We start from the raw sequence: 92,836 nt of genomic DNA, 5'->3' as shown, positions 1-92,836 counted from the left end.
CGGCTGCGCGACGCCGACGGGCTCGCCGTGGCCGGGTTCGGCGGCGCGCTGGACGGGCGGCTGCGGCCCGGCGACCTGTTCGTCGCGACCGAGGTGCGGGGCGCCGGCCCGCCCGTGCCCTGCCCCTCGGCGGAGCCCCTCGCCGGGCTCCTGGAGCGGACGACCGGCGCGACCGTGCACCGCGGCCCGCTGGTCACCACCGACCACGTCGTCACCGGCCGCGAGCGCGCCGAGCTGGCCGCGACCGGGGCGATGGCCGTCGACATGGAGTCGGCGCCGCTCGCCGCCGCCGGGGACCGCCCGGTGGCGGTGGTCCGCGCCATCGTCGACACTCCGGACCGCCCGCTGCTCAGCCCGGCCACGCTCACCGGCGGCGCGGCCGCCCTGCGGCGGCTGCGGACGATCGGGCCCGCCCTGCGCGCATGGGCGGACGCGATCGGGCCGCGCCGGATCCTCCTGGCCTCGCCGCGCTCCTTCTGCGCCGGCGTCGAGCGGGCCATCGAGATCGTCGAACGGGCCCTGGAGATGCACGGCCCGCCCGTGTACGTGCGCAAGCAGATCGTCCACAACACCCACGTCGTGAACGACCTCGCCCGGCGCGGCGCCGTGTTCGTCGACGAGCTGGACGAGGTGCCGCCGGGCGCGGTCACCGTCTTCTCCGCGCACGGCGTCGCGCCCGCCGTCCGCGACGAGGCCGGGCGGCTCGGGCTGCGCGTCATCGACGCGACGTGCCCGCTCGTCGCGAAGGTGCACGCCGAGGCCCGCCGGTACGCCGCGCGGGGCGACCTCGTCGCGCTGATCGGGCACGCCGGGCACGAGGAGGTCGAGGGCACGCTCGGCGAGGCGCCGGAGTCCACGGTCCTCGTGCAGACGCCCGCCGACGTCGCGGCGCTGCCCGCGGACCGCCCCGTCGCCTACCTCACCCAGACCACGCTCGCCGCCGACGAGGCGGACGGGCTGGCCGCGGAGATCACCCGGCGGTTCCCGGACGCGCGGGGCCCGCACACCGACGACATCTGCTACGCCACCACCAACCGCCAGCGCGCCGTGGCCCGCGTCGCGCGCGAGGCCGACCTCGTGCTCGTCGTCGGGTCGGCCAACTCCTCCAACTCCCGCCGCCTCGTCGAGGTGGCCGAGCAGGCCGGCGCGCCCGCCCTGCTGATCGACGGCCCGGCCGACGTCCCGCTCGGCCGGCTCCGCGGCGCCCGCGCCGTCGGCGTCACCGCCGGCGCGTCCGCGCCGCCCGCCGTGCTCGACGCGGTCGTCGCCGCGCTGCGCGGCCTCGGCCCCGCCGACCTCGTCGAACGCGAGGTCACGGTGGAGACCACCGAGTTCACCTTGCCGAAGGAGGTCCGACCCTAATGCCGATGCCACTGCGCCAGAGCGTCCGCGTCGCGTCGCACATCATGACCAACAAGGTGCGCGGCAAGGACAAGTTCCCGCTCATCATGGAGCTCGAACCGCTGTTCGCCTGCAACCTCAAGTGCGCGGGCTGCGGGAAGATCCAGCATCCCGCCGACGTGCTGAAGCGGCGCATGCCGGTCGAGCAGGCCGTCGCCGCGGTCAAGGAGTGCGGCGCCCCGATGGTGTCGATCGCGGGCGGCGAGCCGCTGATGCACCCGCAGATCGGCGAGCTGGTCGACGAGCTGGTCAGGATGAAGAAGTTCGTCTTCCTGTGCACGAACGCGCTGCTCATCCCGAAGAAGCTCGACAAGTTCACGCCGTCGCCCTACTTCGCCTTCACCGTGCACATCGACGGCCTGCAGGAACGGCACGACGAGTCGGTCTGCAAGGAGGGCGTGTTCGAGGAGGCCGTCGCCGCGGTCAAGCTGATCAAGGAGCGCGGCTTCCGGGTCACGACCAACACCACGTTCTTCAACACCGACACCCCGCAGACCGTCATCGATGTGCTGAACTACCTCAACGACGACCTGCAGGTCGACGAGATGATGCTCTCGCCCGGCTACGCCTACGACAAGGCGCCTGACCAGGAGCACTTCCTCGGCGTCCAGGAGACCCGCGAGCTGTTCAAGAAGGCGTTCGCCGGCGGCAACCGCAAGCGGTGGCGGCTGAACCACTCGCCGCTCTTCCTCGACTTCCTCGAAGGCAAGGCCGACTTCGGCTGCACCGCCTGGGCGATCCCGTCCTACTCCCTCTTCGGCTGGCAGCGGCCCTGCTACCTGATGTCGGACGGCTACGCGCAGACCTATCAGGAACTGCTCGACGAGACCGACTGGGAGTCCTACGGCCGGGGCCGCGACCCGCGCTGCGCGAACTGCATGGCGCACTGCGGCTACGAGCCGACCGCGGTCTTCAAGACGCTCGGCTCCCTGAAAGAGTCCCTGCGCGCCCTGCGCGAGAACTAGCCGCGCGCGACGCCCGGCAGGCCGTCCCGCTGAGGGACGCCCCGCCGGGCGCCGCCTCACGCGGTGCGGAGTGTGCCCGGGGTCAGCGTTGCCGGGTGGGGGCGGTGTCGTGGCGGAGGGCGAGCGTGATCGGCACGGTGGCGGCCACCGCGGCGACGGCGATCCCCAGGGAGATCCGGAAGCCCGTGGCGAACGCCGCGCCGGCCAGGAGCGGGCCGAACACCGCGACGCCCGCCGACGAGCCGACCTGGCGGCCGGCGTTGTACGCGGCGGTCGCGGCCCCGGTGAGCGCGGCGGGGACCGACTCGACCAGCCGCGTCGTCATCGCGGCGACGACGATGCCCCCGCCGAGACCCGCCGGGGTCATGGCCAGCAGCATCGGCCACTCCTGCGGCAGCGGCCCCACGGCCAGGAGCGCCGCGACGGCGCCGCCGAACAGCAGTTCCCCGAGCAGCAGCGCGGCGGTGGTGCCGAAGCGGGCGAGCAGCCACGGCGTCACGAGGTTGCCGAGCGCGATCAGGCCGGTGAACGGCAGGAACGACAGGCCGGCCAGCAGCGGCGGCTCCCCCTTCACGTCCTGGAGCAGCAGGCTCAACGCGAACATCACGCCGTAGAAGGTGAAGTTGAACAGAATGCCGAGCACGCTCGTCCCGGAGAAGCCCGCGCGCCGGAAGAGCCCGAGCGGCAGCAGCGGTTCGGCGGCCCTGCGCTCCGCGAGGACGAAGGCCGCGAGCCCCGCCGCGAACACTCCGCCCGCCGCCAGCACCGCCGGGTGCGTCCAGCCCAGGTGCGGGCCTTCGATCATGCCGAAGACCAGGCCCGCGATCGCCGCGCCCGCGGTGAGCTGGCCGCCGAGGTCCAGCCGGCGCGGACGAGCCGGGACCGCGCCGACCCGGGCCAGCGTCACCGCGGCCGCCGCCGTGCCGAGCACCGCGTTCACGACGAACACCGCCCGCCATCCCGCCGCCGCGATCAGCACCCCGCCGACCAGCGGCCCGGCCGCCAGGCCGACACCGCCGGTCGCGCCCCAGACGGCCACCGCGCGGGCCCGTCCGGCGGCGCCCCGCGCTCCGGACGTCGCCAGCGTCAGCGAGCTGGGCAGCAGCAGCGCGGCGCCCGCGCCCATCGCGAGCTGCGCGGCGATCAGCACCGGGACGGCGCCGGCGGCGGCCGCGACGGCGGACGCGGGCGCGACGACGGCCAGGCCCGCGAGGAAGATCCGGCGGGCGCCGAGGGCGTCCGCCAGCGCCCCCGCGCTGATCAGCCCGGCGGCCAGCGTCAGCGTGTAGGCGTTGACGATCCATTCCCCGGCCGCCGGCCCCCCGTGCAGCGCGCGCAGCATCGTCGGCAGCGCGAGCGTCACGATCGTGGTGCCGAGGAACACCATGAACGACGCCGCCGAGCCCGCCGCGAGCGCGGCCCGGTCACCTCCCCCCGCTTCCCGTTCGGTGTCCTTTTGCGGCCTCACTTGCGTCTTCGTCTTCATGAGCACCCCTCCAGCAACCGGACGCGCCTCGTCCGGTTGCAGACGCTAACACAAGCGGACGACGCTCGTCCATTTAACTGGAGGGTGCTCGTCCGCTTGCTGGTAGATTGGTGCCATGGACGTGACCTGGCCCGCCGTGGACCGGCTGCTGGACGACGGGACCGGGCACCGGCCCCGCGCCGATGCCCGCCGCAACGTGGAACGCCTGGTGGCCGCGGCCCACGAGGCCGCCCGCGAGGCCGGATCGGAGATCACCGCGCACGACATCGCGCGCCGCGCCGGCGTCGGGATCGGCACCTTCTACCGCCGCGTCGGCTCGCTGGAGGACCTGCTGAAGGCCGTCCTGGACGAGCTGATCGGCGAGATCATCGCGTCCGCCGACGCCTGCCTGGCCGCCGACGACCCGTGGGAGGGCTTCCGCGCGTTCGCCGCGTCCTACATCCGCCGCCGCAACGAGCTGTGCGACATCAACGAGGCGCTCGGCGACGTCCTCGACCACTCCCGCGCCGACCTGCGCGACCGCATCCGCAGGCTGGTCGAGCGGGCGCAGGAGGCGGGTGCCGTGCGCGCCGACGTCATGTGGACCGACGTGGCGTTCCTGCTGGTCTCCGCGGGGACCGGGCCGCACACGCTCGGCCTGCGGGCCGGCGAGGAGCAGTGGGATCGCAATCTGCACGTCATCCTGGACGGCCTGCGCGCCCCCGGCTCCGGCGACCTGCCGGGCGAGCCCCCGCAGGCGCCCTGACGGGGGTCAGGGCCGGCACCGCGCGGGGGAGACGGCGCCGGCCCTGAGTCCGGTGGTCAGGCCAGCCCGTCGTCGAGCGCCTTGGTGAGCACGCCCGGGTCGCCGGACATCTCCCAGATCATGGCGCCCAGCAGATGCCTGCTCTTCAGCCAGGCGGCCTTCTTCCCGATCGACCAGGCGTCGTCGAACGACCACCACTGGCCGCCGTCACCGGTGAAGCAGGACGTCGCGACGGCCTGCTCGTCGTGCGCGACCGTGCAGTTCGGCAGGCTGGAGACCAGGTTGGCGTAGCCGCGCGTCCCCGCCTCTTCCTGGAACTGCCCGGGCGCCGCGCCCTTCGCGGCCTGCCATTGGCCGCCCTTGCCGCCGTCGGTGACGCCCTGCCAGCCCCGGCCGTAGTAGGCGAGCCCGATCGTCAGCTTGCGCGGGTTCACACCGGCGTCGAGGTAGGTGTTCACCGCGTTCTCGACGCTGAAGTGGAACGGGTACGGGTCGTCGGTGTCGGTGTACAGGTTGGCCTGGTGGCCGGTCCGGTTCGGCTCCCACGAGTTGTCGCTGCCCGAGCCGTGGAAGTCGTAGCCCTGGACGTTGAAGATGTCGAGGGACTTGGCGACCTGCGGCAGGTCCCATCCGGCGGCGATCTTCGCCGGGTCCGCGGGGGTGAACGCGGTGAGCTCGTAGCGCTTGCCGGTCTGCGCGGTCAGCGCGTCCAGCTGGCGGCGGAACTCGGCGATCAGAAGCGCGTTGTTCTGCTTGTCGGCGGCGCCGACGTGGTTGCCCGGGTGCCCGTCGGAGCCGGGCCACTCCCAGTCGAGGTCGATGCCGTCGAAGATCCCGGCCGCCGCGCCCGGCCCGCCCGCGCTCTCGTACTCGGGCAGGTCGCCCTTGATGTAGGTGTCGATGCAGGAGCCGACGAACTTCTTCCGGGAGGCGTCCGTCGCCGCGACGTCGGAGAAGTACTTGGAGTACGTCCAGCCGCCGATCGAGATGAGGATCTTCAGCTTCGGGTACTTCGCCTTCAGCTTCTTGAGCTGGTTGAAGTTGCCGCGCAGCTTCTCCCAGCCGGTGTCGGCGACGCCGTCGACGGACTGCGCCGCGCTGAACGGGCGGCCGTAGTCGGCCTCGGCGTCGCCCGCGCCGTCGCCCTGGTTCGGGTCCTCAGGGTCGGACGTGGTGCCCTTCGTGACGCCCTGCAAGCACGTCAGGTTCTTCGGGTCGATGTTCGCGAACGCGTAGTTCAGGTGCGTCAGGCGCGCCGCGTTGCCCGTCGTGTCCAGGTTCTTCACGAAGTACTGCCGCCCGTAGATGCCCCACTGGACGAAGTAGCCGACCTTCGCGTAACCGCTCACCACGTCGTCCGTGGTGACCTTCACCGCCGCGCTCTCCGCCGACACGTTGTCGTACAGGTCGCGGGCCCGGACGGTGAACGAGTACGCGGTGGACGGCGACAGCCCGGCGACGGTCGCGGACGTCCCGGTCACCGTCGTGGCGACCTTCCCGTCCACCAGCACGTCGTAGTTCGCGATGCCGGTGTTGTCCGACGAGGCGGACCACGCCAGCTCGACGCTCGCAGAATCCTTGCCCGTGCTGTGCAGCCCCGACGGCACGGACGGCGCCTGCGTGTCGTCGCCGGGGTCGTTGGTCTTCACGGTGACCGGCGCGCTCGCGGGGGACAGGTTCCCCTTCCGGTCGCGGGCCTTCACGGTGAACGTGTACTGGGTGTTCGGCGTCAGCCCGGTGACCGTCGCGGCGGTACCGGGCACCGTCGTCGCGAGCGTCGCCCCGTTGTACACCTCGTAGGCGGTGACCGGCAGGCTCCCCGCCTTCGCCGCGTCCCAGCTCAGCGACACGGTCTTGGTCGTCTTCACGGTGGTCTTCAGCCCGCCCGGCGCGCTCGGCGGGACGTCCGCGGACCCGTCGCAGTTGGCGTCGTTGACCCGGCAGCTCGCCGGTTCCGCCCCGGACCTGCTGACGGTGAAGGTCGGGCTGTACGGCTCCGTCGTCTTGCCCGCCGCGATCGAGGAGTTGTAGTAGACGGACGACAGGGTGACGGTCGTGCCGCTCTGGCTGATCGTCCCGTTCTGGGCGCCGCTCGCGGTCACGCCGCTCGGCAGGTCGAAGACGATCGTCCAGCCGTCGACGGCCGTGGCGGTGCTGTTCGCGACGACGAACTTCGCCTGCGTCCCGTTCACCGAGTACTCGGCGGTGACCGCCGCGACCGTGGGCGGCGGCTCGCCCGAACCGTCGCAGTTCGCGCCGTTGAGCAGGCAGTTCGTCGGCTGCGCGGCGGAGCTCAGCGTGAACGTCGGGCTGTAGGGCTCGGTGCTCCCGCCAGCCTTCACGGTGGCGATGTAGAACGCGGGCGTGAGCGTTACCTTCGTCCCATTCTGGGACACCGTGGCGTTCTGCGGGTTGCTCACCGTGACGCCCGCCGGCAGCTCGAACGTCAGCTTCCAGCCGCTCACGTCGGACGTCCCGGGGTTGGCGACCACGTACTTCCCGGTCGTCCCGGACAAGCTGAACGCGGCCGTCAACCGTGTCGCCGCCCGCGCGGGAGCGGCCGCCAGCGCCGCGACGACCAGGAACGACACCAGGATGGCGAGGAATCTTCGCATGCCGAACACCTGCTTCCGGGGTGGTGGTGCTGCACGACCGGCCGCCCTCCCCGAACCGGCAATTGATAGGAAGGTTTCCTATCAATTACCGAGCAAGGTAACCCTCCGAACCTCAACCGACAACCCCCGCCGACCCACCCCCGCGCCAACCACCCCAGCTAGCGCACCGAACCAGCCGCACCCCACAAGAATCTCGGCACAAACAGCCCGAACGACGACCCCACCCCGGTCAACACCTGACAACCAACACCACGCCAAGTGGGCCAGAGCCCAAGGCGACAGATGATCAGCAACCCCAACCACGAGGGGCAAGGGGCGGAGCCCCAAAACCACCCGCAGAGCGGAGGAGGACCAGCGACCTCAGCCACAAGGGGGCCAGGGGCGAAGCCCCAAACCGCTCACCGGCCAGCGCAGGAACGCCGACCTGAACCACAAGGGGGCAAGGGGCGAAGCCCCAAACAACAGAAGCGGTGAGAAGGGAAAGGCCCCCACGGACCGCAACCACAAGGGGGGCGTGGGGGGCGGAGCCCCCCACATCGGGGGTCCGGGGGTCGCCCCCCGGGTCAACACGAAGAGGGAGTGACGGCCCGCGCTCTCCGCGGGCACATCACTCCCAACTCCATCGTGGGCGATACTGGGATTGAACCAGTGACCTCTACCGTGTCAAGGTAGCGCTCTCCCACTGAGCTAATCGCCCGTGCACGTGGTCTCCGGGGGGAGTCACGGCGGTTGAGGTGGAGACGGGATTTGAACCCGTGTACACGGCTTTGCAGGCCGTTGCCTCGCCTCTCGGCCACTCCACCAGAAGAGACCTTCTGGGTCACAGCCTGAAAGGCCCCTCAGAGCGGAAGACGGGATTTGAACCCGCGACCCTCACCTTGGCAAGGTGATGCTCTACCCCTGAGCCACTTCCGCGTGTGCTGCCCGGTGCCTTGCGGCCCCTTGCGGCGACGGGGAAAACATTAGCGCGTCCGGGGCCGTTCCCCAAACCGGGTTTCCCGGCGAGGCGCGCCGCGGACGCTTCGATGCGGGTCGAAGGATGCGGCGCCTAGGGTCGAGGTATGGCGGAACTTGCTGTTTCTTCGGACATCGCCCCGGTGGCGGCGCTGCTGGCGGATCGGGCGCGGGCGGCGATGCTGACGGCTCTGCTGGACGGGCGTCCGCTGGCGGCGGGGGAGCTGGCGCGGACGGCGGGGGTGAGCGCGCAGACGGCGAGCGCCCATCTGGCGCGGCTGCTGGAGGCCGGGTTCGTCACGGCGGTGAAGCAGGGGCGGCACCGGTACTACCGGCTGCAGAACGCGGAGGTGGCGCAGGTGATCGAGGCGCTGTCGCGGATCGGCCCGCCGGTGGAGGTGCGGAGCCTGCGGCAGTCGCGGGACGCGCGGCGGCTGCACGAGGCGCGGACGTGTTACGACCATCTGGCGGGCGAGGCGGGGGTGGCGCTGTTCGCGGCGCTGGTGGACGGCGGCCTGCTCGAGCGGGACGGCGAGGAGTCGTACGAGGTCACGGAGAAGGGCGAGGACCGGCTGGGCGCGCTGGGGCTGGACGTGCCGGCGCTGCGGCGGGCGCGCCGCAGGTTCGCGTGGCACTGCCTGGACTGGACGGAGCGGCGGCCGCATCTGAACGGGGCGCTGGGCGCGGCGCTGACGGACCGGATGATCGAGCTGGGCTGGTTCGAGCGGGGGGCGACGCGGCGGGCGCTGAAGGTGACGGACGAGGGGCTGAGGGGCCTGGCGGACTCGTTCGGCTGCGTGCTGGTCTGATCCCGAGCGCGCGAGGCGCGAGGCCCGGCCTCGTCTGGAGCCGTTCGCCATACAGGTTCGTCCGGCTTCGGCAAGATCTGCGGTGCGGCCCGGGACGCTGACTCGGCCCGGATGAACTCGAAACCCGGCCCCCTGGGGTCGTACTGTGGGGCCATCGGCTGGGTGGACGCGGACTCCCGGCGCGGCGCTCCCGCAGCGGGCGTCCGGAGCCCCAGGGCGGACGGCGGCCTGCCGCGTTCCGGTAGGGGCGCCGGCGCCGCCCGGAGTCCGGTCCGCACCGCGAACGGCGCGAGGCCGGGCTGAAGGCGCCCGGCCATGGGAGGTGGCTTCGGGTGACGGCGCAGGCCCACGACGGGCGGGCCAGGATCTGGCTGAACGGCGAGATGGTCGATCCCGAGCGGGCCGTGGTGTCGGTGTTCGACCACGGCATGCTGGTCGGCGACGGCGTCTTCGAGACGGTGAAGGCCTCGCACGGCGAGCCGTTCGCGCTGACCCGGCACCTGCGGCGGCTGGCGGCGTCGGCGGCGGGCCTCGGGCTGCCGGCGCCCGACCACGACGCGCTCGCGCAGGGGGTGCTGGAGGTGCTGGCGGCGGCGCCGAGGTGGCCGCTGGCGCGGATCCGGATCACGTACACGAGCGGTCCGGGGCCGCTGGGGTCGGCCCGCGGCGACGCGGGCCCGACGGTGTCGATCATCGTGGACGAGCAGGCGCCGTTCCCGGCGACGGGCGACGTCACGGTGGTGCCGTGGCCGCGCAACGAGCGGGGCGCGCTGGCGGGCCTGAAGACGACGTCGTACGCCGACAACGCGCTGGCGCTCGCGTACGCCAAGGAGCGCGGCGGCGGCGAGGCGATCTTCGGGAACCTCGCGGGGAACCTGTGCGAGGGGACCGGCAGCAACGTGTTCCTCGTCCGCGGCGGGCGGCTGCTGACGCCGCCGCTGTCGTCGGGCTGCCTGGCCGGGGTCACGCGCGCGCTGGTGCTGGAGTGGTGCGGCGGCGAGGAGGAGGACGTCCCGCTGGAGGAGTTCTACCGGGCGGAGGAGGCGTTCCTGACGTCGACGACCCGGGACGTCCAGCCGATCCGGGCGGTGGACGGCACGATCCTGCCCGAGGCCCCGGGGCCGATCACCGCGAAGGCGATGGAGGCGTTCGCGGCTCGGTCGGCCGAGCTCATGGACCCCTGATCAAGAAACCGATCGCCTGGGTCTTTACGTGATCGCCTTCTTCGGTGACGTTAAGTGGTGACGCTTGTAGGAGGTCACCCATGGTCGGCTCCCGCAGGGACATCTCCAGAAGGCGGATCGGCGCGGCGGCCGCGCTCGTGCTGGCGGGCGCGGTGCTCGCCGGCTGCGGCGGCGGCGGATCCTCGACCGATCCGAATCGCGGCAAGGACGCCAAGAGCTTCACCCTCACCATCACCCGGAACGCCATCGCGGGCGGCAAGAACGCCGGCGAGGCCGAGTGGCTCACCAAGACCGTCATCCCGAGGTTCGTGGCCGCCGAGAAGGCGAAGGGGATCACCGCGAAGGTGACCTTCCGCGGCCAGGGCGTGGACGACGAGGCCTACAAGACCAAGCTCGCGCTGGACCTGAAGTCGCGGTCGGGCGCCGACGTCATGGACATCGACGGCATCTGGGTGGGGGAGTTCGCCCAGGCCGGGTACATCAGGCCGCTGAGCGAGGTCGTGGGCGCCCCGGCGGACGCCTGGGACGGCTGGTCGCAGATTCCTGGATCGGTCCAGCAGCTGGCGCTGTTCGACGGCAGGAAGTACGGCATACCGTCCGGTACCGACGGGCGCCTCCTCTACTTCAACAAGAGGCTGTTCGCGCGGGCGGGCCTGCCGGCGGACTGGCAGCCGAAGAGCTGGCAGGACGTCGTCGCGGCCGGCCGCGCGCTCAAGCGGCTCCCCGGCGTGACCCCGATCCAGTTGGACGCGGGCACCGCGATGGGCGAGGCGACGAGCATGCAGGGGGTGCTGCCGCTGCTGGCGGGCGCGGGCGCCCAGATCTACCAGGACGGCACGTGGACCGGCGGCGGGCCGGCGCTCAAGAGCGTCCTCGGCCTGTACGCGCAGATCTACGGGTCCGAGAGGCTCGGCGATCCGAAGCTCCAGGAGGAGGCGAAGGGCCGCGACAAGTCCTTCGAGGAGTTCGCCGCCGGGAAGATCGGCGTCCTGGCGGAGGGCGACTACCTCTGGCGGGACGTGCTGAACCCCAAGGACGGCGTCGCGAAGATGAGGACCCGCGACACCGACGTCGGGTTCGCGCTGATCCCGGCGGTCTCCCCGGGCAAGGGCGTGCGCGGGCAGTCGTTCGTGAGCATGTCCGGCGGGCCGCTGACCGTGATGAACCCGAACACCAAGTACCCGCAGCAGGCGTTCGAGTTCATGGAGTTCATGAACTCCGCGGACATGGTCAAGGCGCGCACCGCGGGGACCCCCGAGATCACGTCCCGGACGGACGTCAACAAGCAGATCCTCGCGGGTGACCCGCTGCTGTCGTTCGTGTCCGAGAAGGTCCTGCCGGTCACGTCCTACCGGCCGGGCCTGGCGGTCTACCCGCAGGTGTCGACGGCGCTGCAGGAGGCCACGGCGGCGATCGTGGCGGGCAAGAGCCCGGACCAGGCCGCCGCGCAGTACGCCAAGAAGCTGGAAGGGATCGTCGGTGGCCCCTCTCACGTCTCCCCCCGGTGAGGCGGCGCGCCGCGGCGGCACCGCCGCGGCGTCCGCCGGCGGGGACGCGGCGGGGCTCGGACGCGGGCGCGCGGCGGCGTTCGTCGCGCCCGCGCTGGTCCTCATCGCCGTGTTCCTGGTGTTCCCGGCCATCTGGACGCTCTACCTCGGCACGACCGACTACCGGCTGACGGGGATCGCGGCCAGCGAGCCGAAGTTCGTCGGCGCGCACAACTACGGCGACGTGCTCGGCGACGGCGACTTCCACCGTTCGCTGTGGCTGACCCTGCAGTTCGTGCTCGGCTCGGCGGTGGTCGGGCAGACGCTGCTCGGGTTCGCGATCGCCTGGGTGATGCGCGACCGGACGGGGTTCGTCCGGCGGGTCGTGGAGGCGCTGGTGCTGCTGGCGTGGATCCTGCCGGGGTCGGTGATCGCGTTCCTGTGGATCGCGCTGCTGGACCGCGACGGCGGCACGCTGAACGCGCTGCTCGGCACGCCCGGCACGGCCTGGCTGATCGACCATCCGATGGCGTGCGTGACCGTGTTCAACGTCTGGCACGGCACCGCGTTCTCGATGATGCTGTACGGCGCCGCGCTCGGGAACGTTCCACCCTCGCATCTGGAGACGGCGCGGCTGGCCGGGGCGTCCACGTTCCAGACGCTGCGGGACGCGGTGCTGCCGCGCATCCGCGGGCACGTCCTCACCAGCCTGCTGCTGATCAGCCTGTGGACGTTCAACGACTTCACCCCGTTCCTCATCACGGCCGGCGGGCCGGACCACCGCTCGGAGATCATGTCGGTGTACGTCTACCGGACCGCGCTCGGCGACGGCCGGCTCGGCTTCGGCGCCGCCATCTCGCTGATCATGATCCTGATCAACCTGGTGATCGCGCTGGTCTACCTGCGGGCGCTCCGCGACCGCGGGAAGCGCGCGTCCGGTCGGGCGGTGGCCGCATGAACACCCTGGTCAGAGAGGTGCTGCGCAGGATCGGGCTGGCCACGTTCGTGTCGGCCGTCCTCGGGTTCTTCGCGCTGCCGCTGCTGTGGCTCGCGTTCACCCCCTTCGACGCCGACCCCGGCATCGCGGCGTCCCTGCCCGACTTCACGCTGCACAACTTCAAGGTCCTCATGGACAACCCGTACGCGCTGGAGTCGCTGCGGAACTCGGTGCTGCTCGCCGCCGGGACGGCCCTGCTCGTGGTCGTGTGCGCGGCGCTCGCCGCGTACGCGCTGAGCCGCGTCCGGGTGCCGGGACGGGACGCGCTGCTGTACGTCCTGCTCCTGCTGTCGTCCATCATCACCGGCACGGCGGCGATGGTGCCGATCTTCCTGCTGGCCTTCAACCTGCACCTGATCGACTCGCGGCTCGGGGTGATCCTGGTGCTGACCGGCGGGCTCCTCCCGGCGGCGATCTTCCTGCTGAAGGACTTCACCGACGCGACGCCGACGTCCTACGAGGAGGCCGCGCGGGTGTTCGGCGCGTCGCCGCTGCAGATCCTGCGGCACGTGGTCGTCCCGGTGATCCGCCCCGGCCTCGCCACGGTCGGGGTGTGGACGGTCGCGCAGGTGTGGGGCGACTTCCTGATGCCGTTCCTGCTGCTGCGCAACCCGGACAAGGCCCCCGCGTCCGTGATCATGTACACGTTCTACACCGAGGGCGGCCAGCCCGACCTGCCCCTGATCTCCACGTTCTCGCTGCTGTACTCCCTGCCGGTCGTGGCCATGTACCTGTTCGTGAGCCGCCGGTACGGGTTCCGCTTCCACGGAGGGATCAAGCGCTGATGGCGGCCATCACCATTCGGGAGCTGACGAAGGTCTATCCGGGCGGCGTGCGGGCCCTGGACGCGCTGGACCTCGACGTCGCGGACGGCGAGTTCTTCGCGCTGCTCGGCCCGTCCGGCTGCGGCAAGACCACGCTGCTGCGGACCGTCGCGGGGCTGGAGTCCGCGACGTCCGGGACGGTCGCGCTCGGCGGCGCCGACGTCACGCGGCTGCCGCCGGGCCGCCGCGACGTCGGCATGGTGTTCCAGGACTACGCGCTCTTCCCGCACATGAGCGTCCTGGACAACATCGCCTACCCGCTGAGGATCAAGAAGCGGGCCAAGGCCGACCGGCACGCCCGCGCCGCCGAGGCCGCCGAGTACCTCGGCCTGGAGGGGCTCGGGGGCCGGCGTCCCGGCGAGCTGTCGGGCGGCCAGCAGCAGCGGGTCGCGCTGGCCCGCGCGCTGGTCGCCGAACCGCGGATCTTCCTGCTGGACGAGCCGCTGTCCAACCTCGACGCCCGGCTGCGCCTGGAGGCCCGCACGTTCCTCAAGCGGCTGCAGAAGGAACTGGCCGTGACCACCGTGTTCGTCACCCACGACCAGGCGGAGGCGCTCGCGCTCGCCGACCGCATCGCGGTCATGGAGAAGGGGCGGATCCGGCAGCTCGGCACCCCCACCGAGGTGTTCCGGCGCCCCGCGAACCTGTTCGTCGCGTCGTTCATCGGCTCCACGCCCATGAACCTGCTCCCCGGGCGCGTCGAGGACGGGCACGTCGTCGCGGCCGGCGCCGTCCTGCCCCTGCCGGACGAGGCGCGGGCGATCCCGGCGGGGGAGGAGATCGTGTGCGGGGTACGACCGGAGTACCTCGACTACGCCGACCGGCCCGCCGGCGGGGCGTTCGCCGGGCGCGTGTCCGTGGTCGAGCACCTGGGCGGCAGCGCCCTGGTGACGCTGGACGTGGCGGGCGAGCCGGTGCACGTCGTCGTCGGGGAGGGGCGCGAGCCCGCGCCCGGCGACGAGGGCTGGGCGCTGCCCCGCCCCGGCCGCGTCCTGCTGTACCGCGACGGCGAGCTGGTGGCCGCGGCGGACCCGTCCGATGTGCCCGAACCGAGGATGGCCCCGACCGGGAAGGAGAACGGATGACCGTTCATCGGGGGAGATGGACCCTGGAAGACCGCCTCGAGCAGGGGCTGCGGGAACTGCCGTTCGACGTCCCGGCCGGGACGGCGGCGGTCACGGTGGAGCTGTCGTTCGACGGCGGCGTCATCGACCTCGGCTGCGGCGGGCCCGGCGGGTTCCGCGGCTGGTCGGGCGGCGCCCGCCTCACGTACACGGTCGCCGCGGACTGGGCGACGCCCGGCTACCTGCCGGGCGAGCTCGAACCGGGCACCTGGCACGTGTGGCTCGGCCTGCACCGGATCCCGCCGGACGGCGTCCCGTACGAGGTCACGGTGACCACGTCGTCGTCGCCGCCACCGCGCCCGGAGGCCCCCGCGCCGCCGCCCCGCCCCGAACGCCCGCCGCGCCGCGACCTGCCCGCCCCGTCCGGCATGCGGTGGCTCGCGGGGGACCTGCACTCGCACACCGTGCACAGCGACGGGACGCTCACCGTCCACGAGCTGGCCTGCCTCGCCGCGTCGCGCGGGCTGGACTACCTCGCGGTGACCGACCACAACACCGTCAGCCACCATCCCGAGCTGCCCGCCGCCGGCGCCCACGCGGGCGTCCTGCTGCTGCCCGGCCAGGAGGTCACCACCGACCTCGGGCACGCGAACGTGTTCGGCGACACCGGCTGGGTCGACTTCCGCCGCCCGAGCGCCGACTGGGCCGCGTTCGCGGAGGCGCGCGGCGGCCTGATGTCGATCAACCATCCGCTCAGCGGCGACTGCGCGTGGCGCCGGCCGCTGCCGCCCGAGTCGCGGCCGAGGTTCGCCGAGATCTGGCACCCGTCCTGGTGGGACCGGCGCTGGGGCGCCCCGCTGGCCTGGGCGGACGTGTGGCGGCCCACCGGGGTCGTCCCGCTCGGCGGCAGCGACTTCCACGACCCCGCCCAGTTCAAGAACCTCGGCGCGCCCGTCACCTGGGCGCTCGCCGAGGAGGACCGGGTGCTCGACGCGCTCGCCGCCGGGCGGGTGGCGATCTCCGCGGGCCCGGACGCGCCGGTCCTGCTGCGCGTCGAGGACGACCTGATCGCGCTGGACGCCGACGGCACCGTCCTCGTCCGGCCGGACGGGCGGCGCCTCGCCGTCCGGGGCGACAAGGTCCGGGTCCCGGCGGAGGGACCGGGCATGCACCGGCTGGAATCCCACGAGAACGAGGTGATCGCACTGTGCGGCTGAACGCCCCCGAGATCGTCGTCGTGCCCCACACCCACTGGGACCGCGAGTGGTACCTGCCGTTCCAGCGGTTCCGGCTGCGGCTGGTGTCGCTGATGGACGGCGTCGTCGACCGGATGGAGGCCGACCCGCGCTGGCGCTTCACCCTCGACGGCCAGATGGCCGCCGTCGACGACTACCTGGAGATCCGCCCCGAGCGGCGCGAGCGGGTCGCCGCGCTGGTCCGGGACGGGCGCCTCGCCGTCGGCCCCTGGCAGATCCTGCACGACGAGTTCCTGTGCTCGGGAGAGAACATCGTCCGCAACCTCGAACTCGGGATGCGCCGCGCCGAGGAGCTGGGCGCGGCGATGATGGTCGGCTACCTGCCCGACCAGTTCGGGCACTGCGCGCAGACCCCGCAGATCCTCCGGCTCGCGGGGATCGAGCACGCGTGCGTGTGGCGCGGCGTCCCCGACCGGGTCCGGGCCAGGTCGTTCGCGTGGGAGGCGCCGGACGGCACCGCGGTCCGCACCCAGTACCTGCCCGAGGGCGGCTACGGCAACGCCGCGTCGATGTTCGAGGACTTCGCGGACGGCGCGTCGCTGCTGCCCGGCCGCGCCGCCGGGTTCGCCGAGGCGATGGGCCCCTGGTACCGCGACGGCGGCCCGCTGCTGGCGATGTACGGCGCCGACCACACCGCGCCCGCCGCCGACCTCGCCGACCGCGTCGGCGGCGCCGGCGTCCCCATGCGGCTGGACACCCTCGCCGGGTACTTCGCGGGCCAGGACCCGTCCACGACCGGCCTGACCCGGGTGCGCGGGGAGCTGCGCTCGCACGCCCGCGCCAACATCCTGCCCGGCGTGATCTCGGTGCGGCCCCGGCTGAAGCAGCTGATGGGACGCGCCGAGCGGCTCGTCGAACGGTACGCCGAACCGCTCGCCGCGCTCTGGTACGCGGGCGACGCGCAGCGGTTCCTCGACCTGGCCTGGCGGCGCCTCGTCGAGGTCAGCTGCCACGACTCCGTCACCGGCTGCGGCAGCGACGAGACCGCCGAGCAGGTCGCCGCCCGGATGGCCGAGGCCGAGCAGCTCGGCCGGGCCGTCTGCGACCTGGTCACCGCCGAGCGCGCCGCGTCCGTGCCGCTCGGCGCGCACCTGGTGTTCAACCCGACCCCGGACGCCCGGACCGGGCTGGTGTTCCTCGACGTCCCCGGCGGCGGCGAGCCGGGGCTGGAGACGGGCGACGGCCGCCCGGTGCCCGTCCAGGTGCTGGAGACCGCGCCGACCGTGCTGGACGACGCCGTCCACCCCGCGTCCGCCCTGCCCGTCCTGCTGGAACGGGTCTACGGGCGGGTCCTGTTCGGGCAGGAGATCCGCGACTGGTCGGTGTCGCGGGACGACCGCACGCTCACCTTCCACGTCACGGCCCGCGCGGACACCCCGTTCGACATCGGCGACGTGCGGGAGGCGCTGAGCGGCGCCGAGGGGGAGTGGCGGGTCCGGATCCTGGCCGACCCGCGCCGGAGCGTCGCCGCGCTCGTCGAGGTGCCCGCGCTGGGGCTGGCGGCCGTCCGCACGGGCGCCCCGGCGGCCGTCGACGATCCGGTCAGGGCCGACGGGCACGTCCTGGACAACGGGCTGCTGCGCGCCGAGGTCCGCGACGGCGGCACGATCGGGCTGCGCACGCCCGGCGGCGCCGTGATCGAGGGCATCGGCCGGATCGTGGACGGCGGCGACCTCGGCGACTCCTACAACCACGCCCCGCCCGCCGCGGACCGCCTCGTCGGCGCGCCGGAGTCGGTCCGCGTCGAGCCGGTCTGGGACGGGCCGCTCGTCGCCGCGCTCGACATCGTCCGGACGTACCGCTGGCCCGCGCACGGCGACGCCGCGGCCGGCGCCCGGTCCGAGGCGGAGGAGGAGGTCACCGTCGTCACCCGCGCCGAGCTGCGCGCCGGCGAGCCGTTCCTGCGGCTGCGCGTCACCTTCGACAACCGCTGCGCCGACCACCGCGTCCGGCTGCACGCGGCGCTGCCCCGGCAGGCGGGGTCGTCGTTCGCCGAAGGGCAGTTCGCGATCGTCGAGCGCGGGCTGACGGCCGAGGGCGGGTTCGGGGAGCGGCCGCTGCCGACCTACCCCGCGAACGGGTTCGTCGCCGCCGGCGGCTTGGCCGTCCTGCTGGAGCACGCCACCGAGTACGAGGTCACCGGCGGCGGCCGCGAGATCGCCCTCACCCTGATGCGCTCGATCGGCTACCTGTCCCGCGACCGCAACGCCTACCGCGACCAGCCCGCCGGCCCGCAGTTGCCGACCCCGGGCGCCCAGTCCCGCGGCGAGCGGACGGTCGGGATGGCGATCATGCCGTACGGCGGCGACCGGCCCGGCGACGACGTGGTGGAGGCCGCCGAGCGGTACCGGCACGACCTGCTCGCCGCCGCCGGCTACGGCCCGGCGGACGCGCCCGCCCCGCCTTCCCGGGCCGGCGTCTCGATCACCGGCCCCGGCGTCGCCATGACCTCGCTGCGCCCCCGCGGCGACGGCTGGATCGAGGCGCGGATGGTCGCCGAGACGCCCGTGCCGACCACCGCCGTGCTGCGCGGGGCGTTCACCGAGGCCACCCGTGCCGACCTGCGCGGACGCCCCGGCGTACCGCTCGACGTGCACGCCGGGACGTTCGCGCTGGCACTGCGCCCCTGGGAGATCGCCACGGTCCGCCTCCGGATGCGGTGAGGCGGGCGGAGGCGGCGGAGGTCAGCGGGCGGCCTCGGCCGGATGCGCCGCGGCCGCCGCCATCGCCGCGCCGACGATCCCGGCGTTGTTCACCAGCCGCGCCGGGACGATCGGCGCCCGCACGCCCTCGATCAGCGGGACGAACCGGTCCGCCTTCTTGCTCACCCCGCCGCCCACGATGATCAGCGACGGCGAGATCAGCGCCTCCAGCCGCGCCATGTACTCGCTCAGCCGCTTCGCCCACCGCTCCCAGCCGAGGTCGTGCTCCTCGCGGGCCTTCGCCGACGCCCGCACCTCGGCGTCCTTCCCGCGGATCTCGATGTGCCCGAACTCGGTGTTCGGCACCAGCACCCCGTCGGTGAACAGCGCGCTGCCGATGCCCGTCCCGAGCGTCAGCACCACCACCGTGCCCTTGCGATCGCGTCCCGCGCCGAGCCGCATCTCCGCGACCCCGGCCGCGTCCGCGTCGTTCAGCAGGGTGATGTCCCGCCCGGTCGCGTCCGCCATCAGCGACGCCGCGTCCAGCCCCAGCCAGCGCTCCGACACGTTCGCCGCCGACAGCGTCACCCCGTCGATCACCACGCCCGGGTAGGTGACGCCGACCGGCCCGTCCCATCCGAAGTGCCGGACCACGTCGGCGACCACCTCGGCCACCGGGCCGGGCTCGGACGGCTGCGGCGTCGCGACCCGGTACCGGTCCTCGGCCAGCTCCCCGGTGGACAGGTCGACCGGGGCGCCCTTGATCCCCGACCCGCCGATGTCGATCCCCAGCATCCGCATGCTCATGACCTACCCCTGCCCCCGCTTCCTGATCTCCCTGTGTCCACTCGACGGCCAGGGTAGGCCGTGAAGATCGCGATTCGTCCCCGGGAAACCCTTATGCCGGGCGCGGCCCCCGGTCAGACTGGAAACGTGAATGACTTCGATCTCCTCGTCCTCGGTTCGGGCCCCGGCGGGCAGCGGGCGGCCATCGCCGCCGCCAAGCTCGGCCGGAAGGTGGCCGTCGTCGATCGCCGCGAGATGATGGGCGGGGTCTGCATCAACACCGGGACGATCCCGTCCAAGACCCTCCGCGAGGCCGTCCTCTACCTCACCGGCCTCAACCAGCGCGAGCTGTACGGCCAGAGCTACCGGGTCAAGGACGACATCACGGTCGCCGACCTCGGCATGCGGACCCAGCACGTCATCGGCCGGGAGACCGACGTGATCCGCAGCCAGCTGGCCCGCAACCACGTCACCGTGCTGCCGGGCACCGGCCGGTTCGTCGAGCCGAACGCGGTCGCCGTCTCCGGCGGCCGGGAGCCGGGCGGTCGGGAGCAGAAGGTCACCGCCGACCGGATCGTGATCGCGACCGGCACCCGCCCCGCGCGCCCGGAGAGCGTCGCGTTCGACGAGAAGACGATCATCGACTCGGACGGCATCATCAACCTGGACCACGTCCCCGAGACGATGGTCGTGGTCGGCGCCGGGGTCATCGGCATCGAGTACGCCTCGATGTTCGCCGCGCTCGGCACCAAGGTCACCGTGGTCGAGCGGCGCGAGCGGATGCTGGAGTTCTGCGACCTGGAGATCGTCGAGGCCCTCAAGTACCACCTGCGCGACCTCGCGGTCACCTTCCGGTTCGGGGAGACCGTCGCGTCCGTCGAGCGGATGGCGCGCGGCGCGATCACCGTGCTGGAGAGCGGCAAGCGCATCCCCGCCGACACCGTGATGTACTCCGCCGGGCGCCAGGGCATGACGGACGGCCTGCAACTGGAGGCGGCGGGGCTCGCCGCGGACCGCCGCGGCCGCATCAAGGTGGACGAGCACTACCGCACCGAGGTCCCGCACATCTACGCCGTCGGCGACGTGATCGGCTTCCCGTCCCTGGCGGCCACCTCGATGGAGCAGGGACGCCTCGCGGCCCACCACGCGTGCGGCGAGCCGGTGTCGGACATCATCGACCTGCAGCCGATCGGGATCTACACCATCCCGGAGATCAGCTTCGTCGGCCGTACCGAGGACGCCCTGACCGAGGCCAAGGTGCCCTTCGAGGTCGGCGTGTCGCGCTACCGCGAGCTGGCCCGCGGCCAGATCATCGGCGATTCCTACGGGATGCTCAAGCTCCTGGTCTCCCCGGACGACCGCAGGCTCCTCGGCGTGCACGTCTTCGGCACCGGGGCCACGGAGCTGGTGCACATCGGGCAGACGGTCATGGGCCTGGGCGGCACCGTCGACTACCTGGTCAACGCGGTGTTCAACTACCCCACCTTGGCCGAGTCGTACAAGGTCGCCGCCCTGGACGCGATGAACAAGATGCGCCACATGGCCCGGCTGTCAGAGTGATCACGACGGCCAGAGCAGGTTCTCCAGCTCGTCGTCGATGTCGATGAACTCGCTCTCCTCCCCGGCCGGGACGGCCTGGTAGGTGCGGTGCAGGAAGTCGGCCAGGGGCGGGAGCGGCACCTCGAACAGGGCGTTGCCGAACGGCGACGACAACGCGATGTTCAACGTCCCGTCGTCCCGGGCCGGCCAGACCTCGACGTCCCCGTCCCCGACCTTGCGCACGATCCCCACGGTGAGCAGCTCCCGTGCGAAGATCCACTCCACCGGCTCGTCGTCGCCCACGTAGAACGCCATCCGGATCGCGTACGGGTCGTCGGCCGCGTACTCCAGCCCGGCGAGCAGGGGAACGCTCGTGCGGTCGGGGACGACGAGACGAAGGCCCAGCTCCGCTGAGACTGTGGTACTGCTGTTCATGGCCATTCCCTCTAACGTCGGTCCCGCTGGCTCGCGGGGTGCTCCGGTGAGTGCTTCTCCCTCACACGGATGTCCCCCCGATCTATGACGCCTAACTGCCGCGCCGCGGTCCGACATTCCATGCCCCCCGGGTGGTGTGATCCATCTCACGCTCGCAAAACCGGCTCCTGACCTGCGCAAAAGCCGATCTTCGCCAGAAGGCCGACGTCCGCCGCGGACCGGCCGCGGCCGGGTAGGCTCGCACCGTGAGGCGGCGATCTTCTGGCCAAGGGTAAAACTGTGACAATTAATGATGAAAAGGACGCTCCACCGGGCGAATCCGGCCCCGTGCGGCGCTTCCGCGAGACCATCCGGCGCAACCCGATCCTCAACACCGCCTGGCGCGCGGGCGTCTTCGCGGTCGGCGCGACCGTCCTCGCCGGCGGCCTCGTCATGATGGTCACCCCCGGCCCCGGCATCGTCGGGATCGTCCTCGGCCTGGCCATCCTCGCCACCGAGTTCGCCTGGGCCCAGACCGCCCTGCACCGCGCCAAGGCCGCCGCCGAGCGCGCCAAGGAGAAGGCCCTCGACCCCCGTAAGCGCCGCCGCAACACCGTCCTCGGCGCCACCGGAGGCGTCCTCGCCGGCGCCCTCGTCGTCGGCTACCTCGCCGCCTACGGCTTCGCCCTGCCGTGGAACGTCGAGGACCTCACCTTCTGGAACTGACCTCCGATCACCTAGCGTGATCACATGGATCACGCCCGTCACCGGTCGGTACGCGAGCACTGGACGGCCTTCCGGGAGTCCCCGTTCCTCCCCGCCGTCGTCCTGCTGTTCATCCTCGCCGCCGCCGCGGGCCTGTTCGCCGGCTCCTACTGCTACGCGATGGCCAATCCCGCCCCCCGCCACGTCCCCATGGCCGTCACCGGCCACGGCGAGTCCGCCCACCTCGTCCAGGCCCTCGACGCGGGCCTCGACACCTCCCTGTCCATCCGCCACTACGCCACCTACGCCGCCGCCCGCGCCGCCGTAGACGAGCAGCGCGAGTTCGCCATCCTCGTCCTGCAGGGCGACCGCGCCCAGCTGGACGTCGCGGCCGCCGCCGGCGCCTCGGTCTCCCGCCTGCTCACCCAGGCCGCCCCGATCGCCGGCCAGAAGTCCGGCGTGCCCCTCACCGTCCGCGACATCAAACCGCTCCAGCCCACCGACCCCCAGGGCCTGGCGATCTTCTACATCTCCCTCGCCTCGGTGATCATCGGCTTCGTGGGCGCCATCCAGCTCAGCGTGCACGCCCGCGCCCTGAACGCCGGCGAGCGCATCTCCTTCATCGCCGCCTACGCCGTCCTCGGCGGCCTGGCGATCTGCGCCGTCGTCGACGGCCTCCTCGGCGTCCTGGACCTCCCCTTCAAGGAGTCCTGGGGCATCTGCGCCCTCACCATGTTCACCAGCGGCATGGTCTTCACGATGTTCAACACCCTCGTCGGCCGCTGGGCCATGATCCCCACCTGGGGCCTGATGGTCCTGATCGGCAACCCGTCCTCCGGCGGCGCCGTCTCCTGGCCCCTGCTGCCGTCCCCCCTCGGCCTGATCGGCCGCTGGCTCCCGCCCGGCGCGTCCGTGAACGCCCAGCACACCGCCATCTACTTCCACTCCCACCAGCACGTCCTGCCGTTCATCGTGCTGGCCGCCTGGTCCCTGGTCGCCACCACGATCTTCGTCGTCTGGCGCCACCGCCACCCCGGCGGCCGCGACACCGCCCCCGCCCACGCCCGCTGATCGCCGCGCTCGATGAGCGAGCACCCCCCGACATGCGCTAGAGTTTCGGACGTCGGAACGCCCCACGGGACGTTCCGCCGGGGCGATTAGCTCAGTGGGAGAGCGCTTCGTTCACACCGAAGAGGTCACTGGTTCGAACCCAGTATCGCCCACGTTCCCCCAGGTCAGAGGTCACTATTAAACGGATAGTGACCTCTTCTGACTGTTCGGGCCTGCCGAAGAGGTCGCACGTTCCACAGGGGCCTCCTGTGCAGGTCAGCGGCCTGCTCGCGATGCTTCGGGGCGAACGGCGGGGCTGATGGGGCAGATCGGGGGCGACGATCTTGCCCCACGCCAAGCGTGGTCGTCAGGTCGCGGCCAGAGAAGTTACTCTCCGTGTTAACTGGCGAAGTCGCGCCGCTGAATCATCGAGGCCATGCCAGACGTTCTTCGAGAGCTCCATAGCCGACGGAGGTCCGGCGCGTTGACGTCCCGCTGGTTTGGTGCGTGGTCGAGGTGCTGGACTCCGAGTGCGGCGTCCTCTTCGCTGGACGTCCGGCGCACACGGTGTGTCGGCTGCTGGTGTTCGGGCCGCTGCACCACCGCGCCGAGTGCAGCGGGCAGTTCGAGTTGCTCGCCACGCCTGAATCAGCGTTCCGAGGACCGGGCCGGTCACGGGCCGTAGATCGCGTACAGGATCGGCGGCAGGGCTCCGATCAGGACGGTGGTGGCGATGATGACGGGCGCCGGGCGTGTTGTGGCACGCAGCGTCCTCACGATGTAGGCCACGAGGACGAAGAAGGCTAACGCGACCAGTACTCCGAGCATGGGGTTCGCCTGCACAACGCTTCCCTTTCGCCTTCGCCAGGTAAGTGCACCTAGGTACGATAGGACCCATCGTAGCTAGGTACACTAAGGCGCATGGGTGGTATCGAGCGGATCACCGGACCGCTCCTCGATGTGATCGAGCAGCTCTACGAGGCGCACACGCAGGACGTCGAGTTGCATGGTTGGCCGATCGTCCACAACACCAAGCGGGCGGGACCGACGGTGTACCGGGTGCTGGACCGTCTGGAGGACGCCGGCTGGGTGTCCGCTCGCTGGGAGGAGCAGGACCCAGGGGTGAACCGACCGAGGCGACGGTATTACCGGCTCACGCCCAATGGCTTGGAAGAGGTCCGCGAGCTCCTCGGGCAGCGGCGGCCGTCCGCGCTCAGGCCGGCCGCGCCGCGTTCCGCCCCCAGAGATCCCCGCACGGCCTTCGGCGTCTGGCTGACGGCCCTAATCGGGGGCCGCTCGTGAACCACTTCGTCGTGTTCTGGATCGTGCTGGCCCTGGCATTGCTCGTCGCCGTCATCGAGCAGACGGACGTCCCCGCCGAAATCGCGCGTCGCATCGTCCGTTGGTCGGCCTACCGTCGCTACAGCGACCCCAGCCGGGCACAGACCCGTGCCGAAGAGCTCGAGGCGCTCATCAACGACCGGCCCTGGAACGTCCTCCGGCTCGGCACCGCCTTTACCTATGCGGTTGCGGCCGCGCGATCGGCACCGTATGCCGTCCGCACCCGGGAGGCGCCCAAGGTCAGTGCCGCACCGCTCGCACCGGTGGTCGCGGCCCCACCCGCCGCGGAGACCATGGAATCCCAGGCCGCCGGAACGACGGTGCGCCGAATCATGCTCGGCGCACAACTGCGCCGCCTGCGTGAGGCGAAGGGTGTGACCCGCCAGGACGCCGGCTATGCCATCCGTGCGTCCGAGTCCAAGATCAGTCTCCTGGAGTTGGGGCGGGTGAGCTTCAAGGAACGCGACGTCAGCGATCTCCTCACCTTGTACGGCGTCACCGACGAGGCTGAGCGCGAGTCGCTGCTTCGACTGGCCCGGAACGCCAATACCTCGGACTGGTGGCACCGCTACAACGACGTACTGCCCGGCTGGTTCCAGACCTATGTCGGGTTGGAAGAGCAGGCGGCGCTTGTCCGGATCTACGAGTCGCGCTTCGTCCCGGAGTTGCTTCAGACGGAGCAGTATGCTCGGGCAACCTTCCCCCAGTGCCACTCGCAAGCCGTCGAGCGGGAGATCGACCTGCGCGTTGAGCTCCGCATGCAGCGGCAGCAGCGGTTGACAACCCCGGATGCTCCCAAGCTCTGGGTCGTGCTAGATGAAGCAGCGCTCAACCGGTTCCCTGGTGGACCGGAGGTGATGCGGGGCCAGTTCGAGCATCTCATCGAGATGTCCCGCCTGCCGAACGTTGCGATCCAGATCATGCCGTTCTGGTTCGGCCGCCATGTCCCGGTGAATGGGACCTTCACGATGCTCCGCTTCCCCGAGCAGGACGTGCCGGAGATGGTCTACATCGAAACTCTCGCTGGCGCGATGTACCTGGACAAGCGCGACGAGGTCAACGCTTACCAGATGGCGATGGAACGGCTCTGTACCGAGAGCGAGCCTCAGGACCGGACGATCGAGATACTTTACGACCTGGTGCGGCGGTCGGCATAGGCGCCAGTCACGTCAGACAGACGTGAACCAGATTCGCCCACCGCCCGTATTGGTAACTGACTCTGCTGATCGCCGCCGCCTGGCTCCACTCCGCCAACGTGTCGGCCTGTCGAGAGGAGTCTCATGCTCCTGATTCGGGCCAGACCTCGGCCAACGGTCGAACCGAGGGGCGGCGATCAGGAGTCATTAGGATTCAGGCCCGTCAGCTCCCCCATGGGCCGCCCAGACGCTGACCGAGCCGGTCGCACCCCACCGCGCCAGTCGAACCGGCTGGCCGCCCCTGGCTAGTTCAGGACGATGCGGTGCAGCTTGGTCCAGACTCGTGCCTGGGCCCGCTCGGCGAAGCGGCGGTGCGCCCTCTGCCAGGATGCACTGGAGATCGGCGGAAGAACTGCCGCCGGGTGCAACCGGTGGTCACCACGAACACGATCGCGGCCGGTGTGTTGCGGTCATCGGCCCGGCGTCGTCCACCGCTCCGCGGCCGAACCGGCGCAGGTGGAGCAACGAGCTGAAACAGCTCCTACAACTCGTCCGGTTTCAGTTGCTCGTTGAAACTCACCATGACCGACCCAACGAGCAATCACCGATCAAGACACGTTCCGAGAGCATTGGTAATGCTCATCGCCAGTGACCCGATACGGCTATAGCGGACTCTCCGCGGAGAATTGACCATGAAGCGGCACCGGACACGGTGTTCCACCACCGGCCGGAGCCTGGACGAGAAAGGCTCCCCATCGTGAGCGAGACCACGATTCCCCCTACCAGCGGCGAGGTCGCGACGATCGTTGAGCGACTTGCCCGCATCGAGCGGGTCATCGAGCAACTGGCCAGGACCGACAGCGCGCTGATCGACATCGGGGAGAAGCAGCTCGACCTCTTCGGGGAGATCGCTGCAGCCGTCCGGCCAGTGCGCCCGCCCGCGCCGCGCCGCCGTCACCTGCGCGCCATGAAGCCCGACGGCGAGGCATCATCATGAACACCGGCCGAATCCCTGATCTGGCCGCCAAGTTGGCGGCGTTGAAGGCTCTGGTCGCAGAGATGAACGCCACGACCCGGAACATCGAGTGGATCATGGGTGGCATCGCCGAAATGGTGCCCGGCGTGGCCGACGAGGAGCTGTTGCTGTGTGCCCGGATCGCCGAGTTGGAGCACCCTGAGCTGGCGCCTAGAGGGCACAACAGCCGGCACCTAAGGGTTATCGAGTAGTCGCTCGATCTACAGGTCCCCCGGCGGCCGGACTTTTCCGCTGGCGGGCCTACTTGTCTAAAGGGTTCGTGAAGCCACCTCAGCTGGGATGCTGACGACGGGGCCCTGGGCTCTGAAAACTAGATTCCCGGACTCTGGTGTTGGCTCTTTCGGCGATGTAGGGTCCTGTCGGGTCAAGCCATTGGAAGGCGCAGAGGCCAGCTCTAACAATGCCCCGGCTATGGGGAACAGTTTCCGAGGTCGTTGAGGGTAGCGACGACGGTGTACCAGGAGAGGTTGACGGTGTCGTCGTCCGGCGGGGCGCCGATTCTCAGTTCTGCCTCGGGATGCACCATGTTGCGATACTCGCGCAGGGCCGTGGCCCAACTCTTGACATCCTGCTGGATCCAGCCGCAACTGTGCGCGACGTTGATCAGATCCGTAAGACGCCAGCTTGTGATGGGACGCACGTTCCCTTGCTTGTCCCGTGGAGCGGCGCGGCAACGGCAGGCTTTCTCCGCGTGCTGCTTCACGAACTCCAAGAGCACACCTTCCATGACGCTGCCGAGGAGGATCACGCTGGCGAGCATCGCGCCGTATTCCCGGCAGGTTCGAGCTTCGTCCAACCGGGCGCGCAGCCGTACTGCCAGCGGCGTGTCACCGACGATGTCGCCGATCTCGCTTGTCAAGACCGGGGGAGCGGGTGCGGCGGGGGAGCGCATCGCCGGGTCGCGCTCGACGAGAGCGGGCCGGGCACCCCGGTAGACGACTTGGAGTCCCTCGTAGACCAGTACCTCGTTCAGTTGAGCGGCCACCTGTGGCGCGTCCTCGCAGTCCATGTGCTCGAAAGGGCTGGCGAGGCGGCAGATCACTTTTTCGATGGCAGCGAAGTCGCCGCGGCGTTCGCGCAGGAGGTCGAGTGTCCAGCCGAGGCGGCTCTCGCCGTCGTAGTCGGGGACGTCGTCCCAGCCGGCAACGTCGAAAAATTTGGGGAGTTGCCAGTATTGGCGGTGATGAGGGCCGTTGGTGTCGCAGATGATTTCACCGATGCGAGTGAGGGTGTTGTCGTCAAGTTCTTGCATGTGAGCCTCAGTGTGTCCGGCGGGCGGCGGCGATGGCGGAGTTGAGTGCTTCGGTGATTCGCGAGCCGCGTCGGCTGAAGCCCAGAAATGCCATGGCTTCGGTGAGAAGTTGTTCTTCTGTACGCAGCAGTCCGTCGCTTTCGATCCATCGCACCAGGGCGACCAGGTCTCGGTGCGCGTACTCGCCGATCGCCAGTCCGCCGTGGATGTTCGGCCGAGGTAGCTTTCTGGTGTGGGACACCGGCGTCGTGGCCGGGTCGGGTGCGTTCGGTACCGATGGGGAGGGACGTGGCGAATCGGCGTCGGCGACGGCCTGGTCGTAGGCGGCCCGTGCTCGCGCCGTCTCGGATATCGGATCTCGGAACCAGGCCGTCGACCAGATGCGGTGGAATCGCCAGCCGAGTCGCTCTAGCTGCTGCTGGCGCAGGCGGTCACGATCGCTGGCACCGGGTGCGCTGTGGTAGGAGGCGCCGTCGGCTTCGATGGCTAGCACCATGCGGCCGGGCTGGGAGGGATGCTTGGCGGCGAAGTCGATGCGGTATCCGGCGACGCCGTATTGCGGCACGACGGGGATGCCGCTGGCGAGCAGCCGCTCATGCACATCCCGCTCGAAGGGATTGAGATCGGGTGTGTCGGGTGCGTTGTAGCCCAGGCTCGTCCCTTGGGTTTCCGTGTACTCCAGGTATCGGCACAGCATCCGGCCGCCCTCGTTGTGCAGACGGTCGGGGTCGACATCGTGGCGGGCGAAGGAGCTGACAAGCGTGAGCCTGTGCTTGGCCCTTGTGATCGCCACGTTCACGCGTCGCTCACCGCCAGGCCGCAGGATCGGGCCCCACATGTAGCGCATACGTCCGTCGCCGTGCTTGCCGTAGCCGAAGGTGAGGATGATGGCGTCGCGCTCGTCGCCTTGTACGCGTTCGAGGTTCTTGACGAAGAAGGACTCGTCGCCTTTCTCGGTGAAGAACTCTTCGAGTTCGGGGTGCTCGGCGAGGCGTTGCCTGAGAACCGCGTCCACGCGCTGGGCGTGCTTGGAACCGAGCGCGATCACGCCGAGGGATTCCTGTGGGCGGGTGCGTGCGTGTTCGAGCGCCAGGTCGACGACCTTATGGACTTCGGCAGTGACCGACTGCTCCTGACCAGCACCCGGTTCCTGCGGCGTGTGGACGAACTGCAGGCAGTCTTCGCCATGGACACCTGGGAAGGTGATGAGCCTTCCTCCATAGAACCAATGATTCGAGAAGGCGATGAGCCGCTCGTCGCGGCTGCGGTAATGCCAGGTCAGGGGGCAGTTCGGCAGGAGCGGCTCAAGAACGTTGAGAATGGACTCGAACCCTCTGTCGTAGGGGATGATGTCCGGCGGCTGATCGGCTTCGTCGTCGTGGTCGTCTCCGGCGACCTGAGTGAAGAAGTTGCTGGGCGGTAGCTGCCGGCCGTCTCCCGCGACCACGAGCTGCCGGCCGCGCATGATAGAGGGAACGGCATCCGCGGGGATCACCTGGCTGGCCTCATCGAAGATCACAACGTCGAAGATCTGCTTGCGCGGCAGCACCTGGCTGGCCATGAGCGGTGACATCGCCCAGCACGGCTTGAGGGCGAAGAGAACTGCTTCGGCCTGTTCGACGAGGGCTTTGAGGGGCATGTGCCTTCGCTGCATGGCGGCCTGCTTGCGGATGAGGCGAGCCTGCTGCGGAGCTCGATCCATGCTCGCGTGGAGCCACTCCGCGGTGGCGCGCCGAACCCGATCGCGGTTCGTGCGCTGGTGCTCGCGGTCGGAGTTCGCGAAACGCTGTACCGTCCTGTCCAGCCCGCTGCTCGTCCACGAAGCGTAGTGCCGATCGCGGGCCGCGATGTGCTGCAGAATTGATCGATACCAGGCGAAGTCAAATGTCTCGGCAGCGGTATCCGGCGTGGCACGCCGACTGGCGAGTTCGGCCAGCAGTGGTTCCAAGCCCCGGCTGTGCAGGCGCGTCCGGAGTTCAAATAGCGTCGGCAAGGTCCATAGGCTCGCCTGATCGGCCGCAAGCCGGTGGAGTTGGCGTGCCAGGTCGGGAAACCGGTGTTCGTGCAGGCGATGTGCAGGAAGAAATTCTGAAAGCTTGCCGAGTGCTGTCAGCAAATCCTCGTACGCTGCCGTGGCGTTATCGAGGTCCAGGTAAACGCGGACTGGCCCGTCGGCGAGCCCGCGCCACTCCTCGAGCCGGAGTTCGACGTCCAGCAGCGCGTTGTGCAGGACCCGCCGTGATCTATGGGGATCGGTGCAGAGCTGCCGGGCCTGTCGGCGCAGCGCCCCTCGCTCTCGCCATCCCATGACGATCCCGCGTTCTCGGCGCGTACGACGGGATCCAGTTGCACCGATCAGATGTCCGATCGGTGCTGTGTACACCTCGGGGAGGAAGGTACCGGCGGTGCTCCGTACAGCCTTCAGGAGGTCGAGAGCCTGGCCCATCGCGGCGGGGGTCGCAGGCAGGCGCAGACCGAACTCCCTGCCGAGGCGCGCGAACTGCGCAGCCGCGGTGGGCAGCACGCGGGTACGCAGGTCGTCGACCGTTTCGTGAGCCTGCTCTGCCTGCCGGAGGCTCGTAACGACAGCGCCGTACCAAGCGCTCTCCTCCCCTCGCGTCGTGAATCCGCCCAGGTCGGCATACTGACGTAGGTCGTCGCGGACGGACCGCGCCGCGTCCTCGCCGAGACTGCGCAGGACGCCTTCAGGGAATCGTACGTTCGACCGTGCCCGGCGCGAGGCACCAAGAAGCGCGCCTTGGGCCTTGAAGGCCGTTACGCCCCAGGGCTCACGCACGGCATGGAGAGCCGCCTCGTGCTCGATCAACGCTCGGCGATGCTCCTCCAGTCGCCGGTGCAGTTCCTCGACCCGCGGCGGCGGGGTTCGCGCCGCCCGCTCCAGGGTGTCCCCGAGCTCCTCGGCGATACGGCGCTTGTCACGGGTCCCTCCGTGTACGTCCAAAACCAGATCGGCGAGTTCCACCCGGCGGAGTCGGTCCAACACCGCGTCGATCGCTGCTCTCTTCTCCGCTACGAACAGCACCTTCTTGCGCTCCGCGACCAGCGTCGCGATGAGATTCGCGATCGTCTGCGTCTTGCCGGTGCCCGGGGGACCATGGATCACCACGTTCAGCCCGCGACGTACCGCCTGGATCGCCTTGAGCTGCGAGGAGTCGGCGTCATCGACCGTGAACTCCGCCGCCGGCGGGACCTCGTCCGCAGTGGGCAGGTCTTCCGCTGCGCCGAGCTGGGCATCGAGCCGGTCCTGCGCCTGAGGATCACCGGCGATGGCGGCGATGACATCGCTGCCCGACATCAGTTCGGTGGCTCGCTCGAGGTCGCGCACCATGGGAAGCTTGGCGTAAGTGAAAGTGCCCAACACCGCCCGTTCCGCGATCTGGAAGCCGGGGACGGACTCGGCGGAGATCTTCCTCAGCCGGTCGAACACGGGTCTCGGGTCGAAGGGTCCCTCGCCGAGCAGCTCCAGCAACTCGGCGCCCTCGACGTGCAGGGAGAATTCGACCGCGAGCTTGTAGAGCAGTACCTCGTTGAGTTCCACCTCCTCATCGAGCTCCAGCTCGAAGTCGTCCTGCCGTGCCCGGGTCGCCTTCAATCCGAGCCCACGGAGCAGGACGGGAGCGGCGGGCGCACGGTCCCGAGCAGTCCAGCTCGCTAGGCCGATCGCCATGTACGCGGCCGCGATACCGCGTTCCTCGCTGAGCTCCCGGGCCTTGCGGTAGAGCGCTCGGACCCGCTTCACGGCGTCGGCATCGTCCGGGAACAGGCGGGACAGCCGGACCGGCCTGGCCGCGAGCAGCCTCCGTACAGCCTCGGGCTGCCCCTTGCTGACGTCGATCGTTCCAACACCTCTGCCCCTGTAATACAGGAGCGTGTTCTGGCCGCTGAGATCGGTCAGATCCGCTTTCCACCTGCGAAGGCAGTCGGCGAGATCGCCGTGGCGTTCGCCCGCCGGCCTGCTGGTCATACGATGGTCGCGATCGTGAGCACGAGGTAGACGGTCATGACCACACTGGTCACGGCGATGAGGTAGACCATCACACGCTGATGCGGTTCGAGGCTGACCTGCTCTGCCGTCTCCGTGGCCGCCGCCCCGCCCTCCGGCATCTGCCTGAACTGCCGCCGCCGTTCGGCCATGATCGGAAGCAGATCCAGCAAGGCCCTGTTCTTCATCGTCCTATGAACGGTCAACGAACATGCGTACAGCCTGCCGGTAGCGTGATTTCTGCACGGCTCGCCGCGGTTGGTCTGCACCCCACAATTCGTCGGGCAATAGCAGAGTTCGTAGACGATCCAGGTCAACAGAGGAATGATCCACAGTTGCCAGATCTGTGAGAACCCCACGACTGCGGCCAGCAATGCAATTCCCGCCCACCAGGCGTTCCGTGATTGATCCCGCGTCTTCCGCCGCGCCATGCCACCTCCTGTCGCCAAAAGGTAAGCCGACGGTAAGGCGGTCGTGAAGAAGCCTGGCCGTAAGTGGCTGATTCGTTGTGGTCCGCCGATACGTCGACTCCGACAGCCGATCGCGCTTCCGCTGGTCACCGCTGCAAGTCGACTTGGCTTACTTAAGTGACCAGCGTGGGTCCCATGAGCAGTAGAGGGCAGTTGTTCAGCAGGGTTGCATGTGGCAGGACTTTACTTCTATGGCTCTGGTAAATGAATGGTCGCGAGGGAAAAAGAGAATCTGCTGGACGTAGTTGGGTGAGTCAGCCGATTGCTACCGGCCCGCGCCCGTGCGTTCAGCGGAGCCGGTTGGTGGCCCCCGCCGAGTGCTCGGCCCGGTTGGTCCGCCTTATCGACGATCCGCTCGCCGACCATGCGCTGCCGCTGATCCGCCCGCGTGGAATTCGACAACCGCTGGCACGTCGCCACTGCCAAGGCCCCTCGCGCGGGATTGCAGTGCCGACTGGCCCGGCAAGTCACTACTGACCGCTACGCCCGTCGGCAGCATGCGAGGTGTTGATAGTGGGAGATCGTAAGCGACTTGATCTTCTTCGAGGTGCGCTGTGCTGTGCTGAACTACTACGCCTGACCTGCGGTTATATCTGGAGCCCTGCCTTCTGGGGGTGATCGGTCGTGTTCACACCGAAGAGGTCACTGGTTCGAACCCAGTATCGCCCACAAAACCCCAGATCAGAGGCATGCTCTCACCGAGAGCATGCCTCTTCGCGCATCCAGCCCCTGCCGAAGAGGTCACAAGTTCCCGCAGAGGCGTTACCGCAGGTCACAGGACCGTTGCTGGGCTCTGTGTGAGCGTGGTGCGGCCCTTGGGGCAGATTTGGGGCACGGACCTTACCCCACCCCAACTGTGTTCAGCAGAACCCCGCTGCCATAGTTACTCTGAGTGGTCGAACTCCGCAGGCAGACGCCGCCACGCACATCCGCTAGACACGAGCGCGGTGAACACCGCCCGATCGTTCACCGCTGCCGTTCCGCCATCCTGCCGCCGTGGCTTGAACGCCGGTATCAGTGGCTCGGCTAGCTTCCACAACTAATCCCCGCAGCAGCCGCAACGCAAGATCCGATCACACGACCCCGCTCATCCCGCAAAAGATTCGCAACCCCATGAGACAAACTCTGGAGGACGAGTTGGGCGAGCCGCAGCGTGGCGGTTCAGCCGCGTCTTGCGTCGTGATGGGATCAGCACTGCACGTCCTTCGTAGGTGAACGTCTCCTGCCTGCTGACGTCCCGAACCACCACCGAGAAGCAGATCGTCTTAGGCTGTTGCTCTGCCGGGTCTTGTCGTCCAGTGGCGGGCGCTTAGCCGATGTCGGCCACCAGTGCGGTCTTGTCGGCTGAGCCGGTGACGAACCAGGTGGCGTCCGGTGCGAACGCGATCGACCGTACGGCGTCGTCATGCGTGAGCAGCGCGCGTTGACTTCCGGTGGCGGCGTCGTATACCGAGCCGGTTTTGTCGTCGCAGGCCGCGGCCAGCAGGGTGCCGTCGGCGTTGAAGACGATCGGCCGGATCCGGGACCAGTGGCGCGCGGTGGCGCGCAGTGTGCCGGTCGGCAGCGTGAACAGCCGCAGATGGTTGTCCGCTGCGGTGGTCGCCAGCACCGTGCCGGTCGGGCTGACCGCGACCGCGTCCACCGCGACGTGCTGGGGATCGTAGGAGTCGGTCAGGTGTTCCAGCCGCAGCCGCTCTGCGCCCGTGCCGAGGTCGAAGAGTCGGGCGAAGCCGTCGCTGCACGCGGTCGCCAGGGCCGAGGCGTCCGGGGTGAACGACACCGCGGACACCGGCCCGCCGTGGAAGAACTCCGCCTGCCCGCCGCCGGCCTGCGTGGTGAACACCCGGGCGGTGCCGTCGGCGCAGGCGGTGGCGATCAGTTCGCCATCTCGGCTGATCGTCACGTCGTTCACGACGCCACCGTGCACGCGGCGGAAGCGTTGCGTCATGGCGGCGGTGTCGAACACCCGCAAAGTGGCGTCCTCGCTACCGGTGGCCAGCAGCGTGCCGTCCCGGCTGACGACCACGGTGAGTACCGTCCCGTCGTGCGGGAACCGGGCGCGAGGAGTTCCGGTGGCGGCGTCGAACACTCGGGCGGTGTGGTCGTCGCTCGCCGTCGCCACCCACTGGCCGTCCGGCCCGAAGACGACGCTCCGCACCGGACCTTCATGCACGAGTTTGCACCGCTCGGCCCCGGTTCGGGCGTCGAGCACGCGCGCCGTTCCGTCGGCGCCCCCGGTCGCGATCCAACGCCCGTCCGGCGCGGTGGCGACGGCGTTGACCGCCTGGTTGTGCGGCAGCCGCAGCCGCTCCTGATGGGCTGCGGGGTCGAAGATCCGGGCGCGAAACCCCGTCCCGACGGAGACTCGCGAACCGTCCGGGCTGAACATCACCGAAACTGTTGCCCCTCGGTGCATCGTGCACCGCTCGGCCCCGGTCGCGGTGTCGATCACCACCGCTTTGCTGCCCGCGGAGGTGGCCACCCACCGCGAGTCCGGGCTGAACCGTGCGGCGTAGCACTCGTTGTCGTGCTGGTATACGACGCGTTGGGCACCCGTCGCGACGTCGAAAATTCGCACAAGGCCGTTTGCGGCGGCGGTGACGACCCGCGTGCCGGTTCTGTCGAACTGGAGGTCCCAGATCTGGGCCCCTATGTCGGCGGGCTCGATCAGCCGCCGCTTTTGCGTCCCGGTGGCGGCGTCGAGGAGGACCGCGATGCCATTGCCGCCACCCGCGCCCACCAGCCGTTGGTCTGGGCTCCAGTCCGTCACGTTGGCCCAGGTGCCGAGGTCGGCGTCGGCCCGCGGCGTGCCGGTCGACGCGTCAAAGATCGTTACGCCGCCCGTCTGGTGGGGGAGGTGGCGCCCGACCGCGATCCGGGTGCCGTCGGGGCTCCAGGAGAAGTTGATCATCGAAGCCGGGCCCTGGCACCGGACGCGGACGGCGCCCGTGCCAGAGTCGAACACCCGCACCACCGAGTCCGAGACGGCGGCCAGCAACCGGCCGTCCGGGCTCCACTCCACGTCGTAGACCGTCTCGCTGCTCTCCACCTCCCACCGCACCCCACCGGTTGCGGCGTCGAACATCACCACCGAGTTGTTCCCCTGCCAGTCCGCCGCCGTCGCCACCCAGGAGCCGTCCGGGCTGAGCGCAACGGCCTTCGAGCCCCGCAGGGTGCAGCGCGGGCGCCCGGTCGTCGTGTCGAATACCTGGATGGGTGTGACCGCCCACCGGCCGTCCGGGCTGAACAGTATGGCCGGAAAGCCGATCCGATAATCCGCCGAACAGACCTGTCGGGCCAGGTACGTCATGATCATCCCCCAGGTGGACTAAATGGCCGTGAACAGCCGCTTGTAATAGGTGTTGAGGTTTCCGTCGCGGTCGGTGGACCAGAAGATCCAGATCGCGCCGTCCGGCGCGACGAGCGCGTGCGGCGAGCTGTCGTCCCCGACCGCCGCAGTGAGCCTGCGTGCCTCGCCCCACGCGCTGCCGGGCGGCTCGCGCCGCCGACTGGGATCGCGGCGCATCGCGTTCAGGTCGCCGGAGCCGATGCCGCCCTGCGTCCAGAAGATCCAGATCCCGCCGTCGGCGTCCTCCACCGCGCACGGCTGCCGGTCGGTGCCGCTCGTGCCGGGCAGTTGCTGCGCGGTCTCCCACGCGCCGGAGCGGAACCGGTCGGCGTACAGGCCCGCGGTGGTCGACCAGAACGCCCACACCTCGCCGCTCCGGGTGGCGAGCAGGAAGGGCTGCTGGTCGGTGTTGCCCGAGTCCAGCGTGCTCTGGTTGGAGACGGTGCCGGTGGCGGGATCGAACTTCAGCACGTTCAGATCGTTGCCCGCCCTGAACACCGCCCAGATCGTGTTCGCCGGGGTGAGGGCCGCGTGGAACGAGTCCGGCGCGGTGCTCGTGACCGCCGACAGTTCGACCGCCCCCGCCGCGTCGACCCACGCACCGGTACTCAGCCGCCACCGCCGGTACTGCCACTTGTTCACCGTGGCGTTCGAGAGGTGGAAGAAGACGGTGGCCAGGTCTCCGGTGACCACGACGAACGGGGCGGTCTCGGCGGATCCGGCGGTCGCCGCCACCGTGATCTCCGCCGCCGTCGGCAGGGCGGCCGGCGGCGCCTGCTTCATCATGATGTCGGCGTTCGTCCCGCTGCCCGTCTGGTAGGCCACGAGCATGTCGCCGGTCGGCGTCGGCGCGGCGTGCGGAACGAGGTGGGCCGCGCCCGACGTCACCTGGAGGGGCGGCGAGGTGAAGCCGGACTCCACGTTCGCCAGGCTCATCCGGGCGGTGAACACCTGCTCCACGCTCGCGGTCCGGTCGCTGTACCAGAACGCCACGAGCCCGCCCGTGGTGTCGGTGAAGAAGGCCCGATGTATGACGTCGAGCGCCGGGGACGTGTCCAGCGGGGTGTCCGGGGTGGTCGGCAGCTCACCGCGCAGCAACGCGTTGACCGCCCCGCGCAGGCTGATCGGCGGCCTGCTCCGGCCGGCCGCGTAATCCTCGGGGGCGGTGCCGAACACGTCCTCGATCAGCGTGGCGGGCGGGACGAGCAGCCGCCGGCGGCGCAGGTCCGTGACGTCGCCGGGACGGACCGCCGGGTCCCCGGCGCGCCGTGCGATCGCCGCCAGCGACGCGTACGAGTGCCCGGAGACGTAGTCGGGATCGCCCTGGACCGGTGGTGCGGTGCCGGTCCGGGCCCGCACCGCCCATTCACGCTTGATCCGGGCGCAGCTCTCGGTGCCGAGGGCGCCGAGGACCAGGTCGGGGTTCTCGGCCGGGGTGACCAGCCGTTCCCAGACGTCGAGGAAGACCAGCACCGGCCCGGGCCCGCCGGGCAGAGCGGTGATCTTGGGGACGCCGAGCCGGACCGCCTCCGCGTCCGCCGCCGCGCCGTGCGACGCGTGCAGGCGCTGACCGGTGAAGGTGAGGGTCCTCTCGATCATCACGTCGAGACCGTCCACCAGGCAGCGGCCGATCCGGCGCAGCGGGTCCACCGCACCGGTCACCCCGGCCCGGATCTCGAAGTCGTCGGCGGTGCCGGTACCGGCGATCCGGAACCCGTCGTTGCCCTCCGGCACGCCGTCGCCCACGAACCACTTCAGAAACGCCCGCAGCTCGAACTTCGCGATGTCCTCGCGTTCGTTGACATCGGCGTCCACGATCGGCACGCCCTGCTGGAGCCTGACCCGTACGTAGCGCCGCAGCGGGTCGAAGGTGTCGTTCGAGATCACTGCCATGGGGACTCCCGCCTAGAGGACCAGCCAGATGGTGCGCTGGAGCGTGCTCGTCCGATCCCGGGGGATCGCCGGATGGATCACGTAGTCGATCAGTACGGTGGCCCCGTCCAATGCGCCGACCAGGCCGAACTCGCGCAGCGTGGCGTCGGTGTGGTCGGTGTCCGGCCAGTCCGGCACGCCGGGGCCGAGGGTCGCCACGATCTGCAGCTTGTTCGTCGGTGCGGCCGTCACCGTGGAGCCGGTGAGGTAGTCGATCCGCAGCGACGTACGCGGCACGGTGAAGGGGTGCCGGTCGACCAGCGCGGCCTGGCTCGCCGTGACCGGCGGTGGACCCGCGGGCAAGTCCCAGGCCGGGTCGCCCTTGCCGACCTGCAGACCGGTGATGCCCGCGGCCGCGGTGCCGGACCCGTGCAGGAAGCCGGTCAGCAGCCGCCGGCAGTCGGCCACGACCACGTTCTTGCGCACGCGGTCCGCCCAGGTGACTCGGCCGCCGCGGTCCAGCAGCACGTCTCGGTAGTAGCCGGCGATCACCGTGCCTCCAGGCTCAGCTCGGCGGCGGGTACCAGGCCCGCCGCCGCAGGGTGGTGGGGACGGCCGGGTCGGCCGCCACATGACCGAGGGTGTTCGTGAGCAGGAACGACCAGTCGGGCAGCGCCGCCGCGGTGCTGTCGGCCGGCCCGGTGTAGCCCTCGATGAACGGATACACGTCCTGGTAGCGCTCCTCGATGCCGGTGCCGGCCGGGTAGACGCTCTCGGCGTAGACCCGTGGGGCGAAGACGAGCACGGCGCGGACATTGATCGGCAGGAAGCGCTCGAGCAGGGGACGCAGCCGGTCCTCGATCTGCGTGGAGAGCGGCGCCTCGGGCAACAGCGGACTCAGGAACAGGGCGACGGTGCCCCGGGTGTACAGGTCCTCGTCGTCCAGGCGGTCGCCGGCGGACGGCTTGCAGGGCGTGTAGCAGAGCTGGTCGTCCCACTGCCGGCGCCGGCCGATGCGGGCGGCGTCGCCGAGGACGACGGTGGTGCCGCCGGCGAACCGTCGCAGCGTTCCAGTGCCGGGGGGCGGGCTCGCCCGCGCGCCGACGTCGACGCCGCGGTCGCTGCGGAACAGCACCCAGGGCGTTCCGGACGGGGATGTGACCGGGGCCGGGGCCTGATCAGCGGCGGGACCGGTGAGCACCTGCACCGGTTCGGACGGCGCGCCGCCGGTCGCGGCGAGGTCGACCGACCACAGGTCGGCACCGCCGCCGCGGTCGGACCGGAACAGCACCCGCACCCCGCCGGGTGCGGCGATCGGTGCGGGCTCCCGGTCGGCGCAGCGATCCAGCGCGGTGGGGACGCTGGTTACCTGGGTCTCCGCGCTCCAGACACCGGTGGTCAAGTCCAGGGTCCGCCGGACCAGCGTCCGTACGTCCGCCGCTCCGCCGTGCAGGCGCGACCAGACGAGCCAGAGCGAGGCGTCCACCCGGATCGCGGCGGGTTCGCGGTTGCCGCCGCCCTCGGTCGCGAGCGGCTGCGGGGCCTCCCAGCCGCGTCCGGTCCACCGCGCGGCCATCACGGTCCACCGCGTTCCGTCGTGCGCGGACCAGAAGAGCCGCACGTGGGACGGCCCGTCGACCACGGCGTACGGGTCGGCGAGGCGGCCCGGTGGTACCCCCGGCACCTCGCTCGGCGGCGTCCAGTCGAGCCGGTCGCCGGGGTCGCCGGGCGCTGTGACGTCGGCGCCCGTCCAGCCGAGCGCTCCGGCCGCGTCCGAGGCGGCCGTCTCCACCACCAGCCGCCGGTCGCCGCCGGCCGCGGCGGTCGCGAGCATGACGGTGCCGTCTGGCTCCGCGGTCGCGGCAACGCCGGTCAGGCGCCCGTTCAGCACCGCGACGACCTCTGCCGCGGTGGCGTTCGCCGGGTCGGCGAAGTCGGCCGCAGTGAAGATCACGCCCTGCCGGCGGCCGTCGACCCGGACCACCAGCCGCGCGCCCGGCCAGAGCGCGAAGGGTGCCGCGTGGCCGGTGCGCAGTCGGGCCGGGGCCGGTCGGGTACCGGTGGCGAGGGCGAAGCGCAGCCGGGTCGCGCCGGTGTCCGGGGCGTCCAGCCAGGCCAGGAAGATCCGGCCGTCGGGGAGTTCGGCTCCGGCCGGTCCGCCGGCGGGCGAGCCGGTGGGCACCGGGGACGAATCGCCCCAGCCGCCATCGGCGCGGCAGGTCTTGACGCGCACCGTGCGGTCGGCCTCATAGAAGAGGCGGAGGACGCCGCCCGAGCCGGGGAAGGCGCTGAGCCGCCCGCCCGCGGCGCCCTCCAGCGTCACCAGCGCGGGCTCGGCATCCGGATCGGTCAGCGCGAACACATTGAACTGCGGTGCCTGGTTCGCCCGGACGATCGACTGGGCCATTTCGGCCACCCGTACGTCCCAGCCGGTGTAGCGGACCACGATGGCCCGGAGCCCGGGCACGGTGCCGACGCTGCGGTACAGGTGGGGGGCGGCGGTGATCTCGTTGCGCTGCGCCGAGACCGGCAGCGTCCGGTCCGGCTCCCAGCCGAGCCAGCGGGCCAGCGGGCCGAGGAAGTCCGGTGGTGCGCTCTCGGCGTCGTGCAGCGCCCGCAGGCCCTCCGCGGTGCTGCGGGCCAGGTTCAGCGGGGCCGCCGCGGCGGAGATGAAGCGGGCGAGCTGGCCCGGCGCGGGCAGGTCGGCGCGCTGGTAGGCGGCGGGCAGCATGCGGTAGAGCCGGGCCGGGATGTCGTGGTCGGCCGTGGCGAAGGCGCTCGCCCGCGACGCGGCGTCCGCGCGATGCACGGGAGGCGAGGCGTCGTCGCGGGTGAAGACGGTGTAGTAGTGCGTGACCAGCGGCCGGGCGGCCTGGTCGGATACCCGGTCCACCACCGGTCCGTCGTAGACCACATGGCCGTCGTCCGGGGCGAGGGGGAACGTGCGCTCGCGGCGCACCACCCGGACGCCGGTCAGCGGCGGCCGCCCCGCGAACTCGGCCGAGGACGGGTTGCGCCAGGTCAGGTCGATCCGTCCGCCCTCCAGCCAGGGCGTGGCGCGGACGGCCGTCACGGTCCTCACGGCACGCCGCCCTCGATGATCGTGACGATGGGCGGTCGGCCGGACAGGTCGAATCCGGCTGTCGCGGGCGGGTTGTCCCGGTAGCCCGGCCGGGGCAGCTCCTGGGGCGCGAGTTCGATGATCCCGGAAGCCGCCACCTGCGGATGCGCCACGATGTCGGCGGGCAGCGCGGGGTCGCGGCCGAACTTCACCACGGTCAGCGACGCGACCTGCTCCAGGTCCTGAAGCAGGTCGTAGATCCGGCTCAGGAAGATCTTCTGGCCGAAGTCGACCTGCTCGAAGCCGAGGTAGCCGCCGATCGCGTCCTCCACCGCGCGCCGCACCGCCGCCTGGGTGAAGTACGGCTGAGCCCAGATCCGCGCGGCCAGGTAGATGTCGGCTTCGGCCGGGCCGACGACGGTCACCAGCTCGGTGGCCATCCGGTAGCGCTCGAAATGGGCCAGCACATCCCGGCGCAGCGTCTCCGACGGCGCGGCCACCCGGCCCGCCGGGGCCAGGTACAGCCTCACCTCGTTCCAGCTCGCCGAGACCGGCTTGACCTTGCCCACGCCGGGCACGAGCCGGGCGATGTCGGCGTGGTCGTCCAGCGTCACGGCACGGTCCTGGCCGCGGTAGAGCCGGGGCGCCAGCGTACGGGCGCGCTCCAGGTCCTCGGCCTCGGCGCCGCCCGCGGCCGCCGCCGGGTTGGTCGCAGTCCTGATCTCCTGGCCGACCGGGACGAACGCCGTCCCGGCGTCGACGTTGCCGGCCCGGCCGCCGCCGATCCGGTAGCGGGCGGTGATGAGGACGGGACCGGCCGGCCCGGAGGACGGCGGCGCCATCCCGTTGACGCCGTCGCCGAAGCGGATCTCGGCGCCGCCGGAGGCGTCGCGGCGGCTCACGAAGTGCCGGTCCACCGGGGTGCTGGCGGCCAGGCTGGGCACCTCGATCCACTGCGTGGGCCCACCCGGCTCGGTCACCGTGACCGAGATCGAGCCGCGGATCACCGGCCCCTGGCGCAGCCCGAGGAGCTGGTTGGCGCTGCCGTCGGACACCCCGACCGGGTCGTCCACCACCGTCGTGCCCTCGACGACCGGCAGCGGGTGGAAACGGCGCAGCCCGTCGGTGCCGGGCGGGGCCAGCCGGTCGACGATCACCTCGGCGGGCGTCTCGAAGCGAAGCTGCCGGCCGCCGGGCGCGGCGACCGTGAACGCGGTCCCGGCCGGAAGCGTGACGGGCGGGGACACTCCGGCGTCGAACGCGATCTCCAGGTCCGCCGAGGCCGGCATCGGGGGCGCCAGTTCGTAGCCGATCAGCCGTAGGAGCTGGACCAGCGCGTCCGGCTCGTCCGAGGTCTCCGGCAGCAGGTTCGCGGCGATCCGGGTCTGGTAGTAGAGCACGAGGTCGGCGGCGTGCGCGAACAGCTCGATGAGCACCACGCCGAGGTCGCCCTCGCTGTGGTCCGTCCACTCCGGCAGGCGGCGGCGGGCCAGCTCCAGCATCGAGGCGCGCAGCGCCTCGTACCCGACACCGGTGTAGTCGATCGGTGCCTGGCCCGCCGACGGGCTGGCGGCGGTCACGGGAGCTCCAGTTCGAGCCGCCGGATCACGTCCTGCGGTCGGGCCGCGTACTCGATCGCGATGGTCAGCCGGTCCTCGGCCACCGCGACACGGATCGGCGCGGTCAACCGGACCTCGGGCATGTACCGGCTCAGCGCCCGCTCGATGTCGCGGCGCAGCAGGGGTGCGAGGTCCGCCGAAGCCGGGTCCTGGAGCCGCGTGGCCACCGTGGTGCCGTAGTCGCGCAGCATGACGCGTTCCCCCTCCCGGCCGAGCAGCAGGTGTCGCAGATCGGCCTCGACCTTGTCCTGGTCCACTGCGCGGGCCACCCCGCCGGACTCGATCCGGAACGGGAACGCCGGCCCCATCAGCCGGTCGGTCATCGCCGGCCCCTCACGCCAGCACCTGGGAGTTGGTGGTGACGGTCATGACCACCGGGGCGCCGAGGTTGCCGATCCCGGAGTCGCCGACCCGGATCACCGGCGCCGTGCCGGGGCCGAGCTTGACCAGCGAGCCCTTGACCTCGGTCACGCCCGGACCGGCGTCCACGACGATCCCGGACGCGGTGAGCGAGAGCTCGGCGCCGCCCGCGGTCCGCAGCCGGATCCCCGCCTCGTCGACGATGATGCTGTGGCCGCCGGCCCCGTGCCGCAGGGTGATGCCGCTCGCGTCGAGGGTGAGCTCGTGCCCGTGCGCGCCCTCGGCCAGCCGCACCTTCTCGGCGCCCGGGACGTCCTCGAACACCAGCACGTGCCCCGCCGCTGAGCGGACGACGCGGCGGCGCGGCGGGTCGGCCTTGGCGTCGGCAGGCCACTCGCCCGCCACGTACTGCACGCCCGTCCACAACACCAGCCCCGGATCGCCGCCCTCGAACTCGACCCAGACCTTGGCGCCGTTGTCCGGGACGAAGAAGTAGCCGTACGGCAGCGCCGGCCGCGCGGTCATCAGCTCGTCCGGCGGGAACATCGACGGCACGCTGACCTTGACCTGCCCGAGGCCCTCGGCGTCCCGGTTGTCCTTGACGATCCCGGTGTACTTCCCGAAGTACTGTCCTGGCATGGCGGTCCCCTATCGCACGCACTTGAAGTCGGTCCGGTAGCCGCCGCCGTCGACTTTGTGGGTGACCGAGGAGACGTACCACCGGCCGTTGAACCGGTCGTTGACCCCCTGCACGACGACCGCGGACTTGGCGCGCAGCCAGATCGTGCCCGCGGTGCTGCCGGCGGCCGACATGCCGAGCCGCTGGGACTCCAGCGAGTCGTCGGTCGCCTCCAGCTCGCCCTGGTCGGCGACCACCAGGCCGACGGCCGGCCGCCGCGCCGAGAGCTTGCGCTGGAGGTCGCGCTTGCGCGCCACGCCGCGGGCGTACAGCACCCGCAGCCGCTCGCGGTCGGCGGGACCGACCCGCGCGAGCCGCCCCTCGTCCAGTTCCCAGACCACCACCTCGACCGGCTCTTTGGGCGTGGAACCCACCTGCCTGCCCTGCTTGTCGACGTCGGTGATCTCCTTGAGCCGGTCGATGTAGCCGCTGTCGAACGCGGGCGAGAAGCTCACCAGGTTGCTGCCCGGCCCGTCGCGGAAGCGCAGGACGAGCGTGTCGGGTCGGCGCAGCGTCACCACGCGCCGCTCGGGCATGAAGTACAGGACCTCCTGGTCGTTCTCGTCGAGCTCGACGAAGCACTTGGCGTGGTAGGTCTGCGCGAGCTCCTGGAGAAAGGCCAGGTCGGTCTTGCCGTCCTGGCTGATCGGCTTGCTCCTCACCGTCGGGTCGGGGCTGAGCGTCGCCTCCACCCGGGCGAAGCCGTACGGCGCGGCCACCGCCCGGACGATGTCGGTGACGGTGCGGTCGCGCCACACCTTCTTGCGCTCGACCAGGCCCATCTCGATCGACTTGTCCTCGCCCTTGAGCGAGACCGTGGGCACGCCGGTGTCGGGGTAGCCGACCTCCACCTTGGTGATCATGGCCCGGATCAGCAGGGCGTGCTGGCCGGGCTCGGCGTACCCGAGGTCCACCTCGGCCTGGCTGCCCTCGAACAGCCCGTCGGCGTAGACCAGCGCGGGATCGGAGACGGCGATGGTGACGTTGTCGGCCTGCCGGTCGTCCTCCGTCACCGAGACCGAGGTGACCCAGTCGGTGACGTCCTGCCCCTCAAGCCGTACGTTCAGGTACGGCACCCGCACGTCCATCGCTAGAACCCCCTGGCCCGGGTGACGCGGGTGGCGGGGCCGGGCTCGGGCAGGTCGAGCACGTCCCCGGCCGTGACGTCGAGCGGGAAGAGCAGCGGGTTGGCGTCCAGGATCCGCCACCACAGCCCCTCGCTGCCGTAGAACCGGCGGGCCAGCAGGTCCAGGCCTTCCCCCTGGACCACCCGGTGCCGGCGGGTCGCGGCGGCCCGTGGCCGGGTCAGCCGCAGCGCGACCACCCGGCGGGGCGTGCCGTCCGGCGCCGTGACGGTCAGGATCGGCAGGCCCGCGTATCTGGATTCGGGGCTCGGTGGCATCAGCCGCCTCCAGGCAACGGCGCGGTGGGGACGCCCTCGTCCGGCATCCGCTCGACGAGGGTGACGGCGACGTCGGCGCGCAGCGGCGCGAGCCCGGGGGTGAACAGCAACTCGGTGATCCCGACCTCGGTGACCACGCAGTCGATGATCCGGTCGCCGAAGCCGAAGACGCAGTCCGGCGGGGAGGCGAACCCATCACCGGGCCCGTACAGGCCGGTGAACGTGCCGCCTGCGTCCGTCCAAGAGCGGCTGCGCGGCCACACCAGGGCGCGGTACTTGTTCAGCTCCGGGGTGATGCCGCCGTCCTCGCTCCTGCTGATCGGGATGCGGCCGTCGGCCGGTCCGGTACAGAGGCCGTCCACCCGGACGGTGAAGGTGATCGTGCGGTCGCCGCCCTGGGTGTATTGGCGCAGGGGGAGAAGTTGGCCAGGGGCGTTGACCGTGGCGTAGCCGACCGCGCGCCGGTCGCCGAGCTGTGTGGGGTTGTACTGGAACTCGATCACCACGTCGGGGACTCCGGGGTCGGGGATGAGCCCGACCAGGAAGCCGCGGTCCGGCTCGCGCAGGGTGTGCATCGGTCCTCCTCTCCTCAGGCCGGCGCCGGGGCACGGCTGCCGGTGCGGAAGTCCTGCTCGGAGCGGAGCGCGCCGAGCCGTTCCTGGATCGCCCGGACGATCTCGTCGGACAGCAGCGTGGCCGCGTCGGCCTCCAGGCGTTCGGCGTTGATGTTCACGGTGATCCCGCCCTCCACCCGGACGGACTGGTCGGCGGGCGCCGCGGCCGGGGGAGGCGCAGGGGGGCCGGGGGGAAGCGCGGGTCGGCCTGGTGGCTCGGGCGCGCCCGGGGCCGCCGGGGCCTGTGGGCCTGCGGCACCCAGCGTCGGGGGAGCGCCGGGAGCTCCCGGTGGCACGGCGGACTGGGCTCCGGCGGCCTGCTTGGCCCGGCGGTCCTCGTCCTCCTGCCGGCCCTTGGCGACGGCCGCCTCCTGCGCGGCGATTTGACCCTCCAGGCCTCCGGTGACCGGGGTGGGAGTGAAGGCGGCGGCCACGTTGATCTGCGGCACCTCCTTGGGCGGGATCAGGCGGGCCTGCACATCGACCTTGGGCAGCAGGGCCGCCTTGGTCATCCCGGCAGCCTGGCCCGCGGCGCTGGCGGCGAACGCGTTGTACGCCTCCAGCAGCGTGTTGATCAGACCGATGAAGTAGTTCTGTATCGCGGTGCCCGCGGTGACGAACGCGTTGATCAACGCGATGCCGGCATTCTCCGCGGTGGCGGTGATCCAGTCCCAGACCTGCCCCGCGACGGTGCCGATCCCGAGGAGGTACTGCCCGATCTGCTTCGCCTGGACGGCGACGAAGTTGGCCGCGATCAGCACCGCGAGCTTGATCTCGTCCCAGTACGCGATGATCACGACGATGACGCCGATGACACCGAGCATGACCGCGATCACGGCCAGCCAGGGGTTGTCGCGCAGCGCCGCCTTGACCTGGTCCCAGTAGACGATCAGAAGGGCGATCGCGGCGATCAGCGCGACCACGGCGATGACCACGAGGACGATCGGGTTCATCGCCATGACCGCGTTGAACACCGCCTGGGCCGCGGTGGCGATCTGGGTGATCCCGGAGAGGGTCTGGAGCACCTGCCCCGCCTGGCTCACCACCGCGCCGCCGGCGGTGAGCAGGTCCATGTAGTCCTTGGTGGACCTGAGGGGCCTGTCCCACGCCTCGCCCAGCTTGGTCACCGAGTCGTAGAACTGCGGCACCGCCGTCAGCGCCGCGCCGAGGGCGTTGACGCCGGAGGCGACCTGCTCGCCGAGGGACTTGGCGGCGTGCGCCGACGCCTTGGTGCCGGCCTCGTCGAGGGCGGCGGTGACGCTGTCCTCGACCTTCTTCTCGAACGTCTCTCCGGCGTTGTGCAGGTTGGCGCCCAGGGCCGCGTCGTGCGCCGCGTCGGCGAGCTTACCGGCCGGGCCGAACAGCACCTCCATGGCGGGCCGGAAGTCGGGGCTACGGCTGGCCGCCTCCAACGCCTTGGCGGAGATCGGCCCCTTCGCTTCCCAGGTGAATTCGATCGCCGCACCGAACGCGTCCTCGAGCCGGATGCTCTCCACCGCGCGTCTGATCTCCGACTCGGTCGCGCCGAACTTGTCCCGCAGGTGGATGGCCCACTCGGTCAGCCGCGTCTCCAGGAAGGCGGACGACTCCTGGATCGACGCCCCAGAGAACTTCCAGATGTTGCGCACCTGCCCGGTCGCGCCGTTCACCAGGTCCTTGAGCAGTTGCAGGTTCTCCTGCCCCTTGCGGTAGGCCGCGGCGATGGTCGGGAACGCCCGCTCCAGCGAGCCGGTCTTCTCCTCGATGTGGACGTCGATCTCACCCACTCGGCGGGCGACTACGTCCACCACCCGGGAGAATCTGAGCGCCTCACCCTCCGCGGGGGTCATGATGGTCACGATCCGCTCGTTGATGGTGGTGGCGTACCCCCTGGCGCTGTAGTCGAGGGCGTCGCGGACCTGGACGAGCGAGTGCAGGACGTCTCCGGCGGCCATGCCGGAGTCGCGCAGGGCCGTGTGGATCTGGTCCAGCATCGCCACGACCTGCTCCAGGTTCACCGCCCCTCCTCATCTCCGCTTCGCCGCCTCGATCGCGTCCTGCTCGCTTTCGAGCTGCTCGGTCAGTTGCCGCAGGTAGTGCCATCGCTCCTCGGTGGAGAGCCCGAGAATCTCCTCGACTCCCCAGTTCAGGTGGTAGGCCAGGAAGAACACCTCCCGGCGCAGCCTGTCCTCCTCTCCTACGAAGCCGCCAAGAAATTCGACATGTCCAGGGATGCCGTGTACTCGCGGCCGCAGCCGGCGCAGCTCACCGAGCGGCGCAGGTCGATGCCCGGTCCGCCGGTGTTGAGGGCCTGGTCGATCAGGCCTCGGTCCGACAGCGTCATGTCCTTGAAGACGGCCGTGCCGAGGGCCTCCAGCTTCGGGCGAGGCATGTCGCCCATCTCCTTCAGGCAGCGCGCCAGCAGGGCGTTCTTGCCTTGAGAGGGGTTCTCCTTGATGGCGCCGGCCACGCGTTCCTCGTCGAGGCCGGTGGGGTAGCGGAACACCAGGACGTCGTAGCGCTCGCCCAGGCGGTCGACGTACCCGTCCTCCAGCTTCACCGTCACGTCGCCGGGCACCTCGTCGGAGCCGAGCCGGACCACCTCGAGCTCCGAGAGGTCCTCGACGAGGATCGTCGCCTCGCGGCAGGCGCCGCACGAGTAGCTCGCCTTCATCTCGGCGCCGAAGGTGATCTCACGCAGCCGGATCAGCAGGAACTGCCGGTCGGCCGAGTACAGGCCCTGCGCGACCCGGAGGCCCGGCGCGTCGAGCGTGCCCAGCCGGACCAGGCAGTTGCCGAGCAGCTCTGAGATCATCCGCGCGCCGTTGGCCCGGTGCCGGCGATCGGCCAGCACGGCCTCGTCGCGGCCGGTCATCTTGCGCAGCACCGCGGTCCGATGGATCTGCCCGTCGGCGTCCTCGAAGCCGACCGGCAGCTCGAACTCGAACTCGCGCGGGCGGGCGGGCGCGGTCATGACACCCGCTCCAGCCCGTTGTGCTCGATCTCCACCGTCTGCTTGAAGAGGTTGGTCGAGCCGGCCTCCAGATCGGCGAACTTGGAGGACTTGATCCAGCCCTCGTAGAACGCGAACCGGATCACCTCCTGGCCGTTCTCCAACTTGATCACGGCGCCGTTGCGGCGCACCGACGATCCTCCGCTCGGCCCGTTCAGCGCGAACATCTCCTTGAACCAGTCCTGGAACAGCCGGTCGAACGGGCTGCCGTCCATGTTGCGCTCGATCACCAGGGTGTCGAACTTGACGACCCCGCTGGAGATCTTGAGCACCACGGGCGAGCCGCCCACCGGTTGCTCGACGGTGTCGGTGGAGCCCTCGCTGAGCCCGGTCACCTTGGTCACCGGGCAGGCCGTGCCCGCGATCTCCAACAGGAAGCCGTGGGTGCGGTAGGACTCGTTGAACGTCAACTCGGCCACGTCGTCTCTCCTCTCTCACGCCTCGCCGGCGGCCGCGCCGGTGTCCTGCTGGCCGACGGTGACGATGATCGTCTCGGCGGGCCGGACCGGATAGAACAGCACGTCGATCCGGAAGTTGCCCAGCGTCACCTCGGCAGGAGGGTTGTTCTCCTCATCGCACTTGACGGTGAAGGTCTGCCCGGGCGGGTCGGAGCCGAAGGCGCCCTGCCGCCACAGCCCGAGCAGGAACGGGGTCACCACGTTGAGCCGGACCCGGCGCCGCAGGTCGGCCGAGTTCGGCTCCTGCGCCACCCAGCCGAGGCCGTCGCGAAGCGACGCCTTGACGAAGTTGAACAGCCGCCGGACGTTGACGTACAGCCATCGGGTGTCGGTGGACAGCGTCCGCGAGGCGTCCACCACGATCCCCAGACCGGGCACCGCCCGGATCCCGTTCACCCCGCCGTCCTTGACCAGGTCGGTGTGGTCGGCGTCGGTCATGTCGAAGCGGACGCCCAGCGCCGAGGCCAGCCCGGCGTCCGCGCCCGCGGGGGCCTTCCAGACCCCGCGCTCCTCGGCCGTCCGGGCGTACACGCCGAGGACGTGCCCGACCGGGGGGATCCACAGCCGCGGCACGTCGCCGGTGAGGTCGAGCGGGTTGACGACCTCGATCCACGGCGCGTAGAGCGCACCGAAGACCTTCCTGCCGCGCAACGGCGCCGCGTACGCCTTGATCCCCTCCAGGTCGAGGTCGAGCGGCGGCGAGCCCACGTACATCAGGTCGCCGCGCCGCTCGGCATAGCCGAGGCACGCCCCGACCACCCCGGCCGCGGTGGAATCTGGGCAGGCCAGGAGCTGGACGTCCACGGTGTCGAAGGCGTAGAGCCCGGTACGGGCGGCCGGGTCCCCGATGAAGTCGAGCTCGCTCGGCGGCCGGCCGTCGTCGCCCGCCCGGGTGGCGCCGACCTGGAAGACGCCCGGCGCGGGCAGGTCGTCCACCGGCCCCGAGGCGCTGCGCCGGTCGGTCAGCATGACGAACCGTGAACCGGCGGTCTGGTCGTTCACCACGTTGACGGCGTAGTGCGCCGCCTCGTCCTGCATGGACAGCGACTCGAACCGCTCGACCTCGACGCCGCCGCGGCTCACGACCAGGTCGAACTCGGCCGACCGGATCCGGGAGGCGTTCGCCGGAATCCCGGTGGCCGGCAGCGCCTCGTCCCAGGTGACGTACCTCGCCTGCTCGGCCACTGCGGTGAGGGTGCGCCGCTGTGCCGTCCCGGGCACCGGGGTCGAACCGGTCAGGCCGAGCGCGGCGGTCGCGTCCACCCCGCCGGGGGTGACCGCGATCTTGGAGCCCGGCCCGTAGGAGTTCGACATCACGACCAGCCGGCCGGTCGCGTCCAGAGCGGCCGTGCCGGTCGGGAGCTGCTGGTCGACGGCGGCGACGAGGTCCGCGGGTGCCACAGTGTCGAGCCCGTTCGGGAAGTCGGCCGCACGGAAGGCGATCGTCACCGGGGCGTCGCCGTCGACCGCCACGTTGATCGCCGACCCGGCCGGGATGGTCTGGGCGGGCGCCCTGGTGCCGACCACGCGGGCACGGCTCTCGATCAGCACCGCCGAGTCCGCTGACAGGCCCCCGACCGCGGCCACGGCCGCCAGCGTGACGTCGGCGAGGGCGCGGTCGGTGTTGGCGGCTCCGTCGGTGAATCCGAGAACGGCGGCCGCGGACCCGGCGAGCTCCAGCCGCGACGCCGGGCCGGCCGTCGCGCTCGCCAGCAGGACCCGACCGTCCGGGGTGGCCGCGGCCCGCACGCTCAGCGCCTGCCGCGCCACCACGGCGGCCACCTCCGCCGCCGTGCCCGCGCCGGGGTGAGCGAAGTCGGTCGTGCGGAAGGCGACCGGGACGGCCGTGGCGACCCCGTTGACCTTGATGTCCAGCACCTGGCCGTCGCTGAGCGCGAACGGCTCCGTGGCGGCCCCGGCGACCTGGGCGGGCACCGCGACGACCGCCCGGGGATGGTCGGCGATGCGCACCGACAGCGTGTTCCCCCAGGCGCCCGGGTCCTCACGGCCGCGTGCGCCGGCGGTCACCGCGAGCGTGTCCACGCCCTTGCGGTCGGCCAGCATCACCTGGGCGGCGAGAGCGTGCTCCCGATCGACGACGCGCACCGCGTATGCGGCAGCGCCGCCGTTGTCGAAGAATCCGCGCACTGCGTGCGGCCCGTAGGCCCCAGGGACGAACCCCCCGAACGCGGCGGTGTAGTCGCCCATGCTGTGCAGGGCGATGGGCACGTCACGAACCCCGCGCTCGGTGCGCAGCAGGAAGCCCGTGACCGAGACCGGCGCGGACGCGATGGCGGGGGCGGCCGGTCCGTCGGTCTCGACAACGTTGACACCTATGTCGAAGGCCATCGCCGCCCCCTACCTCTCCACGGCGGACCCGCCGCCAGGTTGCTGGCCGACCACGATGACCACGGTCTCGGCGGGCCGTACGGGATAGAAGGAGACGTCCACCCGGAAGTTGCCGAGGTCGACCTCGCTCGGCGGGTTGTTCTCCGCGTCGCACTTGACGGTGAAGGTTTGCTCCGGGGGATCGCCGCCGAACGCCCCCCGCCGCCACAGGCCCATGAGGAACGGCGTGATCAGGTTCGTCCGGACCGACCGGCGCAACTGCTCGGTGTGCGGCTGCTGCGGGACGGACCGGAGCCCGTCCCGCAGCGACGCTTTGACGAAGTTGAACAGCAGCCGGACGCTGACGAACAGCCATAGGGTGTCGGTGGACAGCGTGCGCGACGCCGCCACCACGATCCCGCTGCCGCGCAGCGGCCGGATCCCGTTGACCCCGCTGACCCGCACCAGATCGGTGTGCTGAGCGTCGGTGAACCGCGCGGCGACGTCAAGGGCGCCGCGCACCTGCGCCGCCGTGCCTGCGGGGGCTTTCCAGATACCGCGTTCGACATCGGTCCGCGCATACACCCCCATGACGTGGCCATCGGGTGGTACGAACCGGGTGGACGACGGCGTCGCCGCGACCGGGTCGGCCACTTGGATCCACGGGGCGTAAAGCGCGCCGTACACCTTGCCGCCCTGGAACCGGGAGGCATAGTCGGCGGCCGTCTGGGCGTACTCGTTCTCAGCTTGGGCGTAGTCGGCGGGCGCGCGGGCGACGCTCACCCTGTCCCGGCGTCCGCGGTCGGGCGCCGACCCCACGAAGGTGGCGTCGCCGCGCCCCGCGCAGTAGTCCAGCGCGGCCCGTACGACCTCGTCGCGGGCCGGATCGGCGAGACCGTGCGCGTCGGGCACGGCGATCAGTTGGACCGCGACGGTGTCGAGGGCGGCCAGCCCCGTCCGGGCCGCGGCGTCGCCGATGAGGTCCGCCGCGGCGGGCGCGACGTCGATGCCGCCCTCCAACCCCCGGCCCGCGACGATCGCCGGCAGCCGGTCGCCCACCGGAGCGGACGCGGTCAGGTCGGTGACCACGAGGTACCGCGAACCGCTGAAGGTGTGGTTGAGCCGGCCCGCGATGTAGTCGGCCGAATCCTGCTCCATGCTGAGGTGGCGCCAGGTCTCGACCACGGCGGCGGGTATCGCCGGGTCGGGGTGGTGGCGCACCGTGAGCTGGAACTCGGCCGTGCTCACGGCGGTCGTGGCCGACGGCAGTGCCCCGGGGAGCGCGTCCACCCAGCCGACTGTGCGGGTGACCGGGTCGACCGAGGTCACCCTGCGATACGCGGGGGGCGAGGAGCCGTCGGAGAAGCGCAGCACCGATCCGACGCCGATGCCGGCCAGCGACGCCAGCCGTGCGCTCTTGGCGTTCGCGGCGGTGTCAGCGGCGAGCCTGGTATCGGCCCGCGGATCGTCCGACACGTCGACCAGGAGCCGTTCCCCCCACCCGCCAGGATCCGGACGGCCCCGGTATCCGGCGACGAGGCGTAGCGCCGGAGCGGCCGTTTGCTGCCGGTTGACCAGGGTCAGCGCCGCTGGGACGCTGCCCGCGCTGGCCACCCGGCTGACGTAGGCCGTCCCGCCGCCGTTCCGGAAGAAGCCGTCCAGCACGTAGCCGAGCAGCCCGGCGCCGTCGCCGAACCGATCGCGGAACTGTGCCGGGTTGGTCAGTCGCACCGGCTGGTCGAGCGGCCCGCGCTCGGTCGGCCCGACGAACGCGGCCACCGAGGTCGGCGCCGCGGCGATCGCCGGCACCGCGGTGCCGTCCGACTCGACGACATTCACGCCTACGTTCAAGGACATGTCATGCCGCCCCTTCGGTCGTCACCGTGGGCGGCTCGACGAGGCCGATCAGGTGATCGTCTCGCCGTTCGGCACGAGCAGGCCGCCGTTCACACTGGGCTCCCGCGAGCCCTTCCATCTCGACCGAGTACGTCGTCATGGCCGGTCCACGGTCCCCCCGTCGTCCGCGGTGGAGCTCCCCGGCTGCCCGGCCCGGGATTCGACTCGCGCCACGCACGAGGTCTCGCGCCGGGCCGCCACCTCGGTGCGCGCGCCCACCCGCACGTACACGGGGGCCGGACCTCCCGAGTTCCGTTCCAGCAGCGGCGGCGCCTGAACGATCCACACCGGAGCCGGGGTTCCGTCGATCCACAGAGCGCGGTCGGCCGACAACCGTCGCACCACCGTTCCAACGAGGGCGGCCCGGTCCCGCGTCGCGACCACCTCGACCTGGTAATCGGCCTGGTAGGCGCGGGCAGCTGGGCGGACGCTGCACACCGTGATGGCACCACGTGGCCGGAAGCTGTCACGCTGGTCGACCTGCCACGACCGGGTCGGATCCTCTCGCACATCGAGCGGCGTCAGGACGATGCGCGGCGTCACCGGCTCGTCCGTCACCGGAACCAGGACCGTGACCGTACCGTCGTCCTGCGCGAACGAGCCGGCGAGCGGCCTGGCCAGGGTGAGCGTGGTCCGCCCCGCCGTGCGGTCGGCCACCGCCCTGAGCACATCGTGCACCTCGCTGCCGGCGGTCCCCTCGTCCAGCCGGATCCGGTTGCCCGCCGCGAAACCCAGCGCTCGCACTGGCACTTCGGTGGCTCCGGCGCTTACCGCCGACGCGACCGGCACATTGGTCAACCCGGGCGGCTTCAGCCCGGCGAGCGACTCCCGCAGCGCGTGCTCGACGTCGACCAGCATTTCCTCCCGCACGGCGAGGAGCGGAGTGAGCCGGATGGTGAACGGCGCCGGACCAAGGGGCTCCAGCGCGAACCGCCGAACGGCACTGCGCCGGTCCCCTTCAATGCCGATCCGGCGCTGCTCCCAGCCGCCGGGCGCGTTCACCGGCAGATACCACCGGTGCCGGTCGGCGGGCCCGTCAGCGGCGTCCTGATATGCCAGCGCCACGTAGTAGGGCAGCCGGTCCGACCCGACCGCCGTGCGGTCGGCCTGGACCCACAGCCGCAGTTCGTTGAACTCCGTCAGGTCGAGCGGGACCGAGGGCACGAACTCGGCGGCCCTGGTCGTGCCGCCGTCGTTGCGCAAGCGGCCGACGACGGTCTCGACGCCGAAGAACGGCCACCGCTCCACCGTCATGTGCAGCGCGGGGTCGACCGATGTCCACGGCACCGTCATGTCGTGCACGACCACGCTCGTCACCGACGACCGCCGCTCGGCAACAACTCGTCCACGCGTGCAACCCCTCAGGAAATGGCGGCGGCCATGATCATCTACCTGTGCGGTACTCCCCGCCCCCTGACCTGCATAAACACTCCCTGTCGTCCCATGGGTGCACGCTGGCTTCCAGAACACCGTCGCCGACCACGAACACGAGATCGGGGGATCGGCGTGCGGACCGTGCACCGCGACCCGGACGTGAAGGGGGCGCGCCGCTGCCCAAGCGGTGGATCGCCGGACGTGTCTACGGCACGCTGATGCGACACCGGCGCGTGGTCTGCGGCGACGAACGGTTGCCGGCCACCGCAGAGTCCCGCGTCGACTGGGGGATGACGGTCGACATGACCCGCCGCGTCACCCGCACCTTCACCCCCACCATGCGACCCCGTGGGCCCCGCGCTGGCGGCACGACGAGCCGCTCTGGCGGCACGACGAGCCGCTCTGGCCAGGCCGCTCGACCGTACGTCCCAGCCGAGTTTCGACGCACCTAGAACAACGCGAGGGCGCCGCCCGGCAGAGATCGGCTGCGAGCAGACGTCACCGGGCTGATCGAAAAGCCCCACCACGCCCGACCAGCACACCCGGACCGCCTTGCCCTGACCCGCTGCGCAGCGAGCGGTCGACGCCGGTGCTGCCTGTTACATCAACGAGTTACTTCATAACCGGACCAGGCCTAGCGGACTTGCAGTCCGGGCGCCGGCCACCGCGGCGCCTGCGCTGCGGCGCCATCATTCGCGCGCCCGTCGGCCGCCGGGCGGCCAGCGGGTATGGGATCACGATGCCCACGTCAGGCATCGTGACCAACCACCACTGCTAAGGTCCCGCCCACTTCTCGCAGGCGTTCAGCGAGCTGGAACACATGCCTTCCCCGCTACTGGATGCGGAGACTGGCTCCACAACCCCAACTTGACCAGGGCATCTGATGACTCTCACAAGATCAGAACGTTCTGGGCGGTGCCCGTTTGGTGGAGATGACGTCCTTGAATGGTGCGATTGTCTGTTCAGAGCGTTCCAATACATCATTTTTGTTGTTCGCAGTTGCGGGGCCGTTTTGGTATGCCACTATGGCGCGAGTTGCACTCACTGAGAATCTCACCAAGGGTGGTGGGTGCGATCGAGAGCCGATCTGACGAAGACTTGCCGGGCGGCGAGCCCGCGGTGTCCATCCCTGGCTTCGCACAAGATTCGCGCGAAGCACAGCATCGTGCGATGGTCGCGTTCGACATTGTGGAGTTCGCTCGCAATCAGGATCCCGACGTCCTGCAGCAGATGCGTGAAGCGATGTACCGCATCGTTCAGCATGCCACTGCGGCGGTTCACCTCTCTCGGGTGGAATGCCATCAAGAGGATCGTGGGGACGGGTTCTTCCTGCTCGCCCCGATAGGCTTCGGCGTTCACACCTTGGTAGATCCCTTGATGTCTCTCGTCCGTACCGGGCTGCGCAAGGTCAACAAGACGCTTCATCCGGACAATCAGTTAAGACTGCGTATGGCCGTGCATGAAGGATACGTCTACCGTGACCAGGAGGGGTTCGTCGGGAAGGACCTCAATCATCTTTTCAGGTTGCTGAACGCTCCTGCTTTTCGGGCATCATTCGAGTCCGGTGAACTTGCTCTGATCGTATCCGATGATGTCTATCAGGATGTGGTCAAATGGGGGCCTGGCCTGGTCGAGCCGGCTGAGTTCCAGCAAGTCGTCGTCACCAACAAAGAGACCCGATGCCTCGCCTGGGTGAATCTCCCCTCGCAGCCGGCCGCACGCTCGGCGTCAGGGCAAGTGGCGGGCTCCTCCGTGGGGGACGCTGCTTCAGATCAACCGCTGCAGTTCGGCTCAGAGCCTCATGGAAATTTCAGTGTGTTGGTTCTGCTGGCTGCGCTGCGTGGAAGTCCTCACTATCAACGTGCCCGCCGATGTCCGGTCATGGTGGAGTTCTTGCCCGAGTTGCGAGACTAAGGTCAAGTTGGCGGAGGCTTGCGACCATGTAGCGACGGCCTTAGCACGTGCAAGGACTGCCGCGCCGGGGATCCTGCGGGAGCGGCAGAGTTTAGATGGGCCCTATGAGCGACTACTGAGCGCTACTTCTGTCGTCAGGACTCGAGGTGTTGATAGCGGGAGATCGCAACGGACTTGATCTTCCTTGAGGTGCGCTCTGTCGCGCTCAAGGACCACGTCTGACCTGCGGTGATGGGGGAAGGCCATGTAGTCTGGGCATGATCGGTCGTGTTCACACCGAAGAGGTCACTGGTTCGAACCCAGTATCGCCCACGTTCCCGCAGGTCATAGGTCACTATTAAACGGATAGTGACCTCTTCTGACTGTTCGGGCCTGCCGAAGAGGTCACGCATTCGACGGAGGCTATCTGTGCAGGTCAGCGGCCTATTCACGCTGCCTTGAGGCAGCCGATACGGCCCGTGGGGCAGATCTGGGGCAATGATCTTGACCCAAGCCAAGTGTGGTCACCAAGTCGCAGCAAGTGAAGTCACTCTGCGTGTTCGTTCGACGAGAATCCGCTGCCTCGTCGCTCCTCGGCCTGGAGTGCTGTTGAGCCAACCTTGGTGGCTCAAACTCTCGTATTGAGCATGCGTGACGCTTCGTCTGCTTTCGGCCTGATAGTGGGCCGTTGACACGCGTGAGGCCGCCACAATCTTGGGCCTCTCGCTGCTCGGCGCGTAGGTCGAAGAGCCGGGTGCGATCTGCGCGGTGGAGATCGATCAGCATGTCCAGCACGGCCTTCCGGTCTCATCTGCGCCTGTCAGATAGGCAACGGCCTTCGCCCACAGGAGCTGGACAGCCCTTTCGTCCGTGACTGACTCGGGAGCCAGGCGAGCTCGCAGACAGCCCGCTTCCAGGGCCTCTACCTGCACTTTCACGGTTGGTCGTTGGTCGCGAGGACGCCGGTGTCGATCAGGTCGTCCGGTAGAGAGCGGAAACCGCTCAAGCCCCGATGCAAGTTCCTCAACTGTCAGCGGAGCGGGATGGTCGAGAACAGCCAGGCACAAGTGCCGATGCAGAGTCCCCTCCCACACTGCGCTCGGTAGTGGGCCGACTGCGTCGGCGGTGGTTTGGTACCGCAGAGCGAAGCGGTGTCCACAAGGGTGCCGGCCGAACCGGTGCCCTGCTTCTGAGAAGCCTGACAAGAACAGGACAAATTCCAAGTGCATGCATGGTGGCGCTGGTTCGAACGCTAATGTTGCCGTCGAGTTCAGAGAGCGCAGGGGGAAGGATGTCACTGGAGAAACGAGTCACAGTCCAGTTTGTTTTGATCGACGAGGGTGCGAGATGGGTCAATGCGGAGCCGGACGGTATCAGCATCGGGGCGGTGACCCTACATAGTTGGGAGATCCATCCCGTTGATGCGAAGCCTGAGGTCCTCGGCGAGAAGGACGCCTATCTCATCAAGATCAATTACGACCTGGACCTCGGTCCCGATCCCGCTCCGGTGAGATGGTTCGAGGTCGGGCTCGAGTTCACCGCCGGCGATGGCGTCGGCCCCGTCGCTGTCGCGGACGCTCTGCCGCGAACCACCGGACCGGAGAAGGAGCGCGTCTACTCTCTGAACCGGCGGTTGCAGTTCGTGCCCCGCACCGCCGGGATGGAGCCGGACGCCGTCATTCCCGCTACGACACACCGGATCGACGTTTTCGGCGTCGGCGGGAACTGGGTGCGCTGGCAGAACGCGGCCGCGCATGAGGGGAGCGTCCGCTCCGGTTCACAGGTGGCGTGGCTGTCGCTGTTCGTGCCGCGGGGCTGCGCGGAAGTGGCGGTCAGCTTCTCGGTCCGCTACTCGCTACCGCCCGAAGAGTCCATCGGGTCGCTGCCGGGGCAGAACGCGCTGACGTTCCCCTTGGTGCTGAAAGAGGGTGTACGACGGGTCGTGGAGCCCGTACCCATCGACGATACCGATCCCGCGGGGAGGCAGGAGGGTCCGCGGATGTTCATCTGCTACGCGCACGACACGGTGTGGCATGAGACGAACGCCCTCAAGTTCGCGGAACTGCTCCGCCACACCGGTGTTGACGTCCATATCGACAAGTGGGCCAGCGCCGTGCGTCGGCATTGGGGAATATGGGCGGAAGACGAGATGAAGAAAGCGGATTTCGTTGCTGTCGTCGCCTCACCCAGGTGCAAGGTCGTGGGCGAGGGGAATGCGTCCAGTGATGAGAATCGCGGTATGCGCGCTGAGTTGAACTTCATCCGAGAAAAGCTCGCACAAAACGAGAGCCATTGGCTTCCGAAAGTGCTCCCGGTTGTCCTTCCGGGTGAGACGGTCGATCATTTGCCGGACTTTCTTCAGCCGTACAACTGCGATCGCTACTCGATCGACGAGTTTACCGAGGAAGAGATCGCGGACCTGCTGCGGGCGATGGGCAGGACCGGCGCCGGGGTATGGTCCTCCCCGCCGTGCTAAGCCCAGTCGTCGTCCTCTGCCTGGCCGGACGCCCGATGATCGGGATGGTCCTTGTCGGCCGTCACGGCCAGGTGGAGGGGCACGGGGAGCGCGGTGCGGTCGTCCCATGAGATGTTCTGTTCACACAGCCGTGCGGTGAACGTCACCAGTTCCTCTGCTTTCCAGGATCCCGGCTCCACCACGACGATTTCCTTGGCCGTGAAGGAGTGCCACGGCTTCCCCAGTTCGCGGCGATCATACCCGCCGTCGTCCAGTTCAAAGCGGGTGGTCGTCGCACCCCGCCTGCCCCCATTCGCCCTGAACAGGACGGAGGTGCCGGGAAACAGCCAGGACGGCGCGCCGGACTCCGCGAGCCGATAGACCGCCTGGCCAGGAGCGTTCGGCTGGTTCGGGTCCTCCACCTGGCGCCCCTCAGTGCGGTTGACCGGGCGACCGACCTCCTCCACTGTGCTGTGCAGCCGGACAACGGCGACGTCGTCGCTCCTGGCGCGCAGGACATTACCCGGCATCGGGCCGTCTCCGAGCGAAGCATCCGCGAGGCCAGGCCAGATGCCCCGCATCGAAGAGGCGGCCACGAAGATCACGATCGGAACTCCCGACCGGTCGCCGTCCGCGAGAGCGCACAGCCGCGACTCGATCTCCGCGCGGGTGCGGACAACCTTCTCCCGGGTGCGGCCGAGGTGGGCGGAGCCGATCGTCCCGGCGTTGAAGTCCGCGATTCCCTCGGCCGCGCGTACCCATGCTCCCCGCCGTTCGCTGTAGGCGAGCATCCTGCACTTCTCCAGTCTTCCTGGCACCAGGTCGACCGCTGTCATGACGAGCACCAGCACCGGTTCGCCCTGCGTGTTCTGCTGCCGGCGGACGTGGATGCCCGCGAGCAGCGTCCGGCGGGTCAGTGAATTCGGTAGATGCTCTGCGGTGAGCGCGGCGGGCAACCGATCGTCGAGGATCCCCGCGCCGCGCAGCAAATCCCGGAGCGCGGCACGGGCCGCGTGCTCCTTCTCGCTCGCGGAGCGTGGCCGTGCGCCATCGGGAAGCACTGCCGGCTCGGTCGCGAGGAACTGTACGGGGATGCCCAGATGCCCGAAGAGGCGGCGCAGGTGCGGCTTCGCGTCGAGGGCAGGAGGCTCGGCTGCGGGGTGGTACTCAGTCTCCGCCCACACTGCGGTCAGCCGGTCTCCGGCGGACGGCGCCGCGCTGAGGTCGCCGAGGTATGCCGCCCTGTTCGGGGTGTCGTGGGAGAGCAGTTCGGGACAGTGCCGGGCGATGACCTCCAGCGCGTCGTTGACGGGTACGGGCGGCCCGTCCGGATGCGGCTCAACCGGGTGCCCGGCGAGTGCCGCCAGCTGCTCCAGCATGCGTGCCCTGGCATCAGCCGTAGCGTAGACGCAGGCGAGCGTTACGCGTCGGTAGCCACTGGGGCTGACTCCAGCCGACGGAAGACCGTTCTCCTGATACTTCTCGACCCGCGCCGGCAGCTTGATGCTCTTGTCCACGTCGTAGGTGAGCGGGACGAGCATAGGCATCAGCCGCATGACGTGGCGGTGGAGGAAGAGCATGAACCTCGGCCCCAGTCCGTTTCCGAGCGTGTGGAACTGCGTCTTGGAGAATTGCGGCCGTATGTCGCCGGGCTTCGCCGGCAGGATCGGTGGCAGGGTCATCGGCTTGAGCTTGCACGCTTCGAGGATCGTCGCGATGGCTGGATGGAGGCGGTTCTCGTAGTCACCGGTGTTTCCGTCGGAAGCGCGGAACACCGGCAGGCGCAGGACCGGATCGTCCGCCTCGCCGCGGTCGATCCAGGCGTGCTTGGTCCGCCGCCCATACCAGCACTGGGATAAGCGCGACAGATGCGCGTCGAAGCACAGCACCAGGTCCTTGACTCCCGCGCGGGTGACCACTCGGGCGGTCACCTTGGCCATCCCGTAGGAGATGAGCCCCCGGTGGGTCCGCGCGATCAAATCGCCCTGATCCCAGGCGAGCAAGGCGCCGTCCGTATCGAGCCGCAGCGGCAGGCCCCTGTCTCCGTCGATACGGAGCGGCTCTCCCGCCAGGCGGCGCATGATCTGCCATTCGGCGGTCTCGTAGACCCAGTGGGGAGCCAGCGGGACCCGTCCCGGGCGGGGCTCGATAAAGTCGGAGTAGGGGCGGGCCGCCTCTGGTTCTGGCAGCACGCCGGGGAGCCGAGGCGGCCCCTGCTCGCCCCTGATATGCCGTTCCCACGCCTGCACCGCGACCCGCAGCCGGTGGTCGAGTTCCCGGCCGGTCAGCAGGAGCCGCCGGCTTCCGGCCTCGACCTCGCGGGCGGCCAGGTGGCTCTCCCCGAACATGCGAACCGGCTCGCCGGTGGCTGCGACGATCCCTCGCGTAAGGGAGCTGTAAGGGGGAACCCTTTGGCCCTCTTCGCTCGACAGCGTGCTCCAGACGGCTTCGAAGTCCTCCGTCAGCGGATAGGCGGTCACGGTCCCGAGGACCTCGTCGAGGAGGTTTCGGGGGATGCGGTAGGCGAGCGTGATCAGCATCAGGACTCTCCGTCCTCGTCGGCCCCGGCGTAGTCGAAGAACGCCTGGAGCGTGGTGCCGTAGTAGGTCTTCATGCGGGCGAGCGTTCCGTCCGCCCGCCACTTCTCGCGCAGGAGGCGGATCATCGCGGCCATGCTCGTCCCCGAGTCTTCGTCGAGCATGGCGCCGTCCACGAGATGCAGGACGGCGTCGGTGCCGCCGCGGCGGGCGCGCCCGATGAGTTGGAATGCGCCGTTCAGCGTCTCGGCGACCACGCCGAGCTTGACCGCCTTGTGCTGGGCGCGGAAGTACGGAGGACGGCGGACCATGTCGTCCAGCCGCGCCTCGGCGGTGCGGTGCCGGTCGTCGAGGAGCGCCGCGGGGTCGGTGGACGGGCCGGGATGCGCGTCGTGCGCCGCCCCCTGCACATGCGCGAGTAGTTCCGCGGGTTCGTCCAGCAGCGGGATGGGCCGGACGAGCAGCCACACGGAGCCGAGCGCAGACCGGTTCTCGTCCCCGATGATATTGACGCCCCGCTGGACCCTGGCGAGCGGCGCGATGAGGATGTCGGCCGTTTCCCGCCGGGGGAAGTCCTCCAGACGGTCGGCTCGGATCGACTGCCAGCGACCCTGGATCCCCGTGGTGGGGTTCTCGACCTCCTGCGGGGGGACGGCCAAGCAGATGCGCGCGGCGTCGACGCCGGCGCGGGCCAGTCCTTCCGCCACATGTCGGGCACCTGCGTAGGACGTGGTGGCGAGCAGTACTCGTGCCCGGTGCTTGTCCGTCCTCCGCAGTCGTTCCAGTTCGCCGCTCAGGGCGGTGCTCCACAGCCGTTCCGCGATGCGCCGTGTCGCCTCGGCACGTGCGGCTCCGTCCAGGCCGGAGACGCGCACCAGGTTGTTCAGATCGTCCCGTATCGGAACGGCGGCGACCTTGACCGTCTCGGGATTGTCGTCGCGCACGTACCATGCGGGGTCGGCGCGGACATGATGGTGCGGTGCGCCGGGGAAGTAGGCGGTGGCGGACAGGCCGAGCACGATCCTCCGGGTGCCCGCGTGGGCGAGCGCGGTCGTGTCTGCCAGCCCGAGGACGTAGGTGTGCGGGTCGCCGCCGAACGCGGCGGTGCTCAGCCGGGCAGGCTCGTCACCGTTGTCGTCGTAGTACTCGGTGAACGCGAACGACAGTGCGCCGAGCGGACCGGTCGGTGCGACCCGCCAGCGGGTGTAGACGCCGAGTGCGTCCGCGATCTCCTGCGCCGACTCGACGCCCATTTCCACGAGCTGAGCGTTGTTCGCCATCAGGCGGTGCAGGTTACTGGCGATGGGCACCAGGATGGCGCGGCGCAACATACGGTTGGCGGCCTTGGTCCGCTCGCCCGCCGGGAGTTGGGCGAACAATGCCTCGATGGCAGGTCGCGCCGCCACGACTGCCGCGCCTCCGGTCCCGTTCGTGACGACGTCCGCCAGGTGGCGGCGTGCCTCCGCGAAGCCGGGTGGTTCGCCGGGCAGCGGGGAACCGCCGTCTTGGAATAGCGTCCGGAACATTCTCAGCTGCGACCTGGTGGCCCGTTCCTCCGGGGCGAGGTCGAACAGGCGGACCGTCAGCCAGTGGTCCCAGCGCCGCGGGATGATCCACTGTCGGCCAGGTCCGGGTCTGCGCCTGCCCTTCGTCGGCGGCGCGGCGCTGATCCGCTGGTAGGTGAGGTGGCTGACGTACGTCTCGGACAGGTAGCGCAGCCCGAAATAGGCATCGCGCACGTTCGCGTCGATGTCGCCGTGGAGCCGCCCTGACACCTCGCCGAAGTCGGAGTCGAACCGGCGCAGCAGCGTGTTCGTCCGCCCAGCATGGTCGAGCACCAGGCCGCGCCCCGCCTCTTCGATCGCGGATCGCTGGAACACGTCGACCTCGTCGATGACGACGACCTGGCAGCGCCGCAGGATCAATTCCTCGACGGCGATCCGGTCGTCGGTGCCCGAGCCTTCGTCCACCGGTGCCTGCAGCACGCCCGCCATCAGGTTCTTGTGGGAGGTCACGATAATGCCCGCGGAACAGGCGTCGCGGACGGCACGGAACTTGCCGCAGGTCGTCCGCCATGGGCAGGCGACCCGCTCGTCCCGCCGCCTGCGCCGATGCGGCCGCCGAAGCCCCGCGCACGGTTCCCGTCCCGGAAGCCATGTCTCGGCACCGTCCTCCGGCGTGGCCGCCGCGGCGAGCGCGCAGCCGTACCCGAACCGCTGCCAGATCCACTCCGCGTCCGGACCCGACCCCTGCTCCGCAGACGGCGCGGCGTACGCGGCCGCGGACTCGGCGACCTCGAACATCGCGCGCGGTGACACCAGAGGCACAACTCCAGGCTGGCCGTCCGGCAGGACGACGGCCAGTGCGCGCTCGATCTGGTGGGCGGCCTGTGCGACATCGGCGTTGGTCGGCAGGACGAACGCCACACTCACTTTGTGCCGGGCCGCCCAGCAGGCGAAGCTCTCCACGAGCACTACGGACTTCCCGAACCCCGTGTAGGCCAGCAGTTCGCGCAGAGATCCGGCGGTGAGCAGGAGCCCGCCGACCCGTTCACCGTTCGCGGCACGGATTTCTTCGGTGAATCGTTGCACGCACTCCAACCGGTAGCCGCCGCCGAGATCCTCGTCCAGGCGTTGCGCGATCTCCTCCAGTTCCGCGAACGGCACCCACAGGTCACCCTCGGGAGGTGCGTCCTCGATGCGCGGCAGCGAACGGGCTGGTTCGGCGTGATGCCCGCGGATCTCGAAGCGCGACTCGGCGAACCCGGGCTCCGTTCCGCCGGATGAGCGGGACCGGGCCACGGCCGTGTGCGGGCCGGCCTCCGCCACCGGAAGCTCCCGCCTTTGCCCGACGTGCAGGCTGTCCAGCTCCTTCAGCAGCCCGTCGACGAAGACGCGAGGTGCCATGCCGGGGTCGACGATGATCCGGCCGTTCTCCTTGTAGAACTCGTCCGCGACGCAGCCAGCGATCTCGCCTTGGACGAGGCACCGGTCCAGATGCGGGCCCGCCGCCCGCCCGTTCGCCATCGAGTTCGGGCGGCGGCGCAGGAGACGCATGAACCGGCTCGCGTCTTCCTCGTCCAGGCTCCTCCACCCGGACCAGTCGGCGATATGACCGTCGAGGACGAACAGCACGTCCTCCCGTGTCGTGATGGCGGCGCCGTCGTCGTCCCTGTCGATGGCGAAATGCAGCGCGGCGAGCCCGATCGCCCCACCGAGCAGCCGGGGCGCGACCTTCATCACCGGTTTCCGTCCTTCCGTTTCTCGATCGTCTTCTTGATTCGCCGTACCTGGCGGAGGAGTCGCTGCTCGGTGAGGACCGTGATTCTGGGCAGCGCCGTCGCCACCGCCTCGGCCTGGTGCCCGTGAGTCCGGGGCAGCAGCACTGCCACCTGTGCCCTCGGCGGGCGAGCCCGCAGATCGGTGATCAGCCGGTGCGATGACCGGTACTCCTTGACATCCAGCCGGAACTCGGTGCCGCCGATGGTCACGTGCAGGTCGTAGGCGTCCAACTCTGGCCACATCTCGACGTCGGCGCCGAGCCTCTCCAACTGCGCGGCGATCCGCAGCTCGCTCGCCCCGGGGACGACGATGAACCGCCAGACGCCCTGGCCGACGCACCCAGACCCCACGGCGGAGAGGGCCACCGGTGTCTTCACCACGGGTCCTTCGTCGACCCGGGTCAGCTCCGGGCGCTTCGCGCCGCGCCGTTCGGCCGCGCGGAACACGGTGGAATGCGGCCGGTAGCGGCACTGCACCTGGTCCCGGGTCACCGCCATCGGCCAGCGGCAGTCGGGGCACGGCCACCACCAGGCGCCATCGTCCCGCGTCCTGTACAAGGAGCTCTCCGGAATCGGCCGATATCCGCCCGGCATCATGCGGGCCCCGGTCTCGCTGACTCCGATCTGCAGCTCCTGCAGCCGGCCGGCCGGGTGCTCGATCAGGAACTTGCGGGACGTCTCATAGAGACGCTGGTCCTTTGGCCCAGCCATCGCCGCGAACGCCCGCGCCCTGATTCGGTCGGCGGTCATCCGCGTCCACGATGGCAGCCAGCCCTGCCCGTCCGCCTCGGCGTCCAACGGGACGACGTGCTCGCACAACAGATCGAGGGCCGGTGCGGACAGCCGGTCGCCGCCGACCCCATCGGGCTCCAGCAGGACCGCGTCGCGCAGAGCGTCGTCGCTGCTGTCCGTACTTCCGAGAATCGGCAGTTCGCCCAGCGGTCGGCGGAGCGCATCCACCAAGGCGAGCGGCGTGACCGGCCCGCTTCCCGGCCCGTGCGCCTCCATCACGAAACCGGTCATTCGCGCGACCTCGCGCATCGCCTCCGGATGCGCCTGCCGTGCCGACCACGCGTACGCGGCCCGGAGCATCGCCGTCACCGCCCGGCGGCGCCGTTCGCTCATATCGTCGGACGGTGGCGCGACCAGCCCGCTCACGTGTCGGCCCTCGGCCTGAGGTCTGTCTTGACATCAGTTCTGGCGTCAGGGCACCAGCGGATGAACCCGCAGTCCCGGCACGCTTTGCCGGGGCTCGTGGCAAGAGTCTCGTCGGAGTGCCAGCGTGCTACCGCCGACTGGACCACCTCGCGCGCTGCCTGGACCAGTTCGGGATCCGTTGCGTCGAACTCCGTCAGGACGGGGCCGGTCGCGCTCAGCCGTTCGAGCTCAACCCGGCAGCCTCCCCGCCCGCCGGGAAGCGCGCCCTCAGCCGAGAGCAGCACCGCCAGCGCGATCTGCTCGTACCGCTGGAGCAGATCACCCTCGTACAGGTGCCGGTTCGTCTTGATCTCGCGGAGCCGCCAGTTCCCGCCGATCCGGTAGAGCAAGTCAATCTTGGCGATGACTGCGACGTTGGCGGATGGATCGTAGGTGACGACTTGGTGCTCCGGCACGATGTCCACGCCCGTGGTAGTCCCGGCGTGCCGCATGGGGCAGACGAAGGAGTGGTCGCCGAGCATCTGGTGGCGCAGCCTCGTCTCCAAGTCTTCGGCGACACTCTTCACCGTCGGCTCCTCCGCGGTCGCTTTGGCGGCCCCGGCCGCAGGGTCGTCGGCCGTGCATGCCCGCGGCGGCACCCGGGCATGCCGGGCCTCAATCTCGGCGTGCACGAGCCGCCCACGGATGGTGGACCCGCTCTCTTCCCTGGTGGCGTCCCGCGGAAGGTTGAGATCGTGGAAGTAGGGGATGGGGGCGCAGGTGTGGTACTGCCGCGACGTGGTCACCGACCATATGCGCCGGGGACCTGTGCCGGCATCGATGCCGAGCAGTCCCGGCACGGAGGGCACAGCAGGGCAGGAGGCGATGATCGGACAGCGTCCGCAGTCGGTCCCCGGCCGCAATGCCTCGCCCGTCGCCACCTCCAGCACCCGTCCCAAGGCGTGCTCCTCATACGCCGCGAACGCGGCTTCGGCGGTGTCATCGAACAGGACGTTGCTGGACCCGTCCAAGCAACCGACCTCGACGATTCGGACGCGCTCCGGCCGCTCGTGCCGCCCGATCAGCAGCGGCCCGGTGCTCCACCGGCTGCCGAGCACCGGGCCTCCGGCGGCCACCACGGCGGCGGCCAGTGCGATCTCGGCTTCGTCCCGCGGGCGGCCCTCGACTCCCTGGTACCGGGTGAGACGCAACTCGCGCACGCAGCCGCCTGCGTAGCGTCGGCCGTACACGATCTCCTCGTGCGGCTCGGGCAAACCGTCGAGCGGCCGGTCAACGCGTCTCGCCCACGTGCGTGAGACCGGCTGAAGCACGGGGTCCGCTCTCATCCCGTTCGTCTGAGCATCGAGGTACTGCCGGACGGCGTGCTCCGTCCATCGGACCAGCGCGGGGTGGCGATCGCGGCTCGGGCTCCCGCGCCACCGCGAGAGTGCCGCCTCAGTGTCGAGTCCGTCGAACTCGACCAGATCGAGCACCTTGCCGAGCGGCCCGAGCCCGAAGGTTTCCCGGAACGTCCCGCTGCGGCGGCCGCCGTTCGCCCTGCCCTTGGCGGGGCGCGCCTTCAGCGCCCGATAGCGAGGACAACTGCCGGACCGTGTCACCGCGGACGGCGAGAGGCGCAGAGGCGTATCGAGCATGTGGCCACTCCTTTCCCGTCAGGAGAGAATCTGTCGCGTGACGTATTAGTTTGTGCTAATTTCCATTGCCGTTGTAGCTCTTCAGACGATGGTCGAGTGGGGGAAGCGGGAAGTGAAACTTCACGGGTTCTTCGCGGGTGTGGACGTATACCAGTGCGGAGACGCTTTCAGGGAGTTGAGCTTCGCCGGAAGAGATGCGAGTGCACTCCAGGCGCTGTTCGAGGACAACCTCCCAGGCGAGACGAACCTATCGCTTGATCGCGAGGTGACCAAGAGGAAATTCCTGACAGAAATTGGACAGGTCGCGGACAGATGTGCGTCCGATGATCTCGCAGTGATCTTTTTCTCGGGACATGGTACTTTTGACGGCGAATTGGTGATGTATGACTCAGAGCCGGACAATCTGCGTGAGACGGGACTGTCGCTAGACGAACTGGTGGCGGCTGTGCAGCGGATTCGCGCCCGTCAGCTCATCATCGTGCTCGACTGCTGCTTCGTCGGAGGGCATGTGCTCGGCGGCCCGGCTCTGTACGCAACCAAGACGGCCGGCCTGTCCTTGAGCGAGCACGCCAGGAACGGCCGCCCGTCCCCGTCGCACATTCTTAGCAAGATCCGCGGCGACGGATGGATGGTGCTCACGGCTGCAGCTGAAGGGCAGTTGGCGTATGAGGACAAGTGGCTTCGGCACGGAGTGCTCACCCATCACCTCATCCAGGGGCTCCTCGGCCTCGGCCTCGACGTATCGGATGGCAAGATCTCGCTTCTCGCGCTCTTCGAGCACGTCATGAAGCAGGTGCAAGGCAATCCCGGGACGATCTTGAGAGGTCGGCAGTATCCGGCGCTTGCAGCGGTGACGACCGGGATGAGCGTCGAGATCTTCAAGAAGGGCGAGAAGTACAAGAGCATCGCGGGGGATGCCGAGCGGCCAGAAGTCTCCCGCGCATTCTCCAGCCTGACGCCCTACGGGATTCCCGACGAGGTGTGCGTGATATGGAGGCGGCGGGTCGGGAAGCTGACCGACTTCCAGCTCGGGGTAATCGACCGCGGCAGGCTGCTGGCCGGTGAGAGCCTGCTCGTCAGCGCGCCCACATCGACCGGAAAGACGCTGATCGGCGAGATCGCGGCGCTGAAATCGGTCGCGGCGGACCGCCCAGCCGTGTTCCTGGTACCGACGCGCGCCCTCGCGGACGAGCTTTACGATCTCTTCACCGCCGACTATGCGAAGCTCGGCATGAGGGTGATCCGCGCCACCGGAGGCCGGCGCGGGAATATGCTCGAATTGCTGTCGGGCCGGTTCCAGCTAGCGGTCTGCACGTACGAGGTGTTCATCGGCCTGCTGCATCGGAGGCCCGGATTACTGTCCAGGATCGGTGTTCTCGTCATCGACGAGATCCAGACGATCGGGGTCCCGGTCCGCGGCCCGAAGCTGGAACTGCTGCTGACCCGCATCCGCGCTCGCAGGCGGGCGGGCCAAACAGTTCCGCAGGTCATCGGGTTGTCGAGTGCGCCGGACGCTGGCCGGATGTTCGCCGAGTGGGCCATGCTGACGCCGATGACGGGGCGCGAACGGCCGGTACCGCTCCAGGAAGGCGTCGTCTCATCCGACGGGCGGATCCGCCTTCGGGAGGGCGACGGCGCGGAACGGACTGAAACCCTGAGCGGCCACTCGCGCGCGAGCGACCCTCTAACGACGGCACGCGATCTCGTCCAGCGGCTCGTCGGGGAGGACCAGCAAGTCATCGTGTTCAGGCCGCAGCGGCAACAAGCGTGGACGTTCGCGGAGGACCTCGCCGGCGTTCTCGGCCTGCCGTCCGCCGAGGGCGCGCTCCGGGCGCTGCCCGACGGTGACGACGGACGCATCACCGAGAGGCTGCGCGCCTGCCTCGACCATGGCGTCGCCTTCCACATCGCCGATCTGAGTGATGCCGAGCGCAGCACGGTGGAGGGCTTCTTCAAGCGGAAGTCCAGCGAGATCCGGGTGGTCGTCGCCACGACGACGCTCGCGCAGGGTGTGAACCTGCCCGCCGATTGCGTGGTCGTCTACGGGCTCGAGCACCCGTCGCAGTCGGAGGACGTCCGCTACACAGTCTCTGAGTACAAGAACATGGCGGGTCGCGCGGGCCGGATGGGGCACGTGAAGGAGGGCCGTGCGTTCATCGTCGCGGACAATGAAATCGACGCGGAGCAGAAATGGCGCCACTACGTCCAGGCCAGACCACAGCCACTGCGGACGGCTTTCCCCGCCACGGCCGACGACCTGCGCGCTACGATCCTGCCCCTTTTCGCGGACTCCGGAGAACGCGGCTCCCTGCGCGTCGACGTGAAGGAACTGCTCGCACTGACCTTCGCGTCCTACCAGTACCGGAACGAGCCCGAGGCGTTCCGGCCTTTCCCACCGGACGAGGTCGACTCCGCACTCGAGTCGCTGTGCGAGGCACGGCTGCTGCAGCGTGAGGAGACAAGGTACAGGCTGACCGGCCTCGGTACGATCGCCCTGCGGAGCGGGCTGTCCATCGGGTCGGTCACCACCCTCGTCCACGCACTGTCAGAAGTGTCGTCGGCCGACCTGAACCCGATGACCATGATCTGTGCGGTCCAGCTCACCACCGAACTCGGCGATGTCCGCTTTCCCGGTGGTTCCGGAGACGGATTGAGAGCGCGGGTGAACCTGAGGCGTGTACTGAGAGAGAACGGAACCCCCGGCTCCCTTCTCATCCGCATGTCGGTCGACGACGGAGCCGAGGACGCGTTCCTCTCCCGAGCCCGGCGCGCCGTGGCCTGCTACATGTGGAGCAGGGGGAGCCGGCTGGCACAAATCGAGAGGGCGGTCTCTCCCCGGACGCGGGTGCGATCCGCTGATCCCGGTCCGGTGCGCCAGGCGGCGCGGCGTGCGGCCGAGGTAGTGGAGGCGGCGCTGAGGATCGCCCTGGAGGTCCAACCGGACTTCGTCGAGGTAAGCGAGCTGCTGGAGCTGCCATTGCAGTTGGAGTTCGGCGTACGGGCCGGACTGGCCCGCGTCGCCCGGTATACGAACGGTTCGGTGGAGCGGCACGCGTTTCTGAATCTTGCCGACGCGGGCCTCACGGATGCCGCCGCGATTCTGGACGCCGACGACGAGACTCTGCTCAAGTGCGTAAGCGGCGACGCCACGGTGTTCGCGGCCGTCCAGAAGGCGGCCGAAGCGGCCGTCGAGGCCGCTGGCGAAGAACGGGACGGCGGCCTCGACGGATTGATCGACTAGGTCGACGACCAGGCCAGGCCGTAAGAGCGGTTGGAAATGAGGCGCGTGAAGGACGCGGTGGCGCGTCCGGTGGCGTCGATGGGAACGGGGACGCGGGCACGTACAGGGTCGCCCGCCTCCAGCGGAAGCTCGTCCTGGACGAGCCAGACGCGGCCCGGGGCGGACTTGCCCCGGAAGCCGACCGCGAGATTGAACCGTGTGCATGTGGAGCGTGGTGTGCAGACGTAGAACGGCACGGCCGCGGACGTGACGACCTTGAGGGTCACCCCGTAGGTCTCTGCCCTCCTGAGCGGGCGCGGTAGTTCCACTCGTACGCGCGTTCGGGTGGTGGAGCATCGCTCGCTCACCGTCCGGATACCGCCCCGCAACACGTCGATGGACATGCCGACAGGGGCCGCAGCCGAGTAGGAGAAGGCGAGCTCGCGCAGGCCGTCCCGATGGCTGATGATGTTCCGCACCTCCTGCACCTCGGTGGAAGCCGGGTCGAGCCGGACGTCGGCGTCCAGACGCTCGAGATGCCACGGCGCCGCCGTGAGGATCACGGCCTCAGGCGCCGTCGAAGCGCGAGTCTCTCCCGCCACTTTCCGGAGCGCCGCGTCCAGACGGCGTTTCACGGTGCGCAGATCGCACCCGATCTCCTCACCCAACTGCCTGAGACGGGCCTCAAGCCGTACGTCCCGGCTGCCATTCACCGCGAATCCGGCTCTGATGGCCTTGGCCTCCGCCGCTGGCAGCGTCGCCGCCGCATCCAGGAGGAAGATCCTGACCTTAGCGCGCGTCGCGGCATCGTCGTCGCCGTCGGTCACTCCGGCTGCGAGCCTCAGCCGTGGTCCGATCCGTGACAGCGCGTTCGGGTCGTCGAGACCGAAGCCCTTACGCAGCGCCTTCAGCTCGCCGAGCAGGTCAGTCTCGGCGTCCATCGGACATCCCGGGCGCCTCGTCTCCCAGCCAGATTGTGGAACGGATGCGCGCCTCGCCGATCACGGCCGGTTCCAGCGACCGATGAAGCGTGTCGGCGCGAGCCCACTGCTCCGCCGCCTCGGTGATCCGGCCGGTGACTGCCAGCACGTTCCCGAGACCGGTGGCTGCCCGCGCGGCCTCGTACCTGCTTCCGCAGCGTTCCGCGAGGCCGGCGGCAGACTCGTAATCGACGGCTGCGGCATCGAGATCACCGCTCTGGAAACGCGCCCACGCGCCGCAATTCACCGACATCGCCACGTCGAGCGGCAGGTCCAACATCTCGGATTCACGGCGGGCTTCGAGCGCGTGCTCCACCGCATCCTGGTGGGCGCCGAGCTCCGTTTCGGCCAGCGCGATCGCGCGCAGCGTGATGGCGGCGTTTCGGTGGTTCCCGAGCCGCTGATACGCCTGCCGTACGGTGCGCAGATCCCGCAGCGCCTGCTGGGACCGTCCTAGATAGAGCGACGTCCAGGCGATGTTGGACAGCGCACTGGTTTTCCCGTGCTCGTCTCCTATGGCGCGGAACAACCTCAAAGCCTCGTGGAACTGTGCCTCCGCGGCCGAGAGATCGCCCCGGTCTGCGTGCGCGATCCCCAAACTGTTGAGGGCGATTGCCGCCTCCCGCTCAGCACCGGCCGCACGTGCGCACTCCACCGCGACTTGATGGGTGCTGATCCAGGGATCCCACAACTTCGCCAGAAAGAAGTAGTCGCGCAGCGCGAACGACAACTGCCAGCACTCGCTGTACCGACCTCGCGCGGCGGCTTCATGACAAAGATCCACCAGGACGGGCCATTCCGACCGGATCCATTCCAGAGCGTTGTCGCGGTCGGCGAATCCATCCGTGGGAACGTCGGCGATCATAGACACCCGGTGCCGCCGCGGATCGAGGTGCCGCCCGCAGGATTCGGCCAGCCGCAACTCATGGTCGAGTAACTGCAGCATCGCTGCGTCTCGTTCACCGGGAGCCGTCTCCGGCAGGATCCGATCCCCTGCGAACTCCCTCAGCAGGTCATGCATCACGACACCGTCGGTGGTCTCGTAAGCCACCAGGTGGGCGTCCGCCAGCCTGCCGAGCAGACGGCGCGCCCGAGCCACGGAGACGCCCGCGAGCGCGGCGGCGCCGTCGACCCGAATCCGCCGGGCGGGATGCAACGCGAGCAGGCCGAACATTCGCCGCTCAGCATCATCTATCGCGTTGCAGGACAGCGCGAACGCCGCCTCGACGCTGCGCTCCCCGTCGTCCAGCAGTTCCAGTCGCGCCTGCTCACCGGACAGTTCAGCCGCGAACTCCTCGATGCTCCAGATCGGATCGGCCCGGAAGCGCGCCGCTGCGATCGTGATCGCCAGCGGCAGGCGTGCGCAGTGCACGGCGATCTGCTCGACCGCCGCACCGGCACCCGTGGCGCGTTCGCCCCCGGCTGAGCGGAACAGGGCGGCCGCGTCGACGTCGTTCAGCGCGCCGACCTGGACGGCCACGGCGCGATCCAGGGCGTTCAGTCGATTCCGGCTAGTGACCAGCGCTCGGCATGCTCGCTCCGCCGGCAGCAGTGCCTCGATCTGATCGGAAGCCCCCACATTGTCGAAGACGAACAGCACCCGTCGTCCCCGCAGAGCGTTCTGATAGACGCCCGCGAGACCCGCGTCGCCGGGTGGGATCTCCTCACCGGGCACCTTGAGGGCCGTAAGGAGACTCCGCAGCGCGTGATGACCGGCCAGCCAGGTCGCTCCGGGTGTACAGGCGCGGAAGTCGATGTACAGGCAACCGTCCGGGAACAGGTCAGCGGCGTCCGACGCCGCACGAACCGCGAGTGAGGTCTTCCCCGCGCCTGCTGGCCCGGTCAGCACGCATACATTGGGGTTGCCGTCGCCCTGCACGAACACGCCGATCTTCGCCAGTTCCCCTCCACGTCCCACGAGACGGTCGGTTACCGCGGGCAAACCGATGAAGGTGCTCCGCGACCTTTCCTCGGGAGCGAGTGCCATCAGAGCTCCCTCCGCTTCGAGCACGTCATCGAGCCGCTGAACGAGATCGGGTGAGGCCATGCCCCTCCCCTTCTCGAGTCTGCTGATCCAACTCTTGCCGCAATGAACGTGCCGCGCGAGCACCACTTGCGAGAGTCCTGCAGTCTCCCGCCTGCGCCGCAACTCGGCGCCGAACTCGACGTTGTTCTCTGCCATGAGTCCAGGATGCCCATCACCATTCCTTGATCGCTGCGGAAACCGCGTTTCGGCTTGCAGGCGTGCGACGAGCGGCCGGAACACGGGGTTCGGACCCGCCACCGACGCTCAGTCCGCCACAGAGATGTGAGTGCACGGTGCTCTCCTTTCCAGTCACGGCCGACTATCGGCCACTCTTCCGTCACTGCACCGCGAACTGAAGACGTTTCCGGTTGACTACTTACACCAGGCACCACGAAACCTCGCTGACCAGCGGCGGATCACGCCGTGAGTTTGTGACTCGGACAGCTACCCTCGTCTCGCCGCGAGCGTGGCGAAGGTAGAAGGCGTAGGGAATCGGCGCCGCTGCGACTGGTGTGTCTCAGTGGGGTGGGTGTCGAGCAAGCGTGCATCGACCGCCATGGGGATGGCTTGCTGTGGAGCCGGAAAGCGAAGATCGGTCGTACGTGCGACTACTGAGCGCTATGTCTCTGCTAAGCCAACGAGGTGTCGATAGTGGGAGATCACAAAGACTTGATCTTCCTCAAGGTGCTTCATACTGCGCCGAAATGATGCGTCTGACCTGCGGTGATTGCAAGAAGCCCTGGCCTCAAGTCGTGATCGTCGGTGTTCACACCGAAGAGGTCACTGGTTCGAACCCAGTATCGCCCACAAAACCCCAGCTCAGAGGCATGCTCTCACCGAGAGCATGCCTCTTCGCGCATCCAGCCCCTGCCGAAGAGGTCACAGGTTCCTCATGCGTTCCTGGTCCCTGCTGCATGGGGGCTCCGGGCACGGTCGGATGTGTTCGTGCTCATGTGGGAGGAATCTGGGAGATCACCTTCCTCCCACATGAGCACGAGGTCACAAGTTTCTCTTCGTCCTTCGTTGCTGCTCGTGGTCGGCACCAGTGGGCTCAAAGCCCGCTATGGCTGTGGCTGGCCGGCGTCATTTTCGATCGATCCCACGCTCGCTAAAAGAGCGCGTTGGCCCTAATCAGCAGGAAGCACGAATTGAGCTTCGGTCCCGCCGTCCTTACGCGCCAGCACCCGGAATGCGTTGCCGGTGCCCGTCCGACGCGCCACGACTGGGCTGGCCGTGCGGTCGAGGAGCAGGCCCAGGAGTAGTACGGGAACGCCGACCGTCCAGACGACGCCCCGCCAGATCCGCTGCGCCGCCGTACGCCGGATGCCAGACCAGGGGAGTGTGGGGTCGGGTGCGACCCCGTTGAACCAGAGGTACGCCGCAGTGACGAAGTCGTTGCGCTGGTGCGCGGTTGCGCGTTCCTCGGCGATCACGGTCAGGCCCCGGTCGGACAGGGCCTGTTTGACGTTGCCGATCGGCATCATGTGCTGGTGCTGCGGCTGGAACCACGGCATCCAGTACTTGCCGAACAGCCGGCCGAGCCGCCACTCGGGATCGGGCAGCTCGATGAGCAGGTGCCCTCCGGGTGGCAGGATCCTCGCCGCGGCGTCGAGCTCGAGGTCCGGGTCGCGGGTGTGCTCCAGGTAGTGGTGCATGCTCACCACGTCGTAGACGCCCTGGATCTCACCGGCGAGGTCGAGGAAGCTCCCGCGGTGCGCGTGCGCGATCCACCCGCGCCGCGCGGCCTCCTCGATCCCGGCGCCCTGGTCGAGCCCGTCGAAGACGGTGTCGGGCCACACCTGGCGCGCGGCGGCGCAGAAGTGCGCGTGTCCGGACCCGACGTCCAGCCACCGTTTCGGCGTCGCGACCGGCTCCAGCATGCGGGCGCGGGCGAGGTAGTCGTGCGAGGAGGCGGTGAAGACGGTCTCCGCGCTCGCAGCGCCGATGCCGTCGTAGAAGTCGCGGTAGTAGAAGTCGAGTCCCTCCGGGGTCAGCCGAGGGTTCTGGAAGACGTGCCCGCAGCTCCCGCAATGTTCCAGCGTGAACGTCCCGGGCTTGCGGTAGACCAGGTCCTGGCTGCGCAGCCGTACCGACAGGCCACCCGAGCCGCACCATGGGCAGGTCTTTCGCCGCGGTTCCAGGAAGCGCTCCACGCCCTTGTCCAGCTCACGGTCGTAGTACCCGCGCGCCCCTTCACGTGCGAGCGTGGCGTCACGGTCGGTCTCCGACAGCCACCGTCCGGTCATGGTCCGCACCCAGACGTACGGCTCGTACACCGGGCGGAGGAGAGCGGCCAGGTGCAGGTCGCGCGGGCGCAGCGCCGTACCCGCGAAGATCAGGTACGGCTGCAGGCAGTACACCGCGAGGCAGACGAGCGCCAGCGGCCACGATACGAATGCCTCGGCGACGAGCAGGGCGTAGGGGACGAGCGCCAGCGTCTGGTCGATCGGCGGGATCGTCCCGGCGGCGCGCAGTCGCGCCCGGCGGCGCGACAGGTCGTCGGGCGCGGCATGGAGGGTGGGCGCGACGACCAGGCCGCTGCGGTCGCGCACGTAGTGCTTGAGCCGCCGGGCCAGAGTGATGAGGTCGGGCGTGGAGATCGCCGGTGGCTCCTTGAGCTCTGCGCGGTCGAGGACGCCGGGGACGATGAGCAGCGCCGAGCCGGGACCGAGCCCCTTGCCCAGCCCGTTGCCGTCCAGCGGCGACATGTGGCGGACGAGGTCCCGGGCGGCCGTCACGGGCAGATTGCGGGGGACCAGGTCGACGATGTCGTCGCCTCGCTGCGCGGCGTACGCGGCGGCGGTGCGGCGGGTGGCCTCGTCGAGGGCCACGCCCTCCGCGACGACCGCGCGGAGAGGGACCCCGGGGGAGTCCCCGGAAGGCAGGACGGGAAGGGCGGCAGCGCGGCCGCGCAGGCGCAGCCCGTTCAACAGGAAGCCGGCGATGAGCAGGGCGGCCAAGGCGATTCCGGTCACGAGGGTTTCTCCAGATGTGCGGCGATGGTGGCGCCGCCGGCGGCCGCGAAGGATGCTTGGACGCGCCGCACGGCCTGGCGGTATCTCGGGTTGTCGGGCACCGCGCGGAGCGCGGCGCTCAGGTCGGCGGCGCGGACCCGGCCGAACCACACGCGCTCGCCCGCCGCGGCGGCGACGACCTGGCCCGCGAGGATCCGGCTGGTCGTCGCGGATTGGGCACACGACCAGGGGGAGCCCGTGTGCGAGCGTCTCGGCCACGGTGTTGTGCCCCCGTGTGACACGACCCCGTCCAGATGGGGGACGAGCGCAGAGGTTGAGGAGCAGATGCACGCCGCGACCGTCGGCGAGCGCGGCGAACATCTCGGTCAGTGCGGGCCGCTCCGCGGCGGCCGCGGCAGCGGTCGAGCAGTTCGCGGCGCTGCCGCGGCTGCCACTCCAGCTCGATGTCGAAGCAGGTGCCGATCCATTCGACCACGGCACCACCCTCGACCACCGGCGCGGCCCGGACGTCGAAGTGCCGGTCCTCGCCATCGCGGGTGCGGACCCGGTAGACATAGCGCCACGGGCGGACCGCCCTACGCGTTCGGTTCCATGACCGCAGCGTCAGCTCGCGGTCGTTGGGGTGTAGCGCCTGCCACCAGCCGTCGCCGAGGAACTCTTGTCGGCTCTGCCCGGTGATCCGCTCCCGGCCCTTGCTCGATTCGATCATGTTCCCGGCGGCATCGCTCACTCGCACGACCCGCGCGTTGATCCAGACCATGCTCTCGAACCGGCGCCGCGAGCGCCTGTGCTCCTCGGTCGCCCGGTCCGCCCGCCGGACCGCCGCGACCTGCTCGGTCACGTCGGCGGCGACCACCAGAACGCCGAGCCGCTCGTGCGTGAACCGCGAGAGAGTGAAGGAGAAGTACCGCTCGGCATCGCCGGCGTCCGCATCGGCGGGCTTCACCGGCGCCTCGACCAGGCTGACCGGTTCACCGGTGGCCGGCACGCGATCGAAGAGTTCGCCGTAGTCCTGCTTGGCCGCGGCGCCCAACGCCCGTCCGATGGGCTCGCCGAGCCGACGGTCCCCGACGAACGCCCGAAACGCCAGGTTGGTGTACACCAGACGACGTTCCGGCCCGATCGTCAACGCGACCGCGACCGGCGCCGGATCGAAAGCCTCCAGCGCCAGCCACCCCATACCGCGCCCGCCTCCAGCCATCCCCAGGCCCCAGCCGCCCAACAATTCCGCCGCCCCCGCCCCGGGGTTGCCGCCCGCGCCACACCATTTCACGCCTGAGGCGAATCTCTCCTGGTCAGCCGTCGGCCATCACCCGAAGTTGGCGCACCGTTTGAGGGGCCCTTAGCCAACCCGAGGACGAGTCGCACCGCCGACGCGGATACGGCCCGCAAGCAAGCCCTCCGGAGCCCGAATCACCTGCCTTCCTGGGGCCGGAGCAGGATGGCCGGGACGCCGGCGCCGGTGAGCGTCTCGACGACCAGCGCCGGAGGCATCGCGACGACCAGCATGAACGCGCCGCCAGATGGGGAGCACCGGGCGGCTCCAGGAGCGTCCTGTGGGCGGCCTGAGCCTCTGACCAACCCCGTCGAGGAAACAGATCCAGGCGTCCTGGTCCGCCGCGGTGGTTCCACTTGCGGCCGCACCTGCTCTTCCCTGGGAAGGGGGTAGTCGATCCACCTGCCGCGGTCCCCACTCGCGGCTCGGCGGCGATCCACGCGTTGGGCCGCTCCTGGCCGAAACCACTGCGCCGCCTGAAGCCGGGCCTGTTCTCGCCGTTCGCAGTCGGCGGCGCTCATCCCACGCCCTGAGGGTGTTTGGCCAGGTCACCGGCATACGTCAACAGCACGGGCCCGTCCACTCACCCGGCCGCCACCACTCCTTAACCCTGGTTAGTTCACGGTAAAGGATGGTGCTGCCGCTGATCAGGTCATCGAACCTGGTCGGAGCGGCGTTCCGTACGGCGGTTGCGGTCAAATGACCGTTCTGGGCGATCTCTTGGGTGTGCGAGAGGACCGGTCCGAGCAAGGTCGAAGACCCAGGGGACGGGCCTCCGATGGGACGGCGACGCTGCTGGCCGGGGGCGGCTTAATGTGACCGCGGAAAGATATAGCTCGCTTCTCTTAATATCAGAGTCCGGCGGGGTGCGGTGTCGCAGCAACGGGAATGAAGCAGGTGTGAACAGACTTGTGCCTGACCCGGTGTTCCTGTTGTCGTCCGTTCGGTCGGGATCGACGCTGCTACGTTGCGTCCTGGACAGCCACTCCATGATCCATGCGCCACACGAACTGCATCTCACCAAGCTCCGAGTGGTATTGGCGAACGAGTTCAGCGAGGGGGCGATGAAGATTTTGGGGGTTTCGCGGCGGGACTTGGAGCACCTACTGTGGGATCGCCTGCTGCATCGGGAACTGGTTCGCAGTGGAAAGCAAATCATTGTGGAGAAGACGCCGGACAGCCTGTGCCATTGGGAGCGGTTGCGAGAGTGCTGGCCGGATGCCCGGTACATCTTCCTGCTGCGGCACCCCGCCCATATCGCCGATTCCCTGTACGCCGCCCACCCGGAATTGGGATGGGAGCGCCTCTATGACGATCATCTGTCACGGTTCATCGAGCCGATGCTGCGGGCGCGGGAGAGCCTCGACGGGATTGCTGTGCGCTATGAGGATTTCACCGCTGATCCAGCATCCGAGGCGAAGCGGATCTGTGCCTACCTGGGAGTGCCGTGGGAGTCCACCATGCTGAAATATGGGCGGGTTTCGCGCCAATTCCGTTATGGGATCGGCGATTGGGGGGAAAGGATCGGGTCCGGCCGGATCCAGCCGCTGCGGCCCCTGCCCCTCCCGGAAGAGGTCCCCGACCGGTTGCACGACTGGTGTCGGGCGTGGGGCTACATGCGCGCCTGAGCCTGCTCTTGCAAGGTCAAACGAGATATCCCCATTCCCGGCACCATGGCCGCAGTCTGTCGGGGATCTCCTCCGGCCGCGGGGCCGGGCGTGCCTGGTGTATGCGGCCAGAATTGATCTTCTCCCCCCAATCTCCCACTCCCGGAGGGTACGCCTGGTCGCTGCTTGCGTAATCCAGCATGTTCGGGTCCCACGGGACTTCGAGATGGTGGCAGATGTCTTCGACGACTCCTGACGGGTCGGTGGTGAGCTCCTCATATCGCACGGTGATACCCGTGAGGTTCTCGCGTGCCTCTCGCATTGGCTCTACATCATAGAACAATCGTAGGAGCAGTATGGCGGGGTCGAATTCAGGGTGATTGTTGATAAGTGACTCGTAGATGTGCAGAGGGTGGCGTAGCAGGAAGATGTACCGGGCGTCCGGCCAGCACTCTCGCAGCTGTTCCCAATGGTGCAGATTCCCCGGTGTCTTCTCGACGATGATCTGTTTGCCGCTGCGGGCCAACTCCCAATGTAGTAGCCGGTCCCACAGTAGATACCGCAGTTCGTCGGCGGTGAGGCCGAGCGCTTCGATGGAGTTGCGTGCGAAGTCGTCCTCCATTTCGACCTGGATCTGGCCGAGGTGTAACTCGTGCGGTGCGCGTATGTCGGGATGAGCGTTCATGATGGACCGAAGCAGTGTTGAACCCGACCGCGGTGCGGACATGATGAACGTAGGTGTCACGAGAGACGTTTTCATATTATTTTCCTGATGTGCTGACCTGGTTCAAGTTCTCGTCCTGGATCCATGCGCGCCAGTACCGGGATCGCCGGTACGGTGGCCGGCACGTAGAATGCAGTGGGTGAAGAGCAGATTCGCATCCGTCTCTTTTGTGGAGGGCGGGCACGGGCTCAGGACGAGAAACCGGCGAATCCCGACTCGCGCGCCCGTTCGATCAGTCGGGTCGTCGAGCGTTCTGGGACGTAGGGGACCACGAACGTCTGCCCTCCCCAGGAGGCCACCAAGCGGGCCTCGGGAAGCTCGGACACCGTGTAGTCCCCTCCCTTGACCCAGAAATCCGGTCGCAGTGCTGTCAGCGGTATCTCCGGGGTGTCCTCGTCGAACACTGTCACCGCGTCGACGAACTCCAGTGCCTCCAGCAGGGCGCGGCGGTCGGCACAGCTGTTGACCGGGCGGTCACGGCCCTTGAGCCGGCGGATCGATGCGTCGGAGTTCATGCAGACGACCAGGCAGTCGCCCAGATTCCGGGCAGCGCGCAGCATGGCGATGTGGCCGAGGTGCAGGATGTCGAAGCAGCCTCCCGTCGCCACCACGGTCCCACCGTTGGCGCGTGCGGCCGCCACGACGTCCTCGGCGCGGCGGGGCGGGGTGGGCGACCACGGCCGCCGGTGGCCCGGCGCTCCGGCTCCCTTGCAGGACGGCGTGCTATGGGAGATTCGAGCAAGAGAATCCGCCACTGGAGTGGCGCGCTTTCGTCCCTCTGCCTGCGGACTGCCCATCGCCGCTGCGGCGGTCGGCGCGGCAGTACCGGCTGTGGCCAGGGCCAATCCCGCGGCGCCGCCCGCCGCGACATGGTCGCCGGCGTGGCTGACGGCGGTCGTCACCGCCTCGGACCGGAGCGCGCCGCCTCCCAGTTCCAGTGCCACCGACGCGGCGAAGGCGTCTCCCGCGCCGCAGGTGTCGGTCCCGGAGTGCGCGGCGGCAGGGACGATGAGCGGTATGTTCTCCCCGACGGACAGGAGAGCGCCGAGGCGTCCCATCGTCACCGCGACCGCGCTGGGGGCCCAGCGTCGGGTGAGTGCCGACGCGCAGCGCGCGGCGAGCGAGAGGACACTGCCGTCGCCCGGGTTCTCTTCCACTGTCGTCGCCGGACGCGCGAAGTGCAGGGCTTCAGCGAGGTTCGGCGTCGCGATGCGGGTTCCTGTCACGGGTGCCGGGCCCTTCGGATGCGGGTCCCAAACAAGCGGCACTCTTCCGGCGCTCTGAGCAAGGAAGGAACGGATCCACGGCCGGGCGGCCGTGCCGCGTCCGTAGTCGGAGACGAGGACGGCGTCGGCCCGGATACCGGTGAGGACGTCCGGTTCGGGGGGCGTGTCCGCGGCCCTGCTCTGTCCGCCCAGGTCCGGGCGGAGCAGGGCGTGCTGCTCGGTCCGTACACGGACCTTCTCGGGCAACGGCCCGTCCAGGGGCAGCGCGACCAGGTCGAGGTGCGCCTCCAGGAGCGCGCGCAGACACCGGCTCGCCGGGTCCGAGCCGATCGGCGTGACCAGCGTGACCTCGGCCCCCCGCCGGGCCGCGAGGTAGGCGGCCAACGCGGCGCCGCCCGGCCGGAGGTGCTCGCGCGGAGTGTCGACGACGGGGACCGGTGCCTCTGGCGACAGCCGTTCGACCGTCCCGATCAAGTCCCGGTCCAGGAGCGCGTCGCCGACGACCAGCAGCCGGCCGTTCAACGGTCCTGTCCCATGGAGGGCAGGGCATCGGCGGAGGTCGTGGCGTGTGGCGTCAGGTCCGAACCGTCCCGGTGGGACTCGGCGTCCGTGCCGAGAGCGGCGTCCACAGCGGCGCAGAGAAGGTGCACGATGACCTGGTGCACCTCTTGGGTGCAGGCCGCCGAGGGGGCGTCCACGGCGATCGCCTCGTCGACCACGCCGGCCAACGGGTTCGGATCCGGCCCTGTCAGCGCCCAGACGCGAAGGCCGCTCCACCGACCCTGGTCGGCGGCTCGCAGGAGGTTACGGCTGGCGCCGCTGGTGGACAGCAGTACGAGAACGTCGCCGGTCCTGCCGTGGGCGCGGACCTGCCGGGCGAAGACCTCGTCATAACCGTAGTCGTTGCCGACGGCGGTGAGGGTCGAGATGTCGGCGTGCAGGGTGGCGGCCGAGAGCGGAACGCGGTCGTCGCGGTACCGCCCGACCAGCTCTGCTGTCAGGTGCTGGGCGTGTGCGGCGCTTCCGCCGTTGCCCGCCGCCAACAGCCGGGCGCCTCCGGCCAGTACCCCGGCCAACTCGGTGCCCCACCGCTCGACCTTGTCGACCTGGGGACCGAGCTGTTCGAGCGCGGTGACCAGTGCTGCTACGTGCGCGTGTCCTTCGGGTGTCATGTCGGCTCCCGCGAGCTGGGGGCCGATCCGCGCCCCTCCTGACCCTTCGGCCGGAGACGTGCCCGACGAGTTCCCGAACCAAGCTGTTACCGCGGCCAATAATAGGATGAGTCAAAGTGGAGAAAGGGCTTATCTCGGGCGACTCCTTCAGCACTTGGTGAACAATGAACCATGAAATGATCGCGCCGGCGAAAACGCGTTCATGGTGGGTAGGCACGCGATGAATCACGATAGCCTGCCGTCTTGAGGTCGATATGGTTTCTCAGCAGGGCCTCGACTGTGTTGTGGTGACCGGTGGTGCGGGGTTTATCGGCTCTCATCTTTGCGAGTGCCTGCGTGCGTCCAGGGCGAAGGTCTGGTGCCTGGACAATATGCTCACGGGCGCGGTCGATAATGTGGCGCATCTGGTCGGTGACCCCGATTTCGAGCTGGTCCACTGCGATGTCACGGCCGGCATCGACGTTCCAGGGCCGGTCGATCTCGTCCTGCACCTGGCGTCGCCCGCGTCACCAGTCGACTATCTCCGGTTGCCGGTCCCCACTCTGAAGGCGGGCAGCCTGGGGACGCTGCACGCCTTGGACCTCGCCGCCCGCAAAGGCGCGCGCTTCTTGCTGGCCTCGACGTCGGAGGTGTACGGCGACCCGCTCTGGCATCCGCAGCCGGAGCACTACTGGGGGAATGTGAACCCGGTCGGCCCGCGCTCGGTGTACGACGAGGCGAAGCGGTTCGCCGAGGCGCTCACAGCCGCCTACCGGAGGACTGGAAGCGTCGACTCGGTCATCGTGCGCATCTTCAATACGTACGGCCCGCGCATGCGCTCGCACGACGGCCGGGCGGTTCCCACCTTCATCCGGCAGGCGCTGGCCGGCGAACCGCTCACCGTGGCGGGCGACGGGCTCCAGACCAGATCGCTGTGCTACGTGGAAGACACGGTCAACGGGATCCTGGCCGCCGCGGCGTCCGGTCATCCGGGTCCTATCAACATCGGCAACCCGGAAGAGACGACCATCTTGGATCTCGCACATTGCGTGCGTCGCCTCGCGCGGTCGAGTTCCTCGATCATGTTCGTGGAACGCGCCGTCGATGACCCGAAGGTGCGCTGTCCCGACATTTCGCTCGGTCGCGCCGTGCTGGACTGGCGACCGCGGATCCCAGCCGGCGAGGGCCTGGCACGGACGATCGCGTGGTTCGCCGGTCGGCCGGCAGAAGACCCGCGAACGACGAAGGTCCTCTCGTCCGAAGCCGCCGCGGTGCCCGGGGACGCCGCTTCCGTCGGTGCCGACTCTTGACCGGCGCGGCAGCAGGCCAGGAGCCGGCCAAGGCTCCCAGTGTAAGGATCTCACCCGGTCTCCTGTGGCGCGCTTCCGGCTACTTCCAGCCGTACTGGCGCAGGGGACTTGTCGTCCTGGTGTGCATCGCCGTGCAGTCCGGCCTCATCATGGTGCCCGCCATCGCCTACAAGCGGCTGGTGGACTACCTCGGCCATGGCAATGGCTCGTTCACCCAAATCGTGATCCTCGTCGGCTCGGCATTGGCGGCGTCGTTCGGCAAGGGTTTGATCGGTGTGGCGGAGTTGCTGCTCACCGAGCAGATCAGCCAGGGCATTGTGCGGACGCTGCGCCAAAGCCTCTTCGGTCGGCTGCTCGCCCAGCCGGTCGCCTTCTTCGCCGACCGTCCCTCGGGGGAGGTGATGTCGAGGTTCGGCAACGACGTCGGGGCGGTCCAGAACGTCATCACCTCGACGGTGATCGGGCTGGTCCGCAACACGCTGATCTCGGTCACCACGCTGGTGCTGATGCTCACCTTCAGCTGGAAGCTCACCCTGCTGACGGTGCTGCTCGTCCCGGCCGTCGGGCTGCCTGCACGCAGATTCGGGCGCCTGACCTACGGCGTCCGTCGCGACGTCCAGAGGAGTGCCGCCCGCATGACCTCCTACCTGCAGGAGGTGCTGAGCGTCTCCGGGATCGTGCTGGTGAAGACGTTCGTGCGCGGCCCGGACGAGCAGCGGCGGTTCGGCGCCATGGTCGACGAACTGCGCGCCTTGCAGATCCGCACGGCGCTCACCGGCCGCTGGTTCGCGATGTGGAACGACAACCTCAACCAGATCGGCCCGGCGCTGCTTGTGTTGTGCGGGAGCTATCTGGTGCTCACCGGACAGTCCACGGTCGGCACCGTCTTCGTGTTCGCGACAGTGCTGGGCGGCCAGTTCACCGGCGCGATGAGCAAGGTCGCGGCGATGTACGTCGACGTGGCCGGCGCCATGGCCCCGTTCGAGCGGATCTTCGAGCTCCTCGATCGTCGTCCGGAGGTCGTCGACGCGCCCGATGCCCGAGAGTTGCCGGCGGTGCAGGGCGCCATCCGGTTCGAAGAGATCACGTTCTCCTACGAGGGGGCGGCGCGTCCCGCGGTGATCGGCTTCACCGCCGAGATTCCCACCGGGGCGGTGGTCGCGCTGGTGGGTCACTCCGGTGCGGGGAAGACGACCCTGGCCAACCTGCTGCTGCGGTTCGCCGACCCGCAGGCGGGCCGGGTGCTGATCGACGGGCACGATCTGCGCGAGATCACGATGGCTTCCCTCAACCGGCACATCGGCGCCGTGTTCCAGGAGACCTTCCTCTTCCATGCGTCACTCCGGGACAACCTGCTCTACGCCCGGCCGGACGCATCCGACGAGGTGCTCACCGCCGCGGTGCGCGCCGCCTGCCTGGAGGACGTACTGGCCGCGCTCCCGGACGGCCTGGACACCGTGGTCGGGGAGCGCGGGCACCGGCTGTCGGGCGGTGAGAGGCAGCGCGTCACGATCGCGCGAGTGATCCTTAAGGATCCGCGGATCCTGCTCCTGGACGAGGCGACGTCCCATCTCGACGCCTTGGCCGAGCAACGCGTCCAGGCGGCCCTTCGGCTGCTGATGCGCGGCCGCACGAGCCTGGTGATCGCGCACCGGCTGTCGACGGTGCTGGCGGCCGACCAGATCCTGGTACTCGATCACGGGCGGCTCGTCGAGCAGGGCACGCACGCCGCACTGCTCGCTCGCGGCGGCCGCTACGCCCAATTGTGCCGCGCACAGTTCGCAGACCATCGGGGCATCCGGTCACCGGCCCCTGAAAAACACCCTTCGCTCGGTTTCCCGGCGAAGCAGATAAATCGACGAGCCTCGAAGGATTCGGACCCGGCGTAAAAGAATCGCCACAAGAGCCAACGAGAACAAAACGTGAACCCGGCAAAAGGATTGCGTGCCGCCCGGGTTCGCGCCGGCGGCGGGCAGGGAATGACCCCGACGACGCACCGAGGAGGAAGATTGCCCTACGAAACGGAGATTCGCGACCGCCTTATCGCGCGTGCGATGCGCGACCATGATTTCCGGGAATTGCTTCTCACCTCCGCGGCCGACGCCTGTCAGGAAGAACTCGGCCTGATTCCGCCGGGATGCGACGTGCGGGTTGTCGCCGACCGGTCGGATGTGCTCCACATCGTGCTCCCTGCGCAGCCCGAGAGAGACCCTCAGTGACCGTGCGCGTGGGCCTCATCGGTGCCCGCCGCACGCACGACGGCACAGGTCCTTTCATAGCGGCGCACCTCACCCGCGCGGAAGCGCGGATCGCTGCGGTCGCGACCAGCAGCCCCCGCAGCGCGCTCGCCGCCGCCGCCGAACTGGCAGGCCAGGGAGTGGTCTGCGAGCCATGGCCGAGTGCGGAGCGGCTGCTGGCCGAGGCGGCCATCGACGCCGTGGCCATCTGCTCGCCGCTGGACACGCATCTTCATTACCTGCGGCTCGCCCTCGAACGCGGTCTGCACGTTCTTTGCGAGAAGCCTCTGTTCTCCTGGCATGGCCCCGAGGATCTCGAAGAGGTGCAAAGCCTCATCACCGCCTACGCCGAGCGGGAACTGACCGTTCATGTCAACGCTCAGTGGCCGTACACCTTGGAAGACTTCCGGCATCTGCTCGGGCTGGAACACCTGCCCGAGGTACGCGAGTTGCGGATGGAGCTGGCCCCGTCGCGTCCCGGAGCCAGGATGCTCCCAGAGGCACTTCCTCATGTGCTCAGCTTGCTCACCGCGCTGTGTCCCGCCGTGACCAGGGTGTCGCAGGTCACCTACGAGTGCGTCGGTGATGCGCTCACCATCGGTTTCGCCGCTTCGGGGACCGGCGCTTCGACCTATGGACCGATCGATGTGACGTGCGCGCTGCGACCGTGCCCGCGCCAGCCGCGCCCCGCGGCGTACGAGATCAATGGAATGAGGGCCGAGCGTGTGGTGGACATGGCCCACGGATACCAGATGTTCTTCCGTTCCCATGGACGACACCGAAAGTTGGCGGACCCGCTGGGCGCGTCCGTCGATGATTTCCTCGCCAAAATCGCAGGTAAGAAATCCGTTGGATATCAAACCATAATCCGCAACGAGAGCCTCGGAGTGCGGCTCATGAGTTGCCTGCCTCGAGAGCTGGCCGGATTCGACCGAAACGGCAAGGAGTTGGAACGTGCCCAGGAGCGAGCATAATTTTGTCGCAAAACTTCGGCAACCTCATATAAAGGACCACGTGGATGATGTGGTCGCCGCGCTGTCGAATGAGAGCACGGGCCATCTCGGTGGTTCGCCGATCTCCATCAACCTCGACCTCACAACCGCGTGCAACTACCGGTGCGACCACTGCATCGACTACGAAATCCTCAACTCCGGGCCTGGTTACGACCAATGGGTGGTCCTCAGTTCCCTTGTATCGATGACGCTGACCGGGCTCCGTTCGGTGATCCTCATCGGCGGTGGGGAGCCCACCGTGCACCCTCACTTCGCGAATGTCGTCGAGGCGATCAAGATGCTGGGTCTTCAGTGCGCGATCGTCAGCAATGGAGGGCGCCCGGAGAAAATGCGCCGGGTCGCGCACCACCTCACCGAGGGGGACTGGGTCAGGCTCTCCCTGGACGCCGGCACGGATGAGACCTTCCAGGCCATGCACCAGCCGGTGCGGCCTGTGCGGCTGGAGGAGATCTGCCAGTCGGTCCGCGATGCCAAGAAGGCCAATCCCGCGGTCAGGTGGGGGTTCTCGTTCATCGTCTCCTGGCCCGGGCTGAACGCACCGAACGGGCGCCGGTTGGAGAGCAACGTCCACGAGATCGCCGCGGCGGCCGCACTGGCCAAGGACAGCGGATTCGACTACATCTCCTTCAAGCCCATGCTCCAGCGAGACGCGGAGGGCGCCGAGACCATCGCCTGGCCCTCCGGCGCCGAGGGGGAGTGGCTTCGGGCCGAACTGGCCGACCAGCTCGATAAAGCCTGCGCGCTTCGCACTTCGACCTTCCAGGTTCTGGAGAGTCTCAATCTCGACGCGGCCGCGGAAGGCGCCGAAAGCCATCTGCGCGACCAGCCCTCCCGCTGCGCCATGCACTTCTTCCGTCAGGTTCTGACGCCTACGGGCGTGTACGGCTGCGCCGCCTACCGGGGAGACCCGAAGGACCGGCTGGGAGAGGCCGACGCCTACGCCGGAGTGCGGTCGGTCCTCGCGACCGGAGCCCGCACTCATGCGCATGTCGAGACATTCGACGCCGCCCACGAGTGCCGCAACATCACCTGCATCTACAACTCCGCGAACCGGTGGGTCGACTCTCTGCGGGAGGCCGGCCAGGCCGCGACGGCCGGTGCCCAGATCGGGGACTACTACCTGTAGGACGTGCTCGGAGCCAGACCGTCGAGGCCGCGAATGCACTTCCATCAATATCGGCGGATTTCAAGGAGAAGGCATGCGTTCAACCGAAGACCTTCCGAAAGATCTGGCCGGCGAATGGCTGGCACAGTATCGGGAACTGCTCGAACACGCGCCCCAACTCGCGGAGCGGCTGCGAACCCGTCCAGAAGAGGAGTTCGTACTCGTCCCTGTGCCGCGCCCTCTGTTCGAGCGCCTCCGTCCAGGCTCACCGGACTCGACACCACGGCGTACGGGCGGCCACGCGACCAGCGTCACCAAGCAACGGCGGACGCTTCCCGTAGCGGTCGTCACCGGGAGGCCGTGATGACCGCCTTCTCCGACTCGTTCTTCCTGCAACTCAGTAGGGAATGGCTGCTGCACTACGCACGTTCGATACGCAACAACGACACACTGGTCGCCAAACTCGGTTCACAGGAAGAGCATTTCGAACTGGTACCGGTTCCCCGGAGTCTGCTCGACCAATTGGCGCTGCTGCCCGCCGGCGGCGAAGTCGACTGGACAGGCAAGCAGATGTCGTCGCTGTTGTCCTCCCTCGCACCTTCCGGCCGCCCGATCGAGCACCCGCGCGGGCCGGTCACCGCACGAGGCGCAGAGAACCGCCAATGACCACCGCCGAAGACCTGTCACCGGTGCGCTGGTCGGAGTACGTCCGGGTCCGCGAGCTGCACGGGATCCTTCACTCGCTCGCCAACCGCCCACTGTCCGCAGGTAACCAGAGCGCCGTGCGCAGCGCGCAGAAGAAGATCGGCGCATTGCTCGCCGAACTCGCTGCCGAGTCGTCCGCGGATTCCCTCATGCAGCCCGAGGTGCTCTCGGTGCTCATGCCCGTGCTGGGAGCCGCCGGTGGCGACATGCCGATGACGGCGGCCCGTTCCGTGGTGGGCTCGGTCGGGGCGGCGTTGCGCGGCTCCTTCCCCGTGGCGCCCGAGCCGATCTGCCATGTCGCCCGCCTCGATCCGGCTTCCGTGCGGCGGCTGGTCGTCCAGATGGGGCCCACGATCGGGCTTGGAGACGAACTGCTGTTGGCGCGGGCACTGGCCGAGCGGGCGGCGGCGACGGGCGTCTCGGTGGAGGTGGCGTCCGAGCGTCCAGGGTTGTGGACCTGGTACGAGGGGGCTCGGCCCGTCGAGGATTCGGGTTGCGTTGCGGCGCTGCGTCGCGTCGCCGAGTTGCCCGCCGCGGAACGGGCCCGGACCGCGTACCTGCACATCGACTTCGACGCTGCTCCCGGAGAGGCCGTCTACATCGGCCCGCCCGGGCTCGCGTTCGCCGGTCATTGGTCGATGCAGGGGGCCCGGGGACGGTTGCTGGACCCGTCCGACCAGATCACCTACAGCCTGCGCTATCCGGACGGTCTGCCTGAGAGCCGCTGGCTGGAGAGCCGGTGGATGGCGGGTCGCGTGCTGCCGGGAGGAGCGGGCGACCGGCCCGTGACCGCGCCCGGCGGAGCATGGCGGGCGGCCCGCATGCCACGACGTGGCCGGGTGGTCCTTCAGGTCCTGACTTCCAAGCCGAGCCTGATGCTGCCGGCGCAGTTGTACGCGAAGATCGTGGCGCGGCTGGCCGCGACGACCAACGCGGTCACCGAGGTGCGGCTGCTGAGCGCTCCCGACCAGGTCGGTCGCGACGTGGTCGCCCGGGCGGCCGACGCCATCCGGGACGGCTCACCGGTCCAGGCCGTCACGGTGGAGGCCGGCACTGACCTCGCGCACACCTTCGCGAGCGTCCGCGACGCCGAGGTGTTCCTCGGGCCCGACACCTTCACCGCCCATGTGGCGGCACTGGCCGGAGTCCCGCAGGTGTCGATGTCGCTGCCGGAGCACGCGGCATGGCGCAGCGTGGCGGCGCCGACGGTCACCGTCCCGCTCGTGGGGGACCAGGGGACGACCGCGCGGCGAGTGGTGCAGGCCGCGTCCGCCATGCTCTCCACCTCCCGCACCGAAGCGCTGGACCACCAGGCAGCGACATGGGCGGAACGGATCGCTCGAATCGACGATGCCGTGTGCCGCTACTTGCACGACGAAGATCCCGGCGGCCTGCAGCCGCTGGCGGAGGAGATCAAGCCGGCGCATGACACCGTGACGGTCCTGACCCGTGCGACACCAACAGACGCCGCGTGGCTGACCGACGACCTGCCTGCCATGCCGCCGCCCGCAGCCGAGTCCGCGCATTACCACCGACCGGCAGATCTGGCCAATGCGATGGTCCGCTGGTATCGGGGGATCGCAGCGAGCAATCTGTCGGGCCTGCTTCTGGCGCGGAAGGCGGTCGCCGATGTTGCCTCCTGATCTGTACGAGCGCCTGGTCCGGCTGAACGAAGCCCACAAACCCGCGAAAGACGGCTTCTACGCCGGCACGGAGAAACAGCGCGGCACTCTCCTCACGGAAGTGCAACGGGCACGAGATCAACTGCTGGCCACTTTCATGGCTCCGGTCTGGGGGCGGTGGCCCGACCTGGAAGCGCTGTCGCGGGAGACCCGGGAGTACGCGCGCCGTTGTGACTGGACGCTGATCGACCTGGTCGCCCTGGCCGCGTCTCTGCGCGTCGGCCCGGCGGAACTGAGTCGCCGGCTCGCCGCTCCGCTGCTCGCCTACCAGGCACTGCGAATGCTCGACGACGTCATCGACGGCCATCTGGACTACAAGGGCGGATACCAGACCTTCTATGGAGCGATGGTTCGGGCCAACGGCGTCGTCGCGGCCCGGGGACTCACCATATGCACCGCGGCGGCCCTGCTGGCCGAAGGAACCCGTCACCTGGACGAGCCGCAAGCGCGGCAACTGCATGAGACTCTGGCCGCCGCGATCCAGGAGCTCCATGGGATCGGCCCGAACGAACACCAGGACTACCTGCGCATGGTCGAGGGCAAGATGGGGGCCTACAGTTCGATCATCTACGGCCCGGTCGTCGCCGAGCTCGCCGAGGTGCAGACGGTCGAGACCTTCCTGGCTCGGACATTCCGCGTCTCGCAGATCATCAACGATCTGCACGACCTCGAAGACGATCGAGCACGGAATCAGCCCAATTTCTGGCTGCTGTACCCGAGCGCGGGTGAAGCCGCCACGGCCTGCGGCCTCCACCTCGATGAACTGGAAGCGGCCTACGCCGCACTCCCCGACATAGCGCGTCCATACGGGGACACCCGGCTGGCGGACCTGTCGGGCTATGCGCTCGAAGTGGCAGAGCGTCTGCCTGAAACGCACAACATCCCGGTGAAAGGATGAGCCGATGCGCGTCCTCATGGTCGCCTACTACTGGATAAGTGACGGCAAAGAATCGATGATCGGCGTTTGCAAACGCTGCGTACGGGTGGGAACGGCGCTGGCAGAACGCGGACATGAAGTTCTGCTCGCACCGCACGGCATGAAGGTGCGCGCACCAGAGCCGCCGGGCATCACTTTTGTGGAACTGCCGTGGACGCCGGCACAAGACAAGAACGCATGCTTCGGCCTTGCCGAAGACGGACAGAACAGGGCGCCGATGCTGGACCGGCTCGCCGAACTCGCCCCCGACCTGCTGGTGATAGGCGAAGCTCCGCTGAGCGGCATGTTCTTGGAGACCGCCATGTGCGCGGCGGAACTCGACCTGCCCACCATCATCTTCGACAATGCCTACGGCGATTTCCTCGCCGAGCAGATGTGGTACGGGCAGAACGGCATCGCCGACGCCATGGTCCTGACCGGGCCGACATCGTTCCACTGGAATGACGCCCCGGAGTGCGTGCGGCAGGTCCCGCCTTTCGTCGACGACGTGCCCAACGCCGCCGACGACCTACTGGGCGACATGGGCATCCGCGCGGCGCCTCTGGTGACGATCTTCGCCTACGACGCCAAGGTCGAACGCGTCGCCCTGGACGTCGCCGCGTCCCTGGACGCCGACGACCCGACGCTGCTCTTTCTGTCACGCGACCCCGAAGCGCTGCGAGCGCGACTCGGCGAAATCCAGCCGCGCGTACGAACCCATGTCATCGCACCCCCAGCCGATCCGGTCCTGTTCGACCTGCTGCGGCGGTCGAAGCTGGCCATCGTAAAACACGGCTTCATGCAGATCACAGAGGCCGTTTCGCTCGGCACGCCAGTACTCTCGATCCGCCACAACGGCCCCGAATGGATGGAGTACACACCGGAATTCTTCCGCCAGTTCGCCGCCGTCACCTCGGGGAACGACCTGGCCGAAACCCTCTCGGAAATCGAGCGCCTTCTGGCCCTCCCTCCGGATGAGGTCGCCAAAGTCCATTCCGGGCCGTTTCATGCGGCCGAACAAGCGGCCGCCTTCCTGGAACGGGCGTATGCGGCGGGACGGCGCGACAAGCAGGAGGAGTGCGAAGCACGCGGCTTCACACCCGGCCGAGTGGCACGAGCTTTGCGGCACCTGGTCGGCCCAGAGGTCTCATCCGTCCACACGGTGCGGGCCACACGCATCAACGTCTCACGTCAGCGAGATCAGTATGCGCTCTACGTCGGCTACACCGCCGACGGCACGGACCGCTCAGCACGCCTGGTCGGAACGCTCTACTCGTTCCCCGGCGCGGCCCATGGCCCCTGCGCATCCGATCACACCGACGACCATTCGCTGTACACCTCTCCCGACGGACGCATCGTCATAGGCCTAGAGAGCTTCGGTAGTTAGAGTCACCGACTGTGGCTTTCCGGTTACCGGCCTGCCCGAGCGAGCGGTCATCTCTAGTGTTTCGCTCGAAAAGTTTCTTTCTGTTTGAGAGACTGGAGTATGCGAACCGCTGCCCCTCTGGCATTACGTGATGGAGATGTGGCCGAGCTGCGTCGGCTGGAGTCGGCGCGCAGC

General features: G+C 69.5%; 68 protein-coding genes, 4 tRNA genes and 1 pseudogene. 32 read left to right on the top strand and 41 right to left on the bottom strand.

Annotation, left to right across the window (positions count from 1 at the left end):
- Both ispH and hpnH read left to right on the top strand, forming a co-directional pair.
- Positions 1 to 1,362, top strand: a 1,362-nt coding sequence (gene ispH, locus amrb99_RS29790; protein ID WP_190862261.1) for a 4-hydroxy-3-methylbut-2-enyl diphosphate reductase, incomplete at its 5' end; no start/stop codon positions are given.
- Between the two features lie 5 nt (positions 1,363 to 1,367).
- Entirely contained in the window at positions 1,368 to 2,366 is a 999-nt protein-coding gene (gene hpnH, locus amrb99_RS29785) for an adenosyl-hopene transferase HpnH (protein ID WP_241756055.1), read from the top strand.
- An 82-nt stretch (positions 2,367 to 2,448) separates the two neighbouring features.
- Here hpnH and amrb99_RS29780 read toward each other — a convergent pair whose 3' ends face one another.
- Complete coding sequence (locus amrb99_RS29780; protein WP_190862257.1) at positions 2,449 to 3,852, bottom strand: MFS transporter; 1,404 nt, start codon at positions 3,850 to 3,852, stop codon at positions 2,449 to 2,451.
- 115 nt (positions 3,853 to 3,967) lie between these two features.
- Between amrb99_RS29780 and amrb99_RS29775 the strand changes: the two genes are divergently transcribed.
- Entirely contained in the window at positions 3,968 to 4,597 is a 630-nt protein-coding gene (locus tag amrb99_RS29775; RefSeq protein WP_194737300.1) for a TetR/AcrR family transcriptional regulator, read from the top strand.
- Positions 4,598 to 4,653: 56 nt separating this feature from the next.
- On the opposite strand, the gene amrb99_RS29770 is transcribed toward amrb99_RS29775, so the two are convergent.
- The 4 genes from amrb99_RS29770 to amrb99_RS29755 form a co-directional block, all read right to left on the bottom strand.
- Positions 4,654 to 7,212: a glycosyl hydrolase family 18 protein gene (locus tag amrb99_RS29770; RefSeq protein ID WP_190862255.1), complete on the bottom strand. Its 2,559-nt coding sequence runs from the start codon at positions 7,210 to 7,212 to the stop codon at positions 4,654 to 4,656.
- Positions 7,213 to 7,837: 625 nt separating this feature from the next.
- Positions 7,838 to 7,909 (bottom strand) — tRNA-Val (locus tag amrb99_RS29765).
- Between the two features lie 35 nt (positions 7,910 to 7,944).
- Positions 7,945 to 8,015, bottom strand: a tRNA-Cys gene (locus amrb99_RS29760).
- Positions 8,016 to 8,055: 40 nt separating this feature from the next.
- Positions 8,056 to 8,127: transfer RNA gene (locus amrb99_RS29755), tRNA-Gly, on the bottom strand.
- A gap of 146 nt (positions 8,128 to 8,273) precedes the next feature.
- Between amrb99_RS29755 and amrb99_RS29750 the strand changes: the two genes are divergently transcribed.
- The 8 genes from amrb99_RS29750 (at position 8,274) to amrb99_RS29715 (ending at position 18,450) form a co-directional block, all read left to right on the top strand.
- Positions 8,274 to 8,975, top strand: coding sequence for a helix-turn-helix domain-containing protein (locus tag amrb99_RS29750; protein ID WP_190862253.1), 702 nt, complete (start codon positions 8,274 to 8,276; stop codon positions 8,973 to 8,975).
- Positions 8,976 to 9,358: 383 nt separating this feature from the next.
- A complete protein-coding gene (locus tag amrb99_RS29745; protein ID WP_190862275.1) occupies positions 9,359 to 10,159 on the top strand; it encodes an aminodeoxychorismate lyase in 801 nt (266 codons plus the stop codon).
- 80 nt (positions 10,160 to 10,239) lie between these two features.
- Entirely contained in the window at positions 10,240 to 11,667 is a 1,428-nt protein-coding gene (locus tag amrb99_RS29740) for an extracellular solute-binding protein (protein WP_190862251.1), read from the top strand.
- A complete protein-coding gene (locus amrb99_RS29735) occupies positions 11,639 to 12,604 on the top strand; it encodes an ABC transporter permease subunit (protein WP_190862245.1) in 966 nt (321 codons plus the stop codon). The genes amrb99_RS29740 and amrb99_RS29735 overlap by 29 nt, the downstream gene beginning before the upstream one ends.
- Positions 12,601 to 13,428 (top strand): carbohydrate ABC transporter permease, encoded by an 828-nt coding sequence (locus amrb99_RS29730; protein WP_190862243.1) that lies wholly within the window; start codon positions 12,601 to 12,603, stop codon positions 13,426 to 13,428. Before amrb99_RS29735 ends, amrb99_RS29730 begins: the two co-directional genes overlap by 4 nt.
- On the top strand, positions 13,428 to 14,552 hold the full coding sequence (locus amrb99_RS29725; RefSeq protein ID WP_190862241.1) for an ABC transporter ATP-binding protein: 1,125 nt from the start codon (positions 13,428 to 13,430) through the stop codon (positions 14,550 to 14,552). Before amrb99_RS29730 ends, amrb99_RS29725 begins: the two co-directional genes overlap by 1 nt.
- Positions 14,549 to 15,748: a CehA/McbA family metallohydrolase gene (locus tag amrb99_RS29720; RefSeq protein ID WP_190862239.1), complete on the top strand. Its 1,200-nt coding sequence runs from the start codon at positions 14,549 to 14,551 to the stop codon at positions 15,746 to 15,748. Before amrb99_RS29725 ends, amrb99_RS29720 begins: the two co-directional genes overlap by 4 nt.
- Positions 15,739 to 18,450: an alpha-mannosidase gene (locus tag amrb99_RS29715; protein ID WP_190862237.1), complete on the top strand. Its 2,712-nt coding sequence runs from the start codon at positions 15,739 to 15,741 to the stop codon at positions 18,448 to 18,450. The genes amrb99_RS29720 and amrb99_RS29715 overlap by 10 nt, the downstream gene beginning before the upstream one ends.
- 21 nt (positions 18,451 to 18,471) lie before the next feature.
- Here the strand turns inward: amrb99_RS29715 and ppgK are convergent, their stop codons facing one another.
- Positions 18,472 to 19,230 carry a polyphosphate--glucose phosphotransferase gene (ppgK, locus tag amrb99_RS29710; RefSeq protein WP_190862273.1) on the bottom strand — a complete coding sequence of 253 codons (759 nt, stop codon included), beginning with the start codon at positions 19,228 to 19,230 and terminating at the stop codon, positions 18,472 to 18,474.
- A gap of 132 nt (positions 19,231 to 19,362) precedes the next feature.
- On the opposite strand from ppgK, the gene sthA reads away from it, so the two are divergent.
- Positions 19,363 to 20,775 (top strand): Si-specific NAD(P)(+) transhydrogenase, encoded by a 1,413-nt coding sequence (sthA, locus tag amrb99_RS29705; RefSeq protein ID WP_190862235.1) that lies wholly within the window; start codon positions 19,363 to 19,365, stop codon positions 20,773 to 20,775.
- Here sthA and amrb99_RS29700 read toward each other — a convergent pair whose 3' ends face one another.
- Positions 20,776 to 21,189, bottom strand: a complete 414-nt coding sequence (locus amrb99_RS29700; RefSeq protein ID WP_151541842.1) for an SsgA family sporulation/cell division regulator — start codon at positions 21,187 to 21,189, stop codon at positions 20,776 to 20,778.
- Between the two features lie 327 nt (positions 21,190 to 21,516).
- On the opposite strand from amrb99_RS29700, the gene amrb99_RS29695 reads away from it, so the two are divergent.
- From amrb99_RS29695 to amrb99_RS29685, 3 genes are all read left to right on the top strand, one after another.
- Entirely contained in the window at positions 21,517 to 21,894 is a 378-nt protein-coding gene (locus amrb99_RS29695; RefSeq protein ID WP_347256916.1) for a PGPGW domain-containing protein, read from the top strand.
- Positions 21,895 to 21,918: 24 nt separating this feature from the next.
- Positions 21,919 to 22,944 carry an ABC transporter permease gene (locus amrb99_RS29690; RefSeq protein WP_190862234.1) on the top strand — a complete coding sequence of 342 codons (1,026 nt, stop codon included), beginning with the start codon at positions 21,919 to 21,921 and terminating at the stop codon, positions 22,942 to 22,944.
- A gap of 80 nt (positions 22,945 to 23,024) precedes the next feature.
- A tRNA-Val gene (locus amrb99_RS29685) sits at positions 23,025 to 23,096 on the top strand.
- 499 nt (positions 23,097 to 23,595) lie between these two features.
- Here the strand turns inward: amrb99_RS29685 and amrb99_RS29680 are convergent.
- Positions 23,596 to 23,751, bottom strand: a complete 156-nt coding sequence (locus tag amrb99_RS29680; protein ID WP_190862232.1) for a hypothetical protein — start codon at positions 23,749 to 23,751, stop codon at positions 23,596 to 23,598.
- A 93-nt stretch (positions 23,752 to 23,844) separates the two neighbouring features.
- Here amrb99_RS29680 and amrb99_RS29675 point away from each other — a divergent pair, with 93 nt between their 5' ends.
- Positions 23,845 to 24,225, top strand: a complete 381-nt coding sequence (locus amrb99_RS29675) for a PadR family transcriptional regulator (protein WP_190862230.1) — start codon at positions 23,845 to 23,847, stop codon at positions 24,223 to 24,225.
- Entirely contained in the window at positions 24,222 to 25,421 is a 1,200-nt protein-coding gene (locus tag amrb99_RS29670) for a helix-turn-helix transcriptional regulator (protein WP_347256915.1), read from the top strand. Before amrb99_RS29675 ends, amrb99_RS29670 begins: the two co-directional genes overlap by 4 nt.
- A 287-nt stretch (positions 25,422 to 25,708) precedes the next feature.
- Here amrb99_RS29670 and amrb99_RS51520 read toward each other — a convergent pair.
- Positions 25,709 to 25,938: pseudogene (locus amrb99_RS51520) on the bottom strand (transposase); the annotation flags it as partial.
- A 219-nt stretch (positions 25,939 to 26,157) separates the two neighbouring features.
- Between amrb99_RS51520 and amrb99_RS29665 the strand changes: the two are divergent.
- Positions 26,158 to 26,397: a hypothetical protein gene (locus amrb99_RS29665; protein ID WP_190862228.1), complete on the top strand. Its 240-nt coding sequence runs from the start codon at positions 26,158 to 26,160 to the stop codon at positions 26,395 to 26,397.
- Positions 26,394 to 26,627 (top strand): hypothetical protein, encoded by a 234-nt coding sequence (locus tag amrb99_RS29660; RefSeq protein WP_190862226.1) that lies wholly within the window; start codon positions 26,394 to 26,396, stop codon positions 26,625 to 26,627. Before amrb99_RS29665 ends, amrb99_RS29660 begins: the two co-directional genes overlap by 4 nt.
- 218 nt (positions 26,628 to 26,845) lie before the next feature.
- On the opposite strand, the gene amrb99_RS29655 is transcribed toward amrb99_RS29660, so the two are convergent.
- The 21 genes from amrb99_RS29655 to amrb99_RS29550 all read right to left on the bottom strand — a co-directional run bounded on the left by amrb99_RS29655 (position 26,846) and on the right by amrb99_RS29550 (position 54,099).
- Complete coding sequence (locus amrb99_RS29655; RefSeq protein WP_190862224.1) at positions 26,846 to 27,688, bottom strand: hypothetical protein; 843 nt, start codon at positions 27,686 to 27,688, stop codon at positions 26,846 to 26,848.
- A gap of 7 nt (positions 27,689 to 27,695) precedes the next feature.
- Complete coding sequence (locus amrb99_RS29650; protein ID WP_190862221.1) at positions 27,696 to 31,673, bottom strand: AAA domain-containing protein; 3,978 nt, start codon at positions 31,671 to 31,673, stop codon at positions 27,696 to 27,698.
- Positions 31,670 to 32,122: a hypothetical protein gene (locus tag amrb99_RS29645; protein ID WP_190862211.1), complete on the bottom strand. Its 453-nt coding sequence runs from the start codon at positions 32,120 to 32,122 to the stop codon at positions 31,670 to 31,672. Before amrb99_RS29645 ends, amrb99_RS29650 begins: the two co-directional genes overlap by 4 nt.
- Before the next feature lie 1,348 nt (positions 32,123 to 33,470).
- The gene (locus tag amrb99_RS29635) at positions 33,471 to 35,471 is read right to left on the bottom strand and encodes a WD40 repeat domain-containing protein (protein ID WP_190862204.1); all 2,001 of its coding nucleotides are present in this window, start codon (positions 35,469 to 35,471) and stop codon (positions 33,471 to 33,473) included.
- An 18-nt stretch (positions 35,472 to 35,489) separates the two neighbouring features.
- Positions 35,490 to 37,403: a DUF6519 domain-containing protein gene (locus tag amrb99_RS29630; protein WP_190862200.1), complete on the bottom strand. Its 1,914-nt coding sequence runs from the start codon at positions 37,401 to 37,403 to the stop codon at positions 35,490 to 35,492.
- A gap of 12 nt (positions 37,404 to 37,415) precedes the next feature.
- Positions 37,416 to 37,934: a hypothetical protein gene (locus amrb99_RS29625; protein WP_190862197.1), complete on the bottom strand. Its 519-nt coding sequence runs from the start codon at positions 37,932 to 37,934 to the stop codon at positions 37,416 to 37,418.
- Between the two features lie 13 nt (positions 37,935 to 37,947).
- A complete protein-coding gene (locus amrb99_RS29620; RefSeq protein ID WP_190862194.1) occupies positions 37,948 to 40,464 on the bottom strand; it encodes a phage tail protein in 2,517 nt (838 codons plus the stop codon).
- Positions 40,461 to 42,023, bottom strand: a complete 1,563-nt coding sequence (locus amrb99_RS53365; protein ID WP_190862191.1) for a baseplate J/gp47 family protein — start codon at positions 42,021 to 42,023, stop codon at positions 40,461 to 40,463. The genes amrb99_RS29620 and amrb99_RS53365 overlap by 4 nt, the downstream gene beginning before the upstream one ends.
- Entirely contained in the window at positions 42,020 to 42,385 is a 366-nt protein-coding gene (locus amrb99_RS29610) for a GPW/gp25 family protein (RefSeq protein WP_190862189.1), read from the bottom strand. The genes amrb99_RS53365 and amrb99_RS29610 overlap by 4 nt, the downstream gene beginning before the upstream one ends.
- A gap of 10 nt (positions 42,386 to 42,395) precedes the next feature.
- Entirely contained in the window at positions 42,396 to 43,061 is a 666-nt protein-coding gene (locus amrb99_RS29605) for a phage baseplate assembly protein V (protein ID WP_190862187.1), read from the bottom strand.
- A 9-nt stretch (positions 43,062 to 43,070) separates the two neighbouring features.
- Positions 43,071 to 44,189 carry a contractile injection system protein, VgrG/Pvc8 family gene (locus tag amrb99_RS29600; RefSeq protein ID WP_190862185.1) on the bottom strand — a complete coding sequence of 373 codons (1,119 nt, stop codon included), beginning with the start codon at positions 44,187 to 44,189 and terminating at the stop codon, positions 43,071 to 43,073.
- Between the two features lie 2 nt (positions 44,190 to 44,191).
- Entirely contained in the window at positions 44,192 to 44,503 is a 312-nt protein-coding gene (locus amrb99_RS29595; RefSeq protein WP_190862183.1) for a tail protein X, read from the bottom strand.
- Positions 44,503 to 45,078, bottom strand: coding sequence for a hypothetical protein (locus amrb99_RS29590; protein WP_190862181.1), 576 nt, complete (start codon positions 45,076 to 45,078; stop codon positions 44,503 to 44,505). Before amrb99_RS29590 ends, amrb99_RS29595 begins: the two co-directional genes overlap by 1 nt.
- A 14-nt stretch (positions 45,079 to 45,092) precedes the next feature.
- Positions 45,093 to 47,114, bottom strand: a complete 2,022-nt coding sequence (locus amrb99_RS29585) for a hypothetical protein (RefSeq protein ID WP_190862179.1) — start codon at positions 47,112 to 47,114, stop codon at positions 45,093 to 45,095.
- Between the two features lie 9 nt (positions 47,115 to 47,123).
- Positions 47,124 to 47,267, bottom strand: a complete 144-nt coding sequence (locus amrb99_RS29580; RefSeq protein ID WP_194737304.1) for a hypothetical protein — start codon at positions 47,265 to 47,267, stop codon at positions 47,124 to 47,126.
- Between the two features lie 26 nt (positions 47,268 to 47,293).
- Positions 47,294 to 48,070 carry a hypothetical protein gene (locus amrb99_RS29575; RefSeq protein ID WP_190862177.1) on the bottom strand — a complete coding sequence of 259 codons (777 nt, stop codon included), beginning with the start codon at positions 48,068 to 48,070 and terminating at the stop codon, positions 47,294 to 47,296.
- A complete protein-coding gene (locus tag amrb99_RS29570) occupies positions 48,067 to 48,528 on the bottom strand; it encodes a phage tail protein (protein ID WP_190862175.1) in 462 nt (153 codons plus the stop codon). Before amrb99_RS29570 ends, amrb99_RS29575 begins: the two co-directional genes overlap by 4 nt.
- Before the next feature lie 15 nt (positions 48,529 to 48,543).
- Positions 48,544 to 50,916, bottom strand: a complete 2,373-nt coding sequence (locus amrb99_RS29565; RefSeq protein ID WP_190862173.1) for a phage tail sheath C-terminal domain-containing protein — start codon at positions 50,914 to 50,916, stop codon at positions 48,544 to 48,546.
- A 9-nt stretch (positions 50,917 to 50,925) separates the two neighbouring features.
- Positions 50,926 to 52,752 (bottom strand): phage tail sheath subtilisin-like domain-containing protein, encoded by a 1,827-nt coding sequence (locus amrb99_RS29560; protein ID WP_190862170.1) that lies wholly within the window; start codon positions 52,750 to 52,752, stop codon positions 50,926 to 50,928.
- A 1-nt stretch (position 52,753) separates the two neighbouring features.
- The gene (locus amrb99_RS29555) at positions 52,754 to 52,891 is read right to left on the bottom strand and encodes a hypothetical protein (RefSeq protein ID WP_190862168.1); all 138 of its coding nucleotides are present in this window, start codon (positions 52,889 to 52,891) and stop codon (positions 52,754 to 52,756) included.
- Positions 52,888 to 54,099 (bottom strand): hypothetical protein, encoded by a 1,212-nt coding sequence (locus amrb99_RS29550; RefSeq protein WP_190862166.1) that lies wholly within the window; start codon positions 54,097 to 54,099, stop codon positions 52,888 to 52,890. The genes amrb99_RS29555 and amrb99_RS29550 overlap by 4 nt, the downstream gene beginning before the upstream one ends.
- A 1,131-nt stretch (positions 54,100 to 55,230) precedes the next feature.
- On the opposite strand from amrb99_RS29550, the gene amrb99_RS29545 reads away from it, so the two are divergent.
- The gene (locus amrb99_RS29545; RefSeq protein ID WP_190862164.1) at positions 55,231 to 56,079 is read left to right on the top strand and encodes a hypothetical protein; all 849 of its coding nucleotides are present in this window, start codon (positions 55,231 to 55,233) and stop codon (positions 56,077 to 56,079) included.
- A 1,270-nt stretch (positions 56,080 to 57,349) separates the two neighbouring features.
- Entirely contained in the window at positions 57,350 to 58,534 is a 1,185-nt protein-coding gene (locus tag amrb99_RS29540; RefSeq protein ID WP_190862162.1) for an SEFIR domain-containing protein, read from the top strand.
- Here amrb99_RS29540 and amrb99_RS29535 read toward each other — a convergent pair.
- Genes amrb99_RS29535 through amrb99_RS29520 form a run of 4 tightly spaced genes read right to left on the bottom strand, consistent with a single transcriptional unit; the run spans position 58,531 to position 67,122 of the window.
- Positions 58,531 to 61,053, bottom strand: a complete 2,523-nt coding sequence (locus tag amrb99_RS29535) for an RNaseH domain-containing protein (RefSeq protein ID WP_190862160.1) — start codon at positions 61,051 to 61,053, stop codon at positions 58,531 to 58,533. The genes amrb99_RS29540 and amrb99_RS29535 overlap by 4 nt on opposite strands.
- On the bottom strand, positions 61,053 to 64,289 hold the full coding sequence (locus amrb99_RS29530) for a hypothetical protein (protein WP_190862158.1): 3,237 nt from the start codon (positions 64,287 to 64,289) through the stop codon (positions 61,053 to 61,055). The genes amrb99_RS29535 and amrb99_RS29530 overlap by 1 nt, the downstream gene beginning before the upstream one ends.
- Positions 64,289 to 65,488 (bottom strand): hypothetical protein, encoded by a 1,200-nt coding sequence (locus amrb99_RS29525; protein ID WP_206700156.1) that lies wholly within the window; start codon positions 65,486 to 65,488, stop codon positions 64,289 to 64,291. Before amrb99_RS29525 ends, amrb99_RS29530 begins: the two co-directional genes overlap by 1 nt.
- Positions 65,485 to 67,122 (bottom strand): PD-(D/E)XK nuclease family protein, encoded by a 1,638-nt coding sequence (locus amrb99_RS29520; RefSeq protein ID WP_190862156.1) that lies wholly within the window; start codon positions 67,120 to 67,122, stop codon positions 65,485 to 65,487. The genes amrb99_RS29525 and amrb99_RS29520 overlap by 4 nt, the downstream gene beginning before the upstream one ends.
- An 88-nt stretch (positions 67,123 to 67,210) precedes the next feature.
- Here amrb99_RS29520 and amrb99_RS29515 point away from each other — a divergent pair, with 88 nt between their 5' ends.
- Entirely contained in the window at positions 67,211 to 70,363 is a 3,153-nt protein-coding gene (locus tag amrb99_RS29515) for a DEAD/DEAH box helicase (RefSeq protein WP_190862154.1), read from the top strand.
- Here the strand turns inward: amrb99_RS29515 and amrb99_RS29510 are convergent.
- The 4 genes from amrb99_RS29510 to amrb99_RS29495 all read right to left on the bottom strand — a co-directional run bounded on the left by amrb99_RS29510 (position 70,360) and on the right by amrb99_RS29495 (position 77,503).
- Positions 70,360 to 71,283: a hypothetical protein gene (locus amrb99_RS29510; RefSeq protein ID WP_190862145.1), complete on the bottom strand. Its 924-nt coding sequence runs from the start codon at positions 71,281 to 71,283 to the stop codon at positions 70,360 to 70,362. The two genes, amrb99_RS29515 and amrb99_RS29510, sit on opposite strands and share 4 nt — an antisense overlap.
- Positions 71,267 to 73,504: an XRE family transcriptional regulator gene (locus tag amrb99_RS29505; RefSeq protein ID WP_190862143.1), complete on the bottom strand. Its 2,238-nt coding sequence runs from the start codon at positions 73,502 to 73,504 to the stop codon at positions 71,267 to 71,269. Before amrb99_RS29505 ends, amrb99_RS29510 begins: the two co-directional genes overlap by 17 nt.
- 971 nt (positions 73,505 to 74,475) lie before the next feature.
- A complete protein-coding gene (locus amrb99_RS53360; RefSeq protein ID WP_206700155.1) occupies positions 74,476 to 76,323 on the bottom strand; it encodes a methyltransferase domain-containing protein in 1,848 nt (615 codons plus the stop codon).
- A 118-nt stretch (positions 76,324 to 76,441) separates the two neighbouring features.
- On the bottom strand, positions 76,442 to 77,503 hold the full coding sequence (locus tag amrb99_RS29495) for a PAS domain-containing protein (RefSeq protein ID WP_190862140.1): 1,062 nt from the start codon (positions 77,501 to 77,503) through the stop codon (positions 76,442 to 76,444).
- Between the two features lie 995 nt (positions 77,504 to 78,498).
- Between amrb99_RS29495 and amrb99_RS29490 the strand changes: the two genes are divergently transcribed.
- Positions 78,499 to 79,227, top strand: a complete 729-nt coding sequence (locus amrb99_RS29490; RefSeq protein ID WP_190862137.1) for a sulfotransferase — start codon at positions 78,499 to 78,501, stop codon at positions 79,225 to 79,227.
- Positions 79,228 to 79,243: 16 nt separating this feature from the next.
- On the opposite strand, the gene amrb99_RS29485 is transcribed toward amrb99_RS29490, so the two are convergent.
- The 3 genes from amrb99_RS29485 to amrb99_RS29475 form a co-directional block, all read right to left on the bottom strand.
- Positions 79,244 to 79,933 (bottom strand): sulfotransferase, encoded by a 690-nt coding sequence (locus amrb99_RS29485; protein WP_277820061.1) that lies wholly within the window; start codon positions 79,931 to 79,933, stop codon positions 79,244 to 79,246.
- 185 nt (positions 79,934 to 80,118) lie between these two features.
- Positions 80,119 to 81,678 carry a D-glycero-beta-D-manno-heptose 1-phosphate adenylyltransferase gene (rfaE2, locus tag amrb99_RS29480; RefSeq protein ID WP_190862133.1) on the bottom strand — a complete coding sequence of 520 codons (1,560 nt, stop codon included), beginning with the start codon at positions 81,676 to 81,678 and terminating at the stop codon, positions 80,119 to 80,121.
- Positions 81,675 to 82,328: an SIS domain-containing protein gene (locus amrb99_RS29475; RefSeq protein WP_190862131.1), complete on the bottom strand. Its 654-nt coding sequence runs from the start codon at positions 82,326 to 82,328 to the stop codon at positions 81,675 to 81,677. Before amrb99_RS29475 ends, rfaE2 begins: the two co-directional genes overlap by 4 nt.
- Before the next feature lie 254 nt (positions 82,329 to 82,582).
- On the opposite strand from amrb99_RS29475, the gene amrb99_RS29470 reads away from it, so the two are divergent.
- The 9 genes from amrb99_RS29470 (at position 82,583) to amrb99_RS29430 (ending at position 92,662) form a co-directional block, all read left to right on the top strand.
- Positions 82,583 to 83,617, top strand: a complete 1,035-nt coding sequence (locus amrb99_RS29470) for an NAD-dependent epimerase/dehydratase family protein (RefSeq protein WP_190862129.1) — start codon at positions 82,583 to 82,585, stop codon at positions 83,615 to 83,617.
- Positions 83,618 to 83,736: 119 nt separating this feature from the next.
- A complete protein-coding gene (locus amrb99_RS29465) occupies positions 83,737 to 85,506 on the top strand; it encodes an ABC transporter ATP-binding protein (protein ID WP_190862127.1) in 1,770 nt (589 codons plus the stop codon).
- 120 nt (positions 85,507 to 85,626) lie between these two features.
- On the top strand, positions 85,627 to 85,836 hold the full coding sequence (locus tag amrb99_RS29460; protein ID WP_190862125.1) for a hypothetical protein: 210 nt from the start codon (positions 85,627 to 85,629) through the stop codon (positions 85,834 to 85,836).
- On the top strand, positions 85,833 to 86,828 hold the full coding sequence (locus amrb99_RS29455) for a Gfo/Idh/MocA family oxidoreductase (protein WP_190862123.1): 996 nt from the start codon (positions 85,833 to 85,835) through the stop codon (positions 86,826 to 86,828). The genes amrb99_RS29460 and amrb99_RS29455 overlap by 4 nt, the downstream gene beginning before the upstream one ends.
- A gap of 40 nt (positions 86,829 to 86,868) precedes the next feature.
- Positions 86,869 to 87,993 (top strand): radical SAM protein, encoded by a 1,125-nt coding sequence (locus tag amrb99_RS29450; protein WP_190862121.1) that lies wholly within the window; start codon positions 86,869 to 86,871, stop codon positions 87,991 to 87,993.
- Positions 87,994 to 88,335: 342 nt separating this feature from the next.
- Positions 88,336 to 88,638 (top strand): hypothetical protein, encoded by a 303-nt coding sequence (locus amrb99_RS29445; protein ID WP_190862119.1) that lies wholly within the window; start codon positions 88,336 to 88,338, stop codon positions 88,636 to 88,638.
- A complete protein-coding gene (locus tag amrb99_RS29440) occupies positions 88,635 to 90,320 on the top strand; it encodes a hypothetical protein (protein ID WP_190862117.1) in 1,686 nt (561 codons plus the stop codon). Before amrb99_RS29445 ends, amrb99_RS29440 begins: the two co-directional genes overlap by 4 nt.
- A complete protein-coding gene (locus amrb99_RS29435; RefSeq protein WP_190862115.1) occupies positions 90,307 to 91,257 on the top strand; it encodes a class 1 isoprenoid biosynthesis enzyme in 951 nt (316 codons plus the stop codon). The genes amrb99_RS29440 and amrb99_RS29435 overlap by 14 nt, the downstream gene beginning before the upstream one ends.
- Positions 91,258 to 91,261: 4 nt before the next feature.
- The gene (locus amrb99_RS29430) at positions 91,262 to 92,662 is read left to right on the top strand and encodes a hypothetical protein (protein ID WP_190862113.1); all 1,401 of its coding nucleotides are present in this window, start codon (positions 91,262 to 91,264) and stop codon (positions 92,660 to 92,662) included.
- The last annotated feature ends 174 nt before the right edge of the window (positions 92,663 to 92,836 follow it).

Origin of the sequence: Actinomadura sp. RB99, assembly GCF_014706005.1 — a bacterium.
Lineage (GTDB): Bacteria > Actinomycetota > Actinomycetes > Streptosporangiales > Streptosporangiaceae > Spirillospora.
This window is presented reverse-complemented; position numbering and strand designations above follow the sequence as displayed.

Excerpts from the sequence above, each read along its gene's own strand:
- amrb99_RS29730 (WP_190862243.1), top strand. The coding sequence starts at position 12,601 with ATGAACACCCTGGTCAGAGAGGTGCTGCGCAGGATCGGGCTGGCCACG.
- amrb99_RS29700 (WP_151541842.1), bottom strand. The coding sequence starts at position 21,189 with ATGAACAGCAGTACCACAGTCTCAGCGGAGCTGGGCCTTCGTCTCGTC.
- amrb99_RS29555 (WP_190862168.1), bottom strand. The coding sequence starts at position 52,891 with ATGACGACGTACTCGGTCGAGATGGAAGGGCTCGCGGGAGCCCAGTGT.
- amrb99_RS29635 (WP_190862204.1), bottom strand. The coding sequence starts at position 35,471 with ATGACGTACCTGGCCCGACAGGTCTGTTCGGCGGATTATCGGATCGGC.
- amrb99_RS29600 (WP_190862185.1), bottom strand. The coding sequence starts at position 44,189 with ATGGACGTGCGGGTGCCGTACCTGAACGTACGGCTTGAGGGGCAGGAC.
- amrb99_RS29575 (WP_190862177.1), bottom strand. The coding sequence starts at position 48,070 with ATGACCGCGCCCGCCCGCCCGCGCGAGTTCGAGTTCGAGCTGCCGGTC.
- amrb99_RS29445 (WP_190862119.1), top strand. The coding sequence starts at position 88,336 with ATGACCGCCTTCTCCGACTCGTTCTTCCTGCAACTCAGTAGGGAATGG.
- amrb99_RS29775 (WP_194737300.1), top strand. The coding sequence starts at position 3,968 with ATGGACGTGACCTGGCCCGCCGTGGACCGGCTGCTGGACGACGGGACC.
- amrb99_RS29560 (WP_190862170.1), bottom strand. The coding sequence starts at position 52,752 with ATGTCCTTGAACGTAGGCGTGAATGTCGTCGAGTCGGACGGCACCGCG.
- amrb99_RS29750 (WP_190862253.1), top strand. The coding sequence starts at position 8,274 with ATGGCGGAACTTGCTGTTTCTTCGGACATCGCCCCGGTGGCGGCGCTG.
- amrb99_RS29645 (WP_190862211.1), bottom strand. The coding sequence starts at position 32,122 with ATGGCGCGGCGGAAGACGCGGGATCAATCACGGAACGCCTGGTGGGCG.
- ppgK (WP_190862273.1), bottom strand. The coding sequence starts at position 19,230 with ATGCGGATGCTGGGGATCGACATCGGCGGGTCGGGGATCAAGGGCGCC.
- amrb99_RS29565 (WP_190862173.1), bottom strand. The coding sequence starts at position 50,916 with ATGGCCTTCGACATAGGTGTCAACGTTGTCGAGACCGACGGACCGGCC.
- amrb99_RS29495 (WP_190862140.1), bottom strand. The coding sequence starts at position 77,503 with ATGGGGTGGCTGGCGCTGGAGGCTTTCGATCCGGCGCCGGTCGCGGTC.
- amrb99_RS29530 (WP_190862158.1), bottom strand. The coding sequence starts at position 64,289 with ATGAAGGTCGCGCCCCGGCTGCTCGGTGGGGCGATCGGGCTCGCCGCG.
- amrb99_RS29540 (WP_190862162.1), top strand. The coding sequence starts at position 57,350 with ATGTCACTGGAGAAACGAGTCACAGTCCAGTTTGTTTTGATCGACGAG.
- amrb99_RS29720 (WP_190862239.1), top strand. The coding sequence starts at position 14,549 with ATGACCGTTCATCGGGGGAGATGGACCCTGGAAGACCGCCTCGAGCAG.
- amrb99_RS29595 (WP_190862183.1), bottom strand. The coding sequence starts at position 44,503 with ATGCCACCGAGCCCCGAATCCAGATACGCGGGCCTGCCGATCCTGACC.
- amrb99_RS29505 (WP_190862143.1), bottom strand. The coding sequence starts at position 73,504 with ATGGCAGAGAACAACGTCGAGTTCGGCGCCGAGTTGCGGCGCAGGCGG.
- amrb99_RS29745 (WP_190862275.1), top strand. The coding sequence starts at position 9,359 with ATGGTCGATCCCGAGCGGGCCGTGGTGTCGGTGTTCGACCACGGCATG.
- amrb99_RS29605 (WP_190862187.1), bottom strand. The coding sequence starts at position 43,061 with ATGCCAGGACAGTACTTCGGGAAGTACACCGGGATCGTCAAGGACAAC.
- amrb99_RS29780 (WP_190862257.1), bottom strand. The coding sequence starts at position 3,852 with ATGAAGACGAAGACGCAAGTGAGGCCGCAAAAGGACACCGAACGGGAA.
- amrb99_RS29725 (WP_190862241.1), top strand. The coding sequence starts at position 13,428 with ATGGCGGCCATCACCATTCGGGAGCTGACGAAGGTCTATCCGGGCGGC.
- hpnH (WP_241756055.1), top strand. The coding sequence starts at position 1,368 with ATGCCACTGCGCCAGAGCGTCCGCGTCGCGTCGCACATCATGACCAAC.
- amrb99_RS29630 (WP_190862200.1), bottom strand. The coding sequence starts at position 37,403 with ATGGCAGTGATCTCGAACGACACCTTCGACCCGCTGCGGCGCTACGTA.
- amrb99_RS29590 (WP_190862181.1), bottom strand. The coding sequence starts at position 45,078 with ATGCACACCCTGCGCGAGCCGGACCGCGGCTTCCTGGTCGGGCTCATC.
- amrb99_RS29470 (WP_190862129.1), top strand. The coding sequence starts at position 82,583 with ATGGTTTCTCAGCAGGGCCTCGACTGTGTTGTGGTGACCGGTGGTGCG.
- amrb99_RS29610 (WP_190862189.1), bottom strand. The coding sequence starts at position 42,385 with ATGACCGACCGGCTGATGGGGCCGGCGTTCCCGTTCCGGATCGAGTCC.
- amrb99_RS29660 (WP_190862226.1), top strand. The coding sequence starts at position 26,394 with ATGAACACCGGCCGAATCCCTGATCTGGCCGCCAAGTTGGCGGCGTTG.
- amrb99_RS29485 (WP_277820061.1), bottom strand. The coding sequence starts at position 79,933 with ATGTCCGCACCGCGGTCGGGTTCAACACTGCTTCGGTCCATCATGAAC.
- amrb99_RS29430 (WP_190862113.1), top strand. The coding sequence starts at position 91,262 with ATGCGCGTCCTCATGGTCGCCTACTACTGGATAAGTGACGGCAAAGAA.
- amrb99_RS29655 (WP_190862224.1), bottom strand. The coding sequence starts at position 27,688 with ATGCAAGAACTTGACGACAACACCCTCACTCGCATCGGTGAAATCATC.
- amrb99_RS29650 (WP_190862221.1), bottom strand. The coding sequence starts at position 31,673 with ATGACCAGCAGGCCGGCGGGCGAACGCCACGGCGATCTCGCCGACTGC.
- amrb99_RS29740 (WP_190862251.1), top strand. The coding sequence starts at position 10,240 with ATGGTCGGCTCCCGCAGGGACATCTCCAGAAGGCGGATCGGCGCGGCG.
- amrb99_RS29535 (WP_190862160.1), bottom strand. The coding sequence starts at position 61,053 with ATGCTGATCACGCTCGCCTACCGCATCCCCCGAAACCTCCTCGACGAG.
- amrb99_RS29435 (WP_190862115.1), top strand. The coding sequence starts at position 90,307 with ATGTTGCCTCCTGATCTGTACGAGCGCCTGGTCCGGCTGAACGAAGCC.
- amrb99_RS29510 (WP_190862145.1), bottom strand. The coding sequence starts at position 71,283 with ATGGACGCCGAGACTGACCTGCTCGGCGAGCTGAAGGCGCTGCGTAAG.
- amrb99_RS29690 (WP_190862234.1), top strand. The coding sequence starts at position 21,919 with ATGGATCACGCCCGTCACCGGTCGGTACGCGAGCACTGGACGGCCTTC.
- amrb99_RS29440 (WP_190862117.1), top strand. The coding sequence starts at position 88,635 with ATGACCACCGCCGAAGACCTGTCACCGGTGCGCTGGTCGGAGTACGTC.
- amrb99_RS29770 (WP_190862255.1), bottom strand. The coding sequence starts at position 7,212 with ATGCGAAGATTCCTCGCCATCCTGGTGTCGTTCCTGGTCGTCGCGGCG.
- amrb99_RS29515 (WP_190862154.1), top strand. The coding sequence starts at position 67,211 with ATGGTCGAGTGGGGGAAGCGGGAAGTGAAACTTCACGGGTTCTTCGCG.
- amrb99_RS29675 (WP_190862230.1), top strand. The coding sequence starts at position 23,845 with ATGGGTGGTATCGAGCGGATCACCGGACCGCTCCTCGATGTGATCGAG.
- amrb99_RS29475 (WP_190862131.1), bottom strand. The coding sequence starts at position 82,328 with ATGACACCCGAAGGACACGCGCACGTAGCAGCACTGGTCACCGCGCTC.
- amrb99_RS29680 (WP_190862232.1), bottom strand. The coding sequence starts at position 23,751 with ATGCTCGGAGTACTGGTCGCGTTAGCCTTCTTCGTCCTCGTGGCCTAC.
- amrb99_RS29520 (WP_190862156.1), bottom strand. The coding sequence starts at position 67,122 with ATGCTCGATACGCCTCTGCGCCTCTCGCCGTCCGCGGTGACACGGTCC.